95 protein-coding genes (1 of these 95 only partly in view) are annotated in these 108,195 nt (G+C 38.7%); 28 read left to right on the forward strand and 67 right to left on the reverse strand.

The features are described from left to right. From D1B33_RS08645 to D1B33_RS08675, 7 genes are all read right to left on the reverse strand, one after another. On the reverse strand, nucleotides 1-1,963 hold the 5' portion of the coding sequence (locus tag D1B33_RS08645; RefSeq protein ID WP_118875972.1) for an EAL domain-containing protein. It extends 323 nt beyond the left edge of the window; the window shows 1,963 of its 2,286 coding nt (coding positions 1-1,963); it begins with the start codon at nucleotides 1,961-1,963; its stop codon lies beyond the left edge, outside the window. 788 nt (nucleotides 1,964-2,751) lie between these two features. Next, a complete protein-coding gene (locus D1B33_RS08650) occupies nucleotides 2,752-3,594 on the reverse strand; it encodes a DegV family protein (protein ID WP_118875973.1) in 843 nt (280 codons plus the stop codon). Nucleotides 3,595-3,771: 177 nt separating this feature from the next. Next, entirely contained in the window at nucleotides 3,772-4,917 is a 1,146-nt protein-coding gene (locus tag D1B33_RS08655; protein ID WP_233549427.1) for an alpha-hydroxy acid oxidase, read from the reverse strand. 248 nt (nucleotides 4,918-5,165) lie between these two features. Further along, on the reverse strand, nucleotides 5,166-5,837 hold the full coding sequence (locus tag D1B33_RS08660) for a serine/threonine protein kinase (protein WP_118875975.1): 672 nt from the start codon (nucleotides 5,835-5,837) through the stop codon (nucleotides 5,166-5,168). Between the two features lie 524 nt (nucleotides 5,838-6,361). Continuing rightward, nucleotides 6,362-7,153, reverse strand: a complete 792-nt coding sequence (locus D1B33_RS08665; RefSeq protein WP_118875976.1) for a putative hydro-lyase — start codon at nucleotides 7,151-7,153, stop codon at nucleotides 6,362-6,364. A gap of 44 nt (nucleotides 7,154-7,197) precedes the next feature. Next, entirely contained in the window at nucleotides 7,198-8,430 is a 1,233-nt protein-coding gene (locus D1B33_RS08670) for an NRAMP family divalent metal transporter (protein ID WP_118876083.1), read from the reverse strand. Between the two features lie 27 nt (nucleotides 8,431-8,457). After that, complete coding sequence (locus D1B33_RS08675; RefSeq protein ID WP_118875977.1) at nucleotides 8,458-9,231, reverse strand: LamB/YcsF family protein; 774 nt, start codon at nucleotides 9,229-9,231, stop codon at nucleotides 8,458-8,460. Nucleotides 9,232-9,470: 239 nt separating this feature from the next. On the opposite strand from D1B33_RS08675, the gene pxpB reads away from it, so the two are divergent. Next, complete coding sequence (gene pxpB / locus D1B33_RS08680) at nucleotides 9,471-10,205, forward strand: 5-oxoprolinase subunit PxpB (RefSeq protein ID WP_118875978.1); 735 nt, start codon at nucleotides 9,471-9,473, stop codon at nucleotides 10,203-10,205. After that, on the forward strand, nucleotides 10,202-11,203 hold the full coding sequence (locus D1B33_RS08685) for a 5-oxoprolinase subunit C family protein (protein ID WP_118875979.1): 1,002 nt from the start codon (nucleotides 10,202-10,204) through the stop codon (nucleotides 11,201-11,203). The genes pxpB and D1B33_RS08685 overlap by 4 nt, the downstream gene beginning before the upstream one ends. A gap of 49 nt (nucleotides 11,204-11,252) precedes the next feature. On the opposite strand, the gene D1B33_RS08690 is transcribed toward D1B33_RS08685, so the two are convergent. Continuing rightward, entirely contained in the window at nucleotides 11,253-12,002 is a 750-nt protein-coding gene (locus D1B33_RS08690; protein WP_118876084.1) for an IclR family transcriptional regulator, read from the reverse strand. Nucleotides 12,003-12,276: 274 nt separating this feature from the next. Next, the gene (locus D1B33_RS08695) at nucleotides 12,277-12,465 is read right to left on the reverse strand and encodes a hypothetical protein (RefSeq protein WP_118875980.1); all 189 of its coding nucleotides are present in this window, start codon (nucleotides 12,463-12,465) and stop codon (nucleotides 12,277-12,279) included. A 391-nt stretch (nucleotides 12,466-12,856) separates the two neighbouring features. On the opposite strand from D1B33_RS08695, the gene D1B33_RS08700 reads away from it, so the two are divergent. Further along, entirely contained in the window at nucleotides 12,857-14,434 is a 1,578-nt protein-coding gene (locus D1B33_RS08700) for a L,D-transpeptidase (protein WP_118875981.1), read from the forward strand. Between the two features lie 150 nt (nucleotides 14,435-14,584). Here D1B33_RS08700 and D1B33_RS08705 read toward each other — a convergent pair whose 3' ends face one another. From D1B33_RS08705 to folA, 3 genes are all read right to left on the reverse strand, one after another. After that, complete coding sequence (locus tag D1B33_RS08705) at nucleotides 14,585-16,090, reverse strand: flotillin family protein (protein ID WP_407656721.1); 1,506 nt, start codon at nucleotides 16,088-16,090, stop codon at nucleotides 14,585-14,587. A gap of 16 nt (nucleotides 16,091-16,106) precedes the next feature. Then, nucleotides 16,107-16,652, reverse strand: coding sequence for an NfeD family membrane protein (locus tag D1B33_RS08710; protein ID WP_233549428.1), 546 nt, complete (start codon nucleotides 16,650-16,652; stop codon nucleotides 16,107-16,109). Nucleotides 16,653-17,101: 449 nt separating this feature from the next. Further along, nucleotides 17,102-17,578: a type 3 dihydrofolate reductase gene (gene folA / locus D1B33_RS08715; RefSeq protein WP_118875984.1), complete on the reverse strand. Its 477-nt coding sequence runs from the start codon at nucleotides 17,576-17,578 to the stop codon at nucleotides 17,102-17,104. A 181-nt stretch (nucleotides 17,579-17,759) separates the two neighbouring features. Here folA and D1B33_RS08720 point away from each other — a divergent pair, with 181 nt between their 5' ends. Next, nucleotides 17,760-18,215 carry a branched-chain amino acid aminotransferase gene (locus D1B33_RS08720; RefSeq protein WP_118875985.1) on the forward strand — a complete coding sequence of 152 codons (456 nt, stop codon included), beginning with the start codon at nucleotides 17,760-17,762 and terminating at the stop codon, nucleotides 18,213-18,215. A 3-nt stretch (nucleotides 18,216-18,218) separates the two neighbouring features. After that, on the forward strand, nucleotides 18,219-19,184 hold the full coding sequence (locus D1B33_RS08725; protein ID WP_407656719.1) for a TRM11 family SAM-dependent methyltransferase: 966 nt from the start codon (nucleotides 18,219-18,221) through the stop codon (nucleotides 19,182-19,184). 160 nt (nucleotides 19,185-19,344) lie between these two features. On the opposite strand, the gene D1B33_RS08730 is transcribed toward D1B33_RS08725, so the two are convergent. The 6 genes from D1B33_RS08730 to D1B33_RS08755 all read right to left on the reverse strand — a co-directional run bounded on the left by D1B33_RS08730 (nucleotide 19,345) and on the right by D1B33_RS08755 (nucleotide 25,618). Continuing rightward, nucleotides 19,345-20,157, reverse strand: coding sequence for a 4-hydroxy-tetrahydrodipicolinate reductase (locus D1B33_RS08730; RefSeq protein ID WP_118875986.1), 813 nt, complete (start codon nucleotides 20,155-20,157; stop codon nucleotides 19,345-19,347). Between the two features lie 224 nt (nucleotides 20,158-20,381). Continuing rightward, nucleotides 20,382-21,521, reverse strand: coding sequence for a zinc-dependent alcohol dehydrogenase (locus tag D1B33_RS08735; protein ID WP_118875987.1), 1,140 nt, complete (start codon nucleotides 21,519-21,521; stop codon nucleotides 20,382-20,384). Between the two features lie 418 nt (nucleotides 21,522-21,939). Further along, the gene (locus D1B33_RS08740) at nucleotides 21,940-22,899 is read right to left on the reverse strand and encodes a thymidylate synthase (protein WP_118875988.1); all 960 of its coding nucleotides are present in this window, start codon (nucleotides 22,897-22,899) and stop codon (nucleotides 21,940-21,942) included. A gap of 75 nt (nucleotides 22,900-22,974) precedes the next feature. Further along, nucleotides 22,975-24,186 carry a SpoIIE family protein phosphatase gene (locus D1B33_RS08745; RefSeq protein ID WP_118875989.1) on the reverse strand — a complete coding sequence of 404 codons (1,212 nt, stop codon included), beginning with the start codon at nucleotides 24,184-24,186 and terminating at the stop codon, nucleotides 22,975-22,977. Continuing rightward, complete coding sequence (locus D1B33_RS08750; RefSeq protein ID WP_118875990.1) at nucleotides 24,187-25,029, reverse strand: alpha/beta fold hydrolase; 843 nt, start codon at nucleotides 25,027-25,029, stop codon at nucleotides 24,187-24,189. A gap of 397 nt (nucleotides 25,030-25,426) precedes the next feature. Then, nucleotides 25,427-25,618, reverse strand: coding sequence for an ABC transporter permease (locus D1B33_RS08755; protein ID WP_118875991.1), 192 nt, complete (start codon nucleotides 25,616-25,618; stop codon nucleotides 25,427-25,429). Nucleotides 25,619-25,950: 332 nt separating this feature from the next. Here D1B33_RS08755 and D1B33_RS08760 point away from each other — a divergent pair, with 332 nt between their 5' ends. Further along, nucleotides 25,951-26,355 carry a hypothetical protein gene (locus tag D1B33_RS08760; RefSeq protein WP_118875992.1) on the forward strand — a complete coding sequence of 135 codons (405 nt, stop codon included), beginning with the start codon at nucleotides 25,951-25,953 and terminating at the stop codon, nucleotides 26,353-26,355. On the opposite strand, the gene D1B33_RS08765 is transcribed toward D1B33_RS08760, so the two are convergent. After that, the gene (locus D1B33_RS08765) at nucleotides 26,347-26,955 is read right to left on the reverse strand and encodes a YpjP family protein (protein ID WP_118876086.1); all 609 of its coding nucleotides are present in this window, start codon (nucleotides 26,953-26,955) and stop codon (nucleotides 26,347-26,349) included. The genes D1B33_RS08760 and D1B33_RS08765 overlap by 9 nt on opposite strands. A gap of 747 nt (nucleotides 26,956-27,702) precedes the next feature. Here D1B33_RS08765 and D1B33_RS08770 point away from each other — a divergent pair. The 3 genes from D1B33_RS08770 to D1B33_RS08780 all read left to right on the forward strand — a co-directional run bounded on the left by D1B33_RS08770 (nucleotide 27,703) and on the right by D1B33_RS08780 (nucleotide 30,016). Beyond that, complete coding sequence (locus D1B33_RS08770) at nucleotides 27,703-28,494, forward strand: amino acid ABC transporter substrate-binding protein (RefSeq protein WP_118875993.1); 792 nt, start codon at nucleotides 27,703-27,705, stop codon at nucleotides 28,492-28,494. A gap of 105 nt (nucleotides 28,495-28,599) precedes the next feature. Further along, a complete protein-coding gene (locus tag D1B33_RS08775; RefSeq protein ID WP_118875994.1) occupies nucleotides 28,600-29,256 on the forward strand; it encodes an amino acid ABC transporter permease in 657 nt (218 codons plus the stop codon). A gap of 13 nt (nucleotides 29,257-29,269) precedes the next feature. Beyond that, the gene (locus D1B33_RS08780) at nucleotides 29,270-30,016 is read left to right on the forward strand and encodes an amino acid ABC transporter ATP-binding protein (RefSeq protein WP_118875995.1); all 747 of its coding nucleotides are present in this window, start codon (nucleotides 29,270-29,272) and stop codon (nucleotides 30,014-30,016) included. 65 nt (nucleotides 30,017-30,081) lie between these two features. Here the strand turns inward: D1B33_RS08780 and D1B33_RS08785 are convergent, their stop codons facing one another. The 11 genes from D1B33_RS08785 to D1B33_RS08835 all read right to left on the reverse strand — a co-directional run bounded on the left by D1B33_RS08785 (nucleotide 30,082) and on the right by D1B33_RS08835 (nucleotide 43,960). Continuing rightward, nucleotides 30,082-30,870 carry a class I SAM-dependent methyltransferase gene (locus D1B33_RS08785; RefSeq protein ID WP_118875996.1) on the reverse strand — a complete coding sequence of 263 codons (789 nt, stop codon included), beginning with the start codon at nucleotides 30,868-30,870 and terminating at the stop codon, nucleotides 30,082-30,084. Next, nucleotides 30,858-31,289: a BrxA/BrxB family bacilliredoxin gene (locus D1B33_RS08790; protein ID WP_118875997.1), complete on the reverse strand. Its 432-nt coding sequence runs from the start codon at nucleotides 31,287-31,289 to the stop codon at nucleotides 30,858-30,860. Before D1B33_RS08790 ends, D1B33_RS08785 begins: the two co-directional genes overlap by 13 nt. Nucleotides 31,290-31,664: 375 nt before the next feature. Continuing rightward, on the reverse strand, nucleotides 31,665-33,842 hold the full coding sequence (locus D1B33_RS08795) for a glycoside hydrolase family 3 protein (protein ID WP_118875998.1): 2,178 nt from the start codon (nucleotides 33,840-33,842) through the stop codon (nucleotides 31,665-31,667). Nucleotides 33,843-34,164: 322 nt separating this feature from the next. Further along, a complete protein-coding gene (uxaC, locus tag D1B33_RS08800; protein WP_118875999.1) occupies nucleotides 34,165-35,562 on the reverse strand; it encodes a glucuronate isomerase in 1,398 nt (465 codons plus the stop codon). Between the two features lie 36 nt (nucleotides 35,563-35,598). Continuing rightward, nucleotides 35,599-36,360 (reverse strand): response regulator transcription factor, encoded by a 762-nt coding sequence (locus tag D1B33_RS08805; protein ID WP_118876000.1) that lies wholly within the window; start codon nucleotides 36,358-36,360, stop codon nucleotides 35,599-35,601. Further along, entirely contained in the window at nucleotides 36,335-38,200 is a 1,866-nt protein-coding gene (locus D1B33_RS08810; protein WP_158582950.1) for a sensor histidine kinase, read from the reverse strand. The genes D1B33_RS08805 and D1B33_RS08810 overlap by 26 nt, the downstream gene beginning before the upstream one ends. 137 nt (nucleotides 38,201-38,337) lie before the next feature. Further along, nucleotides 38,338-39,369 (reverse strand): TRAP transporter substrate-binding protein, encoded by a 1,032-nt coding sequence (locus tag D1B33_RS08815; protein ID WP_118876002.1) that lies wholly within the window; start codon nucleotides 39,367-39,369, stop codon nucleotides 38,338-38,340. A gap of 47 nt (nucleotides 39,370-39,416) precedes the next feature. Beyond that, complete coding sequence (locus D1B33_RS08820; RefSeq protein WP_118876003.1) at nucleotides 39,417-40,712, reverse strand: TRAP transporter large permease; 1,296 nt, start codon at nucleotides 40,710-40,712, stop codon at nucleotides 39,417-39,419. Between the two features lies 1 nt (nucleotide 40,713). Next, the gene (locus tag D1B33_RS08825; protein WP_118876004.1) at nucleotides 40,714-41,211 is read right to left on the reverse strand and encodes a TRAP transporter small permease; all 498 of its coding nucleotides are present in this window, start codon (nucleotides 41,209-41,211) and stop codon (nucleotides 40,714-40,716) included. A gap of 315 nt (nucleotides 41,212-41,526) precedes the next feature. Continuing rightward, entirely contained in the window at nucleotides 41,527-42,555 is a 1,029-nt protein-coding gene (locus D1B33_RS08830; RefSeq protein ID WP_118876005.1) for a Gfo/Idh/MocA family protein, read from the reverse strand. Between the two features lie 226 nt (nucleotides 42,556-42,781). Beyond that, nucleotides 42,782-43,960: an MFS transporter gene (locus tag D1B33_RS08835; RefSeq protein ID WP_118876006.1), complete on the reverse strand. Its 1,179-nt coding sequence runs from the start codon at nucleotides 43,958-43,960 to the stop codon at nucleotides 42,782-42,784. A 250-nt stretch (nucleotides 43,961-44,210) separates the two neighbouring features. Here D1B33_RS08835 and D1B33_RS08840 point away from each other — a divergent pair, with 250 nt between their 5' ends. Beyond that, nucleotides 44,211-44,672, forward strand: coding sequence for a DinB family protein (locus D1B33_RS08840; protein WP_118876007.1), 462 nt, complete (start codon nucleotides 44,211-44,213; stop codon nucleotides 44,670-44,672). A 180-nt stretch (nucleotides 44,673-44,852) separates the two neighbouring features. Here the strand turns inward: D1B33_RS08840 and epsC are convergent, their stop codons facing one another. The 8 genes from epsC to D1B33_RS08880 form a co-directional block, all read right to left on the reverse strand. Further along, nucleotides 44,853-45,758, reverse strand: coding sequence for a serine O-acetyltransferase EpsC (gene epsC, locus D1B33_RS08845; RefSeq protein WP_118876008.1), 906 nt, complete (start codon nucleotides 45,756-45,758; stop codon nucleotides 44,853-44,855). Between the two features lie 155 nt (nucleotides 45,759-45,913). After that, nucleotides 45,914-46,141, reverse strand: coding sequence for a thymidylate synthase (locus tag D1B33_RS08850; protein WP_118876009.1), 228 nt, complete (start codon nucleotides 46,139-46,141; stop codon nucleotides 45,914-45,916). A 201-nt stretch (nucleotides 46,142-46,342) separates the two neighbouring features. Next, nucleotides 46,343-47,707 carry an aspartate kinase gene (locus D1B33_RS08855; RefSeq protein WP_118876010.1) on the reverse strand — a complete coding sequence of 455 codons (1,365 nt, stop codon included), beginning with the start codon at nucleotides 47,705-47,707 and terminating at the stop codon, nucleotides 46,343-46,345. 439 nt (nucleotides 47,708-48,146) lie between these two features. Then, nucleotides 48,147-48,842 (reverse strand): hypothetical protein, encoded by a 696-nt coding sequence (locus tag D1B33_RS08860; RefSeq protein ID WP_147370391.1) that lies wholly within the window; start codon nucleotides 48,840-48,842, stop codon nucleotides 48,147-48,149. A 125-nt stretch (nucleotides 48,843-48,967) separates the two neighbouring features. Then, nucleotides 48,968-52,765 carry a multicopper oxidase domain-containing protein gene (locus D1B33_RS08865; protein ID WP_118876012.1) on the reverse strand — a complete coding sequence of 1,266 codons (3,798 nt, stop codon included), beginning with the start codon at nucleotides 52,763-52,765 and terminating at the stop codon, nucleotides 48,968-48,970. After that, nucleotides 52,758-53,075 (reverse strand): hypothetical protein, encoded by a 318-nt coding sequence (locus D1B33_RS08870; RefSeq protein ID WP_118876013.1) that lies wholly within the window; start codon nucleotides 53,073-53,075, stop codon nucleotides 52,758-52,760. The genes D1B33_RS08865 and D1B33_RS08870 overlap by 8 nt, the downstream gene beginning before the upstream one ends. Nucleotides 53,076-53,108: 33 nt before the next feature. Continuing rightward, nucleotides 53,109-53,396 (reverse strand): hypothetical protein, encoded by a 288-nt coding sequence (locus tag D1B33_RS08875; RefSeq protein ID WP_118876014.1) that lies wholly within the window; start codon nucleotides 53,394-53,396, stop codon nucleotides 53,109-53,111. Nucleotides 53,397-53,542: 146 nt separating this feature from the next. Then, entirely contained in the window at nucleotides 53,543-54,283 is a 741-nt protein-coding gene (locus D1B33_RS08880) for a hypothetical protein (RefSeq protein ID WP_147370392.1), read from the reverse strand. Between the two features lie 298 nt (nucleotides 54,284-54,581). Here D1B33_RS08880 and D1B33_RS08885 point away from each other — a divergent pair, with 298 nt between their 5' ends. Beyond that, nucleotides 54,582-54,989: a hypothetical protein gene (locus tag D1B33_RS08885; RefSeq protein ID WP_233549429.1), complete on the forward strand. Its 408-nt coding sequence runs from the start codon at nucleotides 54,582-54,584 to the stop codon at nucleotides 54,987-54,989. Here D1B33_RS08885 and D1B33_RS08890 read toward each other — a convergent pair whose 3' ends face one another. Then, a complete protein-coding gene (locus tag D1B33_RS08890) occupies nucleotides 54,990-56,291 on the reverse strand; it encodes a copper resistance CopC/CopD family protein (protein WP_118876017.1) in 1,302 nt (433 codons plus the stop codon). A 341-nt stretch (nucleotides 56,292-56,632) separates the two neighbouring features. Between D1B33_RS08890 and D1B33_RS18325 the strand changes: the two genes are divergently transcribed. Next, nucleotides 56,633-57,595: a hypothetical protein gene (locus tag D1B33_RS18325; protein WP_158582951.1), complete on the forward strand. Its 963-nt coding sequence runs from the start codon at nucleotides 56,633-56,635 to the stop codon at nucleotides 57,593-57,595. Nucleotides 57,596-57,807: 212 nt separating this feature from the next. On the opposite strand, the gene D1B33_RS08905 is transcribed toward D1B33_RS18325, so the two are convergent. Beyond that, nucleotides 57,808-59,877 (reverse strand): DNA topoisomerase, encoded by a 2,070-nt coding sequence (locus D1B33_RS08905; RefSeq protein WP_118876020.1) that lies wholly within the window; start codon nucleotides 59,875-59,877, stop codon nucleotides 57,808-57,810. Nucleotides 59,878-60,095: 218 nt separating this feature from the next. On the opposite strand from D1B33_RS08905, the gene D1B33_RS08910 reads away from it, so the two are divergent. From D1B33_RS08910 to D1B33_RS08920, 3 genes are all read left to right on the forward strand, one after another. Then, the gene (locus D1B33_RS08910; RefSeq protein ID WP_118876087.1) at nucleotides 60,096-60,779 is read left to right on the forward strand and encodes a TraR/DksA C4-type zinc finger protein; all 684 of its coding nucleotides are present in this window, start codon (nucleotides 60,096-60,098) and stop codon (nucleotides 60,777-60,779) included. 132 nt (nucleotides 60,780-60,911) lie between these two features. Next, complete coding sequence (locus tag D1B33_RS08915; RefSeq protein WP_118876021.1) at nucleotides 60,912-61,310, forward strand: glucosamine 6-phosphate synthetase; 399 nt, start codon at nucleotides 60,912-60,914, stop codon at nucleotides 61,308-61,310. Nucleotides 61,311-61,428: 118 nt separating this feature from the next. Continuing rightward, entirely contained in the window at nucleotides 61,429-62,301 is an 873-nt protein-coding gene (locus D1B33_RS08920) for a DMT family transporter (protein ID WP_118876022.1), read from the forward strand. A 296-nt stretch (nucleotides 62,302-62,597) separates the two neighbouring features. Here the strand turns inward: D1B33_RS08920 and D1B33_RS08925 are convergent, their stop codons facing one another. The 4 genes from D1B33_RS08925 to D1B33_RS08940 all read right to left on the reverse strand — a co-directional run bounded on the left by D1B33_RS08925 (nucleotide 62,598) and on the right by D1B33_RS08940 (nucleotide 66,895). Beyond that, nucleotides 62,598-63,710, reverse strand: a complete 1,113-nt coding sequence (locus tag D1B33_RS08925; protein ID WP_118876023.1) for a conserved virulence factor C family protein — start codon at nucleotides 63,708-63,710, stop codon at nucleotides 62,598-62,600. A gap of 10 nt (nucleotides 63,711-63,720) precedes the next feature. Next, nucleotides 63,721-65,607 carry an ABC-F family ATP-binding cassette domain-containing protein gene (locus tag D1B33_RS08930; protein ID WP_118876024.1) on the reverse strand — a complete coding sequence of 629 codons (1,887 nt, stop codon included), beginning with the start codon at nucleotides 65,605-65,607 and terminating at the stop codon, nucleotides 63,721-63,723. A 216-nt stretch (nucleotides 65,608-65,823) separates the two neighbouring features. After that, on the reverse strand, nucleotides 65,824-66,177 hold the full coding sequence (locus tag D1B33_RS08935; protein ID WP_118876025.1) for a hypothetical protein: 354 nt from the start codon (nucleotides 66,175-66,177) through the stop codon (nucleotides 65,824-65,826). A 97-nt stretch (nucleotides 66,178-66,274) separates the two neighbouring features. Then, complete coding sequence (locus tag D1B33_RS08940) at nucleotides 66,275-66,895, reverse strand: HD domain-containing protein (RefSeq protein WP_118876026.1); 621 nt, start codon at nucleotides 66,893-66,895, stop codon at nucleotides 66,275-66,277. Nucleotides 66,896-67,132: 237 nt separating this feature from the next. Between D1B33_RS08940 and D1B33_RS08945 the strand changes: the two genes are divergently transcribed. Then, nucleotides 67,133-67,561: a DoxX family protein gene (locus D1B33_RS08945; protein ID WP_118876027.1), complete on the forward strand. Its 429-nt coding sequence runs from the start codon at nucleotides 67,133-67,135 to the stop codon at nucleotides 67,559-67,561. 48 nt (nucleotides 67,562-67,609) lie between these two features. Here D1B33_RS08945 and rbsK read toward each other — a convergent pair whose 3' ends face one another. From rbsK to D1B33_RS08960, 3 genes are all read right to left on the reverse strand, one after another. Then, nucleotides 67,610-68,488, reverse strand: coding sequence for a ribokinase (rbsK, locus tag D1B33_RS08950; RefSeq protein ID WP_118876028.1), 879 nt, complete (start codon nucleotides 68,486-68,488; stop codon nucleotides 67,610-67,612). A gap of 82 nt (nucleotides 68,489-68,570) precedes the next feature. Beyond that, the gene (locus D1B33_RS08955; protein WP_118876029.1) at nucleotides 68,571-70,298 is read right to left on the reverse strand and encodes an ABC transporter ATP-binding protein; all 1,728 of its coding nucleotides are present in this window, start codon (nucleotides 70,296-70,298) and stop codon (nucleotides 68,571-68,573) included. Between the two features lie 40 nt (nucleotides 70,299-70,338). After that, entirely contained in the window at nucleotides 70,339-72,012 is a 1,674-nt protein-coding gene (locus D1B33_RS08960) for a formate--tetrahydrofolate ligase (protein WP_118876030.1), read from the reverse strand. Nucleotides 72,013-72,180: 168 nt separating this feature from the next. On the opposite strand from D1B33_RS08960, the gene D1B33_RS08965 reads away from it, so the two are divergent. Further along, nucleotides 72,181-72,381 carry a cold-shock protein gene (locus D1B33_RS08965; RefSeq protein ID WP_118876031.1) on the forward strand — a complete coding sequence of 67 codons (201 nt, stop codon included), beginning with the start codon at nucleotides 72,181-72,183 and terminating at the stop codon, nucleotides 72,379-72,381. A 171-nt stretch (nucleotides 72,382-72,552) separates the two neighbouring features. Next, entirely contained in the window at nucleotides 72,553-73,152 is a 600-nt protein-coding gene (locus tag D1B33_RS08970) for a YitT family protein (RefSeq protein WP_158582952.1), read from the forward strand. An 82-nt stretch (nucleotides 73,153-73,234) separates the two neighbouring features. Here D1B33_RS08970 and D1B33_RS08975 read toward each other — a convergent pair whose 3' ends face one another. Both D1B33_RS08975 and D1B33_RS08980 read right to left on the reverse strand, forming a co-directional pair. Further along, complete coding sequence (locus D1B33_RS08975; RefSeq protein ID WP_158582953.1) at nucleotides 73,235-73,981, reverse strand: VOC family protein; 747 nt, start codon at nucleotides 73,979-73,981, stop codon at nucleotides 73,235-73,237. 25 nt (nucleotides 73,982-74,006) lie between these two features. Beyond that, nucleotides 74,007-74,681, reverse strand: coding sequence for a phosphopantothenoylcysteine decarboxylase domain-containing protein (locus tag D1B33_RS08980; protein WP_233549431.1), 675 nt, complete (start codon nucleotides 74,679-74,681; stop codon nucleotides 74,007-74,009). Between the two features lie 567 nt (nucleotides 74,682-75,248). Between D1B33_RS08980 and D1B33_RS08985 the strand changes: the two genes are divergently transcribed. Further along, nucleotides 75,249-76,232 carry a cyclin family protein gene (locus D1B33_RS08985; RefSeq protein WP_118876035.1) on the forward strand — a complete coding sequence of 328 codons (984 nt, stop codon included), beginning with the start codon at nucleotides 75,249-75,251 and terminating at the stop codon, nucleotides 76,230-76,232. Nucleotides 76,233-76,310: 78 nt separating this feature from the next. Here D1B33_RS08985 and D1B33_RS08990 read toward each other — a convergent pair whose 3' ends face one another. Further along, nucleotides 76,311-76,505 carry a zinc-finger domain-containing protein gene (locus tag D1B33_RS08990; protein WP_118876036.1) on the reverse strand — a complete coding sequence of 65 codons (195 nt, stop codon included), beginning with the start codon at nucleotides 76,503-76,505 and terminating at the stop codon, nucleotides 76,311-76,313. Between the two features lie 152 nt (nucleotides 76,506-76,657). Here D1B33_RS08990 and D1B33_RS08995 point away from each other — a divergent pair, with 152 nt between their 5' ends. Then, entirely contained in the window at nucleotides 76,658-77,047 is a 390-nt protein-coding gene (locus D1B33_RS08995; protein ID WP_118876037.1) for a ribonuclease HI family protein, read from the forward strand. Between the two features lie 132 nt (nucleotides 77,048-77,179). Here the strand turns inward: D1B33_RS08995 and coaW are convergent, their stop codons facing one another. Both coaW and D1B33_RS09005 read right to left on the reverse strand, forming a co-directional pair. After that, nucleotides 77,180-78,022, reverse strand: a complete 843-nt coding sequence (gene coaW / locus D1B33_RS09000) for a type II pantothenate kinase (protein ID WP_118876038.1) — start codon at nucleotides 78,020-78,022, stop codon at nucleotides 77,180-77,182. Nucleotides 78,023-78,157: 135 nt separating this feature from the next. Then, nucleotides 78,158-79,219, reverse strand: coding sequence for a 3'-5' exonuclease (locus D1B33_RS09005; protein WP_233549432.1), 1,062 nt, complete (start codon nucleotides 79,217-79,219; stop codon nucleotides 78,158-78,160). 311 nt (nucleotides 79,220-79,530) lie between these two features. Here D1B33_RS09005 and D1B33_RS09010 point away from each other — a divergent pair, with 311 nt between their 5' ends. Beyond that, nucleotides 79,531-80,358: a squalene/phytoene synthase family protein gene (locus D1B33_RS09010; RefSeq protein WP_118876040.1), complete on the forward strand. Its 828-nt coding sequence runs from the start codon at nucleotides 79,531-79,533 to the stop codon at nucleotides 80,356-80,358. Nucleotides 80,359-80,507: 149 nt separating this feature from the next. On the opposite strand, the gene D1B33_RS09015 is transcribed toward D1B33_RS09010, so the two are convergent. After that, nucleotides 80,508-81,827 (reverse strand): D-serine ammonia-lyase, encoded by a 1,320-nt coding sequence (locus tag D1B33_RS09015; protein ID WP_118876041.1) that lies wholly within the window; start codon nucleotides 81,825-81,827, stop codon nucleotides 80,508-80,510. After that, entirely contained in the window at nucleotides 81,820-82,293 is a 474-nt protein-coding gene (locus tag D1B33_RS09020; RefSeq protein WP_199677388.1) for a YaiI/YqxD family protein, read from the reverse strand. Before D1B33_RS09020 ends, D1B33_RS09015 begins: the two co-directional genes overlap by 8 nt. Nucleotides 82,294-82,455: 162 nt before the next feature. Here D1B33_RS09020 and gdhA point away from each other — a divergent pair, with 162 nt between their 5' ends. Both gdhA and pepF read left to right on the forward strand, forming a co-directional pair. After that, nucleotides 82,456-83,829, forward strand: coding sequence for an NADP-specific glutamate dehydrogenase (gdhA, locus tag D1B33_RS09025; RefSeq protein WP_118876043.1), 1,374 nt, complete (start codon nucleotides 82,456-82,458; stop codon nucleotides 83,827-83,829). Between the two features lie 207 nt (nucleotides 83,830-84,036). Beyond that, nucleotides 84,037-85,836: an oligoendopeptidase F gene (gene pepF, locus D1B33_RS09030; protein ID WP_118876044.1), complete on the forward strand. Its 1,800-nt coding sequence runs from the start codon at nucleotides 84,037-84,039 to the stop codon at nucleotides 85,834-85,836. Between the two features lie 45 nt (nucleotides 85,837-85,881). Here pepF and D1B33_RS09035 read toward each other — a convergent pair whose 3' ends face one another. The 3 genes from D1B33_RS09035 to D1B33_RS09045 form a co-directional block, all read right to left on the reverse strand. Further along, nucleotides 85,882-87,090 carry an NAD(P)-dependent malic enzyme gene (locus D1B33_RS09035; protein WP_118876045.1) on the reverse strand — a complete coding sequence of 403 codons (1,209 nt, stop codon included), beginning with the start codon at nucleotides 87,088-87,090 and terminating at the stop codon, nucleotides 85,882-85,884. Between the two features lie 968 nt (nucleotides 87,091-88,058). Beyond that, nucleotides 88,059-88,865 (reverse strand): sulfurtransferase, encoded by an 807-nt coding sequence (locus D1B33_RS09040; protein ID WP_118876046.1) that lies wholly within the window; start codon nucleotides 88,863-88,865, stop codon nucleotides 88,059-88,061. A gap of 1 nt (nucleotide 88,866) precedes the next feature. Continuing rightward, nucleotides 88,867-92,490, reverse strand: coding sequence for a dynamin family protein (locus D1B33_RS09045; RefSeq protein WP_118876047.1), 3,624 nt, complete (start codon nucleotides 92,488-92,490; stop codon nucleotides 88,867-88,869). A 461-nt stretch (nucleotides 92,491-92,951) separates the two neighbouring features. On the opposite strand from D1B33_RS09045, the gene D1B33_RS09050 reads away from it, so the two are divergent. The 4 genes from D1B33_RS09050 to D1B33_RS09060 all read left to right on the forward strand — a co-directional run bounded on the left by D1B33_RS09050 (nucleotide 92,952) and on the right by D1B33_RS09060 (nucleotide 96,046). Next, nucleotides 92,952-93,407: a chemotaxis protein CheX gene (locus D1B33_RS09050; protein ID WP_118876048.1), complete on the forward strand. Its 456-nt coding sequence runs from the start codon at nucleotides 92,952-92,954 to the stop codon at nucleotides 93,405-93,407. A gap of 290 nt (nucleotides 93,408-93,697) precedes the next feature. After that, entirely contained in the window at nucleotides 93,698-93,823 is a 126-nt protein-coding gene (locus D1B33_RS18760; RefSeq protein ID WP_267897043.1) for a hypothetical protein, read from the forward strand. A gap of 29 nt (nucleotides 93,824-93,852) precedes the next feature. Further along, the gene (locus D1B33_RS09055; RefSeq protein ID WP_118876049.1) at nucleotides 93,853-94,353 is read left to right on the forward strand and encodes a cytochrome c oxidase subunit II; all 501 of its coding nucleotides are present in this window, start codon (nucleotides 93,853-93,855) and stop codon (nucleotides 94,351-94,353) included. Further along, entirely contained in the window at nucleotides 94,331-96,046 is a 1,716-nt protein-coding gene (locus D1B33_RS09060) for a b(o/a)3-type cytochrome-c oxidase subunit 1 (protein WP_118876050.1), read from the forward strand. Before D1B33_RS09055 ends, D1B33_RS09060 begins: the two co-directional genes overlap by 23 nt. Nucleotides 96,047-96,125: 79 nt before the next feature. On the opposite strand, the gene D1B33_RS09065 is transcribed toward D1B33_RS09060, so the two are convergent. The 9 genes from D1B33_RS09065 to D1B33_RS09105 form a co-directional block, all read right to left on the reverse strand. Then, nucleotides 96,126-97,601 carry a class I adenylate-forming enzyme family protein gene (locus D1B33_RS09065; protein WP_118876051.1) on the reverse strand — a complete coding sequence of 492 codons (1,476 nt, stop codon included), beginning with the start codon at nucleotides 97,599-97,601 and terminating at the stop codon, nucleotides 96,126-96,128. A gap of 16 nt (nucleotides 97,602-97,617) precedes the next feature. After that, nucleotides 97,618-98,358 carry a 3-oxoacyl-ACP reductase FabG gene (gene fabG, locus D1B33_RS09070; RefSeq protein WP_118876052.1) on the reverse strand — a complete coding sequence of 247 codons (741 nt, stop codon included), beginning with the start codon at nucleotides 98,356-98,358 and terminating at the stop codon, nucleotides 97,618-97,620. 199 nt (nucleotides 98,359-98,557) lie between these two features. Next, a complete protein-coding gene (gene phaZ, locus D1B33_RS09075) occupies nucleotides 98,558-99,457 on the reverse strand; it encodes an intracellular short-chain-length polyhydroxyalkanoate depolymerase (protein ID WP_118876053.1) in 900 nt (299 codons plus the stop codon). Beyond that, entirely contained in the window at nucleotides 99,454-100,479 is a 1,026-nt protein-coding gene (locus D1B33_RS09080; protein ID WP_118876054.1) for a 3-oxoacyl-ACP synthase, read from the reverse strand. Before D1B33_RS09080 ends, phaZ begins: the two co-directional genes overlap by 4 nt. Beyond that, nucleotides 100,476-101,495, reverse strand: coding sequence for a branched-chain amino acid ABC transporter permease (locus tag D1B33_RS09085; protein WP_118876055.1), 1,020 nt, complete (start codon nucleotides 101,493-101,495; stop codon nucleotides 100,476-100,478). Before D1B33_RS09085 ends, D1B33_RS09080 begins: the two co-directional genes overlap by 4 nt. Nucleotides 101,496-101,500: 5 nt before the next feature. Continuing rightward, nucleotides 101,501-102,364 carry a branched-chain amino acid ABC transporter permease gene (locus D1B33_RS09090; protein WP_118876056.1) on the reverse strand — a complete coding sequence of 288 codons (864 nt, stop codon included), beginning with the start codon at nucleotides 102,362-102,364 and terminating at the stop codon, nucleotides 101,501-101,503. Nucleotides 102,365-102,374: 10 nt separating this feature from the next. Beyond that, nucleotides 102,375-103,082 carry an ABC transporter ATP-binding protein gene (locus D1B33_RS09095; protein WP_118876057.1) on the reverse strand — a complete coding sequence of 236 codons (708 nt, stop codon included), beginning with the start codon at nucleotides 103,080-103,082 and terminating at the stop codon, nucleotides 102,375-102,377. Further along, nucleotides 103,057-103,833 carry an ABC transporter ATP-binding protein gene (locus D1B33_RS09100; protein ID WP_118876058.1) on the reverse strand — a complete coding sequence of 259 codons (777 nt, stop codon included), beginning with the start codon at nucleotides 103,831-103,833 and terminating at the stop codon, nucleotides 103,057-103,059. The genes D1B33_RS09095 and D1B33_RS09100 overlap by 26 nt, the downstream gene beginning before the upstream one ends. Before the next feature lie 120 nt (nucleotides 103,834-103,953). After that, the gene (locus tag D1B33_RS09105) at nucleotides 103,954-105,207 is read right to left on the reverse strand and encodes a substrate-binding domain-containing protein (RefSeq protein WP_118876059.1); all 1,254 of its coding nucleotides are present in this window, start codon (nucleotides 105,205-105,207) and stop codon (nucleotides 103,954-103,956) included. Nucleotides 105,208-105,793: 586 nt separating this feature from the next. Between D1B33_RS09105 and D1B33_RS09110 the strand changes: the two genes are divergently transcribed. Further along, the gene (locus D1B33_RS09110) at nucleotides 105,794-107,797 is read left to right on the forward strand and encodes a diguanylate cyclase (protein ID WP_118876060.1); all 2,004 of its coding nucleotides are present in this window, start codon (nucleotides 105,794-105,796) and stop codon (nucleotides 107,795-107,797) included. A 97-nt stretch (nucleotides 107,798-107,894) separates the two neighbouring features. Here D1B33_RS09110 and D1B33_RS18440 read toward each other — a convergent pair whose 3' ends face one another. Next, nucleotides 107,895-108,065: a hypothetical protein gene (locus tag D1B33_RS18440; RefSeq protein ID WP_158582954.1), complete on the reverse strand. Its 171-nt coding sequence runs from the start codon at nucleotides 108,063-108,065 to the stop codon at nucleotides 107,895-107,897. Nucleotides 108,066-108,195: the final 130 nt, after the last annotated feature.

Here is a 108,195-nt window from a genome sequence, read left to right on the forward strand (position 1 = left end):
TATGGATAAACACTTGTTTCATATGATTTTTATTACAAAATATTTCAGGCACATCCAAGGCATATTCTTGTCTAATTTCAATACTTTGCAAATTCGAATGCGAAGGTAATAATTTATACACTTCTAATAAAAGAGAAGTAATATTAATTTTTTCTACACTTGATATACTAGGCTTTGTGAATTCTATAAATTCCTGTATAATTTCTTCTATTTTACGAATTTCATCTAAAGTTGTATCTAAATATAAAGAATTATTTACTTCATTTTGAAGGAGTTGAACAAATCCCTTTATTGAAGTTAAAGGATTGATGATCTCATGGGCAATACTTGAGGCTAAATGTCCAACAACGGAAAGTTTTTCAGACTTAATCATTCTTTCTTCAACTCTTCTTCGTTCAGATATCTCCCTTCCAACCGCAATAAAATATTCAATTTCGCCATCTTTATTACAGACAGGTGAAATTTTTGCTTCTATATCTACCCATCCCCCTTCGGCACGTTTATAGCGCAATTCCACTTGACAGGGCAGTTTTGACTCAAGCATTAGATGAAATTGCTTTTCAATGGTACGTATGTCCTCAGCATGAATTAATTCTAATATAGAATCTCCTACAAATTTGTTAGATGGAAACCCTAATATCTTTTCATGAGATGAAGAGGCATAAAGCACTTTACCGTTTTTATCCAACATTCCAACTAAGTCAAGCATATTATCAGTAATAACCTCGTATTTAAAGTTTTGTTCCTCTACAGCCCTTGCTATGCGCTTTTGTTCTGAAATATTGACACACGTTCCAATAACTGCTTGAACTTGTCCATTTTTTTTGATTGGGGATAGCGAAGCGTAATAATGTATACCATTTTGTTCTCCCTCATACATTATATTTTCTTCCCCCTGCCAAGCTTTATGGTAAAGTTTCGTTTTTTCCTTGGCTATATCAATAGGTAAAAAATCTTTTAATTCCTTCCCAATCACTTGTTCGGAAGTATGACCCAATCTATACAATAATTTCCCTTCGCATACAGTGTGTATGAATTTATCATTTTTCTTAATAAACTTAAATGTCATTCCTTGTTGCTGACTCATAGAATCCCGTAGTTCTTGATGGTTACTTTCCAAACCTTCATTCATAGAGCCTTGATTATATAAATTTTTGGAAATTCCTTCTTGAGGGGTAAGTTGTTCTATTTTATCAAAAAACTGAATTAATTCATCTGGCGGTAAAGGTCTACTAAATAAATATCCTTGTCCATAATTACATGAATTTTGTTGGAGGAAAATCAATTCTTCTTTTGTCTCAATTCCTTCCGCAATTACTTTCATATTTAAGCGCTGAGCTATTTCTATAAACATTTTTACAATGGTTGAATTGTTAGTATTAGTTGTACAATTGCGAATAAAAGTTTGATCAATTTTTATATTATCGATTTGGAATTCATTTAAATATTGGAGAGAACTATAGCCTTTTCCAAAATCGTCTATACTAATTTGTACTCCTAATCGCCTTAATCCCCTTATAACTTCGATAACTCTTTTTTTATCAACCATAGCACTCTCTGTGATTTCAATTTCAAGATATTCAGGGGCAAGTTTCGTTTCTTCTAAAATTCCACAAACCATATCAATTATATTTGGCTGATAAAGCTGACGAACAGAAAGATTCACAGACATCACCATAGGAGAAAAACCAGCCTTCATCCAATTCTTGTTCTGTAAACAAGCTGTTCGTAAAACCCATTCGCCCATGGGAAAGATTAGTCCAGAATCCTCTGCAAATGAAATAAACTCCGCTGGAGGAATTAATCCTTTTTCTGGATGTTCCCACCGTATTAAAGCCTCCATTCCTTCGATCTTTCCCGTTGACAAGTTGACTTTTGGTTGATAATACAGTCGAAACTCTTCTTTTTCCAATGCGTTTTTCAGTTCTGTTTCCACTTGTGTTGTTTTATATATTAGTTCCATCTTAATCACTCTCCAAATCTGTTAAATTCGCCCAAAAATCTTCAATTCATTAGGCTTGATACTTTTCAAACAAATTTAAACATTTATTGTTTTGAAGCATTTAAACATTAAACAAATTTATAAATATATAATTTTATTAATATTATTCATAATATTTAGTTAATTAAGAAAACTAATATTTCATCCGCATAATTTTATATCTAAACAAGCTCTACTTTAACTTTAATAGGTATGTATGATGAATTAGTGAGTAGCACCTCTTTTTTAAAACTAATTTTTTATTCTGACAAGATAATTAAAAGAACTTATATTTTATTTTTCGACACTACAGAAAAGATGTTACTTAACAGCTTAATTATAATATTTCCATCAACAATTAATAATCCCTTCATTTTTTGATAAAAATAGTTACTTTTATCCATATTAAGACAATTTTTTGTTCTCCATTACTTTATCTAACTTATTTTCCCTCTAAAAATTTTCTTTGCTCTCTTCTCTCCACCCAAACAGTTTTCTTTTTAGATGGTTAATGGCTTAAAATCCGCTATGGTAATTAAAACGGTATTCTTTTGCTTAGTAAATGAACCAATTTAGTGGTGGAAAAAAATATAGAAAAAAAAGTGCCAGATCTTTCTGCAATACGGATCTGACACTTTCTCTGATATTTATTCGATTGCTTTTCTCAATCTCTTTAAGACCGAGCTACTTAGTTGTTCGGCGATAGAACTAAGTTGTTTTTGAACGAACTAAGTTAGAGGCAGACTGCTTTAAGCAGAATGCAACAGTTTTTATTCTGCAAAATAAATAAACCCAATGGCACCTGGGCCAGTGTGGGTGCTGATGACCGGGGAAGTGAATTTAACTTCCACATCGGAAAAGCCTGTTGTGTGGATTTGTTCGATCAAGGCATTCCCCATTGTTTTCAACCCATCTGCATGGGAAATACCTACCGCTTTTACTGTTTTTCCTTCTACGTCTTCTTTAAATTGTTTAAAGAGATGGCTGACCGCTTGTTTATGGCTTCTCGCCTTTGCGACAGGTGTATACGAACCATCATCCAAAGTGGCAATTGGTTTAATATTTAAAAGAGAACCAACCATTCCCTTTCCTTTTCCAATACGTCCACCTTTAATCAGGTTTTCCAAAGTATCCACCACTACAAATAATCGAGTGTTTTTTCTTACCTCGTCCAACCGCGCGACAATTTGTTCCACTGTTGCGCCGGCATCCCGAAGCTTGATCGCTTCACGAATTTGGATGGCCAGTGCAATGGCGATATAACGGGAATCCACCACCGTAACATCCGAAGACGAAAGCTCGGCTGCTTGTCTGGCGGAATCAACCGTCCCGCTCATGGAGCCAGTCATATGAATTGAGATGATTTTATCTCCATCTTTCCCCAATTCATCATAAAGTTCCTTGAATTTCCCCGGTGCCGGCTGGGAGCTTTTAGGCAAATTGCTTGAATGCTGCATTAGCTCCAGGAAAGAATGAGGTTCAACATCTTTTCCGTCAATATAGGTTTTTCCATCAATTTGAATTGTTAAAGGTACGACTTTAATATCGTGCTCCATCAGTTCTTCTTTTGTTAAGTCACAAGTAGAATCTGTAACAATATGAATTCGTCCCAAGAAAATGACACATCCTTAACTAGATTAGACTTATTATAAGAAGAAAAGGTCTTTGCGTAAACATGACAAATGTAATCGATTTCAAAGTCATGAATTTCGGTGTTTAAGGTAATACTCCACTAAGCACCGAGACCGTCCAGAAGAATTCTAGACAGTCCCTCTACGCATGAAAAGTTTTTACATTTGATTATTCCGTTTTACCAGTTCTACTTTTTTCAGTTCTTCCATTGAACTTGTCCCTGCCAATGTCATTGTAGTAACAAGTTCATTATATAAATTCATCATAACATTTTGTACACCCTGTTCACCTGCAATGGCAAGGCCATATACATAAGGCCGGCCGATACAAACCGCATCAGCACCCAATGCCAATGCTTTAAATGCATCCACACCACTATAAACGCCACTGTCAAATAGGACAGGTACCCTTCCGTTTACCACTTTTGTGATATTAGGCAAAGCATCCAGACTGCCGATGACCCCATCCAATTGACGGCCGCCATGATTCGAAACAATCAGGCCATCTATTCCGCTTTCAAGAGCTTTTACCGCATCATTCGGATGCAAAATTCCTTTTAAGAGGACCGGAAGTTTGGTATGTTTTTTTATCTTTTCGATATGAGCCCATGTTAGATGAGCATGATCGATATTTTTTAAAATCCCATCAATATAATTTTCATACGACCCATTCAATAGATTTTTGCGGAAAATGGGGTCGTTCACGTAGTTTCCCTTAGCAAAGCCTTGGGAAAGTGGAGAAAAATTGATTTTCAAATCTCCAGTACGCCAGCCTGAAACGGTTGTGTCAATTGTCAGCACGATGGCTCGATATCCTGCAGCTTCGGCACGGGAAATCATGCTGAATGATATTTCTTCTTCTTTTGACCAATACAATTGAAAAAACTTTGTGTGGTCAGGAGCAACCTCTGCTACTTCTTCGAGTGAATAACTTGAAACTGTACTTAAAGCGTATGGAATGTTCAATTTTGAAGCAGCTCTTATGACTGCCAATTCGCCATCAGGATGTTCAAGCATATTCATCCCTACAGGCGCAAATATAAATGGCTTGGGAAAGGATATGCCGAAAAGTGAAATGCTCGTATCAATAGACGATGTATCATTCAATAGCTGCGGGATAAATGCATAACTTTCAAAAGCGATTCTGTTATTTCGCATGGTTTGCTCTTGGCCTGCCCCACCTCGAATATACTCAAAATTTCCCAATGGCAGAATTTCTTTCGCTTTTGCTTCCAGGTTATCAAAGTTAACCGGGAAGTCTTGTTTAATCTCATGAGGTTCTTTATCTTTTGATTGGATCGTCATCGTTTTCATCATCCCCAACATTTTGTGTATTATATTTTTTGCAGGATTGAAGCTGCAATTTAGCTCTGAACAACTAATTCAATAAAGTTATATTGTAATAGTAAATAGTGTGCTACAAACTGTCAACTTGTTATCTGAAAATTAACGCTCTTGGCTAGGCAGATTAATTTTGTTGTGATATAAAAAAGCACTGTCTTTAAATGAGTGATGATCACCATTTAAAGGTAGTGCAATGACATACGAAGCGTTTATTTTTTAAACAAGAGATTCAAAACGATTTTTGTAAACTCGTCAAAGGATGAAAAATTCTTTCCCCGTTGGTTATACCATTTTCGAATCGTTTCCACCAGCCAAAATGGAACTGAATTCCCATCAATTAAATGATAGTACTCTTCATAGCCTTTTTTAAGATGCTCCCACCGAAAATCGTTTCCTGGCAGGACATATTCAGAAACATCAAGTATTTTTGCTCTTCCATTCTGCAATAAGATGTTCTTTAAATGGATGTCACGGGGGTTAAGACCTTTCCCGCGCACATATTCTCTTGCATCCTCTACATCCTTTACAACCTGTTCCGGAATATGAGTACCCTGCAAAATGCAATCAAAGAGCGTTTTTCCTTCCTCGTAGCTTAAGACGAGATAATCATGCTTCGCATCAAAACAAGTTGAAAAGTAAGGTGAATCTCCTAATATTCGATATACACTTGCTTCTATTTTTACTTTAGCTGCTTTATCTTTTGCATACTTTTTAAAGGCATAGGCCGGAACTTTCACGGACTGAAAAACAGCCGCATCCGTCCCTGTTCCTATACATTTCATATCATCAGCATAGCCCTGTATGGTGACAGGTTCATTATCGGGATTTGAAACGATATTTATCTTCGAAAGCGAATCTATGGTGATATCCCAATCGTTCAAATAATCTCTCCATTCATAACTATTATTTTGATGATTTTTAAGAACTAACCTATCTCTTTGCATCAGATTCACGGTTGAATCGATAGAGTATCCAGAAACAGATGAAATCACTACTTAAAAGTGTATATCAGGTTCAGCCGAATTTCCAGGATTCCGACAACCCATATTGCTTTACTACCTTCAACATATTCATGACAATCAGATTTTGAATACAAGCAAAACCATTATTTCCGTTGTTAAAGCTACAGTTTTCTCCGGGTTCACTTGAATACATTTATTAATTATTTCTTTAATTATTCTGACCACCTTCCTGTCACAAGAGCTAATATTTCCTATTATATATCTTGGTAGAGACACTTACTTTATTTTCGTTTTACCACAATAAACGAATAAAAAAAATGAGCCATATTAGACCCACTGCTTAAAATTTCTTTATAAATTATATGTTATTATGATGAAAACCTTGATGTACCTTACAACTATTGTTCATAGTGAATTAATGAATCTTAAAAGATTTTCTTAACCTATAACACACTATAGGCTTTATCTTTAACATCACTGATAAACATACATCCCGGTGCATGAGTAATCATGATTGATGGCTTGCTTTCCATTGCTACGGCTTGTGGAGTCACGCCACATGCCCAAAATACAGGAACTTCCCCAGCTTTTATAGTTACTGCATCCCCAAAGTCCGGAGTCGATAAATCGTATATCCCGATTTGGGATGGGTCACCGATATGCAAAGGTGCACCATGAACAGCTGGGAAACGAGATGTAATTTGAACCGCACGAATGGCATCTGCTGATGACATAGGGCGCATACTCACAACAGTCGGCCCTTCAAATATTCCAGCCTTTACACAAGGAATATTCGTTTTGTACATTGGAACATTGCAGTTCTCCTCAATATGTCGGATTGGAATGCCACTCTCGAGAAGCGGCCTTTCAAAAGTAAAACTGCAACCTATTAAAAATGCAACCATGTCATCTTCCCAAAAATTTGTAATATCCGTTACCTCTTCAGAAAATACTCCGTCCCGGTAGATACGATATTTCGGGAAATCTGTTCTGATATCTGCATCTTTTGCTATTAACGCCGGACGAAATGAACCTGGCTCAGTTACATCCAATAGGGGACATTGTTTCGTGTTGCGCTGGCAAAACAGCAAAAAATCAAAAGCATGTTCTTTTTTTAAAATAGCCAAGTTTGCTTGGGTATACCCTTTTGACAATCCAGCTGTCGGCCCTGTTATTTCCTGTTTTCGTATTAATGCTCTAATCTCTTTAGGTTCTAGCAGTGCTACATCTCTCAAATTATATCCCCCTATTATAATAGAATAATTGCTTCACAAAAAAATTATTTAAATAATAAAGGCAATTGTTCGATCAGTGTCACGACTCCTAAATATCCCATAAGCACAACCACAATCGCTCCAGTGATTGTTAGCCATAAAGGATGCTTATATGCACCTACAATATTTTTCTTATACGCTGCAATCAGTAATGTTCCTAATGCAAGCGGTAAAATTAATGCATTTAGAGCACCTACAATAACAAGAATATTTACTGGTCTTCCAACAAGGGCGAATACTATAGTTGATATAAGTATAAAAGCAATAATAATCCAATTATGATACTTTTCAATTGAAGGGTGGAAAGTACGAATAAACGAAACAGAAGTATAAGCTGCACCAACAACTGAAGTAATGGCAGCTGCCCACATAATTACTCCAAAAATACGATAGCCAATTTCACCCGCAGCAAGTTGAAAAACTGATGCAGGAGGGTTATCTGGGTCGATGGATAGTCCCTGAGATACAACACCAAGTACTGCTAAAAATAAAGCTACACGCATAACTCCAGTTGCAAGGATACCGGCCACTGAGCTTTTCGTAATTTCCGGTAATGATTCGATTCCTTTTACGCCTGCATCTAGTAGACGGTGCCCCCCGGCAAATGTAATATAGCCACCGACAGTACCACCAACAAGAGTTACGATTGCAAACCAACTAATTTCAGTCGGCGCAAATGTACGAACAATTGCCTCTCCAACTGGTGGAGCTGTTTTGATAGCAACGAACATCATCAGCAAAATCATAACAATCCCTGCAAACTGTGCAAACTTATCCATCGCTTTGCCAGCTTCTTTTACTAAGAAAATAAATATTGCAACTCCAGCACTAATAACAGCTCCAACAATTGGATCTAGCCCCAGCATTGCATTTAACCCTAATCCTGCTCCTGCGACATTCCCGATATTAAAAGCCAAACCGCCAATAACTATTAAAATTGCAAGTACTACACCCAACCCAGGAAGGACTTTATTTGCAATCTCTTGTCCACGTAGGCCTGAAACACCAATAATTCTCCAAACATTCATCTGAGCAACGATATCCAGAAACAATGATATTAAAATGACAAAACCGAAACTTGCAGCCAATTGTTGTGTAAAAACAGTAGTTTGTGTTAGAAAACCTGGACCAATGGAAGAAGTCGCCATTAAAAATGCGGCTCCGAGAAGGACACTTCTATTCACTTTCTTTTTTACGGGACCTCCTCCACTCACTTCAGAAGATTGAATATCATCCATTACTGGCTTTTTTTTCGTACCTTGCATCTATTTACTCCCCCACTTCCCAATTGCAGAAATTGAAATCCCGTTTTTTTCCAAAGTTTCATTTAAATGCTTAGCAAATAGTAAAGCATTTTCCCCATCCCCATGAATACATACCGTGTCTGCACGCAATGTCACATCCGTATGTTGTTGCGACAATACTTTTCCTTCCTTCACCGCTCGAATCACTTGAGATGCTGATTGATTATAATCTGTAATTAATGCATCCTTTTGTGTACGGCTTGTAAGTGAACCGTTTGCTTGGTACGTACGATCTGCAAAAAATTCGTGTGCTGTTTTTAATCCGATTCTTTCTCCTGCCTTAGTTAATTCACTATTTGCAAGACCAAATAAGATTAACTCTGGTGACACATCATAAATTGCTTGAGCAATCGCTTCTGCAAGTTGCGAATCTTTTGCAGCCATATTGTATAGGGCACCGTGTGGTTTTACATGTTGCATTTTTTCATGGAATGTTGCTAAAAATCCTTGCAATGCACCAATCTGGTAAACTACCATATCATAGCCTTCTTGCGGTGTAATAGCTATTTCTCTTCTCCCAAAACCAACCAAGTCGGGGAGCCCCGGATGCGCTCCAATTTCAACTCCCTTGTCTAATGCCAATTTTACCGTTTCCCTCATAACAGTAGGATCGCCACTATGAAAACCACATGCAACATTTGCAGAAGTCACATATTTTAGGATTTCTTCCTGCTCCCCCAATTTAAAACGCCCAAAGCTTTCTCCTAAATCACAATTTAAATCTACAAGAAACATTTTTCTCCCTCCCGTAATGACTTGATAGATAGTTCCGAAATTTGGAACAAAAGTTTTAAATTATAGTATAAATTCTAGCATAATTATTTTGAGTTTAAAATCTTAAATTTAGAATTATAAGAAAAATATTAATTATCAAAATATAATCTTGTTTTTCTCTCTGAAACTTTTATAATAGAATCATTATCCGTAATATAGAACGACAGTTCCTAATTCCGGAACTAAAGGAGTTGACTCGCATGACGTCTTATAACATAAATGAATGCATTCAGCCTTTAGGAGACTCAGCATTAGTAATCCGTTTAGGCTCAGAAATTCACCCTTCCACACATCAAAAAGTAAAAAACCTATCTTTGTTATTAGAAAAAAATTCATTTACCGGATTTATAGAAGCAGTGCCTTCTTATACTACTTTGACAGTGTATTACAATCCGATCGAAGTATTTCAATCTAGAACTGCAAGCAATTCAAAAAGTCCGTATAAAATTGTAAGTGAGCATGTATTTCACTTACTAAAAAATCTTCGAATAGAAGATATCAAGAAACAAAGAATTGTCAAAATACCAGTGGTCTATGGTGGAGACTTTGGCCCTGATTTGGATTATGTAGCAAACTATAATCAGCTCACTAGAGAGGAAGTTATCCATATACATTCTGCTAATGAATATTTAGTTTATATGATTGGATTTGCACCTGGCTTTCCCTTTATGGGAGGTATGGATGAACGCATAGCAACACCTAGGAAGGATTCTCCCCGATTGGCGATTCATCCTGGTTCTGTTGGTATAGCGGGTAAGCAGACAGGCGTATACCCGTTGGAAACCCCAGGTGGTTGGCAAATTATTGGCCGGACTCCTTTGGCGCTATTTCTGCCCCCTTCATCACCTCCAACATTATTGCAAGCCGGTGATCGAATTCGTTTTGTACCCATTTCCGAAAAAGAATTTGAAGAATATAAGGAGCTGAAGTCATGAGTATTACTGTTTTGCATCCAGGGCTGCTTGCAACAATCCAGGATTTAGGACGATTTGGCTCGCAAAAATACGGTGTGATTGTTGGTGGTGCAATGGATGCCTATTCATTAAGAATTGCAAATATGCTTGTTGGGAACGAGGAAAATGAAGCTGTGCTTGAACTTACCATTTTGGGGACAAGCATTCAATTTGAAAGTGATCATTTGGTAGCTATTACAGGGGGAGATTTACAGCCGACAATCGATGGAGAAACAGCACCGATGTGGCGTCCAATCTATATTCGAAAAGGGTCTATCCTAAAATTCAAATCTGCTGTTTCCGGTTGTAGAGCATACCTTGCATTTGCCGGGGGAATAGAAGTCCCTAAAATTATGGGAAGTAAAAGTACCTATTTACGGGCAGCAATTGGCGGATTTAATGGCAGAGCCCTACAAAAGGGCGACAAATTACTTGTAGGGAGCCCAAATAGTAACATTAGCCACGCATTCATAAATCAACTTAAAAGAAATAACGAACATTTTACTTGGTCCATTAACTTTACTCAACTGCTCTCTTTTCCAAACTCATTCACAATTCGATTTATTCGCGGTTCAGAGTACGAGCGTTTTCAGGTATCCAGTCAGCAGACTTTTCAAACGAAACAGTATGTAATTACAACGCAAGCAGATCGTATGGGCTATCGCTTAGACGGAGAAACCCTACAGCTTTCAGAACAATTCGATTTGTTGTCTGAAGGAGTCACATATGGAACGATTCAAGTGCCTTCGAGCGGTCAACCGATCATATTAATGGCGGATCGGCAAACAACAGGAGGTTATCCGAAAATTGGACAGGTCATAACGGCAGACTTGCCTATATTATCCCAAATGCAGCCGCTATCCAAAATCTTTTTTAAAGAAGCCACACTTGAAAAAGCTGAATCATTATTAATGGAAAAAGAAAATATCCTTAATCAAATTGCCTCGGGCATTGTTATTAAAGCGTTACATGAGCATTGAGGATGGGGGCTGTCTGATGGCCTCGTGGTCAAGACGCCCCGTCATAATGTCAGTAACCAAGCTGTTTTGATATTGCATAAGCTGCTTTTTTCACCTTTTCCTGAAATACCTCCAAGTTATCTCCTTGATAGTTCGCTTCAATTCCTGCGATGCTAATTCCTGCAACTACTTCACCAAGATTATTAAAGATAGGCGCACCAACTGCAGATGTGTAGTTTTCTAATTCAGAATGGCTGATTGTATATCCTTCTTTTTTGGACTGTTGAATAATCTCATAAAGTTTTTCCTTGTCAGTAATCGTTCCTTTTGCAATCGGGTTCAGCTCTACCGATTCCAAATAGTCTTTCACCTCTTGATCAGGCAAGAAAGACAGGATAGCACGTGGACAAGCACCTGCATATAAAGGACTCTTTCGACCGATTGCTGTATAGAGCCGAACTTTTTGTTGGGTATCTACCTTCTCTATATAAACCGCTTCATCACCCTCACGAATAATAAGATTGATTGCTTCTTTCGTCTCATTATGCAGTTCGTTCATGTATGGGTAAGCAATTTTTCGTATATCAAGCCTTGATGAAACCAAATGACCGAATTTTAGAAACAATAGACCTAAACGATATTTAGAATCTGTTCCTTTTACTAAGAACTCCATTTCTTCCAAAGTTGAAAGCATTCGATAAACCGAAGTTTTTGGTATACCTGAGAGATTAATTATTTCTTGAAAGGTTAATTCACTATGTACAATAAATAAATTTAGAATATTCATCGATTTGACTACTGTTTTATTCGTGTTATTCACTTTCCCCCTACCTCCGATCACTATAAAATAACTCCATTTCCTCTTATCATAAAACACTTTAAATAATTATTGTATAAAACATTTCCCAATATACCTAATTCTTCCTGAAATCGGGATATACCGAAGAAAATGAAGAGATCAATACGCAATATCTTCCTCAAGCAAAAAAGCCTTTGCAATTTTTTTGCAAAAGCTAAATTTTATTTATTTAATAAAACTTTGGCTATCAATTGCTACATTTAAAATTCCCTCCGAAGTTGCGGTAGCGATCATTTTAATCCTCTCGGTAATCTTTAATTTCTACAATGTAGGCTACGTTAATAAAACTGTTATCAATTTTATAAAATTTAACTAGTTGTCCCGAATCAGTAAAGAAATCTTTTATAACTTTCTCATAGTTACCTGAAATTACATAAGAGTTTCCATTAGATAATAAGATTTCAGTAAAGCTTTCTGTAAACAAAACATCACTCCCCCATTCAAATTTTATGAATAAAAGAGGATAAAATGACAACAAAACACTTGAACATCCTTAGTTTAGTATTCAATAAACTTTAATATAAAAGCATACTCAACCGAGAGTTCAATTAACTTAATCATTTTTATTCTATTGGCGGCGTTTTGACACTTGTATTTATTTTAAATTCCCTTACCTGCATATAACATTTTTTTAGAGTGTCTGTTCGAAAATAATCTCATACAACCGAAAATGCATGGGGTTTCATCTGATTCTTTTTTGTTTTGTTTAGATTTGAAAAAACTTAAATTATCTTAGAATGCTTTTTTTACTTTCAGAATATTTAATTATCAAAAAACATATATTTTTTTAAGTTATTTTCTTCGGAGGTAGAAAATTGAGCAAGAAAAATAAAAATCATAACAAAACAAGTTCAAAAAATATTCCATCAAAATCCAAGGAAGCACACTATTATGAAAAAATATTATTAGATAACCCAAAAAATCCTTATACTTTGTATGCTTTAGCTTGCAAGTATGAATTTGAAGCTCAAAATTTCAAAAAAAACGGTGAAGCAGTCTATAAAGAAAAATTAAAACTTGCTCTTCACTATTTTCAATTAGCGTTAAACAACGGATACCAAGAATCCGAAGAAAATATCGAACGCATTGAAAACGAACTATATCCCAAACAACCCACTCCTTTTAAGACTAGTAAAAAACTGTTAAGAAAACACTTGGTTGTTTTCATAATATTAGTTCTGTCTTTGTTGCTATTGTTGAATAATGTGAATGATATTGGATTTACGATAAATCAAGAATCAGCTATCGATACTTTAAAACATCATACGCACTATTTGCATTTTGATGATTCAAAGTCTTCCGTGGAAATAAAAAATGAACTAATGGAAATAACTGCTGAATTGAGAATGCTCAATCCAAAGAATTCTTTTGATTTAACTGCCATACAAACTAAATCCAATGGCGAAACCGAAGTGGCAAAAATCTATTCATTTCCGGACAAAGCAGAACCTACTCTTATTAATAAAAATAAAAAACTCGATATTACATACGATGAGGACGCTTTTTCCCTAGCAATACTAAGAAGCGCCTTATATCACTACGTAATAAAGACAGGTGGATTTCCCCACTCATTGTCCGACTTAACGCAAGATTTCCCAAATAATTATATTTCGTCCATTCCAGTTAATACGAAATCACATAAAAATCATGTCAAAGTTTCTTTCGACAATACCGGTGGTTGGTTTTATTCACCTCCTGAAGATTTCACATTGGACCATCACTCCGTTTCCGACTTAGAAGAGTTAATTGCAACTTCTTTGAAACCAAATTTCAAACATCCATGTACCAAAAGATGTGATTTCACTCCTTTAGAAATACACATTGATAAAACGACTCATAGATTGGATGTTTTAATGAATGGTGTTTCAATGTGGAATTTCGAAGTAGGTTTAGGGAAGGACGATTCAACCCCAGAAGGAATTTTTAAAATCACAAAAAGAGTAGCTTTTCCGAACTTCCAGATATCTTCTTCAACGCCTGTATTCGGAACAAGAGGCTTAGAGCTTTCTGATGCCAGATACGCCATCCACGGAACTTATAAGGATAGCAGCATCGGAAAGAACGTTTCGCATGGTTGTATTCGACTGACTAATTCGGATATAGAATCCTTATTTTCCATGATACCGTTACATACAAATGTAATGATCAGCAATGATAGTTATACAAAAGAAAGTAGCGCTGTATTGGAGAACAATCCATCGAATACCTCACCTTCTAAAAATAGCAATAATAACAGCAATTCCAATTCGGAGGGGACAGGTGATTCCGTAGGGAGAGATAGTTTAGGAAGCGGAATAACAAACAGCAGCGGAGATGAAGCTGCAAACAAAGGTCAAAGTGAAGAATTTATAAAGGAAAGGGATTTAATGTCAATTTATCATTGGTCTATGTAGAACTAAAAAAAGAATCGACTTTATCTAGAATCTTTGTTCGTTTATTGGCCATATAAAAAACCAGGAAATCTATGATTTTCTGGTTTTTTAAGCGTTTCTCCAACTCTTAAACAGCATTATTTTATAAGGAATGTTTTAACAATATAAAGCTTACTTTTGTGCATTAACCACTTCTTCAGTCAATCTGTCTATGCTTGGTCTTATAGAGTTTTTCCCCGAGTAACTTTCCAGCAATTCTCTAACATCCAGACCAGAAGTTTCTTTTAAAGATTCTTGTAAAGTAGCCATTAGATTAGTAGCATATCCCGTAATTTTATTTGCTCCCCCACCTTCGCCGCTACCAGTGTCGACAACTGTAATTTTATCGATATTGGATAGTGGTGATGCTACTTCTTTTGCAAACTCTGGAATCATTCTTATCATCATATCCAATACAGCCGCTTGGCCATATTGTTCAAAGGCTTCCGCAATTTTGCGTTTTGCTTCGGCTTCAGCTAACCCTTTGAGACGAATGATTTCTGCTTCCGTTTCCCCTTGCGCTCGTTCAGAATCGGCTTTTGCCAACCCGTCCAGTCGGATTTTTTCCGCTTCGGCTTTCGCCAACGATTCGATACGGTATTTTTCGGCATCGGCCTGGGCCAAATCTTTCATTTTTTGAGCGGCTGCATTTTGCTCAACTGCATAACGATCCGCATCCGCCTTTTTCTTCACTTCTGAATCATATTGTTTCTCTCGGCGCAAAATCTCTTTTTCTTCCAGCTCGATTTGTTTCTGGCGCTCAATAATTTTTACTTGCATTTCCTGTTCGGTTACCTGCTGTTTTGCTTTGGCAGATTCCAGCTCATAGGCTTGGTCTGCGCGGGCTTTTGCTTTATCTTGTTCCAGCTTGAACTCTGCGATTTTCAGTTGGTTTTCCTTTTCTGCTTCGGCAATTTCCGTAGCACGCATCAATTCCGCTTTTTGCGCTTCTTTTTCAGCTTCCGCTTTTTTAATGCGTGTTTCTTTTTCTGCCTCCGCAGTGGCAATATCTGCATCGCGTTTTACTTGTGCGATTCTTGGCTTCCCTAAAGAATCCAGGTAGCCGTTTTTATCGCGAACATCTTTAATCGTAAATGAAACGATAATTAAACCCATTTTCGCTAAATCTTGCGTTGCGACACGCTGTACTTCCTGTGAGAACTTATCACGATTTTTATAGATTTCTTCCACTGTCATGGAACCCAAAATGGAACGCAGATGTCCTTCCAGCACTTCTTTTGCCTCGTTTTCGCGATCTTGTTTCGTCTTTCCTAAAAACTGTTCGGCTGCTGTAGCAATTTCCGAAATGGAGCCGCCAATTTTAATGATGGCAGTTCCATCGGCCATCACTGGCACACCCTGTTCGGTATAGACTTCAGGCGTTGTGACCTCCAGCTTGCTCGATAGCAAACTTAAAGGCTCCGATTGCTGAAAGACAGGAAATACGAATGTACCGCCACCGCGGATAATCTTGATCCGATTACCCGAGTCGTCGGTATGTACATTTTTTGACCCCAAAAAACTGCCTGTGACAATTAAAGCCTCATCCGGTCCAACCGTTTTGTATTTTGCGATATACACCCCGATAATTGCCAACAAAATGACTAATACGACTCCAATAATAATCATTGTCTCCATCATAATACTTTTCCTCCTACAATTTTATTTGATAGGGTGATTCATATTTTTTCACATACACCGTTCCCTCCTTTGCTTCAATAATTAAGACCTGTTCTTCATAGTCGATAAATTCATTATTAAAACCAGTTGCTCGCTTTGAAATGACGCCATTGACGGTCTCAATCACAATTTCGCCGTAGCCATTTTCCGGTATAGGAACAATCACTTTTCCGGTTTGGCCACCCAGGGATTCTTCTGTATAAGCTAATGAAACTTCCGCGCTTCTTATCGGAACTAAAATAAAAAAATAGATGAAAGTACTAATAATTGCGGAGATGCCACAAGAAATAATAAAAACGGAGATACTGGATAAGTTCGAGAACTTCTCAAATAAATAGCCACTTGCCGCTGTTAACGTGATGAACGATAAAATAACCGCAGGATCGATCAATGGAATTCCTTCAAATACTCCATCCAGCATTTCTGAGAACAGCAGATAAATCAGTGTCAAACACCCCGCGCTAATTAGCACAACCAAGTAGATTACTCCAAGATCTGTATCATACAACACTTTTTTCACCAACTTTCCCAAAATAATCCTTACAGTTTATATACGGTTTAAAAAGCGATAAGTTTCAAATTATTTCGAAAAATTTAAATGTCAGTTGAGAGTGAAATTTGAGTTGAATGTTAGTGGAGTGTGATGGAAGCCTACTGTAATTTGCGGAATAGACTTGTTAAATGAAAATCCAGCGCATACTAGCCGTAAATCTCATTTAGAAGTTTATATTGGAGTGTTTTTTTTGGAAATTCTTTGATTTACTCGATTAGATACCTACTAATCTTGTGTTATTCCTAAAGTTCCCCTTAATCTCCGCTTTACACGCTATCTATTCCAGCATTACATACCTCATCAGGTGCATCCGATCAAGACCATCTTAAAACAAAAAAGTTTTCCCTATCATTTTGATGATAAAGAAAACTTGTGCCTTGCCATTTAGCTTCTGGCTATTTAAATGCATTTAATTTTTATTTTCTTTCATAAATACAATAAGTATAATGATAGCCATCGGTCGTTTCGATTGGTTCGCTTTCAGATACTAATGTCCATTCCTCACCATAATGCGGAAAGAATGTATCCCCCTGAAATTCATGGTCAATATGGGTAATGTAAAGTCTGTCTGCTATTGGCAAAGCGAGTTTGAAAATTTGTTCGCCGCCAATAATCATAATTTCCTGTTCACCTTCGCAAATTTCCAGAGCTTCTTCTAAACTTGTTACCACTTCCACGTCTTCCACATTGTAGTTTTCGTTTCGCGTGATGACAATATTTCTTCTTCCAGGCAATGGACGGCCAATGGATTCAAATGTTTTTCTTCCCATGATCATTGGCTTCCCCATTGTTTGTTCTTTAAAATACTTCAATTCCCCTGGCAAGTGCCATGGCATTTTTTTTTCATAACCAATAACTCGGTTTTTGTCGAGGGCCACTATTAGTGAAATCATTTTTATCTCTCCTAAAATTGTCGTTGCAATTGCTCCTTATATAGAAGGATACCCTATTTTAGCTTTAAATAGTGAATTTCCTGCGAGAAAATAGGAAATCATTTCATTAGTATGCTAAACTAAATGGCGAACACAACGGCAATCACTATCCGACAGGAAAAAATAAATTTGGAGGACCACTATGGAATTAAATTTAAATGATGTTACGATAGAACGTTGTCTTAAAGACACGGAAGAAGTAATCGCAAAAGAAGAAGTATCTTTTCTGAATACTCCATTAAACTATTTAAACCAGCATATGGAAGAGTTCATTTTTATTGAATCAGAAGCTTTCCATGGCATGAAAACGGAAAGTCTTTCATTCGAAGTGGATGATGTTTTCAAAACTTACATGGTTTTATTCGGCTTTCAAGTGCAAAAAAAGTATGCTTCCACAATTAAAGCGTATTTGGAAGAGCACCTGCACGGAGAAAATATCTACGCTAGCTACATATTTTCAGGGGAAGATGGGCTCTGGGATGTTAACTTGCCACTAAATAATGTAGAAGGATTTACTGAAGAAATGACCTTTAATGAAGCCATTTCATTGATTTATAATTTTGCAGCTAAGTTAGTGCACACCATAGAACAACAATAAAGGATGAGCAGCAAATTGATAAAAAAAGAAAGTGAACGTACGTATCTATATACGTATGTGCATCATAAAAATGAGCATGAGCTTTGTCGAATGGAGATGCGGGCTTTTTTCGGTTTCGATACGCAACTGAATTATCTGTTTAGCCCAATCGAGATAGACCCGAGTCGCAGTCCTTTCATCGAGGAGCGATTGGAAATTTTGTTTGAAGCCGACAGCCTTGCTGAATTGAAATTGTTGGTTCAAGAAATGAAGATACCGTCCAAAACTTATAAAGTGGATTGTTTAAATAAAATGGACTTGGGCGAGACAAAGAAAATTCGCCATCCCGAACGCCGGGCAATTGAAAGAGAGCTGGGTCTAATCATTGATGGTGAGCCGGAGTTAAATCATCCTGATATTATTTTAGGCGTCATTACCGTTAATGATTGCTGGTACTTTGGAAAGCAAACAAAAAGTGTTTCCGTTTGGCGGGAACATCTACATAAACCGCATAGCTACTCGACCGCTTTAAATACAAGAACTGCAAGAGCCATTGCCAATATTGCCGTGCCTTTTCCGGAAGGCAAGAAGGCCATCGATCCTTGCTGTGGAATCGGAACGGTTGTCATCGAGGCGCTTTCCATGGGCATCCAAATTGAAGGACGTGACATTAATCCGCTTGTTTGTAATGGCGCTCGTGAAAATATCGCTTATTTTGGGCTCGAAGGAACCATTACAAAGGGACCGATCTCAGAAGTCATAAACTGTTATGATGTGGCCATTATCGATTTGCCCTATAATGTTTATACGCATATTACGAAGGAAGAACAATTCGACATCATTCGGCAAGCACGCAGAATTGCAGATCAATGCGTGATTGTCACGATTGATACCATTGATGAGGCGATTGAAGAAGTTGGTTTTGAAATCATTGACCGCTGCACAACAACAAAGCAATTGTTTGTTCGGCAAATTTTACTTTGCAAATAACCCGGGAACTACAACAGTGGGGGTTTTTTATCCCCCGCTGCCAAAATACTTTTCCACAAATTGTTCTGAACAAAGCTTTAGTAGATGCATCTTATTCCATAAATCAAGGCAACTTCAAATCATTATTATGTATTAGAATAATTCCTGAATTTGGCTTGATTTAAGATGTTTTGATGGGTACATCTGCAATAAACCGTTCAGCATCCTTTTCTAAATCTTCCTCCCCACTCATAATAAGAGACAAAGCTTGTTCCATGCTGTAAATGCCGGTTTCTTTTCCCATAATCCATTTAGATGCGTAAATTGCCCCTTGACCAAACGCTGCTCGATTATGCGATTCATGCACAATTCGAATCGTTTGGTTTGGCAAGCCAAATACGACCTCATGCTTACCAACAATTCCACCTACGCGAATTGAATTTACATGCTGTTCTTTGTCCAGGCCTAACTCTTCGGCTATGCGGAGAGCCGTTCCGGAAACATCTTGTTTTCCTCTAAAATGCTCTTCGATAATCTCGATGTCGGCATTTGGGGCGATTTTTTGCAACGATTTAGACGCTTCCATTAAAAAATTAATCCCCACGGTAATATTAGGAGAATACAAAACTGCCGTTTGGCGACTTAACTCTTTTAATTTTCGAATGTCTTCCTGATCATAGTTAGAAATGGCTGACACAATTTTAGAACCGTATTTAACAGCTTCTTTGTATACATTCACTGCACTCGAAGAGGAAAAATCAATAATAACATCAACTCTATTGTGTTTAAAAAATTGATCCATGCAAATATTTTCGATTCGATAGATTTTGCCCTCAGAATGGTCGAATCCAAGCAATTTGCTTGCGTATTCTCCTTCATGCATAGCCGATTCACGCATCACCCATTTTAATTCGCATTCAAAATCATTAATGATTTCTTTTGCCACGACAGAACCCGTCTTTCCAAAGCCAAATAATCCAATAGTAATCGTCAAATAAAAACACTCCTTTCGACTGATATGACACACCAGCTGGATTTCCAGCAGCCTTTAAAAGAATAGTCATATTTTTCTAACTTACCCACAGAAAATCTGTCTTTTTTAAACTATTTCTAAATTAAACTTATCACATAATTTTCCAACCCTCAAAGAAAAGAGCCATAAAAGACTCATTTCTTATGCATCCGGAACTCATGCATAAGAAATGAGCGAGAGTTTTCTTAAGGTTTTAAAACAAATTTAATGCTATTATCTTCATGATCGTGGAATAGTTTATAAGCTTCGCTTGCATCGTCGAGAGACATTTTATGAGTAATAATATCTGTCGGGTCAATATCACCATTTACAATCATGTTATACAATTTCGGCATATAGTGAACGACTGGGGCTTGGCCCATTTTCACTGAAATATTTCGTTCGAACATATTTCCCAGTGGGAACATGTTGTATTGCATACCATACACACCTGTTAATTGAATGGTACCGTATTTTTTTACAGCATCTATGCCGGTTTCGATTGCACTCGTCGTACCACCGGATAATTTAAGTTTTTGTTCCACCTTTTCTCTCATGTTCATCTTTCCATCCATACCGACACAGTCGATCACCACATCTACTCCGCCTTTTGTAATCTCACGGATATATAGACCCATATTGTCAATCTCATCAGGATTGTAGATTTCGACGTTATTTGTTCTTTTTGCATGTTGCAGACGGTAATCTACAGGATCCACTGCGATGACGCGGCTTGCTCCTTTCATCCATGCAAATTTTTGAGTAATCAGACCGATTGGGCCGGAACCAAGAACTGCGACTGTATCGCCTTTTTTAACCCCCGCATTTTCAACGCTCCAGTATGCTGTTGGCAAAACATCGGAAAGGAATAATAGCGATTCGTCTTCCAGCTCGCAAGACTCCGGTATTTTAAATGGAAGGAAATTGCCATATGGTACACGCAACAGCTCTGCCTGTCCACCAGGGTGATTGCCATATCGTTCGGTAAACCCGAAATATCCGCCAGTATCTATTGCAGGGTTTTCATTGGAATTGTCGCATTGACTTTCCATGTCATGTTGGCAGTAAAAACATTCCCCACAAGAAACATTGAATGGAATGATGACTCTATCGCCTTTTTTTACATTTGTTACGTTTGGCCCGACTTCTTCAACGATTCCCATCGGTTCGTGACCAATGACATAATCTTTTCTAGCTGGCAATGCCCCTCGGTAAATATGCAAATCCGACCCGCAAATGGCAGTCGACGTTATACGAACAACTATATCATCCGCTTTTTCAATTTTTGCATTTTCTACTTCTTTTACTTCAACATCTTTTGCTCCTTGATAAGTAACAGCTTTCATCTTGTATCTTCCTCCTTCACGGTTTATTGAAATTTTCCCGTTTCACATGATAAAAAACATGTTTTTGCTATAATTGAATTATTTTCTGCCTTTGTGATTACTCAAAAAGACTATCCAGGCTATAGCCCAGCGATTGAGCTGTGATGAATGCGGCAACCAGCAACACCAAAAATGCAATGAGTACATAACGTCTATTAAACAAGAAATCTCACTCCTCTTTCTTTCGTTCACAGGAATATTTATACATTACGCATCAAAGTGTTCAGCGTTATATAATATCTCTTTTCCGCAAATGGAGGAAGTGTAAACCTTTAATTATTTTTCTAGAATATTTAAGTTAGGTTATAATCTGAAATCATATGAAGAATGGATTAAAAAAGCAGCTAGTTCCAAATAGGAATAGCTGCTTTAAATATATTTAGACCGCTACGGGCGCTTTTATCGTTGGATGGGGATCATAACCGATTAACTCGATATCTTCAATTTCGAAATCAAATACAGACTTCTTTTCCGAATTAAGTTTAATTGTTGGAAGACTGCGTGGTTCTCTAGATAATTGTTCTTTCACCTGTTCAATATGATTCGAGTAGATGTGTACATCCGCCCCTGTAAAAATCAGCTCTCCGACTTCCAAGCCGCATTCGTGGGCAATTAAATAAGTCAGCAAGGCATAGCTTGAAATATTGTAAGGAAGCCCCAGGAAATAATCGACGCTTCGCATGGAAAACATGCAGCTTAATTTTCCTTCCACTACGTAAAATTGAAACGCATAATGGCATGGCGGCAGCAATTGCGACGCCAGCTCCGAAGCACTCCATGCATTGACGATTAAACGTCTTGAATCTGGATTTCTCTTAATTTCATCAATGATATACTGAATTTGGTCATAAACCTGGCCGTCCGCGCCTTCCCAACTCCGCCACTGTTTTCCGTAAACATTTCCTAAATCACCGTATTTTTTCGAGAATTCATCATCATTCAAAATTTTCTCTTGGTAGATTGTTAACTGCTCTTGGTAAAGAACGTTGAATTCTTCATCCGTTTGGGAACGAAGGCCAAAATCCGTCATGTCCGGCCCTGAATAATCCGGTGATTCCACCCAATGCTTAAAGCCCCATTCATCCCATATATGATTGTTATTTTGCAGCAAATAGCGGAGGTTCGTATCGCCTTTTAAGAACCAAAGCAATTCACTGACGATCAACCGAAAAGCAACTCGTTTTGTTGTTAATAGTGGGAACCCTTCTTTCTTTAAATCGAACCGCATTTGGTATCCAAATGTACTGATGGTGCCAGTTCCCGTTCGGTCTTCTTTCTTAGCGCCATTTTCCAATATATAATGGCCCAACTTTTGATATTCTTTATCTACTTTATTCATGGTAAACCCCCCTGTATATCCAAAGGTTAATTATATACTAAAGGCTGATGAAATTAACTGCTAATTTTACCTACCTTATGATGACAATTCCACCAAAATAAAGCATTGGTCATCATTATCGTATTTATCAAACTTATTTTCACTATTTTCGAGTTCTTTAAGGATTAACGCTTTTGTCTCTGATAAAGGTTGGAAAAACGAATTTTTTAAGATGGAATTTAGCGCATTTATTTCCAAAGCCTCCGACACGCCATCCGTATACAGGAGAATTCTTGTACCCTCCGTATATTCCAGGCTTTTTGACGTAAAAGAAATACTTTTAAACATACCTAGGGGTGGACTTGTCGCAAATAGCTCCTCTTGCAACCCATTTTGGTCCTGCAAAATAGCAGGCGGATGGCCAGCATTAAGGTATTCAATCGTCTGCGTTTTTGTATCAATGTTTAAATAAATGGCGGTGCAGTAATGCCAGGCCTCTTGGTTATCCTGGAATAGTTCATGCAAGTATTGATCGAGTTCTTGCATCACCACAGCCGCTTCCACTCCTTGCGAAATCAACTTATGGAACAAGGACTGAAGAGACATGGTGATTAAGGAAGATGAAATACCATGCCCCATTACATCCAATAAAATAATTCCATATTTTTGGGGAGTAATTTCATAAAATCCATAGATATCCCCGGATAAAGCTTTTGAGGCATGATAGTATGATAAAATTTTGATTTTATCATTCACGATATCTTTTGTTAGAGAGGTTTCCTGGATTGTCTTGGCAAGCTGCAAATCACGTTCTGTGTCCAGCTTAAATTTAGCATTTTCTTGATTGGCCTTCAGCAGCTCTAGCTGATTTTGCTTTAATGTTAGAAGAGCTGCTTCCAATTCCGATAAAGCCTTTTCTTTTTCACTATATGCATTTTCAAACATCTTCTTTGCTTTTATGAGCTCGTTTTCCAGAGCATTTCGTTTATGCATCGGTACGATTGCACAAATAATTTCGTTATCATGAAAGGATGCATTTAATAAAACAGGAATCTCTTCACCATCATGCGCAACCAATGAAACATACATTTCCTCGACATATCTTTCCAATGTGATTATAGGAAAAAAATATAGTTGAATAAAAACACGGGATGCATTCGATAGTGCAACATTAAAATGCTTGCCTATCAATGGCTCGGAAGATGGATATTGCAGTAGGTTCACTAACGTTTGATTAATTGTTAGAATTTTACCGTTCGCCGACAGAGTCATGAATCCACAAGGTGCATTTTCTATTATGTCATCCATTTAAACTCCACCTACACCCTCCCCAATCAGTGATTCAGATTGACTATTTAAGTACTGTTTTATAGATTGAATGGTTTCTTCCGGATCACTCATATGCGGGCAGTGACCGATCGCATTCATATATGTAATCGTGCTGTTGGGCATGTTCATACTAAGATACTCTCCGACAATCTTGGGTGCAATTACATCGTCAGCGCACTGCAAGATAAGGGAAGGCACCTTGGCTTTAAGGATATCCCGGCGATTATCTGTAAAGAAACAAGCCTTTGCAAAGGCATTGATGATTATAGGGTCTGTTGAACAAAAACGATTTTCGAGATTTTGGGACACATCGGCTCGCGCTGGATTATTTAACAAAGTAATAGAAAAAGCATTCGCCCAACCAATGTAGTTTTTCTCCATCATATCCATCAAATTGATTAAATCTTCTTTCTCAAAACCACCATAATACTCAGGTGGATCATTCAAATAACATGGTGATGGCCCAATCATAATTAGTTGTGAAAAATATTCAGGTTTCAGATTGGCTGCCAATAACCCAATCATGCTGCTGACAGAGTGGCCGACAAAAATGGCGTCATTTATATTTAGATCCGCGCAAACATCCAGGACATCCTGTACATATCCGGTTAGATTACTATATTTAATGGGGTCAAAAGCTGAAAGATCTGAATTTCCCAACCCAACATAATCAAACAGGATAACTCTGTAATCCTCTTCAAATGCTGGAGAAACGTCTTTCCATACTGTTTGGTCGCAACCAAAACCAGGAGCGAAAATTACAGTTTTTTTACCTTTACCACTAATATGTACGTTATTACGGTTGATAATCGTTTGATCCATAATATTACTCCCTTTTTGAATGATTTTTTATCATTTCGTTCTCTATCATATCATTCTTTTCTTTTTAAAACCTTTTTGACTTATTATTTTCACTATGTCTTATCATACTAGTTTATTTTTTAAAGATCATATAAATCAGATGCTTTTTTATTATTTCAGCTACTCTAAAACCAGCTGGATCTTTCATATGAACATCATTTTTTTAAAGATTGGGATGTTTGGAGTTTACCGATAGGGGAAAGATTACTGGTAATCGGGGATTCAAATTTCGAATGATGGCAAACCTGCTTTCAAAAAAGCAAAATAAAAAAGGCGCTGCTCGCATTACATTTTCTGAGCAGCGCCTTTAATCAAATGTGTCTAAATCATCATACAATTCAAGTTGTTTTTCCAATTGTTATGTTGCCTCCCGTAATAGTTGTTTGTTATTCTCCAGAATGTGTAGAATTTGGTGCAGTACTTTTTCCTCCACCTTCACAGACGAATTGACTTCCTTCATAATAATCTTGTTCAACTCCAAAATTGTGCTTACGTCGAGTTTATGTTTCTCCGCTAACTGAAACGCTCGCTCTAACTGACCGGTTATCATCAGCATCCTCCTCAAATTTTTATTACATCTTTATTTTACCTCATATTTTTAAAATTTTCACTATTCTGAGGTAAAATAAATGATTTAATTGTAATTTACTCATTTTATGCAACAGTTATGCATTCTGACTATTGGAGAAGCTACCGAATTAAAGCCTTAAAGGAAAAAACTTTTCAAATATCTGAAACGAACTTTTTTATCTTTCGTATAAAATAAAGTTCACTGATAAATGATAAAGGAACGGTTAAGACTTTATGGGATAGCTATTATTTTCTTTCGGTATTTTATTTATTTGGATTGCAAGAAAGGGAAACAAGAATTGAAAAAAATTATTGAGGCCCGAAAACCGTTATGAAGGACAGATTATAAAAATCGAAACAAGGAAGTACTGGGATAGTACGGCAGGTGCCTATAAAGAAGGAAGATTTGGCACTGTTGAAATCCAAACCAAAGAAGACGGAAAAAAGCATGTAGATATTTATGTTTCTAACTTTGACGTGCCAATCGGTACAAAAATCGATGAGGTATATTATAATCCAGATGTCTATAATTATGCCGTCATACCCGACAGAGACCAACAAAGACAAGCATTTTACGTTTCTTATTTATTGAGCTTGATGTTTTTTATTGGGGGCATTTATTTTTTATTAAATTCTTGCAAACACTACCTTAAAAGGCATTCAGGTACCAAGCCTGAATGCCTTTTCTATTTAGTAAAATTAAATTATTTAGGATAACCATTTCGGCGGAGTGTCCTTCGACCAATAAATATCGCCGAGCGAATGGTGGGCAACAAAATTATCGTCTGCTGTATGGTAATGGAAATTATAATAGTACCCTTCTTGCGGTCTTTTTTCTGTTCTAACATGGAATCGGAGCAAATCTTCCCCGCTCATTCCATGGGAGATGTGAAAAATTTTTTCACTATATTGTCCGCTTGGTTGGCTTGAAAGGGCTAAATATTTGACTGATCCCTCATCCATTGAATTGAACGTTTGTTCAATCACTTCCTCCAATTTCGGATAAATTCTTTCTTCAAACTCGTCTCCAATCACCGGAGCAATTTTCGAACCGAATTTTATGTATGTCTGCTCTTTGGCTGCAGTAAGAAGTGAATCGTAGTTCGTTAACTCATCTGGCACCTCATTGGGGACATACTCATCAACAAGCACCGTTTCTTGTTCAGTCGATTCTCTTGCTAATATATTTCGATTTTGTGATCCATTATTTGATTGGCCGTTATCCAATACGTCCCAAATTTCATGGTTTGGTGTAATAAGCCCTAAAGTAAGCATTGCTACAGTAATAACTAATGTTTTTTGCAACCACTTTTTCACGAAAATCACCTGCTATCCCCAACAAATTTGTTAAAACCTTCTATTATTTTAGACGAATGCGTCATTTAAAAGGTTTCACATTTTTCCATTTCATTGTACAATACTATTGTAAATAATGCGTGTCTTTTTGATAAGGGAGGTTTACAAAAATGGAAATCGCAGTAGGATTTGGCTTACTATTATTATTAGGTTATTTAACTTCCATGTGTTTCACGGACTAATTTCTATTATATTAAAGAGCTTTTCATTTTGTAAATTAGACAAGGGGTACCCGAAAATTTCGGATACCCCTTTAGCATTTCTTAGGTAATGTATAAATAAATATAGTCTCAACCCTATCATCAGGGGAATTTTATATTAATGTTTTGATACATTGTTTAACCGCGGTAAAATCCCACTTATGCTTTCTAACTTAAGCAACGCAAACCCATCCTACTTTTGCGTCATTGCAAGCCTCTACTTGCGCCAATGTGAATAAGTATCTTCAAAAACTTTCGCGAAACGCCAGATTTACTTATAAACTACCTTCGATCGCATAAAATGATTATAACACTAAATGATTGTAAAGTAAAATCGCTTTATACATAACACTATAACTCAGAATAAAAACATTTTTTACGGCTCATGATAAGATACGACTTATATTGACACCAACCTATCAATATGCTATTCTTTAACACGTTAGTAATTTAGCGAATGAAAGTGTTTTAAAAACTAAAAACAGTAAAGATCAAGGAGTAAAAGGTTATGAAGCGTAAATTTTCACTCGTATTTATTCTTGCAATGGTATTAACAATCCTTGCTGCTTGCGGGTCTGATGAGAGTTCGAATGGATCTGATGCAGGATCGGAAAAAGAGACATTAATCATCGGTATTGATGATAAATTTGCACCAATGGGATTCCGTGATGATAAAAACGAAATCGTTGGTTTTGATATTGACCTAGCGCGTGCTGCCGCAGAGGAAATGGGCATGGTTGCAGAGTTCCAACCAATTGACTGGTCTACAAAAGAATCAGAACTTAGCAGTGGCCGGATTGATTTAATCTGGAACGGCTATACAATTACAGATGAGCGTAAAGAGAAAGTTCTATTTACTGAACCTTACTTGGAAAATGCGCAAGTTGTAATGACTTTAGCAGATTCTGACTTAACAGCTTTAGATGATTTAGCTGGAAAAGAAGTCGGCATTCAATCTTTATCATCTGCGCTGGATGCATTAAATTCACACCCAATCAGTAAAGAAGTATCCTTAAATGAATATAAAGATAATGTATTGGCTTTAAGCGACTTGAAAGCTGGCCGTGTTGAAGCTGTAGTCATCGACAAAGTTGTTGGTGAATACTACATGACGCAGGAACCTGATACGTTCAAAATCCTTGAAGAATCATTGGCGCCTGAGCAATATGGTGTTGGTGTTAAAAAAGGAAATGAAGCATTGCTTGAAGACTTGCAAGCTGCTTTGGATACGTTGAATGAAAATGGCAAAGGTGCCGAGATTTCAACAAAATGGTTCGGCGAAGATATCTTATTAAAATAATGTGAACACCTTATAAGAGTTTCCATGCAAATGGGAAACTCTTATCTTTTTGAGGAGAAGAGTTAAGAAAACTCTATAAATTCATTCGATTTGGAGGAACAAAGGATGGTTGAATATTGGAATTCTATTATTTGGCCTATGCTGGAAGGCGCACAGATGACGGTGCTGCTCTTCTTCATTGCCATCATAATTTCCATTCCACTCGGTTTCTTGCTGACTTTGGCTGTAAAAAGCAGCTTCAAACCGTTATCATGGCTTGCACAGACCTATATTATCGTGATGCGGGGCACCCCGCTCTTATTGCAACTTTTACTAATCTGTTTTGGGTTGCCGATGCTTCCTATCGTAGGGGAATATTTAGTATTTGATCGTTTTGTCGCTGCATGTATCGGGTTTATATTGAACTATGCTGCTTATTTTGCGGAAATTTTCCGTGGGGGCTTATTGGCAATCGATAAAGGCCAATATGAAGCGGCACAAGTATTGGGCCTATCAAAATTGCAAACAACAACGCGCGTCATACTGCCGCAGATGTTCCGAGTTGCATTGCCGGCGGTATCCAACGAATCAATCACGCTGATTAAAGATACTGCCCTTCTATATGCAGTGGCGGTACCTGAACTATTGCACTTTGCTCAAACAGCGGTAAACCGCGATTTCACAATCGTTCCATACTTTATCGCCGGGGTAATTTATTTGATTATGACTTTAATTTTATCCCTATTCTTTAAATGGCTGGAACGTCGATACAAATTTGAATAGAGGTGAAACAAGAATGGCACTAATCGAAGTGACGGGTTTAAAAAAATCCTTTGGAACGAATGAAGTGTTAAAGCAAATTTCTTTTTCAATGAATAAAAATGAAGTGGTGGCAATCATCGGCCCTTCAGGATCCGGCAAAAGTACTCTTTTAAGAAGCTTAGTCAACCTAGAGCAAATCGATGGCGGCAGCGTACAAATAGACAATGATTTTCTTGTGAAAGATGGCGTTTATGCAAAACCTGCCGAAATTAAAGAAGTAACAAGCAAAATGGGCATGGTGTTCCAGCATTTTAATTTGTTTCCCCATTTGACGGTCAAACAAAATCTCGAAATGGCACCTTCCTTGCGTAAAACGGAATCTGCGTCGGAAATCGAAAAACGGTCAAAAGATTTATTGCAAAAGGTAGGTTTATCGGAGAAAGCAAATGCTTACCCATCCAATTTATCCGGTGGTCAAAAACAGCGTGTGGCCATTGCCCGTGCCTTGATGTTGAACCCGGACATTTTACTGTTTGATGAACCTACTTCTGCTCTAGATCCTGAGTTAACAGGCGAAGTATTGAAAGTGATGAAAGATTTAGCTGAAGAAAGTATGACGATGATTGTCGTAACACATGAAATGGGCTTTGCACGCGAAGTGGCCGATCGAGTGGTCTTCATGGATGGCGGGGAAATTATCGAATCAAACAATCCGAGTGAATTTTTCTCAAATCCACAACATGATCGAACGAAATTATTTTTACAGAAGAACTTGAAATAGGCTAAGCTAGTCGGGGAGAAATCCTGGCAGAACGAAATTGAAAGGGATGCGATTGACCGCATCCCTTATTTTTTTTCAATAAAACCGTAATGAAATTTTGCTGTAAGCCGATGCTCTCTTTGAAATCTGAAGTTTTCAAATAATTCAGAACGAAAATGTGCTTTAAACACCACGCGTTTTTTGGCTACTCTTAATGCTTCTGTTACCCATTCTTTTGTAAGTTGGTGATGGCTTCCCGCTTCCCGCAGTGCTTCAAAGTTGTTGGATTCCTCGATAATCTCTTCAAACATCGGGTCCATATAGACTACATCAAATGAACCCGTTTCCTGCGTTTTTAAAAACGTAATCGCTTCACAGTTGACCACTTTGATTTGGCGCATACAGCTTGTTAATGGCAGTTCTGCTGTATCATAAGAGGCCATGCCTTTTTTAACGATAAAGGCAACATTTGGATCATCTTCAAGTCCGACAACTTTTCCGTTTTTCCCGACTCTATATGCAGCAAGCATTGTATCCGACCCCATTCCCAAAGTGCAATCCAAGAAAGAATCACCTTGCTCAAGATTGCATGCCTCCAAAAGAGGGTCGTGTTCCCCTCTTGCCACACGTTTTAAACGAAAAGCGGCTGTGTTGGGATGAAAAAAGAAAGGCACCGCAGCACCTTTCGGGTAATACTCATAACGGTTCTTCCCGGCAACAATGACGTTAGCGTTTAAAAGTTCGCTGATTTTCACAACAGACCTTTTTTTTCGGGGTTCAAATTCTATATTTAACTCCCTGCATGCTTCTTGAGCAAGCTTCATTGACAAGCCATCAGGTCTCCCTGCTGTCGTGACAACTGTTACGCCTCGCATGCTTGCTTTAAAACACCCGTTAAATGTTCAGTTATTTGTTCAACTGGATATCCTTCTATCTGATCACGAGGAATGAAGTACTCCAATTGACCATCTTTTAAGATAGCAATCGATGGTGAACTTGGCGGGATTTCTTCAAAGAATCCGCGCATTGCAGCAGTTGCTTCACGATCTTGCCCCGCAAATACAGTCACCATGTGATCTGGCTTTACTTCTTCAATCGCTTGGCGAGCGGCTGGACGTGCCAACCCGGCTGCACAGCCACAAACAGAATTAATCACAACAAGCGAAACGCCTTTTGCTGTAGCCATAAATTCATTTACTTCCTCCGGGTTTGTTAATTCAGTAAACCCGGCATCCACCAACTCTTGGCGCATTGGTTTTACAATGCCTTTCATATATTCATCATATGCGTTCATGTACTCTACCTCTTTCGTTTATATTCACACTCTTTATTATAGCAATACCTGAACTGTATTTACAAAAAACTAGACTTTCGACTCTTCTTCATGCGGTACAATTTTATTAGAAGGAAATATTGACCTAAAAATGAAGCTAAATTTAATTTTTACGGTGCGAAGCTTTTCGAAAAACTAGCCTTTTCTTGTGCAATATATCCTTTGTATTGGACAGCTTTCCTTCTAACTTTCAGCTTTCTGTCCAATAACTCCCTCGTATTAGTCAGTTTTTGCTCTAACCCTTCCGTTAAGTAGATTCCTCCAAAATTAAAAGAGGGTGATTTCAAAAACTCGCAGGATACGAGCTTTTGAACCCCCTCTTTGATTACCGGTTAATTATTCCTCCCCTTTCCCTTTGATGATGATTTTTTTGCCCTTAGGGTAAGAAAGACCAAACCCATATTTATAAGCGTCTTTTGATTTATTGACATATGCGTACGCTGGGTCTTCCTGCGGTGCAAAGCTTGGTACATCTCCTACTTCATTGTCCACCGCTTTCATGCTGGCTGGAAGAGCGAATGGCAATTTACCCGCAGGATTGAATTCTCCACGAATAACATCCACAACCGCTTCAGCCTTCGTTCCAAAAGTAGCGATGACAGCAGCCGCATTCGGTTCGATTTTATCCAGTACCCATGGACTTGTCATATTCACCGCTGTAATGGTTGGAACCGTCTTTTGAATTTCTACAATGCGGTCAACATTCGCAATGCCTGTTTCAGGACCAACCGTGATTCGTGGGTTGTTATCCCAGTTGGATTGTACCGGTTTAACATAAATGTATGCATGTGTTGCTTCATTCAAATCACTCGTAATTTGGATGGAAGGGTCTTGTTTTTTAATCGCTTCGATCAAGCCTTTAGAATTAACATCCTCCTTCCCGCTTGGGAACATTTCAACATACAATTTAACATTCTTGATTTGGGCATCTTTTAAAGGCAATACATTCTGATCATTTCTTAATAAAACAACGGACTTCAAGTGGGCTTCATACGCCAGTTCGTCTACAGCCGGATTATCCACTACTTTCAGTGCATGCTGTGCATCCACATAAGGATCTTCGAATAACCCCAAATTCATCATTTCAGTTAGTAAAAATGTTACGGATTCGTTCACCGCTTCTTCTTTCAAAAGACCTTGCCGAACCGCTTTGACAATCAGTTCAGGTTCTGAGGAGCCCGAAATGATATCAGTTCCCGCATTAATGGCCTTTGCAAACTTTTGCTCAGGCGTTAATTTTTCCGCGCCCCATGCATTGTTACCAACCGCTCCGGTATCGGAGTTAACATACCCCTTAAAGCCAAGCTCTGTGCGCAAGAAACCATCCAAAATGGCATCATTCAGCGCAAATCCAACTTCTTCAAATTGCTGGTCGTCACTGTACCACTTCAATCCTTGGTCGGCGCTATCATTGCTTGGGTAGGCATAATAAGGCATGATGGATGAAACATTTGCCTTGATTGCAGCTTCAAATGGAGGAATATGATAGTTGAGCAAACTGCCTTCTGTCGGGTAAGGGTTGAATTTCCCTTCTACAAAGTGAGGATCTAACCCGTTATCCCGTGCTCCTCCTCCCGGGAAGTGTTTCACCGTAATAGCAACACTTTCTTCATTAAGCTTCTCGCCTTGGAAGCCTTTAATTACATTGTAAATCATTTCAGAAGCTACTTTCGGATTTTCGCCAAATGTATCCTCTATTCTAGCCCAAAGCGGATCGGTAGCTATATCTGCCGTATAGCCATAGACCTTTCGAATACCTGCCTCTCTCCATTCCTTGGCAGCGATTTCACTGAACTCTTTTACAGCTTCCGTATCGCCGGCTGCCGCAAATCCAAGCGGACCTGGCCAAAATGAATGCTGGCCTTCACTTGCGGATATATTCGTATAATCCGTGGAAGCATGGTTTCTTGGATTGGACGTGACGACAACCGGAATCCCCAATCTTGATGCTTCCCCCAATTCCTGTAATTGATTGGTATACTTGGCGATCACGTCAACAGTAGGCGTTTGACGGAAAATCACATAGCGCATATTCTTTCCAACAATCATAGGGTCATCTTTTTTCACATACTTGCCGTCTGCTGGATCGGCAATTGGAACATGTGTGTTAATGACCATTAACCCGGCCTTTTCCTCCAGGGACATTTTGGATACTAAATCGGCTACTCGTTTCGAAACAGGATTTCTCCAATCCTCGTAAGCATCCAATTTTTTATTGCCATTTAAATCTTTAAACTTTTTCCCATTAACTTTAAGCACCCCTTTTTTGGCTGCTTCAATTTCCGGTTGTCCTGTTTTGGAGTTCGCTGCTACGCGATATGTTTCAACGTCCGTACCCGAACTGCCGGGATTTGTGTTTTTGGTTGGATCAACGTAGCCTAATCCTTCACTACTGTTTGCGGCGATCGACGGTACTGCAACTGTTGCCGCTATCGATAAGGCAAACATACTCGTCATTGCTTTTTTTGTTTTTTTATTTTTCCTAAGTTTTCTTAAGATTGAACCCACGCTCATCTCCCCTTCTCCATGTCATTCATACTTTTGGTTGGCACGTAAATTTTAAGATTTACCTTGCTGCATTAAATTAAGCTATGAACTTTGAAGTGGTATTCAATTGTTGAAATAAATCCAATCACACTCCCTTGCAAGTTGGTGGCAGATGTTATTTTCATGAAGAAAGCGCTTACTCTTACAAAAATTTTATAGTAGATTGATGGTTTTCAATAGTCGTTTTTTTTAGGTGTTTTAGTGATTTTTTTAGGTCTTTCCAAAAAGTCCAAACCCATAAAAAATCCATCCTTCAATAGACACTAAAGGATGGATGATTAATATCCGATTAAAAATCAAAATACTCTTTCGCATTTTTATAGCAGATTCCTTCAACGATTCTTTTTAAGAGTTTTATATCATGGGGAACTTCTCCTTGTTCCACCCACTGACCAAGCAATTCGCATACTAACCTTCTAAAGTACTCATGTCTTGTATAGGATAGAAAACTTCTCGAATCCGTAAGCATTCCAATAAATCGGCTAAAGAGACCAAGGTTTGCCAAAGCTTTCATTTGTTCGAGCATTCCATCTTTCTGATCGTTAAACCACCAAGCTGTGCCAAATTGAATTTTGCCCGGTACCTCTCCCTGGAAATTTCCTATTAAACTTCCTATAACATAATTATCTTTTGGATTTAATGAATATAAAATAGTTTTAGGCAAGGCATCTTCACGTTCCAAACGATCGAGCAGCCGGTTTAGCGGCACTGCCAATTGACCGTCATTTATGCTGTCAAAGCCTGTATCCGGTCCAAGCCTTTGAAACATTTTGGTATTGTTGTTGCGCAAAGCATGGATATGGTATTGCATCACCCATCCTAATTTGGCATACTGCTTCCCTAAAAAAATCAATGTGTATGTTTTATATTTCTTCTCTTCTTCTTGTGTAATTGTTTGCCCATTCAATGCTTTTCTAAAAATTGTGGACGCTTCTTCTTTAGTTGTTTCTTCAACCATCATTGTATTGAGTGCATGATCTGAAACTCGGCAGCCGTTTTCGTGAAAAAATTGAATTCGGGATTCTAATGCACCCAGGAAATCATCAAAATCCGAAATCGAGATTTGTGAAACTTCCTCTAATTTTTTAACCCATTCCACGTATCCTGGAGCGTTAATTTCAAGCCCTTTATCCGGTCTGAAACTTGGCAGCACCTTCACATCAAAATCCGGTTCTTCTTTTATTCTTTTATGATATTCCAAAGAATCAATCGGATCATCCGTAGTACACACAACTTCGACCTTTGACTTTTTAATTAAATCTCTTGCTCCAAAGTTTTTGCCGGCAAGCTGTTTATTTACCTTCTCCCAAATACTTGGGGCCGAATCTTCATCCAAAATGTCATAAACTTCAAAAAAGCGCTGCAGCTCAAGATGTGTCCAGTGGTAGAGCGGGTTGCCTATCGTCATGGGTACTGTTTCTGACCATGCCAAAAACTTTTCATAGTCCTCAGCTCCCCCAGTGATAAGCTCTTCGGTTACGCCATTGGCTCTCATCGCCCTCCATTTATAATGGTCGCCATACAACCAGGCTTCGGTAATATTTTTAAATGTTTTATTTTCATAGATTTCCTTGGGGTTTAAATGGCAGTGATAATCAATGATCGGCAAATCTTTTGCGAATGTATGATATAAAGTGATAGCGGTATTTGTTGATAATAAGAAGTTTTCACCCATAAACTTTTTCATTCTTTCAACCTGCTTTCAAAATATTTTTTACTGCCATTAGTAATGAAGTTCCGATTTTAATTTTGTTGTTTTACGAAATTCGGAAGGAGAAGATCCGGTAATCTTCTTGAAATTATTACTGAAATAAGCTACTTCTGAGTAACCTACTCTTTCGGCGATGTCCGACATTTTTAATGTTGTATTTTGCAGCAGGCGCTTTCCTTCTTGAATCCGAAGTTTAGTTAAATAATCGACGAATTTTATATTTAATTGCTGCTTGAATAATTGACTTAGATAACTAGGGTTTACGTGTACGCTCTTAGCTGCGTCTGTTAGCGTGACTTGACTTAATGGTGTTTTTTTGATGTATGCCAACACCTGATCAATTGTGGAAGCTGGAATATCTTCTTCTACAGAAAAAGAACGGTCCTCTTTTTCCCTCTCTTCTTCTCGTGATTTCAACCACTTCAACAGACACTCTTTCAGGTCTTCTTCCTCTATTGGTTTAAGGAGATAATCCATGGCACCCTTGCGGAATGCCTGCTGGACATAATGAAATTCATCATGAACACTAATGACGATGCAATCCACCTTTCTACCCAATCGATTCAGTTCATTGACAAATGTCAAACCATCCATCACCGGCATACGAATATCCGTTATAACCAAGTCAATTTCATTATTTTTTATCCAGTCAATGGCTTCCAACCCATTGGAACATTCATGAACGATTTCTAATGGAAAATTTAACTTTTTAATGGACCACATAAGGGCTTTTCGCACCCATTTTTCATCATCCACCAATAAAATCCGATTCATGCAACGCCACATCCTTATCTTGTACAATTGGCATATGAAGACTAACTTCTGTTCCTGAACCCCTTGTACTTGTAATCGTGATTCCATATTCCGCGCCATACAAATAGCGAATTCTTTGATGTACGTTCATTATCCCTATATGCAGCCCTGCCAAGGTTGATGCATTTTCCCTTATTTTTTTCGTTAAATCGTCCAACATCTCTTTTTCCATCCCCATTCCTGTATCAGCAATCTTAATGATAAGCGAGGAGTCCGTGTGAAGATGGGCACTGATTGTGATTTTGATTTTCTTTGCATGTTCTCCAATGCTGTGGACAAAACAATTTTCAATAATAGGCTGGAGGGAAAACTTTACTACTTGATAATCCCTTAGAGGCTCGGCTATATCAAAAACATATTCAAAACGCTCTTCAAAGCGAAGTTTCTGGATTTGCAAATACATTTCGCTGAATTTCATTTCTTCGCGCAGACATACTGTTGATGAATTATTTCGAAGGTTGTAGCGTAATAGTTTTCCCAGCAAGGATGAGATTTCTGCGATATTTTCCTGCTCTTGTTCGAGCGCCATCCCCCTGATTGTTTCCAGTGAATTGTACAAAAAGTGCGGATTGATCTGTGACTGAAGCATTTTTAACTCAATCTCTGTTTTATTCAGCGACCATTCAGCTTCCCTTAACTTGGAAATATACACTTCTTCTAGCAAGGTTGATAGCTTTGCAACAGTATTGTTAAAGCCTTTCGTCAACTGGCCGATTTCATCACCCGACTCGACCTTTACTTTGCTTTTTAAGTTGCCAACCTCCACTTCCCTCATAAAAGAATGGAGTCGTTGAATTGGTTGAACGATGCTCTTTGTTAATCCATAAAATCCTGCAACATAGGCAAATAGCAACGAAATGATGATTGTCCATGTAATGACAGATCCGATTTGCCGGATTCCGCTCCGTAAATCATGATAGGAAACAGCAGTAAAAAATCGCCATCCCAAGTTTTGCGATAAGGAATAAGAAATAAATTCCCGATCGTCATTTTGGATGACCATCGAACCGCTTTTTTGATTTTCCAATGTTGCCAGCTCGCTAACCTCAACCTTGTGTCCAAGTTTCTGCTCATCAGGATGATAAACATAATGGCCGCTGGAATCCAAAATGAAAAAATAGCCGTTTTTATCTAACGTGACCATTCTTGAAATTTCTTCAATTCTTTTAAAGTTAATATCGATAATCAACATTCCCACCGGTTTTAACGTATGGGGATTGTATAAACGTCTTACAAGCGAGATGACCGGAAGCTCCTTATCTTTCAATTTTAAAGTCCTGCTTACAAGCATGACCATTCCGTTTTCCGGCAAGGAAGAATACCAATATTCATCTTTAATATTCATGGCGGAGTAATAATTTTTTTCTCCCAATAAATCCAAAATAAAACCATTGTCCAACATAATGGTAATATTCGAAATATCATTTCTTGAATATTCGGAATTCTTTAGAACGTCAACCGCCTTTTCTGAAAGGAATCGATTTTCTTCATCCATAATTGGTTCCTGCCTTAATAAGCTGGCGATTTCGGGAGAGTTGATAATCTTTAGACTTGTTATTTCAAAATCCTGCAGATAATATTCAATATGTAATTCTACCTGTTTAATTATTTGAAGACTGGATTCCCTAAACTCTTCTTCCATTTCGCTGGAAGAAAAGAAGTAGGTGATGATTCCAACCGAGAGCACCGGAAGGATTACCAATACAGTTGAGAAGATACATAGTTTCGTTACCAATGATTGATTTTTTAAAAGCAGAAAACGTTCGATCAGTTCAACAAATTCAGCCCATGAATTTTTCATTATGAGTCCTTTCCAATTAAGCATAGAAAATAGTTTACTCTTAATCTTAATGGAAAAGACCTACCCAGTAAATAATTTCCAACCAGGTAGGCATAAAGCAAATTTCAACATTTTTCGTGATGAAGCATTCCTTGTTGTTAAGGATTTGCAGAATTAATGGCATCCGCGATTTCCGGATATTCGGTAGTGAAATTATCTACGATTGGTTTAACAGCCTCTTTCCAAGGCGTGATATCTTCCACTTCCGTAATTGTAACCCCTGCTTCAGTAATCGTTTTTAACGATTTTTCTTCGTATTCGGCCCATGCCTGTCTTTGTGTTTCAACTGAATCCAATGCCGCTTGTCTGATAATCTCTTGATCTTCAGCCGATAGTTTATCCCACGAAGCTTTACTTGCCAGCAATACTTCAGGCACTCGCGTATGGTGGTCCATAATCAAATACTTGGCTTCCTGGTAATGGTTGGACGAGTCGATGCTTGGAAGGTTATTTTCGGCCCCATCAATTATCCCTGTTTGCAGTGCGGAGAATACCTCGCCATATGGCATCGGTGTAGCGCTTGCCCCTAAAGCTTCCATTAATTGAATATTAACCTCGCTTTGTTGAACCCGGATTTTTTGCCCTTTTAACTCTTCCATAGTCGTTAAAGGTTTTGTCGAATAGAAATTTCGAGAACCTGAATCATAATAAGCTAGGCCCTGCATTTTTGCTTCTTGCAGACCATCCAGTAAAGTGGTACCAGTTTCACTGTTCAGGAAATTCCAGAGATGTTCGTCACTGTTGAATAAATAAGGAATGGAGAAAACCTTTAACTCGTCATGGAATTCTGCCAACGGGCTTGAATTGGTTCTTGCAAAATCAATTGCCCCCAACTGAATTTGCTCCAGTACCGATTTTTCATCACCAAGTTGACCTGAAGGAAATACTTCAATCGTAATGCGGCCATCAGTTCTTTCGCTAACCAATTCAGCAAACTTCTGATCACCGATGACAGTAGGATAATCAGCCGGTTGATTATCGGCCAAACGTAATGTAATCTTTGGCTCCTCTGCAGGAGTCGTTCCTTCAGCTTCAGTTGCAGGAGCTGCTTCTTCTTGACTGCATGCTGCCAGAATGCCAGCAGCCAAAAGCATTGTTGTGAATAACCCTTTTACTTTTCTACCCTTCATCCTTCATATCCCCCTAAGTAAAATTTTTTATAATCCTAAACCTTTCGTTAGTCAGCCATCAAATTTGGCAGCCACATAACCACTTCAGGTATATAGGTAATAATCAACAGTACGATCAGCAGTGCATAGAAAAATGGCAACATGGCTTTCGTACCCTGTGCGATTGACACTTTCCCAATGGCACATCCAACGAATAAAACGGTCCCTACCGGTGGAGTCAGCAACCCGATTCCTGCATTCAGAATAAGGATAATCCCAAAATGCACCGGATCCATTCCAAGGCTTGTAACAACCGGAAGAAGAATTGGTGTCATGATTAAAATCATCGGAGCCATATCCATTGGGGCTCCCAGCAAAAGCAGCAAGATATTGATAATCAACAAAATAATGATGGGATTTTCCGAAATGCCCAACAACAAATCCGTCATCATGGCAGGTATTTGCAAATAGGCCAATACCCAACCAAATGCTGCAGAAGCGGCGATTAAGAAAAATACCATTGATACGGTTTTCAGCGTACGCTTTAAAACAACCAGAATACTTGATAACGGTGCTTCCCTATAGATGAAGAATGCAAGAACAAAGGAATATAGACAGGCAAGCGCTCCAGACTCTGTTGCCGTAAATACACCACTCATGATTCCGCCCAATATAATAACCGCGGGACTCAAAGATAAAAGTCCATGAAGGAGAATGCCACCAACTTCTGATTTGGGTATGGGCGCGGCTTTTTCATAACCTCTTTTTCTGGCAATCACGTAACCCGTGATACATAAAGCAATTAACATAATAAAACCCGGAACGATGCCAGCCATAAATAGACTGGCGATGGAAACACCACCTGCTGCAAGGGAATATAAAACCAAGTTATGGCTTGGCGGCACCACGACCCCCTGAATGGCTGATGCAATCGTAACGCCTACTGCATAATCTGCTTCATAGCCGTTTTTTTTCATCATAGGAATCATCACGGAACCGACGGATGAAACATCCGCAACTGCCGAACCGGAAATATTGCCGAAAAATAACGAAGCTACACTGTTAACCATTGCCAATCCCCCGCGAATTCTGCCAACCAACAATGTGGCAAACTTTACGATTCGATTGGCCAATCCTCCGGCACTCATGATTTGTCCCGTCAAGATAAAAAATGGAATGGCCAGCAGCGAAAAGGAATTCATGCCCTGAATCATCTGCTGACCAATGACAGGCAGTGGGATATCCAAATAGAAAATCGTCAAAAGAGATGAAATCACCAATGTCAGAGCTATGGGAAATCGCAGCATAATCAATATGACGAAGCTTGAGATTAAGATGGTGACTGCGATGGCTGATGTGGTCATGCTACATTCCCTCCTCTAAATCTTTATATTTGGCTGTGTTAATATGAAAGAAGTGCAGAAGTGTATAAAGGCAAATCATGAATCCGGTGACCGGCATGATGATATAATTGACACTGCTCGGCAGCTTTGTGGCAGCTAAAGTGGAATCCATTGTAAGCAGTGTAAATTGCCAACCTTGTACAACCAGATAGATGCCGAACGCAAAAACGGAAATTAGGATAACTTTATCGAGCACTTTATTAAACATTTTCGGAAAAAGATTTGTAAAAGAATCAATCCCCAAATGTATGTATTCACGGAAACCTATCGCAATTCCCATAAATCCAAACCAAACCAATAAAAGCAACGTAATTTCTTCCGACCAGAAATAAACAAAATTAAATACATATCTGGTCACTACTTGCAACGAAACCACCAATACTAATAAAATCAATGATAAAAGAGTAATAGACTCAAATAGCCGATCCAGGAAAGAATACACTTTTTTTAAAATATTCATCCACAACCCCCCGACGAAAGCGTTTTCTTTCTTTTGATTTTACAGTTAATTCAGAAAATTTTAAATGCAACTTTTTTTATAAAAACTTGTGTTTTTTTTAGGTTATCAGAAAAGCGGAGAACGCCTGTTAGCCCCGCGTCGGCTAAAACGCTACGTCCTGCTCCCGCGATTACTCGGTGCAAAATGCTTTTGAGCTTAGCCAATTTACTCACATCGTGTTAGCGCTTTAAATGAAAGAAACCGTTTCAAGGATGCTTTTATTCCTCGAAACGGTTTCTACTCAAAAAAACGTTGATACAGGTATTACATATTTTATTATAATTTTACTGGTTTTCCTATTTTCGCCGATTCGTAGATAGCCAAAACTAATTCAAGAGAGTTTCTGGCTTCTTCACCTGTTACAAGTGGTTCTCTAACATTAATGATTGCGTTAATAATATCATGGTATTGACGTTTATGAGACTGATAATTGGTTATTTTATTTGTGGAAGGACTTGAAGCAATCCCTTCATTTTTTGCTTTTGTATATGTCTTTCCATCTCGGAAGTTCCACTCTTCTACTTGATCATTCTTAATCACGACACTACCATTATTTCCGAAAATCTCAAGACTGGCACTGTATCCAGGATAGGCAGCCGTATTACCTTCAATTAGACCCAATGCACCTGATTTAAACTTTAATGATGCTACTGATATATCTTCTACCTCTATTCTTTCATGCCCTCTAGTTGCACAGTAACCAAACACTTCCTCTACCGGGCCCATTAAATAGAGCAATAGATCTATATAGTGGATGGATTGGTTCATTAATGCTCCTCCACCATCAAGTTCCCAAGTTCCGCGCCATGCACCACTATCATAATATTCTTGTGATCGATACCATGTAGTACGAGCTGCTCCAAAGTTTAGTTGGCCAAACAGTCCTTTACTAAGCGCTAGTTTAATATCATTTATTCCGTCATCAAAACGATGTTGAAAAATACAGCTTAACTTCACATTCGATTCTTTACAAACCCGTATTAATTCGTCCGTTTTTGCTAGATTAATTTCAATTGGTTTTTCAACTATGACATGTTTTCCTTTTTTTGCTGCTAAAATGCCAAAGTCGGAGTGGGTACCACTTGGAGTTATGATCGTAACGATATCTATATGATGATCATGTAAAAAATCTTGGTAATCATTGTAATATGGAATATTATACTGACCGCTTATTTTCTCCCCATTCTCTCTGCTTCTAGTAAAAATTGCTGCTAATTCCGCGTCTGGCATATTTTGAATACTGTTAATATGTGTTTCTAAAATGCTTCCACTCCCAACAATTCCAATACCTAATTTTTTCTTCATAGGTAAGCTCCTTTTATTGTTTTCAAAGAAACAGTTTTAATTTTTGATATCGCCCGTTTGAAAAAACATTCGCTCTTTAAAAGAGTAAGTAATTTTTCCAATTTTTAGAACTTATTATAATTCACCTATTTCCCAAACTACAAGTGCTTTATCAAGAGATTCATATTCCAATTAAAAAAGATGTGTTTGGCATACACATCTTTACAAACAATTAATCTTTTTCAGTTTATGGTTCGCGAGTATCGATAATAGGTTTCTTCCAACCTAAAGAAATCGCGAATGCTGCCGCCAAAAATAATGCAGCCAGATAGTACGGATAATCTACATCTATATCAAATAACATCCCACCTAAGATTGGACCTAGGGCGTTCGCCAGCGAAGTGAACATTGAATTCATCCCGCCTACAAATCCCTGATCATTTCCGGCAATCTTCGAAAGATAGGAAGTTGCAGCCGGTCGAATCAAGTCAAACGTCACAAAACAGATTGTAATGATCAAAACAATCATCATAAATCCCGATACTTGTGTTAAAACAATGATAAAGATGGCCGCTATGATTAAACAAAGCCGTATCAGATTGATTTCTCCCCACCATAAGGTCATGCGATCGAACAACAAAATTTGCGATAAAGCTCCAATGATCGCGGAGACCGTTATGGCAACGGCAATATCCCCTGGTGTGAAGCCAAATTTATGGTCTGTATATAAACTAAAGAACGATTCAACTACTGCCAATCCGAAAGAGGAAATGAAAATGATTAAAAAGGCAACCAAGAAGATGGGAATGAAAAGTTTCTTCAAGCTTGACTGAGAAGCTTCCTGTGCAAAAACTTCCAGTTGTTCTACTCGTTCCGGCTCTTTCAGGAAGAAAATCGATAGAATAGTTGCAACCGCACCCAATGCGGCGGCCGAATAAAAAGGTACACGTGTACCGATTTCTGCAAGGAAGCCCCCTAAACCCGGCCCGATTATAAATCCTGTGCTAATGGCTGCCGACATATAGCCCAATGCTTTAGGACGCGTTTCAGATGTGGTGATATCAGCAATATATGCCGTGACAGCTGGCATAATAAATGCGGCACTGACTCCCCCTAATATCCGGGAAATAAACAAGACTTCAACCGCTTCTCCCATAGCAAACAATAATTCCGAAACTGCAAAGGTTCCAAGGCCTAAAATAATCATAATCTTGCGTCCATATTTATCTGCAAAACGTCCTGAAATCGGTGAAGCAATCAGTTGAGTGAAAGCAAATGCAGCAGTTAGATAGCCGACAACTGTTCCGGAAATGTTCAATTCGTTCATAATCGTTGGCAACACCGGAATGATCAGACCGATGCCCAAGAATGCAATGAACAAATTGCCCAATAAGACCGCTAACACAATCTTTGATTTTCGATTCATAAATCGACTCTCTTTCTTAATATTGTAATAAATACTTCCTATTTATTACACTAATTACGATTCTAACCGATGCGGAGAAGATAGTAAATCACAAAAAATTAACATTCAAGTTTACATAATAAAATTATTAATGATACATTCTCGGATAATAAATTGTTTAAATATTCATACAGAAAATTAGACTGATTGTTTTTATTTCGATATACTTATTGTTGGTGCTGGATAAATAATGAGATTTAGGGGGATTTTTATGAGTGAATTGATTAAAATGCAATACGCAAAAACAAGACAAAACTTAACGAAAGTGTTGGAAGACGTTTCGCCTGAAGTGCTTGAGAGAATACCAGCTGGCTTTAATAATAATATTCATTGGCAAGTGGGCCATATTCTTGTTGCGGCCGAGCTATTTATGTTTTATGGGCAAAATAATTTACCGCCGCAGTATAACGAATATTTCAAATCAGGTTCAAAACCTGCCGAGTGGGCTGGAGAAGTTCCTTCGATTTCATCTATATTAGAACTTTTGAATGAACAGCTTGAGCGAATCAACGCTCTTCCGGAAGAAGCGTTTACGGTTGAATTGCCGGAACCATTCATCGGCAATAAGAATACAGGTGAATTAGCTGCATTTGGTGCATTCCATGAAGCTTTGCATTTAGGCCAGATTCAAATGCTGAAACGTTTCATTTTAGCTTCTGAAGCTGCACAATAAATATGATAGTAAATATGTTTTGTCCTCCTTTACGGGACTAACAACTCCAAAAAGCGCAAGAATAATGAATACTGTTATTCTTGCGTTTTAGTTTTCCTTAATAAAGGCAGATTTCTTCCTTCATTTCTCATAAAAAAACAAGTGAAGATTCTCTCCACTTGTTTTTTTATATTGATTGAATTATAATTGGCCATTCTTGATATTTGGGGATGGCTGTGTTTGGTATACTCTTGAATTTGCTGGCACCGATTGCGTTAACCAGATATTCCCTCCGATTACGGAGTTTTGGCCAATTGTTGTGTCTCCGCCAAGAATCGTTGCACCTGAATAAATGACAACATTATCTTCAATGTTCGGATGGCGTTTAATGCCTTTAATCGGATTGCCGTGTTCATCCAGCGGGAAACTTTTAGCTCCCAAAGTAACACCTTGATAGATTTTCACATTTCTGCCAATCGTACAAGTTTCACCAATTACGACGCCCGTCCCATGGTCAATAAAGAAATATTCCCCTATTGACGCACCAGGGTGGATATCAATTCCTGTCAATCGGTGGGCATATTCCGACATAATGCGCGGAATAATCGGCACTCCTGCTTTGTATAATTCATGCGCAATTCTATGAATCGTAATGGATTGAATGGAAGGATAACTCAACAGGATTTCTTCCAATGATGTTGTTGCCGGGTCTCCGTTGTAGGCTGCACGAATATCCGTTTGGATTACTCTGCGGATTTCAGGCAGCTTTTTAATCAAGTCAATCACGATTAAATCCGCTTTTTCTTTTGCTTCGTCTTCGTGAATCGAAGAATCATTGATTAGTACTTTTTCAATTAGTTCTTTTAAATTGATGGCAGATGTTCTTAATTTGTTTCCGATGGAGATATTAATGCGCGTTTCCACATTTGAGTATTTATCACATAAGCACGGAAATAATGCGGATCGGAAATCTTTTATTAAAGAGTATATGGATTCTTGTCCTTCAAAACCGATTGTTTTATCAATTGAAAAATGCTCTCTATGTATTTCTTCCAGTGATTGTGAAATGGTAGGTATTTCACTATTGAGCCAATCGTTTAATTTCATTATAACTTCCCCCTTAAAGATCATAAAAGCAGCTCGTACTTATTTGTATTTTTGCTGCCTATGTTTCACTTACTCTATTTTAACATCTTTTGAATTTATTTAAATAGCGTAAAAATTTTTACTTCAATCGCTCTTATACCTTAAGCAATACCTATTTACAATACTGTGACTTGCTCTTGTTCTACTTTCAGATAGATGACAAGTTCCTGGCGATATACACTTTCCTCCAGATAATGATCGAGTGTATGGAAATCGTATTTAAAACTGCCAAAAGGAAATGTAACATTTGCGCCTTTGACTGCTGCAAGCAAACCTGCCACATCGTCTGAGACCATTTCCAATAATTCTTCTCCCGTAGCTGTTAAAACAAAAACTACATTCATCTTCATCTCCCCCTCTTGTTTACCTAATGTTGGGCATTTCCTTTAACTTGGTTTGATTTTCAACAACCTATGAAACTGGTCATTTTTCGCCACCACGTCGGATTGTTCTACCTCAATTATAGTAGTTGAAATTTTTAGATTAAGAAAGCAAAAGGTTCTACAGATTGTCTCTGTAGAACCTTTAAAATAGCCTGTTCACTTCTAGCCTATTGTGATGGGCGCAAAAAATTCATCGTATAATGCACGCAGGATTTGGTTTTCAGTTTGTGAAAGAACGCCAAATACCAGGCTTACTTCCGAAGATCCTTGATTAATCATTTCGATGTTGGCACCAGTTCTTGAGATGGCAGATGCTGCACGCGCTGCAAGGCCAGTGTTGTTGCGCATACCTTCTCCAACAATAACAATCATGGAGATTCCATGGCGGAAGTATACATCATCTGCATGCAATTCTTCTTTCACTCGTTTAATAATACGAGCTTCTTTTTCGTCCGTTAACTGAGTGGAACGGATAATAACAGAAATATCGTCCAATCCTGAAGGCGTATGTTCGTAAGAAATTTTTTCTTCTTCAATAATCTGCAGAAGTTTACGCCCAAATCCAATTTCACGATTCATCAAATATTTGGAAACGTAAAGAATGGAAAAGCCGCTATCAGCAGAAATACCTGTTACCGGATGACTGCCTGCCAAAGAACGAGTTGGGAGAATCTTAGTTCCTGGAGCAGATGGATTATTTGTATTTTTGACATTGACCGGAATTCCTAATTTGTATACCGGCATTAACGCTTCATCGTGGAAAACAGAGAAGCCGGAGTATGATAACTCGCGCATTTCCCGATAAGTGATTTCCGAGATGCCTACCGGATCATTGACAACTTTTGGATTTGCCGAAAATACACAGTCAACATCCGTGAAGTTTTCATATAGATCGGCTTTAACACTTGCCGCTAAAATCGAGCCAGTAATATCTGATCCGCCGCGATCGAATGTACGCAGCACCCCATCCTTTGTATAACCAAAGAATCCAGGATATACGACAATTTCCTCGCCCTTAGCCAAATCCTTTAAATTTTCATATGTTTCAGGAAGGGCATAAGTGCGCTCCGGTGGGTCATTCAACACGAGCCCATCTTTCGGGCTGACATATTTTGCAGGTACTCCGATTGAATTGAAATATTCTGCAACTAATTTTGCGTTATTGTCTTCACCGCTTGCTTTTAAATTATCTATAAATAAATTTTTATTTGATTGATCAGAGTCGATTCGTTCTTGCAAATCTTTTGCAATTACATCACAAATCTCGTGATTTAGCCCAAGGTCGGCTGCTATTTCCTTAAACCGATTGACAACACGGTCTCTTTTTTGCTCAATATCCCCGTTGTTCAGTACTGCATCTGCCAATTCGATTAAAAGGTCCGTTACTTTAATATCATCGCTAAAACGTTTGCCAGGAGCGGAGACCACAACAATCTTTCTTTGTGGATTAGCTTTCACAATATTCGCTACTTTTTTAATTTGTTCTGCGCTAGCAACGGAAGTACCGCCAAATTTACAAACTATCATATCACCAAATCCTTACTATTTCATATTGTTGTATTTCCCGAAAAAACATTTGATTGTTCACAGTGTACAAATTTTACAATCTTACGTCAAGTATATTTATAGAAATCATTGATAAATTACCTTAAAAAGCCAGACTTTAAACAATTGATTATTCATCTTAAATGAAATAAATTTTAAAATTAATCAATTTATTATATGTAAATTCTTAATTATAAAAAGCATAATTGCCTAATTCTTTTAAACTCGAAGTATAACGAAATAAAAAATTTTTTCAAAATAATGATTTTAATTGAAAAGAAAACCGTGTGCATCGTTGCAAACGATGCACACGATTTACCATAATCGTTTACATTGACACGAACCTATTTATTTCGTCAATTTATTATATACTATCTATAGTAATTAGCAAGACACAATAATTGTTATTTGTAAACAGAGCTTATTTCAAATCAAAAACTTTGAAATAACAAATATCATTTAAATTCACTTGTTGTTTTTCACACTTATTTAAAATCGTGACATGGTTTTCTTCTACCTCTGTAAGCAATCCTTTCATTTTCCCTTCATTTGAGAAAATAAGGATGTCTTCCCCAACAAATTGTTTTAGTTGTCTGAAGAGGAATATGCCAAAAAATAAGTTGATGAAATCGGGATGTTTCGATACGAACTCTCCAAAATTAAATGCAAGCTGGCGTCTTAAGTGTTTGTCGGCGTCAATGAACTCGGGCTCGGATTCAACCCCTTCAGTATGAGCATGCTTTTTAATATTAAGGAGTTTTTTAAATGGGATGAACACTGTCGAACCAACTTGATTTAATTGAACAAAATCTCTTCCTGCAGTCGCAAGTTTGCCTTCAAGCCATATCGATCTCACCATTTCACAATCATCTTCTTTAATCTTGAACAAGTCATCATCATGTGTTTCTTCATCTAGTTGCATTTCTTCTTCACTTAAAGATATTTCTTCTACGTTTTCATGAAAATCGCATTCACATAATACTTCCGCTAAAACGATCATGCCACTCAATTCAAGAAGATGAAGTTGCAATTGCCTTCTATTATTATTGTCGGGCTGGGAACCTAAAGAACGCAGAAGATCATTGGCCTCTTCAATTTCAGCTTGAAATTCATCCAAACTTTCTTGATCTCGCGGACTATTTGGGGAAGCAAACCTGCGTGTAGGGATTTTATCCTGACATAAAAAAGGTGAACCAAATAAATCTACAGCTAAAGGACAACAACAAGGAGTATGGTGACAAGTTACACATCTTCGCATGGGAACTCACCTTCAATCTGTTCTATTGGCTCATTGAGGATCTTTCCTTTAACAATTGCTTTAATGGTACGTCGCCTGTTGAGCAACTCTCTTCTTTGTTTTGGTATAGCATCCTTCAGAATATGACGTCCATTTTTTACCGCGTGCATTTTCAATGGCGCCAACTTTTGCCGTTTGTTTTTAAGAACACGCAGAATCCCCCATAAACCAAGTTCAATATCCCATCGAATATTTCCTGATCGGTACATATAATCACCTGGTCGATTAAAGAAGCCACCCGCTCCATAAAATAGTTGCATATTGGCATTTGCGCCTACTGTTAGATGGTCTACTTCAGAATCAATCGATGAGTTGATATCATCTTTACTGCGGAAAAATTTGTGGCCGTGTATTACAAATGAATGTGCCCTTGCTCTATCCGCCGGGAAAGTAATTCTCATAGTAATCGGATCCCCGGGATATGCCAAAAATAACGGTGTGCTCGGATCTCCAAATACTTTTGTGCTAAAGACTTTATGCACTTCTTTAAATCGGTTAATTCGATTTCTAAATGGTTCGTATCGATAATTAAACCCTCTGGAGCCTTGGTCTTCAAAATCTGCCAACTCATCTTCTTCATCGTCTTCAAACAACACTTGTGGATCTATAATGAGGTTACCGTTTTTGTCTACTAACCTTACACCATCATGCATAAGAAGACAAAACTCTCTAAATTCCGGCAATATTGGGTTGGAAATGATAACTTGGCTTCCTGTCTGCACCTTTTCTCTCGTCTTGGCATCTAAATATTTCGAGCCAATTGCTTCCGCAATAATCATTCCGAATGCTCCGTGGTGACGATGGTTGCGAACATCTGCCATGTCCCAAAGGTTAGCTGTACCGAATCTTTGGTCAATATACCAATGATAGGTTATAGATTCACCCGGTCCAATCGTTTGGTCAAAATTGAAGCCTACTGTTGCGCCATCTGAATGTCTTACATCATATTCTACTAATTGCGCGTGCATGGAGATTCGGTTCGATGGTGGGAAAAATGCCTCAACTGGCACCTCGGGATAACCATGGAGGCCATCATGATGATTTTCTCCTGTCAAACAGTTTGTTAACGTTACTTCCACATATTCACCAACATTTGCACGGATAATTAATGGTTCTGGATTTTTCTTCCCACATAAAATGTCTTCAACATCTTCTTTTAATGCAAACACAATTCCATGTGGGTCGTGATCGCCATCTTCATGGTAGATAATCTTCGTATTGATGGCTGCAACATCATATTTTCTAACTTTTGCACCCTTTGGGTAGCTAATTTTATCCGCTATAGCCATCGGTGGCTTTTTACCTGTTTTTTTCGGTAGTGGTTCATCTCTCCAACAAATATCATCCAATCGATCAGGCAAAGGCAATAAATGATCGACTCTTTTTTCAAAAGTACGGAAGATTCCCCAATTCCCTAACCAAATATCGTCTATTGAGCCAAAATGATAGAGCATATCAAAGTCGCCTTTGCCTTCTATAGCGAATTCTTGTGTGAAAGATTCGGCAATCACAAGATGTTTCTGCTGATCTAATTCAGAATCTAAATCTCCCCGTTCTCGATTCCATCTTTGCCTATGGAGATTAAAACTATGAGATTCTTCATGAGATCCTTGTATTAATCGGACTCGTACCGGATCTCCGTTATAAGTTTCCAGCATTGGAGTAACCGGATCACCATGTACCCATGAGCTAAACACATAGGCAGGATCGCATTCCGGTTCTTTCAGTCTAAATTGAAGCGGTTCACTCCGATAATTAATGCCCATTACTCCAGGATCATCTGGTGAACCAGGGAACGGTGGTGGATTTAAAGGATTTCCATCTTTATCAAACAACAAGGCAAAATCATGAACTAATAAATTTATTTCCCTGAAATCAGGAATGATTGGATTAACAATCATTGCTTGAGTCCCTGCACGAACTTCTTCACCTGTATAAGGATCAAAATATTGAGAGCCTCTTGCTTCAATATTAATGCTTGCAAATACACCATGCAGTTGATGTTCATTGGCAAATAAATGATCATGGAAGAAGGTTGATTTCAGCTCCACATCTGCAAACCATTGATATTCAATCGTCTCACCCGGTAACACAGAAGAATCATAGTTCCAGCCTACATTTGCCCCGTCTGCTACAAGCACATCAAACTTAACGAAATGAACATGCATTCCGGCTTCATAAGTTCTATTAACTAATTGAAACGCATTTCCTCCGATTGTTTCAGGCAGCTTATTTGTGAATCTGAAACGTATTGCCTCCCCTGCATTGGCTCTAATTACAAGAGGTTCTGGTTTTTTACGGCCAGAAAGAATAGCCTCTTCATCTTCAGCTAAAACGTAAAGTCTTCCTTCTGGATCGTGCCAACCTTCTTTATTATAGATAATTGGCATTTGTATCAAAGAGACGTCAAAAAATCGAACTGGTGTATCTTCTTTTGCCGGATTAACAAAAACCGCTCCGGGAACAGCATTTTTGGCAAAAGCATTTTGCTCAATCTCCGTTGGTTCCCTGCCATTTTCAATGCCAAGTGGCGGTCTAGGTGCCTTAAAGCCTGGGATACCCGGAATAAAGTTAGGAAACCCTGGTTTTTCAGGTGTCGGTCTTGGCGGTAGAGGTCTGTCCGGTAGTGGTTGAAGTGCTTTAATTTGCACGCCATTTGGGTAACACATACTGCCATCTTGCAATGTATCAAAATTACGTTGCAACCCCCACATCCCTTCACCAAAATGGGGATAAAGATGACAATGTATGATCGCATCTCCAATTGCTCCATGTAGGCTTCCTGCTCCATATGCAGGAGAAATGGTATATTGAGTTTGTGGCGATATTGCTTGCACATCGAGAATTTCAGAATCCGAGTCAGTTGGTTCGAATAACCATTGATGCACATGATAGTGGAAAGAATGGGTTTCTTTTGTCCCGCCATGTACGAGGCGAATTTTAATCGGATCCCCAATATATGCGCGCAAAATTGGTGTATCCGGGTCACCAAATACCCACGAATCATGATGGACCTCTTCTCCTTCACAATCTGGGCAAACAACGCCTTCATGCATCAGTCGCAATCTATTTCTCATAGGTTCTGAACGGTAATTTATAAGATGAGTTGCTTCCGGCTGCAGTGTATGTGGACTAATCGGTTTCTGCCCTGTTAAATCATCCACTTCCATTTCATCATGGAAGAACCAACCGAACTCTCTAAAGGATGGCAACAAAGGATTATGAACATCCGCAAAATTCCCGCTATTGATTGGTTTTCCCGTTATTGGGTCAGTCCACCATGAGCCTCTTGGTTCGACAAATAATGCACCAAAAAGCCCGTGGACATTGCTTCCCTTTTCACTCGATAATGGATTTCCTAAATCGGAGAAGAAATGAATGCCTTCATGATCTACTTTCCATTTGTAGATAATCGCTTTTCCTTTAGGAATAGTCGTGTCTGGATTTAACCCTACAAATGCTCCATCTGAAGTAAAAACATCATATTCCGCATTTTGGATATGCATACCAGTATTAAATGGAAGCTGATTTTCAAAAAGAACTTCAATTTCGTCGCCCACATTTGCACGGATCACTAATGGTTCGACTAAATCAACAGTAGAAAACGGGTTTAACTTTACTTTCTCTTTAACAACATCTTCATTTTCTTTTAAAACATACATCATACCATCTGGATCATGATCGCCAAATCGATTCACCACGATTCTAATTGGAATTGCAACAACATGAAATTTCCTAAGCATGATGACCATTCCTTATATCGGGAATAGGACGATGATGATCTTTTTCGATATAAAATACTTCAATATCATCAATATGCACCCGGAATTCTTCCCCATCTAATTCAGTTACATTTGTTACTTCCGCGCAGATAAACAAATAATCACTCTCAACTTTCTCAATTCTCCCAATAATTAAAAAAGGGAAAGGAAAAATTATGATCAGCGCTCTATTCCCTACATTTTCCCTAAATTCCATCGTGACATCAAGTTCACGAATAGCATTTATATCCACTACTTGTTTTCCTGATTGATTCAGAAAATCATCCCTCATAGAGTTCACCCTTTCTGTAGTTTTTTCATGTCTCTAAATAAGCGGAATTTGTCGATTCATATCAAATTCAGTGAACACTGCAATATGTTCAATTGGAAAACTTAAAGGTGTCGGAAAACGATAAAATGGTGCGTTGTGCATTTTGATGATTACAGGATCTAATGTGATAAACCCATTTTGAACCTCCGTAACTACACCAGTGAAAATTGGACGAAAAGTTTGGCCTAAAAGATTTAATTGTTTACTTTCCGTTACGAGTAATACCGATTTATTCAATACGTCAAGGAACAATCTATTTTCAGGGAGAATATTCTCTTCCACTACTTATCACCTCCTACTTTTTTAGTCATAATTAGTTTATGGAACTATAATTTATTTACATAATCAAACACACAATTTTCCAGTAATTTAACAATTATTTTCCAAAAAATATATTTCTATTGAAAATTCCGCTTTTAAAAAAGCAGTTATTTTTCTCTTGTTAGTTTACTAGCAAATAATTTAGCGAAGAACCGCTCGAAAAATGAAGTAAATCTTGTCTGTTTAATGTATTGAATGTTGCGAATTGAAATCTCTTTTTCATCTATTTTCAATTTTCCCTTAAGTACTTTCCGAATTTTACCCTTCATGATTGTTTTGGAATAAATGGTTAGTTTTGTGCCAATCCATGTTTTTAAATTGGTTTCAAGTAACTCTTCAAAAAATTGCTGTCTTAAGGTCTCCTTTTCAGCTACAGTTACAGCAAAATTTGTAAGGAGTTTCTTTCTTAACTCTGCATCTATAACTACATGCTGATGTGTTCCCGGGACATCGGGGAGTCCAAAGGGAGATTTTGCAGAATGAATCACCGAATACGGTATCCATATTCTTGTAAAAAGCGTTCGAAGCATGACAAAATCTCTCCCCACAACAGTTACTTTCGCAATAGTATGAATGACTTCTTCATGATTTCGCGAATAAACTTCAACAAGTTGATTCTTTTTTGATTTAAAAAACTTTAGTAGAATCATTTGCTGTTTCGAATTTGGGAGCTTATTACCCAAGTTATTCAAATTCGCACTATGAATATATTCTTGCAGCATCTTTAATTCGTGCAACGGTTTGGGGCTGGCAGGTGAAGTGTACCCTTCTTCCTTTTTCAATTCAGGATATTGTTTTTCATACATGACCGTTCCAAAACTTCCTTTCTTGATATCAATTGCTGTCATCTATTTGTGACTGTCGCTACGCTTTCGTCACAGCCAAAACATATGTGACTGTCGCTACGCTTTTGTCACAGCCAAAACATATGTGACTGTCGCTGCGCTTTCGTCACAGCTAAAACATATGTGACTGTCGCTACGCTTTCGTCACAGCCAAAACATATATCTCTATTTAATTGATCCACTAAATTATTGAAATTTTGTATTCAACTTTTAACTATTAGAAGTTGGACTTCACCTATTGTATGAAACTGTCACAAGCTGGCTCGGCATTTTCATACAATAAGTGAGGAGGGGATATTTTTTGAGTATTTTAATTTTATTTGTTCTTGCCAGCTATTTTTTGGTTTGCGTTGTTTCTTACTTGTTCTTGAGAAAAATGAGGTATCTTATTAGTTATCATCTTGGCATGAATCTTGCAATGACAGCCAGCGGAATCATGGGCATTGCTGTTGGTACCTTACTGGGTTATGCATTCCCCGCCCACTATACTGTCATTACTATTTTCGCTACAATTTTGGCTATGGGGATTGGTGCTCTCTTTGGTGCTTTAGTTGATTACCAGACATTACTCTCCGGTGTATCCAATGGACTGATGGCAGGCATTATGGGACCTATGATCGGGGTCGTTGCAGACCTAATGCTTGTTACATTCTGTTCTTTGCTGGTCTATATCATGTTTGGATTGCTCTGTTTTTCTATTAGGTCTTGACTAGGGCAGCGGATTTAAAGATGTTAAAATTGACACTAAAATGATTAAAATTATAAGTAACAGAAAATCTATTTTTATCGGTAATTTTAAATCCGCTAGTCTTCCCCTTTTCATTTTCATTCGTATGAAAGCTCCAATCACGACAACCCCCAAGACAGCTGCAATTTTAAACAGCAACACAATACCCCAATCCGTCAGTATGGCATCTTGATCGGGCAGATATAGATAAGAAATTATGCTCCCCGAAACGCTCAACAAGACAATACTAATAACGGCAGCCTTCGAAAAAATAGGTAAAAAACTTTTTACATAGAGCTGCTGCTTTCTCCAAAATAACAGCATATAGAAGAGACCTGCTGCCCAAATTGCTGCTGCAAAAAGATGAATACCATTTAAGGCTACTAGCAGAGAAGTTGGTTCGAATTCCTGCGTATGGCCGTTAAAACTTTTAGCAACAACGATTGTAAGCACCCACAAAAAATCAAACAATCGATTTTTAAATAAAAAGAAAAAACCAGCTAAAGAAAAAATCAGCGAGACAATCCATAGTTTTCCGAATAGAGTATCAATAGGGAAATCAAATTTGAAAGAAATCCCCTGACTTGTAAAAACATTCATCTGAACCAACAAGAAAATCATTAATCCAGTAAAATGGATTAATTGAAAAATCATCCCAAAAAATAAAAATTTTTTTCTCAATTCAAAAGAATGGTTTTTTATAGTTCGCCAAATAAGAATCCAGCCTACAATCATCAATAATCCAAAATAGTAAATTGCTTTTGCAATATAATGAATCATCCCCAAATAATCAGCTGAATCTTGATTATTCTCAAAGTTAGATGCATTCGACATATCATTTCCTTGTGACTTACCAATGCTTCCTGAAGTCTCTTCTTTAACATAATCATGATTAATTGACGGGGACGATTTCCAATTCACATGAAAAGTATAGTTTCCCTCGATTACATGACCGTCATTTGAAGAAATGACAGCATACTGCACTTTGTACTGGCCATTGGGCAGTTGTGGAAGTTGGCTTTCAATTGTTTTTTTATCTTCACTTATGGAAGCTACCCTAACATCAACCTCCTGATTCTCCATATCCAAAACCTTGATTGAAAAACTGCTGTCGACTTGATTGCTAAACTTTATACTGATGCTGCTTGGAGAAGATTCCAATGTACTGTTTGGAAGGGGTGTTTCTTCCACAACAAACACGTGTGCACTAACAAACGAACTCATGAACATAAAAAGAAAAGCAATGAATAAACAGCTAGTAACTTTGGAAATTGTTTGAGTCATTTTTCTTATCTCCTTTATTACCCACTATGTTATTCATCGCTTTTGAATTTGACTAAAGATTTTTAGCAAGCACTAATCTTCTAGCAGCACTTTTCGTTTTGGTTATTGTCATCCAGCCATTTTATATATTCCATTTTATCTTTTAAAAGGGTCATCATCGAATGGCGATTTTCTTTAATATCGACAAAATCAACGCCAACATGCTTTGTCTTGCCTCTGAATTTTCTTCGCCCAACTGTTCCAATTTCAATCGGCTTATGATGGTTGCATAACAATTTAAAATTTAAATTGTCTCTGAATCCACGTAAGTTTAGACGAAAGTGATTGGGACAATGATGTGTGTGTCTACAGTGGTTACACGCAAAATGATGAAGTTGACCGTGCTTAGATCCATGGGATTCATGGCGTCCACATCCACATCCATCTTGATGTCCATGATGGTGTCCGCGCTCGAATTCATGGTGGTGCCCATGCTCGAATCCATGGTTATGCTCATTGCGATGTCTACATCTGCATCCATCTTGATGCTCGTTGTGATGTCTACATCTACATCCTTCTTGATGCTCATGGTGGTGCCCATGCTCGAATCCATTGTGATGCTCATTACGATGTCTACATCTGCATCCATCTTGATGCTCGTTGTGATGTCTACATCTACATCCTTCTTGATGCTCATGGTGGTGCCCATGCTCGAATCCATGGTGATGCTCATTACGATGTCTACATCTGCATCCATCTTGATGCTCGTTGTGATGTCTACATCTACATCCTTCTTGATGCTCATGGTGGTGCCCATGCTCGAATCCATGGTGATGCTCATTACGATGTCTACATCTGCATCCATCTTGATGCTCGTTGTGATGTCTACATCTACATCCTTCTTGATGCTCATGGTGGTGCCCATGCTCGAATCCATGGTGATGCTCATTACGATGTCTACATCTGCATCCATCTTGATGCTCGTTGTGATGTCTACATCTACATCCTTCTTGATGCTCATGGTGGTGCCCATGCTCGAATCCATGGTGATGCTCATTACGATGTCTACATCTGCATCCATCTTGATGCTCGTTGTGATGTCTACATCTACATCCTTCTTGATGCTCATGGTGGTGCCCATGCTCGAATCCATGGTGATGCTCATTATGGTGTCTACATCCGCATCCTTCTTGATGCTCATTGCAATGTCTACATCCATGGTGGTGTCCACTACCACAAACGTGGTGATCATCAAAGTGTCTACAATTTCCATGATGGATAAAGTGATCACGGTTGAACCCAAAGTTATTCATTTGACGCTCTAGATGGCGTGCTCCATAGACTTCAAATAAATGACGAAAATTATTGTTTCTCATATTACGCATATTACGTCGTTGACCACATGTGCATTCTCTGGAGTTGAATCTATTGTCATTAAACTCTTCGTTGAACATAAATAGCCTCCTTTCTGTTAGATTGCAATTAATATATGCAAATCTATCAAACTACCGGAGGCAACTATACTAGTTAAAAAAATTTATTTACTTTTTTCTAGATTTGAGAAAACAAATTCTAGTTTGGAATCAACTAATTTCAACTTGGCTTTTCCTTTTTTACCGCTTTTCCAAGTAAAGCGAATTTCCCTGGTTTCTTTGCCGTTCAGCAGTTTCTTGGCATCGGTTGGCGTAATTTTGCCTTTCATGATCAGCTTGCTGATAAAGAACTTGCAGGTTTTATTGGTACAAGAATATCCTTTAAAACCTTCCGCCACAGGTTGTCCGCACTCAGGGCATTTTCCCACCGTCACCACCTCTTTTTCGGCAACGTCCATATTCAGGGCGATAAATTTATCGGTGATTTGCTTTACATACCCTAACATCTCTTTGTAAAACTCGCTTGAATTCATTTGTCCATCGGCAATGTCTTTTAGCTTTTTGCTCCAAACTGCAGTCAATTCCGGAGAAACGATTTCATGGTGGGCTAGACTTTGGATAACATCAATTCCAAATGAAGTCGCTTTTAAGGAATTTCCTTCCCTAGCAATCATGCCAATGGAAATCAACTTTTCAATAATTTCGGCACGTGTTGCGGAAGTGCCAATTCCTTCAGCATCCTTCAATATTTTTTGCAGCTGTTTATCCTCAACAAACCGACCCGCATGGAACATCGCATCCAGCAATGAACTATCCGTATACCGCGCAGGCGGTTCCGTCATTTTTGATAACACTTTCGCATCGCGAATCGGGCATTCCATCCCAATATTCATCGAAGGCAATGGATGCTCTTGTTTTTTCTTGAACGATTCATATAGCACCGTATAACCCGGATCGATTACCATATGGCCATTCGCTTTAAAAAAGAATTCATTGGATTGCAGAACAGCAGCCGTTTTATCAATCACATACGGTCGCATAAAGATCGCCAATAATCTTCTAGCAATTAAATGATAGATTTTCAATTCTTGAGGAGAAAGTTTTTTCCTTCCAATAGGCATTTCGGTTACTGTTATGGCATGGTGGTCGGTCAGCTTTTTATCGTCCACATATTTTTTGGAACGGATGGTTGATGATATGGCAGATGGATCGCTTATAATTTGCTGAGCAATCGGGCGATATTCCTCCAAGGAAGATAAAGACTGTAAATTGACTACAATATTTTGGGCAAAACCTGTCGGAAGATGCTTTGATTCCGTTCTCGGATATGTAATGAGCTTTTTCTCATATAAGCTTTGAGCAATTTTCAACGTTTCAGAAGAGGTGAAACCGTAGAATTTATTTGCTTCCTTTTGCAGTTCCAAAAGAGAATGCAAAGGTGGTGCACTTATTGTTTTTCGTTCTGTTTTAAGATCTCGAACAACTGCCGTGGGACCTATGGAAGAAAGAATGGCTTGTGCCGCTTCCAGTGTTTTCAGCTTATTTTCATTCGTTTTCAGGTCATACCAAAGCGCTTTAAATTGGCCAAGATTCAATTCCACTTGATAATAGGGCTCTGCTTTAAATTGCTGAATTTCCAGTTCTCTTTTTACCACAATTGCAAGCGTCGGCGTCATTACCCGCCCCACCTTGATCACACGTCCACCCTTTACTGTCGCGGCCCTTGTTAAATTCAATCCGATGAGCCAATCAAAAATGGTTCGATACATGGCGGCATGACGTAAATTTCTGATTAAAGCATCCTGTTCATCAATCAAATTTAATAATGCCTGTTGAATGGCCTTATCGGTTGTTTGCGAAGTCCAAAATCGTTTGACCGGCAGTCTGCAGCCAACTCTTTTATAAAAGGAATAAAAAATATTTTCTCCTTCCATCCCGGCATCACAGGCATTGATAATAAAATCATAGTGATTTGATTTTAAGAGCTGCTCGATTTCCTTATACACTTTATAGGCCGATTTTTTTACGCGGAATTCGTATTTTTCCGGAATCATCGGCAACACTTCAAGTTTCCACTTTTTCCATTCAGGCTTGTATTCATGCGGTTCCTTCAATTCCACCACATGCCCAACGAACGATGCAAAATCGATTTCGTAAGGCAGTTGCATTTTTTTATAAACTTTTTGTATATCGCGCATAAGAGACGGCTTTTCTGCGATTAAAAGTGCTTTCATTGGCAGACCCCCCTTTTATCATTCTAAGTATAAATAGAAGTTTTCGTTTTGTGAAATAATTAAAATGCTCCCTTATTGTAAACCATGCTGAAAAATCGGATTTGAAAGCAAATCTTAGCGGATGTTTTGTGGAAATTATACTTTCTGTGTGTCAAAAATATTTTTTGATAAATACTTCATCTAAATTCGTTCATAATAAAAAAAAGGACGTGATTACTATTTTAAACGAAAATGAAATTTCCAATTTGCAGAAAATGTTGATTGAGCAAAAAAACACGCTGCTCCGTAATATGGGTGAAGATGATGAGTATCTTGAACGAGGCAGTTTGCGTGATTCCGTTGATGAGTTATCAACCATCGATAACCACCCGGCTGATTTGGCCACCGAGTTATACGAACGCGAAAAAGATATGGCGTTAAAGGTACACGATAATGATGAATTGACGAAAATCAATGCAGCGTTGGACAAAATAAAAAACGGAACATATGGAGTATGTGAAGTTTGCCAAAAAGATATCCCATATGAGCGACTGGAAGCCCTGCCGTACACTGCGTTTTGCATTGAACATACAGATGCCCAATCCATTCCAAAGGGCCGGCCGGTGGAAGAACAAGTCATTCTACCGCCCGTTGATAATTCCTTTGCCGGAAGGGATGACAAAGATGATATTCACGATAGTGAAGATGTCTTCCAAGTCGTTGCCAAATATGGTACTTCTGAAACGCCTTCCGATTTTGAAGGGGATTTTGAAAGTTACGATGATTTATATGAAGACCCAGAAGAAATTGCCGTTAATGATGAGTTGGATTCATTCCATATTTCCCAACACGATGCATTAACCCAGCAAGTTGCCTTGAAGGAAGCCGAACATGCCCGGAAATTTGATTATTTAGAGGAGTAACATTCAGCAAAGAGGTTGCCTTTGTTAAGGCAGCTTCTTTTTGTTTTAAGTCGAATCTATCAATATTTTATAGTAAGGAACGTAATAGATTGCTATAATATTTCTCATTGGGGTAAAAAGGGGGAAATGTTAATGCAGAACGTTTCAAAACGGACGATTTTATGGATTGTGCCAATCCTTATTATCGTGGCTTTTTGGTATTATTATGGACCGCAGGAAGAAATCACGGATAATGAGTATATTACATACATAAAACAATCCAAAATCGGCAGCACTCAAGATCAATATGAACAAGCATTGGATGCTTCCTGCTCAGAGGGAAAATGGGTTTACTTTAAAACGCAAAAAAACCAGAATGTTGTGGAATTCAAAGGTGCTTGCGAAATTGAAGGAAATCAGCAAGATGTTAATTTGCAGTTTGTTGTAGAAGATGATCAGAAAAGTTATCAGGTTGGTGTCCTGCTTCTTGATGGCGAACAGCAAACAGAAGAACAGCGAAATGAGTTTTTAAATAGTCTCCCATCCAACTAAACAAATGGTTACCTTATTAGTTTGTCTATAAGGTAACTTTTTTTCATTGAAAGAGTGGTTGCCGTTCCACCAAGTTTGATATAGTAGAATCGATATTATTTTGAAAGTAGCTGGTATTATGAATGTGGGCGGTATTGCAAAGTTAACCATCGCTATGGCGATTTTTGGGTCAATCGGGTTTTTCACGATTCATACGGGAGTTCCTGCTGTAGAGCTGGTATTCGTACGGTGTATCTGCGCTACCATCTTCTTAAGTTTGATGTGGTTTATAACTGGCGGGCATCGGACTGAGATTTGGAGCAAAAAGGAAGTATTGCAAACCTGCCTTTGCGGAATTTTTCTTGTCTTGAACTGGGTATTTCTTTTTAAAGCCTTTGAAGCGATGTCCATTTCCGTTGCAATCTCCATCTATAATTTAGCGCCGATTTTTGTATTGATTTTTGGCTCTCTTTTTTTGAAGGAAAAAATGACAATTCGCGCACTTACTGCAACCATTGTATGTTTCCTCGGAAGTATATTGATAGTCAATATCGAAAACTTTCAATCAATTGAACAATTGGTAGGTTCCGGTTTTGTGTGGGCCATTCTTTCAGCGCTTTGCTATGCACTAACAATGATTACAAGTAAAACGGTAAAGCAGTTATCACCCTATTCAATGACGTTTATCCAAACCGCAATAGGGATTGCCATGCTTTTACCGTTTAGCGATTTTACTGTCTTCACCGGACTATCGGTATCCAATTGGTTCTACATACTTGGCACCGGATTAATACATACCGGCTTTGTGTACTATTTATTTTTCGATAGTATCCGAAATCTTCCAACCTTTTTGGTGTCCGTCTTGACATTTGTTGATCCTCTTGTTGCAATATTGCTCGATATTTTGATTCTTTCCTTTGTTCCAACCTCTTTGCAAGTAGTGGGGATTTTATTGATTTTCGGTGGAATTTTCTTTACGATTCGAAAGCCTTCCAAACAAGCTCATGATTAGAGATCAAGTTAAAAAGGGTGGCCTTTAAATTGTTGTGCAACAATTTTGAAGGGCCACCCTTATTTATTATGCGTGGAAAAGAGATAAATTTATCAAAATGAGAGTTGGTCTATCGTATAAGCGATTTATATTGGACAGCCTCTCTTCCAGTAAAGGGTTACCTGTCCAATTACTTCCATTTATTGAACAACTTGCTCTCGTACCATGCTGTTCCTGTCCCATAAATAATTATTAATTGGACAAGTTCCTCTCATTCAATGCTACTCCTGTGCAATACCTTATCGTCGCGCTAGTTCCTACCGTTCCGTCATCTGCTTCCAGACTGACCCTTTTGCGTCTTCGCCTTGTTCGATTCGGGCGATTGCCATTTTCACTTGCAGTTTTACTTCAAATTCCTTGTCATCTTCAGCTTCATGCAGGGCGGGAAGGCATTTTTCCGTTCCCGTTTCAAACAGATACATGGCCGCGCGCCATCTCACAAGTTTGTTTTTATCTTTTAACGCTTCCATCATATAGGGCTCAAATTCCACAAATCCCAAGTCGCTCATGCAATCTCCTGCCGTGCGGCGAACTGCCCCGCTTTTATCTTTTAAAGCGCGAGCAAGATATGGAACCACTGCAACATCTTCAATCATGCCCAAATACACGACCGCTAAGCGGCGGATGGACATTTGCTCATCCTCCAGCGCTTTTTCAAGCAACGGCAAATCTTCCACTTCCGGATCCGGCAGCTGATCGAGCAACTGGTATCGTTTTTGCCAGCCTTCTGCCGCGAGATACTGTTCCAGCGTTACTTTTTCGCGTTTTTGAGTTACTGTGTTCTTTTTATTGGCACCCTCTATGATTTGAGACACTCGCTCATCTGGATAAGCTGCATATATTTCTTCCAATATACTTTGAGCAATTTCTTCTTTTTCTCCATAGCGAACGCCAAAATCCACCCATTTACGTTCGAGAAGATAATTATCATCAAACTTGTTGACTTCGATTGACTGGAAGGCTTGCACAAAACGTTCACCAGCAGAAATCCGATGTTCCGATGACGAGTCAAATACCTTTATTTGGAGCGGTAGACCTCGAAACATTTGAACGTGAACAAAAACCTCGCCAAAATGGTCCGGGGCAGCATCTTGTTGCTCAACCGGTTCCCCTTGTTCCCCCAGTGCAATTCGTACACCGGAAAGAAGCGTCTCCCAACTATATTTGGCATTGCGTTCAACGGCTAAAAAGTCCGCTACGCGATAGACGCCTTTAACTCCTTCAATTTGAAGAATCGCCTGAATTTGCTGGGGAGCATCCTGTTGATTTTCTTTTGTATAATTAAAAGCCTTTCCAAATGGAAGTTCTTCATCTACAACCACTTTCATCGAGTTCGGACTCGGTGTCGGTTCAATTGTTTTGATTTTCATAGTATCTCTCCTATCCATTTACGATGTCGTCAAGATATGTCCATCTCTCAATTAGTCTTTCGTACTCTTTGTTCAGTTCATCCAATTTTTCTGTTAGCTCCTGTAGCTTTGTATAATCACTGCCCGCCGTTGAAATGCCTTCTTCAGTTGTTTCGATTTCTTGTTCAACTTTGGCAATATCATCAGAAATTGTTTCCCATTCTTTTTGTTCTTTGAATGAAAGCTTTTTCTTTTCGCTTTTTGCTTTTTGCGGTTTAGGCTTTTCTACTCGAACTTCTTTTGCTTCTTCTTTATCGGCCAGCTGTTGTTTTGCTAAATAGTCGCTGTAGACATCCAGGCTTTCATGGACATTACCTTGTCCATCCAGTATCCACAATTTCTTGGCGATGCGATCAAGGAAAAATCGATCATGGGAAATCGTCATTATGACACCCGGGAAGTGCTCGATAAAGTCTTCCAGCACTCCCAATGTTTCGATATCCAAATCATTTGTCGGTTCATCCAACAATAATACATTTGGTTGTTCCATTAACAGTTTTAGCAAATGAAGACGTTTGCGTTCCCCACCGGATAATTTTCCAATCGGCGTACCGTGAGTATGTAGGGGAAATAAAAATCTCTCAAGCATTTGCGCGGCGGAATATCTTATCCCTTCCGCGTCCGTAATGTCATTGGAAGCTTCACGGATATATTCGATCATTCGCTGATTTTCATTCATCGCAGGCAAGACTTGTTTGAAATGGGCTCTTTTCACTGTCGACCCAACGATCACTTCACCTTCGTCCGCTTCAAGTTCGCCGGCAATAATATTCAATAAAGTGGATTTTCCATATCCATTTGCACCAATGATGCCAATTCGGTCCCCTTGCTGCAGCAAGAAATTAAAGTCTTTTAAAATCTCACGATTACCAAACGTTTTTGACAATTGCTCGCCTTCGATTACCTTTTTACCAAGGCGTGATGTAGCAAGAGACATTTCCAGGTTAGCATCATTCGAGCCACGCTCAATTTTGGAATCCAGTTCTTCAAAGCGCTGAATTCTGGCTTTTTGCTTGGTTGTACGAGCTTTGGCGCCCCGGCGAATCCACTTTAACTCCGAGCGATAGCGGTTTCTGAGCTTATCCTGAGATGCTGCATCCATTTCTTCACGAATGGCTCTTGCCTCAAGATAATCTGCGTAATTTCCGGTATGGCGATACAACGTTTGATTGGCAAGTTCATAAATGTGTGTGGAAAGTTCATCCAAAAAGTAGCGGTCATGGGTAATGAAAATGACTGCCCCTTTTAGACGCATGACCATCTCCTGCAGCCATTCCGTGGATTGGACATCCAAGTGGTTCGTCGGTTCATCCAGTAAATACAAATCTGCCGGCTCGATCAAAACTTTTGCCAAGGCTACTCGCTTTTGTTGGCCGCCTGAAAGATTTTTTACCTGTTGGTCGTATTGATCAATTCCGAGTTTTGTGAGGGCTTGCTTTGCAAGTGCATTCACATCCCATGCTTTTTCATTATCCATTTGTTGCTGCAAACGGAATAATTGATTTTGCAATTCTTCCGATTCAGGTTTTTGCGCTAAAGCCCTAACTGTCTCCTCATATTGCTTGTTTAATTGAAGAATCGGTGAATCCCCCGAGAATACTGCCTGCAGAACCGTTTCACCTTCTTGGAACTGAGGTTCCTGCGGCAAATAAGCAATTCGATATTTATTGGGATGGTCAAGATTTGCACTGTCCGCTTCCTGCTGACCGGCTAAAATGGATAGCAACGTGGATTTCCCTGTCCCATTGATTCCGATGAGGCCTGCACGTTCTCCCTCATAAATGGTAAACTCAATATTCTCAAATAGCGTTTTATCGCCAACGGTTTTTGTTAAATTTGATACGATTAAATGGCTCATGAAATTCCTTCTCTTTCGTTTATTCGCTTTTGCAACATGCAATCATTTGTGAAATATCATAACTAGTCGCAAAGTCAATACTATCAATGATTTAATATAAACTTAATTATAAATGATTATGTAAAATAAAGCATTAACCTGGATTCTCTTATCAAAGTTGATGTTTGCAAATTCTTTTTATAGCAAAAAAAAGCCACAACCGTTAGATTGTGACCGTTACAATGATTCTTCATCTATTAATTTAAGCCTGATTTTCTCAAGCGTCTGGCAAATGCTGTCCTGCAACTTCATTTGCTGCTTCTTTAACTCCGCTATTTTTTCTGTATTGACTTCCAGGTTCAAGAGTACTGTGGATTTGCTCCATAACTTAAAGAATTCCATTAAAATCTTGTGCTCACGCTCTATGTCTTTTGGATACAACAGTTCGGAAGCTTTTATAAGTTGTTTTTCATATTGTTCTGCAGCATTCAATGAACTTACAGCATTACCAGTGATGATACCTTTATTTACTTCAATCATTCTCTTTCTGATTTTATCCAATTCCATAAAATAGTTCATTTTGGTTTCCATTTGCAAATCCCTCCAAAACTATTTTAAATGGTATGGAATAATTTGTATGTGCTTTTTTATACAAATAACATTTTATTTTTTTGTTTATCTGTGGAATTTAAGCTTTTCCTTCCCTTTCATTTTTCAGCTGATGCAAAAAGGTTTCCATAAAGGCGTGGCGTTCTTCCGCCATCTGCTTACCTTTTACTGTTGTCATTAAATCTTTTAATAATAACAGCTTTTCATAGAAATGAGTTACGGAAGCCGTGTTTTTCGAACGATATTCTTCCTCGGACATTTCTAGGCGCACCTCTTCCGCATCATCATAAAGTTTGCGCCCCTTTGCACCGCCGTAGGCAAAGGTCCTCGCAATTCCGACCGCCCCGATTGCATCCAATCTGTCGGCATCGCGCACAATTTTTGCTTCGATCGTCTTCGCAGGAATCTCATTACCACCGTTAAAAGAGACGCTTTCAATGATTTCTTTAATATGTTGCTTTTGGTCGGCTGAAAGGTTTAAAGAATGGAGCAGGTTGTTTTCCGCTTCTTTATCCTCGCTGTATTTTTTATCGCTTACATCATGCAAAAGGACCGCAATCCGAACTATTTCTTTGTTTGCATCCGGTTCTGTGGCAAGGATGCTTTCCGCGTTTTGCAACACTCTTTCGATATGCTGAAAATCATGGCTCGCATCGAATTGTTCATATATCCTTTTCACATCTTTAAGTAATTTTTCCATACTTTTAATCACTCCCAAACTCTATTATAGAGGAATTTTATATATCTATTTGCGATTTCTCCGCTCTTATTTGCGAAAAAGGCTTCTTTATTTGCGAATTTTCCCAGCCTATTTGCTAAATATAATCCTTTATTTGCGGCTGGCAATTTTATACAAAACTATTTCGTTCAATCAGTATTATATTTAGACGAGCTTTAATAAGATAGTAGAAACAATATTTTGTGGGGTGAGTTTCGAATGTACAAATATGAGATTGGGGCATTTTTCCTTAGGGTTGTGCTAGGTGGAATATTCCTAATTCATGGAGTGATCAAATTTCAGAAAGGCATCTCTGAAACCATCACGAGATTTGCGGAATACGGGATTCCTTATTCCGAATTAGTTGGTTATGGGGTAGCGGGAATTGAACTGCTTGGCGGCTTCTTTTTGATTATTGGCTTCTCGACCCGTTTTATTGCCAGCTTAATGATTGGAATCATGGCTGGGGCCATCTATTTTGTCAAAGGGGAGCTGGGTTTTCTGGATGGATTTGAATATAACGCAGCCTTAATTGCAATGTCCCTTTATTTAGTTATTTCGGGAAGCACCATGATGTCTCTCGACAAACTATTTGCTGAAAAAGAGAAAGAGAAAGTATCAAAAGGGAAAATTCAGTTTCGCAGTTAAAGAGAAACTGTAATTTGAATTGCAATGAATTCAAATTACAGTTTTTGGTTACTTTATTTTCTTTAATCGCTCATTAACTTCAGATAATTGCGGCATGCCGCCTTGTGCACCGAACTTTTCTACAGAAATTGAAGCTGCCGCATTCGCAAAATGAACACTTTCCTCAATCGACTTGCCCCCACATATTGCATGGGCAAATGCACCGTTGAATGTATCGCCAGCACCTGTCGTATCAACGGCGTTCGTCTTGCAACATGGGATTTTGATGATTTCCTCTCCGTTAAAATAAGCCGCCCCTTCTCCACCTAGAGTGACAATAACTTTGTGGGGATATTGCTTTAATACTGTTTCATAATCGGAACCGAAAATTTCCTCACATTCCGTTTCATTTGGCGTGAGGTAGGTTACATTGTGAATCCAATCTGCTTTAAAGTTTCGGGCAGGTGCCGGATTCAATAACACAGGAATTGAGAGCTGCCCACAAATATCCAGTACATAATCAATCGTATCAACCGGAATTTCCAATTGCAGCATTATAAGCTTGCTTGCCTTAATTAGCTCAATATTTTGATCAATCATTTCCCGATCAACCTTAAAATTTGCCCCGGGCACCACAATAATTCGATTGTCATTGTTATGTAAAAGAATATTTGCAATTCCAGTTGCAGTGTTTGTTTTACCCACACCCTCAACCAGGATTTTTTCCTTCGTTAGGTTGTTTAATAGCTCTATTCCAAATGCATCATTCCCGACCGCGCCAATCATTCCTACAGCACTTCCTAGCCTCGCTGCTGCCACTGCCTGATTGGCTCCTTTTCCGCCGGGAACCGTAGTAAATAAATCCCCAAGCACGGTTTCGCCTTGTTTGGGGTATATTGCGGTTTTAACCACAAGGTCCATATTTATACTTCCAATTACCGTAATCATCAAAATCGCCCTTTCACGTTGTTTCACTAACGAAACTATTAAAACATATTATCCACTCACTGTCATAGAAAAATGCAGTTAATTAAGTTAGTTGTTGTTCTGCATATTTCCGATACAATTCATGCGTTTCGACTAATTCCGAATGTGTACCTATACCTGTAATTTCTCCTTTTTCAAGAAAAATTATCTGATCGGCATCAACTATCGTGGACAGGCGATGGGCGATGACAAAGGTTGTACGGCCTACCATTAACCTGGAGAGAGCTTGTTGGACGACACTTTCCGATTGGCTATCAAGACTTGCGGTTGCTTCATCCATTAATAAAATTTTAGGATTTCGCAAAAAAGCGCGCGCAATGGCAATCCGTTGTTTCTGGCCTCCAGAAAGTTTTACGCCACGCTCGCCTACTTCCGTATCAAGAGCATTTGGAAAAGAACGAATAAACTCATCGGCATAAGCCATTTTCGTTACTTGCCAGAGTAGGCTATCTGAAATTTCACCATTCAAGCCATAACAAAGATTGTCTCGAATCGACCCGGACATCATGGCGCTTTCCTGTGAGACATAGCCGATTTGGCTTCTCCAAGAAGCGAGAGAAATATCATGAATCGAAGTTTCTCCTACTTTAATGACACCTGAGGTTGGATTGTAATAGCGTTCCAGAATGGCGAACAAAGTTGTTTTGCCGGCCCCGCTAGGTCCCGCAAATGCAATCATTTGGCCAGGCTGCGCTTCGAATGACACGTTTTTCAAAACCGGCTTTTCTTCATTGTAAGCATATGAAACATCCATTACTTTGATTGCTTTCTCTCTAATGCTCATCTCGATACCTTCTTGCCCCTCTTCATGCGGCATTTCCAATATACCAATAATTCGCTCTGTTGCACCTTTTGCTTTTTGAAGCTGTGTGAAAAACATAGCGAAGGTGGTAATGGGGAAAATTATTTGGAATAAGTAGAGCAGAAAGGCAACAAGTGATCCTGTGGTCATCGTTCCTTCCGCCACCCGGATACCACCATAGCCAATAATCAAGACAATAACGAACATAACGACCGTATACATAAACGGCCCGATTAGCGCAAAAATCCTCGCTTCTTTTAAGCCGAATTTCAAAAGGGACGCGACGCCCTCTTTTCCTCGTTGTTCTTCATATTTTTCAGCATTGGAAGATTTCATTAAACGAATTTCACTGATTGTTTGCTGAACCTTGCCTGAAAAAGCGGCAGTTTCATCTTGCAGCCCTCTTGAGATTTTCGCCATTTTGGCCCCTAGCGGCATCATAATGGCAACTGTAATCGGTACTGAAATCAGCATGATTAAAGTCATTCTCCAATCCATGAAAAATAAAATTATCACGGCGCCTATGATGGATATGAGCCCTGATATAAATTGAGGGAAGTGCTGTGAAATCAAGTCTTTGACAATGCCTGTATCATTTACGATGCGACTTACCGACTCACCGCTTTTCTGTGCATCAAAATAGGACACAGGCAAATGAATCATTTTTAGCCACATTGTTTCCCGCATATTGGCCACTGCTTTTTGTCCCACATATGCCAATAAATAAGTAGAAATGCCATTAATCACAGCTTGCAGAATAAAGACACCCACAATTAAAGCGATGAACGGCATACTAACCGCTGCCAGGGAAAATCCATCCACTAACTCTCTTGTCAATAAAGGAATGGTCAGCCCGACAACGGTAGTAATTAAACTAAAAATCAGGCCAAATGCTAAAGCACCTTTTGGAATGCCTATGGAGATCATCAATGATAAAAATGGTTTAAGGCTATTTTTTTGTTCTTCCATTTTTGTCAGTCTCCCCTTTTTTGGCTATTTTCAAGTCGCTTTAGAATAAGCCCAATGCACTTCCATCTTCTGCAACATCCATTTTCAGTGCTGCTGGTTTTTTTGGCAATCCCGGCATTGTCATAATTTCGCCCGTTAAGCAAACAAGGAAGCCAGCGCCTAATTTTGGAATCACTTCGCGTACAGTAACCGTAAAGTTTTCTGGACGTCCTAATTCATTTGGATTGTCCGATAATGAATATTGGGTTTTTGCCATACAAATCGGTAAATCATCCCAGCCAAATTGTTCGATTTGGTAGATTTGCTTTTTTGCTTTGTCAGTAAATTGGACACCATTGCCTCCATATATTCTTTGAACAATTGCCTCGATTTTCTTTTCGACTGGATCGCTCGTTTCATAAAGATGGGTAAAACTTTTCGGCTGTCCCAATACTTCCAGTACGTGGTTTGCAAGTTCCAATCCACCTTTTCCGCCTTCTTCCCAAACATTCGTACGGGCAATGCGAATGCCATTTTGATGTGCCCAGGAAATGATGGCCTCCAATTCATTTTCCGTATCGGAAATAAAGCGATTCAAGGCAATAATTGGTTCAATGCCAAATTGGCGAATTGAATCAATATGTTTTTCCAGATTTGGAATTCCATTCTTTAAAGCTGCAACGTTTTCACTAGAAAGCTCATTTTTTGCAACACCGCCGTGCATTTTCAGTGCACGGATTGTTGTAACCACCACAACGGCATCAGGAGCAAATCCACCCTGGCGTGCCTTAATATTCATGAACTTTTCCGCACCCAGATCCGCGCCAAATCCTGCTTCCGTTACAACAATATCTGCGAGTTTACGGGCAGTCTGCGTTGCCATGATTGAATTGCAGCCATGCGCAATGTTCGCAAATGGGCCTCCATGAATCAGTGCAGGCGTCCCTTCGATTGTTTGGACTAAATTTGGTTTGAAGGCATCTTTCAATAATAACGTCAATGCCCCTTCTACACCTAAATCTTTCACGTAAACTGGCTTTTTCTCATAAGTATAGCCGATTACAATCCGGCTAAGGCGTTCCTTTAAATTTTCCAGACTCGTCGCCAGGCACAGAATGGCCATGATTTCCGATGCGACCGTGATATCGAAACCATCTTCGCGCGGAACACCTTGAGTCGGTCCTCCCAATCCAATTAAAACTTTTCGAAGCGAGCGGTCATTCATGTCCAATACACGCTTCCAAAGAATTCGGCGAGGATCGATTCCAAGCTCGTTGCCTTGATGGATGTGGTTATCAATCAGCGCAGATAAAGCATTGTTAGCCGTCGTTATTGCATGCAGGTCCCCAGTAAAATGCAGATTGATGTCTTGCATCGGTACCACTTGTGCATAGCCGCCGCCCGTTGCGCCTCCTTTAATCCCCATGACGGGTCCCAGAGAAGGTTCGCGCAATGCCACCATGACATTTTGATCTAGCTGCCTTAAAGCATCCGATAGGCCGACAGTAACCGTTGATTTTCCTTCGCCGGCTGGTGTTGGACTTGTTGCTGTTACCAAAACAACTTTCCCCTCAAGGTTTTGCGGAATTTTCGTATGGTCAATTTTCGCTTTATATTTTCCATATTGCTCTAATGCCTCTTCAGGAATGTTGGCAGCTTCCGCAATCTCGGCAATTGGTTTCATTGCAACTTTATTCGCAATTTCCAAATCGGATAATGTTGTTTTTAATGTCATGTGTGATCCCTACTTTCTTTTACATTCTCTCTTATTATAAACTTTTTATAGAGCAATCATGTGATTGTTGGAAAATGTCAAAATGTTGACACTATTACCTTTATCATGTATATTTTATTCGTGATTGCTAAAAGAGCAAAAAATGCCTAATGGGAGGAGAACGCCTCTATGCACCAAGGGAAAGTAAAATGGTTCAATAATGAAAAAGGTTATGGTTTTATTGAATGTAACGATGGTGAAGATGTTTTCGTTCACTTCACTGGCATACAAGATGAGGGATTCCGAACTTTGGATGAGGGACAACCCGTCTCTTTTGACATTGTGGAAGGAAACCGCGGCCCTCAAGCATCCAATGTGATTAAATTATAAATTGATGACCAGTCAAACAGGAATGTAGGACTGGTTTATTTTTTTCTCCTCATCATACATAAACCCCATATGAAGTAAATATTTTGAAACACTATGTATCTTATTTTCGATGTACTCATAATAATGATAGTGGGCGAGTTGCAGTAAACTATACATATGAGGAGATCTTATTTGAGAACGAACAAGCCTTACAAGTTATATATAGCCGAGTTGATGTTGAAAATACCACGGATTATGATCGGCGCGATTTTGACATCCATCAGCCTGGAGGTCATTTTAATTCCGAATGGATTAATTGATGGCGGCATAACGGGGATTTCCATGATGTTATCTGAAATAATGGGATTTTCTCTTAGTGTTTTATTGTTCCTTTTAAATATTCCTTTTATCTTTTTGGGTTACGTTCATTTAGGTAAGCGATTCGCTTTTTCAACGGCGGTAGGCATTTCATCGCTGACAATCTCCACAGGAATCTTGGAGGTATTTTCTCCTTTTTTGATTGGAAACACCATTTTATTAATCTGTATCGGTGCGATCCTACTAGGCTTGGGAATTGGCATTGTGCTGCGAAATGGAGGCGCTTTGGACGGAACGGATGTACTCGCACTCTTGATCTCCAGCAAAACAAGCCTTTCTGTAGGAGAAGCCATTTTCGCAATCAATATTTTTATTTTTATCTTGGCATTCCTATTCTTCGGTTTAAAAGGAGCCGTTATATCCATCATCACTTACTATATCGCAACAACCGTTGTCGACATTGCCAGGACCTAGAAATCGGGAAAGGTAGTGAGGATGGCAAACAAAGAAATGGCCATCCTCAAGCTTTGAGAAATACTTTCCAGTTCACTATCCATTATCCAAGAAATACATACTGAGTCCCTTCAATTTCCACAACCTTTTCCTCGCTTGCCCCTGCGAATACAATCTGCGAAATTTGTTCCGTGCCTTTTTTAAAGGTAAACGAGCAATTATGAGCATTCAGTTTGACCGAAGAGGATGATTCTTCGATTCCAAAGCCGAAAATATTTGCCCAATCATAGGCTGTTCGAAAGTCTTCACAATGAAAAACGATTTCTTGGAAATAAAGATTACCTGCCGGATGCGCTTTCAGCATTCCTGATTCAACTAACTCAGCTTGCCGATCTTCGTCACCTTTTTCCCATTGAATGATAAAAGGAAATTCAAGCGATTGGTCTTTATGTCCAACATGAAGGAGCTTCCATTTCAATACTGACCCATCCGGACGCGTTCTGGAAAAATCAGCAGGTCCATATACTTCCAACCCGAATGATTTCATGTTTTCAGCATCCTTCTCAATATCATTTGTCCTTAATGCAATCCGAGTCGCGCCATTTTTAAAATTATGTTTTTTATAGGTTTCGTGCAGAGTGAACGGTTGTTTGGCTGACTTCTCAAATAGCAAACGATCATAGATACCGATAAATTCAATATAGCTTAGCCCTATATAGCACAAAGAATTATAAGTTCCCCACATTTCATGCTTTCCGCCGTTCACTGTATGCAGACCCATTTCTTTTGTTTTTTCAATCAGCAACTCAGGCTTATCAACAAAATGCACAACATGATCGAGTAAAAACATCATTACCCTCCCCTATTGATATTACCTAGTTCTCTTTCAACACTTCAAACAGCTTATATGCCGTATTTTGTTTTCCATTACTTTTGATTATTTCCCCATCTTTTTTCACAATAAAATGCGGCTCGTTCAATCCGTATAAGGACTTGGAGCTGTTTGCAACCATAAAATCCGCATTTGAAGAATCCATGCGCAACTTCGCTCGATCGATCAAATAGTCAACATTTTCGGTTGCTTCAAGCTTAAATCCGATCAATGTTGTTTCCGGGGACCAACCTTTAATCTGTCCTAATATTTTGGGCGCTTTTTTAAAATGGATGATTGGCGGCTCATCGGAAGGCATTTTCCCATTCTCCTCCATCAGATTGCCCTTCTGATCATATACCTGATCAATTATCCAATCCGAACCAGCGGCTGCCATAATGACAAAATCGATAAATTCACTTGAAACGATAGATTGGATTTTGTTTCCTAAATCTTCTATTCCTTCAAACATGATGGTTTTCATCAGAGAAGCGTTTGCTGGAAGTTGTGCAAAATAACCGTGTAGATAAATGACCTCGCCGCCAGCCTCTAAAGCAGCCTCAGCCAAATAGCAGCCCATCGTTCCCTTTGACAAATTAGTGTGTCCTCGGACATTGTCCCATTTTTCTAAAGTACCTCCGCTCGTGATGAGCACTTTTTTTCCTTCTAAACTCTTCAAACTTATCACCTGTTTATTTGTATTTTTCATACTTTCTATTATATCTTAAAGAGGTGCAATACAGTGGATTAATCCTTTTGCCCTTGCTATTATTCTACTTGTTGTGGTAAAACTATTAAACTCTATCAAATACGCCTTGGCGTATTTTCGTCCAGATTTTTATCGAGCTTGCTCGATAAGTTTCCATTAAAAACCTGTGACATCCGCCGGAGGCTTTAGGCCAACAGGATGTTGGTCACTTAGACGTTGCCACAGGATGTGGCGTTCTTAGTCTGAGTTCATTTATTTCAGTTAGGGTTTAATCCTTCACTGAATGGATTTTCCCTTTACCTTAATCTCACACTTACAAAATTCGGAAACTTCTACTGAATGAAGTTAAATTTATTTTTTGATTCTATTTTTCCAACTATAAACATATATATTAATAGTTGTTCGATTTTTCTAATAGTTTTCAATAAACAATTAGTTTCAATCGTTTCTTAAAGTCGTTATTATTATAATTGGATAGTAATATCGATTGCGCATTACATTACAACCAGAATTTATAGTAAAGGAAGTGCAATTATTATGGTAGGACGTAATGACCCATGTCCATGTGGGAGCGGAAAAAAATTTAAAAAATGCTGTGAAGGCAAACAACAAGCAACAACCGAAACGGTTATTTTGGAGGAAATTGAAAATGTCCTTCAAACTTTCTACAACGTATATCCCGAAAGAAAAGATATTCCCGATTATCTGGAGAACGTAAATGAATGGCTGCCTAGACTTGAATCCCATTTACAGCGCGAGTTAATCGAAGCTATTGTACTCGACGACTATTTCTTTTATCAGAGACCGGATATTTGGACAAATTATTTAAAACGTACTAGCAAAAAGATGATTCGTCCTTCCATGATTCAACTTTTGGATCAATGGAACCAACCACAACTGTTTATCGGAGAAGTTTTAGAGGTAGAAGATAAATATTTCAAGGCAATTCATGCACTTACACAGGAACAGCTATACATTCGCAGAGAATCAAATCGCGTAATTCCTGAAGGCATTCTAGTTTTTGCATTCCTGCTGCCTGATGGCTCGAATTTAGAAAAGCATTATTTGGCTGTGTCCACGTTGATTTTCTTCCAAACGAATTACAAGCAAGCATTTGATCGCTTTGCCCAAAAATTCAGAACTTCAAACGAGCCGGTGGAACAATTTACACAAAAACACCATATCGACTTCTGGATGGGGCTGGTTGAATCCGGTTATAGCGGGGAAGAATATACACCATTTGAAATTGAAGTGGTGGAGCAAACAAAGCAATTCTTGGATGAAAAGAATATCGAGGCACCTTCTTTGTTAACGATCCTTGAAGATTACTTGGTAGAGAAAAAACCGAAAGCCCGAAAAGCCTCCGCCATTGCAGCGGGAGCCATCCGATTTGCCCAAGAAAGCAATTTATTCGAATCCACTTTCACCATTAAAGAAATTGCCGAATATTTCAGTGTATCATCCTCTTCACTGAATAAATATTATCAGGAGTTATTGGAGTACAATACGGTTACAGTTTAATTCCAATAAAAATAAACGCTGTCTCACATCGAGGCAGCGTTTTATATATCGCTAGTTCTTTTTCGAACGGACTAATTCTTATTTTTTTTCGTAGATTTTCATCAATTCATTCCCTAAAAATTGCAACTGTTCCCCCACGCTGCATTGCTCGATGCAAAATCGATGCGCCCCCGATTTGCCGCGGTTTATACGTAGTTCGCTTTTAATCGGGCAGTCCTTGCAGAACGTGTCATTGAGTTCATCAATGTCTTTGATGACAGTATTCTTATTCATACAATCCCCCTTATATGAGCGTTGTCCTGTTTTGCGTTTGCTTATTTTTTGCTGAACTGCATTTTCTAATACAAAACCATCCCTTATTTCGAATACTTTAAGTTATAATAGAGTCAAAATCAATTTATTTATTTCAAAAAGTAGGGATAATATTGCTAGAAGTTTACATTGATGGTGCCAGTGCAGGCAATCCTGGTCCAAGTGGCATTGGCATTTTTATTAAAGGTGAAGGGCATCACATCAAAATCAGTGAATATATCGGTGAAACAAACAACCACATCGCTGAGTTTACAGCTCTAAACCGGGCACTGGAGAAAGCCGTGGAACTTGGTTCACAGTTGGTTTCCGTCCGTTCCGATTCGAAAATTGTTGTTGCTTCCGTTGAAAAACAATATGTGAAAAACGAAGAATATAAGCCCTTTTTGGAAACTGCGATCCAGCTCATTGGGCAACTGGATCTGTTCTTTATAAAATGGATTCCAGATCAAGAAAACAAAGCAGCTGATGCTCTTGCCCGGGAAGCCATTTTAAAAGCCAAATAAGGTCCGATAAAAAACTTTACTCTATTGGAAGTCAGTAATCCTTGATTTCCAAATCATACTTTTTCCTATTTTATGCAAAGATAGATAAGAAGGATTCAAGCAAACTGGTAGTAATTTGCTTGAATCCTTTTATCATATTAGACTATTCGATTGCTCGACTTTGTTTAGTAAAGCCCCGATTGCTCCTGTAAAGCCGCAATCATTCAAGAAAATCGGTTTATGTTTTTTCAAGACCGTATAATTTGCAATCACTTGTCTTAAATGGTCATTGTTTGTTAAAGTCGAACCAATGTAAATAATATGCTCACACTTTTTCTCTTCCGCAAATTGAATACTTAACGTCGTAATAACCTCTCCTACCAATCCTTGAATCGTAGCCAAAAGATCATTCGGTTCATATTGGACATGTTCCAGAATGTTCACGTTTCCGAAATTACTTGCCGTTAAATGGCCTTCAATTGGCGGTTCCATCCCTTTGAATATATCCTTTACAAATAAGTCAATGCCTTCCCGGCTGCCCAGTGCTGCATTTGCAGTAATTTCGCTAAACTCGGAAATCCCGGTCATAATGGTAGAGAGACCCGTTAACGTCCCACCGCCAACGCCTGTCCCACCAACACGCACATGGCTTTCTCCTTCCATATAGTGAACGGAAGTTCCTGTGCCAATGTTGGAAATGATGGCCTGTTCAAACTGATGTCCAACATTTTTTAATAAATATTTTACCCCTTTAAAGGTTGCTTCAAACTCCACTAAATATTGGATGGATTTCATCGTTTTCAACACATCCAGCAATTGTTTCGTACGGCCACCCGTCAGACCAATTTCATCGATATGCGGTTGTTTTTCAATCCAGCTCTTCACTTGTGAAAAATCATTCGATGGAAAGGCGATAAACTCCATCTTTTGCTGCTCATTTAAATAAGCTACTTTAGTTAACGTTCCCCCGGCATCAATGCCAATTACATTTTCCATAAAGCGTTCTCCTTTTATTTCTCCCTCTCTAAACTTTAACTTTCTTGAAACTAACCTGCAATCGTTTTTTCTTGAAAATTAAGTTTTACTGGAAATTCAGCATTTAGAGAAAAGAAATAAGCTTATTGCATCTTATCAAATATGTACTTTTTCTTTTACGAAAAGATGTCTCTTTTTAAATTCATCTACAATTTGTTCTTCATATTCGCTAAATAACCGATAAAGTTTGTGTTCAAAAGTTGAAATCGATAAATTATTCAACGTGAAATCATTAACAGACTCTTCATCGGATAGCAGTTGCTGCAATGTCATGGTTTCCATTTTTGGAAAAACAGCATCATGCAATCGATTGATCTTGGATAACTGTTTCAGACCACTGCGTGTAATCAACACTTTATGGTGCAAATCTGAAATGATGTACTTCAGAAATTTTTCAACTTCCGTATTTGGATGGATAATGGTTCTTTGAACAACTTCCTTGTTTCCATCTTCCATTTCACGCTCTTCCATTTTCTGCTCGAATAATAAGTTTTGATTGACGGTTGTAATGGATTGAATCTTAAGCGAGGAAGAAGAAGTGATCTCCCCTTCAATATGTGTAATGTACAATTCATAATATTCTTCCATGGGGCGAAGCTCACTTAAAATCATACTAAAGATATTAGTTTTCTGCGTTTCAATCATTTTATGCCCATCGACTTTTTCAAATATCTTAAATAAACTCATTGCATCTGCGAGTGCGCGATGCTGGATTTCGGATGTAAGAGCATGTTTTTCCAACAACCCGGAAAGACTCGGCTGCTCCTTTAATTGGTTTTCAATCATGTATTTTTGCTGAAAATCCACAAAAGGATAAATAAAACCTGTATCCATGTGATAATAGTTTAACTGCTCTTCCAACACTTTACGGTCAAAATCACCAAAAGCAATGAAAATAGTCTCTCCCTCACACCATCTCTTGAATTTTGGCATGACTTGGTTAAAGGAGGGAGCATTTCGCAATTGTTCGGTTGTAATCCCTGTTAGTTTTTGGATATGGTTGTTTAATTTTCGAAATTTAATCGGCTGAATAAGTTGCGAAAATTCTTCTATTGTACCATCAGGCAGCCATTTAATAGCTCCGATTTCAATAATATGCTGTTTACCTTGTATTAATGCTGCTTCTACATCCAAGAATATGTATGTGTATTGACGCAATATTTATTCCACCCTGGCTTTCTAAATCAAAATTCCCATACTAAAAAGTATAGCAAAAACGTTAATATTTATCTCAAATTCTTTCTATCTATATTGTAACGCAATAAACAATGAAAGGCACAACCATTTCAAAAATCACATGCAATCACTCATTTTATGTAGAAATTTTAACCGTTACTAAGGGCTATTCAACCTTCCACTGTACCTTAAACTGCCATGCCTCCGTAATAAATAGAGAATATCTATTGTTCATTTGAAGAAAAGTAATGTACCATTAGAATGATATATTTAATGAATGGAGGAACATCCATATGTCAGATAAAGAACTCCTTAAAGATGGAGTACGGGTTTTAAAAGAAACAAGCCGTACCTTTTATATTCCGATTACATTTTTGCAAAAAGAGTTGAAAACCACTGTTGCGGCCGCTTACTTAATGATGAGGGCCATCGATGAAATTGAAGATCATGAGCATTCTGAAGTGACAAATGAAATGAAATTTTCCATTTTAACGGAAATTAGCATTATTTTAAAAGATTCGCCATTCAATGAACAAAAATATATGGAAATTTTAAAGCCGGTTCAAGAACTTATGCCGGAAGTAACTTTGCGTTTATCGGATTGGATTAGAATGATTCCACAAGGCGCCGAGGAAATTGTCAAAAACGCGACAAGCGAAATGGCGGAAGGTATGGCAAAATGGTCAAAAAACCAGTTCCAGGTTCGCACTAAAGAAGACTTGGACGAATATACGTACTATGTCGCAGGCTTGGTTGGTGTCATGTTGTCGGAGCTGTGGGAATGGCATGCGGGCGTGAAAACGGACCGGGAACTTGCAATCGGCTACGGAAGAGGCTTGCAATTAGTGAATATTCTACGCAACCAGGATGAAGATATGAAAGAACGTGGTGTAAGCTTCGTACCGGAAGGCTGGACACGTGCTGATTTATTCGATTATGCTGAGGAGAATTTACAAAAAGCCGACCTTTATATAAAAGATATCAACAAGCGATCTATCCTGCTGTTCTGCCGATTGCCGCTTGCTCTTGCCCACAAAACATTGGCAGCAATGAAAGCCGGCAAGGAAAAAATGTCTCGTGCTGAAGTAGAACAAACAGTGGAAGAGATTCAGGTAGACTAAGAACAAAGAATTTTACTTTTTTCATGTATTTAATGGAACTGACGCTTCGGCAAGCAGTCTCCTGGATAAATATGAGCTTTTTTGCCAGATGTGTGATAACTAAAAAAGTTGACCCAAAATGATTCATTTTGGGTCAAACACTTCGCACCTTATATTTTTTTATTCAACATTAGCTCCCTTTCGGTCAGAGGCACCATATTGCCGCCCGTAGACCAAACTAAGTGTGTAGCTTTGTCCATATTTAAATGGTTCTGACGAATATATTCTTCCCCTTCTTTCATGAGTGAAATTACGCCATAAACTCCTGCATGCGCTGAAGGCTCCATAAAAATTTCTTCGCGCTCCATCATTAATTTTAAACTTTTAAACAAAAATTCATCGTCTACCGTATAACATCCGCTTAAAACCGGTTCCATCATCTTTCCAACGAATTTTGACGCTCTTCCTACTGCCAATCCGTCTGCTTCGGTACGATTGGAAAGCCCTAAATCTCCAACTGAAATTTCATCATGCAGCCCTGTCATCATTCCGACCAACATACATGGCGATTGAGTCGGTTCTCCGAAGAAAAGATGAACATGGTCTCCATAAATTTGCTTTAATCCAAAGGCCACTCCTCCCGGTCCTCCGCCAACACCACAGGGCAAATAGACAAATAAAGGATGTTCTTCATCCACCCGAATATTCTCTTCTTTTAATTGTTTTTTGAGTCGCGTAGCTGCCACGGCATACCCCGCAAATAAATCTCTGGAATTTTCATCATCAATAAAATGGCACATCGGATCAAGCTCTGCTTGCTTTCTGCCTTCTTCTACCGCTTTACTATAATCCGACGAGTATTCAATTACCTCCACTCCCTTTTCGCGAAGCAACTGTTTTTTCCATTCTTTTGCGTCACTGGACATATGAACCGTGACTTGAAAGCCGAGTTTTGCTCCCATGATCCCAATGCTTAATCCCAGGTTCCCGGTAGAACCTACCGCGATTTTATATTGGCGAAAGAACTCATAAAATTCTTCTTCGTTAAACTTTGCATAATCATCGTTGTATTGTATTAACCTATGCTCGATTGCTAATTGTTCAGCATACTTTAACACTTCATAAATGCCGCCCCGTGCTTTGATTGAACCGGATATTGGCAATGCGAAGTCACATTTCAAGAAAATTCTGCCTGGTAGTTCTGAAGTATACTCATTTTCGATGGCTTTCTTCATTGAAGGTATTTCTTTTATTTCTGATTCAATAATACCTTGCAAACTTTCCGTTTCGGGAAATGCTACTCTTATATAAGAAGAAAAGCGCTGCAACCTTTGTTCAGCTTCCAAGACATCTTCAAATGAAAATTGAGATTGGCTTTTCTGTTGTTTTTGTTTCTGTGGGTTGAACCACAACACTGGCTTTGAACTAATAATGTCATTTAATTTTTCGTTTTTCTTTATTAAATCGTCTAATTTTTGTTTTTCAATCATGTTTCAACCTCTCCTCTTGAACGGTAGAAATGGCTCGTTCACAAATTTGTCGAAATTTAATTTCAAAGGTAATATTGTTTTTTTCAGTGCGTTTTTTCGGACCTTTTGTGCGACCACCCGATCGTCTAATTTTTGCACTTTCATAACGAAAAGCAAGCAATTGATCAATGTTGTCCGATGTCATTTCTCTTCCATTTTGATCAATGACATATGCGCCTTTCGCTATACACATGGCTGCCAAACCATAATCCTGCGTAATAACAATATCATGCTTTTGAATGGCGTTGACTAGCCTAAAATCAACCGAATCGGCTCCTTTCGGCACAGTAATTGTTATTGCATTCTCTCTTTCTATGTTATGGGAAGTATCGCAAAACAAGATGGTTTTAATCTCATATCGAGATGAAACGGATAGCGCTATATCAACAACCGGACAGGCATCCGCATCAATTAGCAGTTGTAAAATGGCCCCTCTCCTCCTTTAAAAAAATACATATTTTTACTATTTTAGAATAATAATTTCCACCCTTTTTTCTGCCGTTCAACATTTCTTCGACAAAAAATTATATTGAATTGTAAGAAAAATCATACTACGATACATTCAACAACAAATTTTGGAGGTTAATCTATGACGACACAAGTTTTTAAAACTGATACACCCGCTCAAAGCTACATCAACTCCGTATTCGAACAATTAAAACTAAAAAATGCTCACCAACCGGAATTCTTGCAGGCAGTGGAAGAAATCTTTTTATCTTTAATACCAGTTTTTGAACAACACCCGGAATATATCCAGCACAATATCCTTTCACGTATTGTTGAACCTGACCGCATTGTTTCATTCCGCGTGACTTGGGTAGATGATCAGAATCAAGTTCAAGTTAACCGTGGCTACCGCGTACAATTCAATAACGTAGTAGGACCTTACAAAGGTGGTTTGCGCTTCCACCCTACCGTTAATGAATCCATCATGAAATTCTTGGCTTTTGAACAAATTTTCAAAAATTCTTTGACAGGCTTGCCGATCGGCGGCGGTAAAGGCGGTTCCGATTTCAATCCAAAGGGCAAATCGAATGCAGAAATCATGCGCTTCTGTCAAAGCTTCATGACTGAATTATACCGTCATATCGGTCCGGATGTCGACGTTCCTGCTGGTGATATCGGCGTAGGAGGAAGAGAAATCGGTTACCTATTCGGTCAATATAAAAGAATCCGCGGCGCTCACGAAGCTGGCGTATTAACTGGCAAATTACCTGGATATGGCGGTTCATTGGTTCGTAAAGAAGCCACTGGCTACGGATTGGTTTATTTCGTAGAAGAAATGTTAAGAGATAATAATCAATCCTTCTTAAATAAAAAAGTGGTTGTTTCCGGTTCAGGAAACGTAGCCATCTATGCAATTGAAAAAGCGCAGCATCTAGGAGCGAAAGTGGTTGCATGTTCAGATTCCAACGGTTATATTTACGACCCGGATGGCATTGACGTAAAAGTCGTAAAAGAAATTAAAGAAGTGAAGGGCGAGCGTATTAAAACGTATGTAGATTACCGCACAAACGCTACTTACACTGAAGATTTCCTTGGCATTTGGTCGATTCCTTGCGATATCGCATTGCCATGTGCCACTCAAAATGAAATTAACGGAGATGCCGCTCGTACCTTAGTTTCAAATGGCGTAAAAATAGTGGCTGAAGGAGCGAATATGCCTTCCAACCTTGAAGCAATCAATGTGTTCCTGGAAAATGGCGTTCTGTTTGGACCTGCAAAAGCTGCAAATGCTGGCGGTGTTGCCACTTCCGCGCTTGAAATGGCACAAAATTCAGGCCGCAATTATTGGTCCTTCAACAAAGTGGACGAAAAGCTGCATGAAATCATGAGATCTATTTATATTGAAAGCAAAGAAGCGGCACAAAAATATGGCACGCCAGGCAACCTGGTAGTCGGCTCAAACATTGCCGGCTTCGTTAAGGTAGCGAACGGTATGATTTCCGAGGGTGTTTATTAATTTAAATTCAAGAGAAGTAGATTTCGACTGAATCATATTCAAACATAGGGGTAAAAATAAGAGCGAGGATGTTTCGGCAATGAAACATCCTCGTTTATTTATTGTTCCTTTTAAAGGAAAATTTTAGAATTTTCAATGAATAGATGTGCATGTCAATTGTTTATGGTACAATTTACTTCGTAAACCGGAATATGGGGGGTAAACAAGATGCTGAAAAGAAGTGAAGTGAAGAAGGAAGAGACATGGGATCTATCTTCCCTGTTTGAAACTGAACTACTTTTTGAAGAAGCAATCAGCAATGTATTGACAGAAGCAAATAAAATAGCAAATCTTCATAAAGGCAATATCCAAAATGCCCAACAGGTTGTTGATGTCCTTACTGCATATGAGAAGCTGCATGAACAGCTGGTTCTTATTGGGGCATATTCAAGCCTTGCCTTAAGTGTTGACCAAACAAATGAAGAAGCTCAAATGCGTTCTGCAAAAGTGGGGCAAAAGTATTCAAAAATCAGTGCTCAGCTCTCTTTTATCACAAGTGAGTTGTTAAGGCTTGATAAAACTGTCTTAACTGATGCAAAAAATCTGGCTCCTCAATTTAACCATTATATCAATCAATTGATTCGCAAAAAACCATATCAATTGCATCCTGAAGCCGAAAAAGCATTGGCAGCCTTCGGTTCAACTTTTGAAGCGCCTTATGAACTTTACAATACGACAAAATTAGTGGATTTAAAATTTGATGATTTTGAGGTTGATGGTAAAAGTTACCCTTTAAGCTACAATTTATTTGAAGGAGATTGGGAATTGGAGAGTGATACGGAAATTCGCCGCACTGCTTTTAAGGCCTTCTCGAGAAAATTAAGGGATTACCAACATACAACTGCCAAAACGTATGATATTCATTTAAAAATCGAAAAAACGAACGCAGATATGCGGGGCTACGATTCCATTTTTGATGCTCTGCTTTTCGAACAGGAAGTTGATCGCACGCTTTATAATCGGCAAATAGACCTGATTACTACCGAATTAGCGCCACATATGCGCCGTTATGCCAAACTTTTGCAAAAAGTCCACGGTTTGGAGAAAATGACTTTTGCCGATTTGAAAATCTCTCTGGATCCAACTTACGAGCCCACCATTTCAATAGAAGAATCACGCGGGTACATGATGGACGGTTTATCCATCATGGGAAAAGATTACACAGCGATGTTGGAGCGGGCCTTCGACGAACGTTGGATTGATTTTGCTCAAAATCAAGGAAAATCAACAGGCGCCTTTTGTTCAAGCCCCTATGGCGTGCATCCTTATATCTTGATCAATTGGACCTCGCGCATGAATGAAGTTTTTGTTCTGGCACACGAGTTAGGCCATGCCGGCCATTTTTATTTAGCCCACCAAGAACAGAATATCTTTAATTCAAGACCCTCTTTATACTTTATTGAAGCTCCTTCTACGATGAATGAGATGCTGATGGCAAATTACTTACTGGCAAACTCGGAAGACCCACGCTTTAAACGCTGGGTGATTTCCACGATTATTGCCCGTACTTATTACCACAACTTTGTTACGCATTTACTGGAAGCTGCATACCAGCGAAAAGTTTATGAAATCATAGATGACGGGGGCAGCGTTAATGCAACCATCTTGAGCAATCTTAAACGTGATGTATTGGAAAACTTCTGGGGCGATTCTGTGGAAATAACGGAAGGCGCAGAACTAACTTGGATGCGTCAACCACACTATTATATGGGTCTTTATCCATATACTTATTCCGCTGGTTTAACTATCGCTACACAAGTTTCGGGCCGCATCCTGAATGAAGGTCAATCCGCTGTACAGGACTGGACCAATGTTCTAAAGGCTGGCGGAACAAAATCACCAGTAGAGCTTGCGAAAATGGCTGGTGTCGATATTACCACCGATCAGCCATTGCAAGAAACTATCGCGTTTATCGGTTCTTTAATCGACCAATTGGAACAATTAACCCAAGAGATTGAAAACGCATAAAGTTACGGGGCTGTCTTCTAAACAGCCCCTTAATCTTTTGCAACGTTAGATTACTACTTCCCTTTTCAGCTGAGGTTGATATAATTCCGAAACACCGGATTCAATTGCAGCTTTCCCAACAGCTTCCGCCACTACTCTTGCTACACGCTCATCCATGGAACCTGGAATAATAAAATCTTCGTTTAACTCTTCTTCTGTCACTAGAGAAGCAATCGCTTCGACCGCTGCCAATTTCATTTCTTCGTTAATATCTGACGCTCTTACATCCAGTGCTCCTCTGAAAATGCCAGGGAAAGCCAGAAGGTTATTGACTTGATTTGGATAATCCGAACGACCTGTCCCTATTACGCGTACTCCCCAAGCTTTTGCATTATCGTAAGTGATTTCAGGATTTGGATTCGCCAACGCGAAGACAATTGGGTCAGCTTTCATTGATTTGATATGATTTTCCGTTAATAAGTTTGCAACAGATACACCGATGAACACATCCGCTCCAGCAATTGCTTCAGTCAAGTCTCCCGTAAGGTTTTCTGGATTTGTAAGGGATGCAATATTTTCCTTGATTGGGTTCATTCCTTTCGCTCTTCCGCTATAAATGACGCCAGTCGAATCACACATCACGATATTATTATATCCAAGGTGAAGCAAGATGCGTAAAATGGCAATTCCTGCAGCCCCTGCCCCATTAATTACGATTTTTAAATCTTCTTTTTGTTTTCCGACAATCTTCAAGGCATTCGTCAGCCCAGCTCCAACAACAATTGCTGTTCCATGTTGATCGTCATGGAAAACTGGGATATTGCATTCTGCACGCAACCGCTCTTCTATTTCAAAACAACGTGGTGCCGAAATATCCTCTAAATTGATGCCGCCAAAAGTAGGAGAAATTAATTTAACGGTTTTTACAATCTCATCAACATCTTTTGTATCCAGACAGATTGGAACAGCATCCACATTACCGAATTGCTTCAACAATAACGCTTTACCCTCCATTACCGGCAAAGCCGCCTCTGGACCAATATCCCCCAGCCCTAAAACTGCTGTCCCATCCGTTACGACAGCTACTAAATTTCCTTTCATTGTATAGTCATATACATGTGCACGATTTTTTTCAATTTCAATACATGGAGCCGCAACACCAGGTGAGTATGCCAAGCTTAAATCATACGTGTTATTTACAGGCATTTTTGGCTTGATCTCCAACTTTCCTTTAAACTCTTCATGCATTTCAATTGCCTTTTTCATTAAATCCATCCTACACACCCCATTAGTTAAAATTTAAAAACATTTATATTTTTGTATGATAGTGCTTTAATTTAATAAAGTCAACAGCGCTTTTTCTACAAAACGCAGAATTTACAGTATTTAAAGTATCATTTTTTGTAATTTCATCAAATTTATACTCGGTGGAAACATCGATTTTACGCGTGTTTTTTATTATATCTATATAACAAGTGTAAGCGCTTATATTATATTGCAGTTTGATACTACGTATTTTGCTTTGTGAATAAATGCACGTAATGCTTTGTCCAATGTAATATGAAAGATTTCACAAACTCTTATGTTCAAAATTTCACAAACCTGTATTTTTATTCACAAAAATTTAGAAAAAATTTTTTTCAAATCCAAAGAGAAATGCTACGTACATAAAAAATGTACCTAGCATTCACTCATGCAAAATCATCATTCATTTTTATTTTGTTGCTTCAATTTAGATTTCAAGCAATCTATAGGGCACATACGTCTTCCCTTTAAATAAAATTGGTTTATGTAATAAATTAGATTGTACATCGTTCAAACTATAATGAGTGGAACTACGGGTAATTTTTAAAACAACATCGTTCTTTGCAAGGAGAGCACCTTTACCTATAGAACTAACTTTAAAGCCTGTCAAACCTCCGTATTTCTGCTATACCCGGATCTTCAGATTGCACAACAACATCTGGAGAATATTTGGGTGGATAAATCATAATCTTTGATTATTTAGAATCCATATAAACTGTAATTTTCATTCCTTCAATCAGTTCCATTCTATTTCCTGTATTATCCAAATTAGTCGACTTTGCTTCTGCTAAAGGTACAGTTGAATTGTAGGCATAAAAAAAGGATTGTCTGAAAAGACAACCCTATCTTTAAAATAAGATTCGCTAAAAGCTTTTAGCCCTTCATTGGCGCGAAGGGGTTTCTCGAAAAAAATTTAACACCGGCGCTTTTTTTCCAACTTATTTATTTTCCCCTGTTTCAATTTCATGTTCAAGAATCCAATCACTATAACTGCCTACATATAGCCTTAGATGATGATAACCAAGGTCAGCCAGCACTGCATACAAGGGGGATGCCGTAACTCCAGACCCGCAATAAACAATTATATTTTCTTCCTTATCAAAGGTCTCACGGAGTTTGGCATTCCCATGCAATTCAGAATCTTGTTTTAACTGCTCCCAATCAAAGTTCTTCGCGGTTGGAATATGGCCGGCAACTTTGTCGATTGCTTCATGTTCTCCGCGATAGCGTTCCCCAGCCCTTGCATCTAGTAAAGTGGCTTTGTCTAATCCATCAACCACTTTTTTCACATCATTACGAGCTGCAAATATCGCTTCATTCCAATCCAATGATAGCTTGGACCTTTGAAACTCTTTTACCTCATCTGTAACCTGCAAACCCGCTTCCTTTAATGCCTGGAATCCACCATTTACAATATAGACGTTCGGGAAATTGGCGAACTTTAACATCCACCAAGCTCTTGCAGCGAATGGCTCACCGCCTTGGTCGTAGATATAAATCTGATCTTCATAGGTTAGACCTGACACTTCGAACAGGTTTTGCAGCTGCTCTTTTGAAGGCATGGGGTGTCTGCCTTCCTTTTTGGCCATATCCGATAGATTTTCTTCCAAGTCCCAGTAAATGGCTCCTTTTATATGCCCTTCACGGAATTCTTGTTTACCCCTGTCCTTTTCTGCTAAGTGGAATCGCGCATCAATTAACCGTCCATTTGCTGCTTCTTCAGCAGAAACAAAAACTGTGCCCATATTAGTTGACCTCCGCTTTTTGCAACTCATTGTAGATAGATTTCCAAGTTTCCAAGCGATCTACCTCTTCAAGCAGCAATCTTTCTGTCTCGATTTGCTGAAGTGCCTGTTTTAGTAAATACTCATTCATTGCTTGCGCCGATTGGTCAATAAAATTCGCTGCCCAATTTGTCAACTGGTCCTTTTGCACATCCATATAAACTTGTGCTTCTGGTTTTGTTAACTCTTCCAAAGCTGCTTTTAAATGTTCTTTCTCATTTTTCTCAAAGAACGATTTTGCATTTTTGAAATAAGATTTAACGGAAGCAAACTTACTCTCATCATCGAACGGTCCTTTAAAGTCCAATAATGTTGGTTCTTCCAGTTCAAAAGTGATAAAAGAAAAACTTGGATTCTTTTCTTTTAAAGCACGCGCTTCTTCTTTAAAACGTTCTACAATCTGCTTTTGTATAAATTGTGCCAAGCGGAAATTGGTTACCCGCAATTCCTGAGCAAAGTCAAAACGCAATGCCCCGATCGTTTCTTTTAAAGCATGTTCCAGCGCCTGTTGGACCGGCATCGAAGAGAAAGTCGACGGGTTATAGCTTTCTCTGAAGAAATCCGGATATCGATAATAGACACGCTGCATCACATAGTACAGAAGTTCATCTAGTTCTTGTTTGGCATCGGCTTTTAACATATTTGTCGATGGTTCACTGTATGTTTTTTGTATAGATTGCTCTAACTCAGCTAATTCTCTTAAACGCTCGTCTTTTCGTTTCAAGTTTTCTTCTGTTTGTGCGATTAAATCCGCCAAACGATTTTGCGTTTTTTCCACTTCTTCATGCAAGGCTTGTATAGCGATGGCAGCGAGCTCTTCATTTAGGAAATGGTGGAAAGCTTCTTCAAACGGCTCCATACCAGAATTTAATACATTGTCTTCTACTTTTTCCTGAAGCGCTAGCAAACTGGAAACGCCGAACAGTCGCGGGAATCGTATTCCAAAACGCTGCAACTCGGATTTCACGTAATTTTTCACATCGTTTTCTTCATCCGGCGTTGTAGCCAGGTCGATGGCATTTACGATAAAGAACATTTTGTCCAATTCGAATGCATCCTTCACGCGACCCAACTGAATTAAGAATTCACGGTCCGCTTTGGCAAAGGCGTGATTGTAATATGTGATAAATAAAATTGCATCGGCATTTCGAATATAGTCAAATGCCACCCCGGTATGGCGAGCGTTGATCGAGTCAGCACCCGGTGTGTCAACCAATGTAACACCCATCCTTGTTATTGGACTATCATAATAAAAGTCAATATTGTCGACAAAGCATGAACGATTTTCTTCGGCAACAAATCGTTCAAACTCATCCCGAGTAACACGGATGGTTTGTCCCAATTGTGCTTCGTAATTTTTAAACCCTTGGCTAAATGCCCGGATAAAGGATTTGTGGACATTTAAACGTTCATCGCTCAATTGCACAGCAAGCCCTTCCTGCGCACGATCAAATGCCTCCTCCAGCGAGTTGATTTTCAGGCCAATCGCTTCATAAGACCCCTTAATATCTTCAAGAAGCTGTTCTGCTGTTTTCAACTTAACATCGGCTGTTTCATGTGGATGCTCTTTTGTAACAGGGCGAATTTTATTGATGGCCGCAGTTGTCGGATTCGGGGATACAGGCAACACTTTCGAACCCATTAACGCATTGGAAAAGCTGGATTTTCCGGCACTAAATGCGCCAAATAATGCAATGGTAAAGTCTTTCTTTTGTAAACGCTCTACTTTTTTAAGCAAAAACTGTGAAACTTCCTGGAAACCATCTACTTTCTTTACTGCGTTCGCTGTGCGAATGGCCGCTTCGACAACCTCATCGCCTTTTTGGTTTGGTTGGGTTGTTTGTTGAATGCTTTCTTGTTGTTCTTCCGTTTTTGCTTCTTCGGTTAAAAGCATGGACGGATCAAATGGCCGAATTTCGTTCAATGCTTGCTCATAGTCATACTGCCACTGGTTATACTGCTGTTTTGCCAAAGAGCGGGTATCTTTTGCAGCAGCCACAATTTCCCTTTCTGCATTTGCCTTGTATGTGGAAAGCGTGCTTATTGATTCGATTGCTTCTACTTTTTCATTTAATACTTTTAATTTAGCTTGAACAGGAGCAGAGAAATTTTGGGAAGCTTCTTGCAATACCTCTTTTTGCTGATCTTTCCAGTCTTCCGTTGCTTCCATAAAGTAGCGTTTAGTTGCTTCCGCTACTCGGTTTGCAAAGTTCAATAATGCATCCCCGGTTACGAGAGAGCCTTGTTTTACTTGTTCTTCAATAAGCGAAAATGGGACATCGAAAGGAAGAGCATCGATTTTGCCTGATCTTTCGTCCGTTAACGCGCCTGCTTCTTTTAGTGATTGTTTCATTAAAAGTTTTAAATGACCGATGATTTGTGATTGCAAAATAATTTTATACTGCTCAAACACTTCTTCTTTGCGGCGCTTTTTCTCTTCTTCCGTTTTCTTTTTTGCGGTGAATAATCCGCCCACTTTAAAGCCCTCTTGCATGCTTTCCAAGTAAGCTCGCAATTTCTCCCTAAAATCTGCCGGGATGATTGCTGCATTCTCCAAAAGCTCCTTGCGCCGTTCTTTGAACGATTCATTCCAATTTTCAGCGGAAAACATTTCGGTTTGGAGTTGAAGCTTTTCAAATTGATCAAGCAAATCTTGTCTATTTTCCCACTCTTCCATACTTAAAACGTTTTCATATTGTTGCTGCAAGCTTTCCGCTTCTTCATCCAAATAAGTGAGGTGTTCATTTTGAAGCTTACGCAATGTATTCTCTGCTGTACTAAGCAACTGCTCCTGCCAATGATTCATGGAATCCATGACAATTTTTTTTACTGTTTCAAAATCGTTATATGGGTGGTCAAAATCCCTTAATGAAGTAAAGAAGATTCCTTTTGGCTCAACACCCCAAGCTGTAAAGGATTGATGCACGGATTGTTTGAAGTCTTCAAATGATAATTCATTTTCTTTATGTTTATCGATTTGATTAACGATTAAATATACATTCGGATTATATTTCATCAGTTGTTTTGTGAATTGGAAATTTAATTCCGATTGAACATGATTATAGTCCATCGTATAAAAAACAACATCTGCAATATGAAGGGCCGACTCAGTGGACATTGCATGCGCATCATCCGTCGAATCTACTCCTGGCGTATCCATTACAGTAACACCGATTGGAAGCGATGAATCGCGGTGGCCGATTTCAATTTGGGAAACCAATTGTCCGTTTTTGCTTAACTCTTTGACCGTTTTAAAATCATAGCCTGCTTCAAACTTCACAGGTTTCGCGTGATTCATATAAACGATTGCATAATCCTCAGGTGATTTATGCACTTTTACAATGTTTGCACTGGTAGGAATCGGGCTGGCAGCAAGAATGTCTTCGCCTGATAATGCATTAATCATACTCGATTTTCCAGCTGAGAAATGACCAGCAAATCCGATTACATATTCTTTTTGCAGGAGCTTTCTTGCAAAAAGATGAAGTTTCTCCATTCGTTCCGTATCATTATGTTTTTGGTAGATTATGTATTGAACAGCAGATTGCTGTAGTAGATTGTCTAATTTATCCTCAAAAGAACTCATTACAAACAATGCCCCTTTGTCTTATTTTTGTCACAATTATATCTCTATCATGATTAAATAACAAATTCGGCAAAAAAGAAAGAATGAAAGGAGAATTTTTTCAATATATTTTTTATTCGAAAGAATTAAGGGAGAAATTCCGGGGAAAAAGGGGCGATTATTAAGATTTTATTGTTCTCTTTAAAATATAAGTTCCTATCCCTGCATAAATCACTATTGTAGCGCCAACAAAAATTGATAACATGTAAAACCCTCCTAGAATGATAATCATTATCATTAATTATAAGCCCTAAACAGTAAACACTCAAGTTGAACTTGAAATTCTTCTTTAAATATTTTGGCTGCTTACCTTATTAAATCAAGAAAATGGGGCGTTGGATACATTATGGGAGTTTTTTACATGTACTTTTGTACTAATGGCATGATAAGATGGAAAAAAACGTTAAAATGGGGTGTATTCTATGGCAATATCACAGCATATACAGACAATTTTAAATGGATCAATTACTTCATTGAAAAGCATCGTTCCAATGGAATTAAATATACAATCCCCTTCTATATTTACGGAACCGTATATTCAGCAAGAAATGGGTGTTTTGATCGGTCTGATCGGAGACATTAAAGGAAGAATCATTATAGATAGTACGTCGGAAACCTTTAGTTCAATTGGAGCCAGTATGTTTGGAATGCCTTTGGAAGGTGAAATGCTGGAATCTTTTGCAGGAGAATTTGGAAATATGTTTGCAGGGAATTTATGCACACATGCAGGACAGCAAACACTGCATTTGGATATTACTCCCCCAACGGTCATGGTTGGCAATACAAAGCTGTTTGGTTTTGAAAAGGCCTTTAAACTGCCAGCTGCAATTGAGGGTATAGGTTCAATATCCATTCTATTTACGATCGATGAAGAATAGAAGCAGCTTCTTGCTGACTACATGACACTTACATAACTGATTCTCTTTATATTAAATACATAAATGCCAGTAACACGCTAATCTTTTTGGTTGGCGTGTTTTTATTTTTTTCTTAATTCGGAAACAAACAAACTGAATATAAGGAACTAGCCAGTTGTCATACCTTTCACATTAAGTTCACATTTGTACTGTATATGTGTGATTTTTATCACATCTCAATATATTTTTTTTATATATGATTTGTTTATGAAATACATAATATTTATTTCTTACATTTAGGAGGGAGAGTCATGGCAAACCACAAAAAAACGTCAGATGATAGTTTAAAAGGGACTCTTTATGCGACTTTTGGTATTGGTATCATTATCATCATCGTTTGGGCACTTTGCTTCAATTTATTTATTGATCGATTTTAAAGAATCTTATCCTTTAGGAGGAAACACCCATGCACATACACAAGTATGAAAAATGGTGGCTTGTATTCGGTACAGGTACACTCATAGCATTTTTGATTATTATTGGTGTGAGCGCATTCCATTCTGGCACACATCCAAACAATTCAAAATGGACGCTTGACTATGAAAAAGTCGATGAAACCGCTCCGTTCGATAACCCAGGCGTTCATAAAGTGGAAGGAAAAGACTGGGATTACGAAGTTGTTTTAGTTGCATCCGCATTTAGTTACAATCCGACGGAAATCGAAATTCCTGTCGGTTCAAAAGTTCGATTCATTGCTACTACGAAAGACGTTATTCATGGCTTCGAGGTTGCAGGCACAAATATTAATATGATGCTGGAACCCGGCTATGTTTCGGAACAAATTACAACAGTTGACCAAGTTGGCGAATTTACAATCGTCTGCAATGAATATTGTGGTGTTGGCCACGCAATGATGTATTCTACTTTAAAGGTGGTGGAAGCTGATGACAACAGCAGTCACAAGTAAAGAAGTAAAGCAACCAAAATTACAAAAAGCAAAAAATTCTATCGAAAATGAAAAAATAATCAAAGTTGATCGCAAAGATGCAAAATTAGCTTTGGCACATATGTACGTTGCATTCGGAGCTCTTTTATTAGGAGGCCTTGCAGGTCTTTTACAAGTATTTGTTCGTTCCGGTGCATTTCAGTTGCCATTCGGCATTGGCTATTATCAAGTTTTAACTGTTCATGGTGTATTATTGGGTCTTATTCTAACTACTTATTTCATCATGGGCTTCCAATTTGCAGCCGTTAGCCGTACTGCAGGCCCCCTTTCCAATACTCAACGCAAATTAGGCTGGATTGGTTTCTGGGTAATGACGATCGGTACTGTAGCAGCTGCTGCCATGGTCCTTTTAAACGAAGCATCTGTTCTTTATACTTTTTATGCCCCGCTTCAAGCGCACTGGATTTTCTATGCTGGTTTGGCGTTGGTGGTAGTAGGGTCCTGGATTGAAGGACTGTCTCAAATTTTACGTTATGCTCAGTGGCGTAAAGAAAACAAGGGGCAAACTTCCCCACTGCTTACATTTATGGCTGTCGTAAATAACTTAATGTGGTTTGTAGCCACTTTAGGTGTGGCAATTGAAGTTTTATTCCAATTGCTTCCTTGGTCTTTAGGTTTGGTCGAACGAATCGATGTTTTATTATCACGAACTTTATTCTGGTATTTTGGTCATGCACTTGTATATTTCTGGTTATTGCCTGCTTATATGGTTTGGTACGTGGTAATTCCTAAAGTGATCGGCGGAAAACTTTTCTCTGATTCACTGGCTCGTTTATCGTTTATGCTATTCTTATTATTCTCCATTCCAGTTGGTGTTCACCATCAATTAACTGAACCGGGGATTGATGGATTCTGGAAGTTCCTGCAAGTTGTGTTAACTTTCTTTGTGATTGTTCCATCTTTAATGACGGCGTTCTCCATGTTTGCGACTTTTGAATTGCGGGGGCGCGAACTTGGCGGTAAAGGTGCGATGGGTTGGTTTAAGCGATTACCATGGAAAGATTGCCGTTTCTTGGTTCCATTTATCGGGATGATTGCATTTATCCCAGGTGGCGCCGGAGGTATTGTCAACGCTTCCTATCAAATGAACCAATTGATTCACAACACAATCTGGGTTACCGGCCACTTCCATTTAACAGTGGCAACAGCAGTGGTTTTAACTTATTTTGGCGCAGCTTTCTGGTTGATTCCACATTTGACTGGACGTAAATTAACAAGCAAGATGAATAGCATGGCCAATACATCTGGTATTTTATGGGCAGTTGGTATGTTCATTATGTCAGGTGCCATGCACATCGCCGGGTTGCTTGGTGCACCTCGTCGTTCTGAATATTCGACTTATGGTGGATCTGAACAAGCAGCTGAATGGATTTCCTATCAAATTGCCCAAGCAATTGGTGGTACGATCTTATTTATCTCCATCTTGGTAATTATCGGCGTTGTTATTAATCTTTTATGGTTTGCTCCTAAAGGGGAAGAAGAATTCCCAGTGGCCGAAGCTGCTCCTGGAGGCGGCAAAACGCCTGCAATCCTAGAGAACTTCAAAGTTTGGGGCGTTATTTTAGCAGCGTTAATCATCATTGCATATACAATACCGATTTTCGAAATCATCACAAACTCCCCTGTTGGTTCAACAGGATTTAAACTTTGGTAATATACAAAAGGCTGACCCATTCTGTTTGGGCCAGCCATTTTTTGTCCGTTTCTGACGGTTTTCTTCTTTTATTAAGACTTTATACGAATGTCTCGACCAACTGCTTTTTATCAATTTTCCCAACAGGTGTTTTAGGCAATTCCTCTACAAAAAATAGTTTCTTGGGGACTTTATACGAACCTAGTTGTTCACGGCAAAGATTTTGAATTTCACTCTTAATGTTTCCTGTATTCTCATGGGAGACAATAAAAGCCGCAACCACTTCTCCCCATTTTTCATCTTTTAAACCAACAACCGCCACTTCTTTTACACTTGGGTGGCTAATTATACATTGCTCCACCTCGAGTGGATAAACATTTTCGCCCCCTGTTATTATCATATCTTTTGTACGCCCTACAATGTAGAAATCGCCATCTTGGTCTTGCTTCGCCAGATCCCCTGTTTTTAGCCAGCCGTCTTGGATTGCCTTCTTTGTTTCCTCGGGATTGTTCCAATATTTTGTAAACACATGCTTCCCTTTTATATAAAGCTCCCCTACTTCCTCGGCCTCACACTCTTTTCCATGTTGATTGATAAGTTTGATTGTATTAAACAGCATATTTTTTCCTACCGAGCCTACTTTTTTTGCAGCATTCTCCGGGGAAATATAAAAGTTATTCGGTCCTGCTTCGGTTAAGCCATACCCCTCTTTAAACTTCAAGCCCTTTTCTATAAAGTGGCGGTAAATCGTTTTAGGGCAAGGGGCGCCCCCGGATAAGAATACTTTTACGGAAGGAAAGGATGCGTTCTTAAAATAGTCCGTTTCAATCATGCTCTGGTACATGGTAGGCACAAATAACGAAATGGTCGTTTGGTAATCATTCACGGCGCGAATGGCTTCCTCCGCATGGAATTGATTTCCAATCACTACGGTACCGCCCATCATTAAGATCGGAAGGGATAACGCATTCAATCCGCCTGTATGAAAAAGCGGCATATAATTCAGCGTACAATCTTCTTCATTTAAGTTCCAGCTGATTGCCGTATTAATGGCGTTCCAATTTACTGCTTCAAAAGACAAAAGCACTCCTTTTGGTTTTCCAGTTGTACCGCCAGTATAAATCATCAACCATGGGTCTTCGGCACTCCATTCATTCGTCTTTTCAAACTCTATTGGTGCTGGTTGAAGATTATCGACAATCTTGAATGGTTGCTTGCCAAAAATCTCTCGCCCTAATGAATGGAACCGCTCGTCAGTAATTAAAATGGAAGGTTGGCAATCATCTAGAATGACGCTTAATTCCGCGCTGCTTAATCGCCAGTTTAAGGGAACATAAATATAGCCGCCTAACCCGCAAGCAAATAAAATCGGAAATATATCAATACAATTTTCCGCCAGTAAAGCGATACGATCGCCCTTGTTTAACCCTCGATTCTTTAAGAAAGCCCACCACTTTAAACACTCTTTTGAAAGTTGTTCATAACTCCACTTTCTTTTTGAAGGAATATCGATGAGCGCTATATTGCAAGGAGTCAATGAGGTTCTATTCAATATCCATGATTGTTCATTCAGCAACAGATATCCCTCCCACTTACATCATAATTCCACCATCTACGTGCAAGACGTGGCCGGTGATATAACTGGATTCATCGGATGCTAGGAAGAGGTATGCATTTGCAATATCCTCCACTTCTCCCAATCTTGGGAGACTAACAATCGACTCCATGTGTTGAATGACTTTTTCCGGCATTTTCTCGACCATCGCCGTTTTTGTAAAACCTGGTGCAACGGCATTTACGTTAATTCCTTTTCTGCCCAGTTCCTTGGCCCATGTTTTTGTCATCCCGATGACCGCCGCTTTTGTTGCAGAATAATTTGTTTGGCCTATATTGCCATAAACACCGCTGACAGAGGAAGTATTGATAACTTTCCCATAACCATTTGCGATCATATGAGGCACAATGGCTTGCGTACAGTTAAACACTCCTTTTAAATTAACGTCGATTACACGATCAAAATCTTCTGCCGTCATTTTGACAAGCATGGCGTCTTTTGTCGTACCAGCATTATTAATCAAAATATCGATTTTCCCATAATGCTCCAAAACTCCCTTGACCATTTGTTGGACGCTATCTCCATCACTCACATCCAACTGAATAAACATGGCATCTTTACCATCTGCTTTTAAGGTGTTTTCCAGTTCTCTGCCGCTAGATTGATCATAGTCCGCTATGACCACTTTTGCTCCTTGCTTTAGAAACAATTCACAAGCAGCCTTGCCGATTCCATTCGCTCCCCCAGTTATGATCGCTACCTTATCCTGAAGCCGCATCTTCAACCACTCCTATTCTCATTATCAAATACGCCTTGGCGTATTTCTGTCCAGATTTTTTCGAGCAAGCTCGAAAAGATTCCTTTAAAAATCTGTGACATCCGCCGGAGGCTTTTAACTTAATTCAGTGGAAATTTAACGCAAAAGGAATTGATTAAATTTTTCCATTTAAATCAACCCTTATAGAAGTGGAATACTTCTATTGAGTTAAAAAACTTTCAATTACTTTGGTTAATTGCTCCAAATCATCAACTAGTGGAGAATGGCCACAAGAATCAAGCTGAATGGATTTTGCCCTACCTCCAAAGTCTTCGATTATTTCTTGTGTCATGGCAAATGTTACAACACGGTCTCTTTCTCCATACAAATTTAATACCGGAACTTGGATTAGGTCCACCTCCCCCGTTCCTTTAGCAGCTTCATTATCTAAATGACTTATATTAAATGTATTTAAGACATGGTAAATATCTGCCAAATTTCGTTGCGTCAACATATCATCGACATATTCGTCATAGCGCTTTTCATCAGGTTGGTTATGTGTGTATATGACAGCATTCCACACAGCTTTTAAGCCTTCTCTATTTTTCATGTCATATAATGTTTGCATGGGAATCGTTTTCCCGGTGTCATTTTCAATTTCTTCAATTGTCGTGAAACGCCCGGAAAAATCTGCAGTTCCATCCTCACTTGTTTTATAAATCGGATAGCCTCGAGTCGAAGCGGAAGCCAGCAGTATTAATTTGCTGCAAAGGTTAGGGTAATCAATGCAAAACTGCATTCCGATTGCTCCACCCGTTGACCATCCAATAATATGAAGATCCTTTATATTCAATAAATCTACGAAGCTTTTAAGATCATCGCTGAAATCTTTGATATGATGAACTCTCGCGTGATAAGTAGATTGTCCAAACCCTCTTAGATCCGGCGCAATCACTGTATACTCTGGACTTAACTTTTCCATCAATACGTCCCAATGCTTAGAGGAGGTCATATTTCCATGAATCAGCAAAATAAGTTTTTCTCCTCCTGGACGTATACGATAGGAGAGAGTTTCTCCATTGAGCAATTCTACAAACGATAAACGTTCACTTACTGTCATCCTGCAACCTCCTTTTGTGGTCCCCATTGAATCGTTATGGCACCCCATGCATACCCAATACCGGCACTAACAAGCACAAGCACATCTCCATCCTTGATCTTCTCTTGTTCCAGTGCCAGCTTTAGAGATAATATTTGATCGATTTGACCAATATGTCCGTAGTTCGATAGATAAATGGAATTTTCCTCTTTCAACCCGAAAGTCTTTAATACAAAATCATGCGCAGACTTTTTCATATGCAGCATGCCGATATAAGATAATTCTTTTTCATGAAAACCACTTTTATTTAAAGAAGTGCGGATGACTTTGATGAAATTATCGAGCGATTTTTGTTCTAAACGTGTTTTCATTCCTTCTGGATCGGTTACATCCAGCCTATAGTAGCCTTGCATCAGATTTTCGGGTGTTAACGGTTCCTTAGTTCCGCCTATCGGAACAACCACATCTTCCGAAAAAGTTCCATCCGTAATAAGGTCGGCTTCATAAATCAAGTTCTCGGTTGCATCCCGTTTAAGCACCAACGCGCCACCTCCCGCCCCAAGGTTGAACATAAAGCGCGTTCGTTCATTTTCATAATCGATAAAATCATGGTTTCGATATCCACCTGCCAGGAGGACGGTTCGAATGCTTTCGTCCGTTTGCATCAGACTTTTTGCAAGCTTCATTGCAAGTATGGCCGTACCGCACCTTAACTGAATATCGAATGCCCAGGCATTCGTTGCACCGACTTCTTCTTGAATTTTGATTCCCGCTGTCCACAACGGATATTCCTTGTGCTCTTCGCCAAAATAAATCACAAGGTCTATTTCCTTTGGTGGGATGCCTGCCTGCTGGATGGCCTCTTTGGCAGCCCAAATGGCCATTTGAACCGTATGATCATCTTTATCTGCAATCGGCTTTTCGATAATTCCCATTTTCGTTTTCACTACGTCCAATGGCAGATTGGCTTTGTTGGCAATTTCTTCTGCCGTCATTCTTTTAGTGGGCAAATAAACACCTATACCAATAATCCCTATATTCATGACGCTCGCTCCTTATCTTCCGGCAAAGCAAAAGTTTTCCGAACTTCCTTTTTTGATTTCCATTTTGAAATTTGCATTTGAATCGAACCCACAATGCCTTTTGGGAAAAAGACAACCGCCAAAATATAGATGATGCCAAAGAAAATAATCCATCTCTCAAATATCGGAAATTCCCTGGCAAGCCCTGATAAATAATGCTGTGCAAACTCGATGACAACCGAACCTACAATTGGCCCCACTAATGTTCCCACACCGCCAATTATGGTCATCAAGAGTGCATCAAGCGTAATATCCATTGTCATAACGCTAGTGTTCACAAAACGGAGGGAAACGGCATATAAAGATCCGGCCAAACTTGCTACAACTCCTGCCACTACCGAAGAGATAACCTTATAGTGCAATGTTTTAAAGCCCAGGGAACGTGTCCGTTGTTCATTCTCACGAACCGCAATCAGCACTTTTCCAAGTGGTGAAGCTACAAATCGTCTCAGCAGCAGGAAAACGATCACTAAGCAGGCCAATACACAAAAGTAAAAGACGATTCGGTCTTTAAAAATATCAGGTGCACGAAATGTAAAGCCATCATTCCCTTTTGTCACCGTCCGCCATTTTTCGGCTACCACCAAAAGCAGCCCCGAAATGGCCAGCGTGAGCATGGCAAAGAAATGACTTTTCAATCTTAAAGTCAAAAGACCAACAAAAAAACTAACAATGGCAGAGAGCAAAATACCGACGATCATTGATCCGATAAAGACGCCGATTGTTGGCTCAAACGTATTCAGCAAAATGGCTGTCGCATAGGCACCAATCCCAAAAAACATTGCATGCCCAAAGGAAACAATACCGGTATAGCCAAGCAGAAGATCATAGCTCATCGCTAAAATGGCAAAGATGAAAATCTGTGTGAATAATATGGTCAAAGTGCGCGAATCTGCCACAAACGGAAAAGCGATCAGGAAGATTAAAATTACAAAGAAGAAAATATGATACTTTGAAACCAGGTTTGTCGTTTTCATACCCATCACCCCTTTGCCATCTTGAATAAACCTTGCGGCCGGAATATTAATACAATTGCCATCAGAATCATGTTTACTGCCAAGGATAAGGATGGAACATAGTAAGCCATGAAACTACCAGCCAGCCCTACTAAAACCGCTGCAAAAAGCGAACCAGAGAAACTGCCCATTCCGCCAATCACCACGACAATAAATCCTAAAATCGCAAACTCCATTCCCATTTCCGCATAGATGGACCCGGAGTATGGAGCCATCAACATTCCACCGATTGCAGCAAGCGCGGCGCCTGTCATAAAAACGAATAAGAATACTTTCTTGATGTTAATCCCAAGCGCTTGAACCATTTCCTTATTCATGACCCCGGCACGTACAATCAGTCCGATTTTTGTGCGGGTTAAAATATAATGGAATATCCCGAAAACAATCAACCCAACAATGATGATAAATAGACGATACTTGATCAGAATGACCTCGCCCAGCTCCCAGCTTCCCGCTAAATAATCAGGAACGGAGACCGGGATTGCATTGGGTCCGAAAGCCACTTTAATCATTTCCTGCAGAACGAGCATAGATCCCAACGTAATCAATATTTGCTGGACATGATTTCCGTAAACAGGCGTGATGATCAATTTTTCCATCAAGAAGCCTAAAATCATCCCTGTCAAGATGGCAGCAACGATGCCGATTAAGAAACTTTCAGTCAATGTATAGGTAAAGACACCGGTATAAGCACCCCAGACGAAAAGTCCGCCGTGGGCAAAATTCAATACATCCATCAGGCCAAAAATAAGCGTCAAGCCGGCTGCCAATAAAAAAATCAACATTCCCGTTGCAAGACCATTAATAACGAGACTAATGATAAGATCCATAAGTACCCCCCTATCCAATTCCCAGGTATTTTCGTTTTAGTTCATCATCTGCGATTAACTCGTTCATCGCCCCCTGTTGAACTGTCCGGCCATCGTCTATTAACGTAAACGTGTCGCCGATGCGGCTTGCCATGATAAAATTTTGCTCAACAAGTACGATGGTTGTTCTTTTTTTCATTTCCATTATCGCTTCCATTACTTTCTCGACAACAATTGGTGCCAAGCCTTTGGAGGGTTCATCAATTAACAACAGCTTGCTGTCGTTTACAAATGCCCGCGCCATGGAAAGCATTTGTTTCTGGCCGCCAGACAAGTGCCCGCCTGCCTTTTTCCAAAATTTCTTTAAATCCGGAAAGAGTTCAAGCACATAATCCTGCTTTTCCAGTGCATCGTCGGTTACTTTTCTCATCGCCACTTTCATATTTTCTTCGACGGTTAGTTGCCCGAATATCCCCTGATCCTCCGGCACATAGCCGATTCCTATTTTTGCGATATCATAGGTAGGTTTTTTCTCGATGTTTTCATCCAAAAAGGTGATGGTTCCGTTAGATGCTGGCGTCAAGCCCATGATGGTTTTCAAAGTTGTTGTTTTCCCTGCCCCATTGCGGCCAAGCAGCACGGAAACCTCCCCCGCCTTCGCTTCAAAATTAATGCCTTGCAAAATATGAAATTGGCCGATGTGTGTATGGATATTATGAAGTTTCAACAAGCTCTCCATCATAAAGCCCTCCTAGATATGCATTTTGCACGGTTTCATTATTCATGATTTCTGTGGGTGTTCCGTCTGCAAGCAGTTTTCCATTAAATAGCACCATGATGCTGTCCGATAAATCCAGAATCATATCCATTTTGTGTTCAATCAGTAGTATGGTTTTATCGCCGCGAGCTTTAATTTGGCGGATGACCTCCAAAATGGCTGGTACTTCTTCCAGCGACATCCCGGCTGTTGGTTCGTCCAATAGCAGAACCTCTGTATCCAGCGCCAATAGCATCGCAATTTCAAGTTTTCGTTTCTCTCCATGTGATAATTGGCTGGCTACTGCATCTTGTTTATTCGATAAAAGGACTTGATCTAAAATGGCGATTGCCTCTGCCGTAATTTTCTTATAATGAAGGTAATGCTTTAAAAATTGAAAGCGGACTTTTTCCTTGGATTGGACTGCCAATCGAACATTTTCTAGTACTGTCAAGCTCGGAAACACATTTGTAATCTGAAATGACCTTCCAAGCCCCATCCTTGTTCTATCGACGGAAGATTTTTTCGCTAATGAGTGACCCCTGAAAAATACGTCTCCTTCCGTCGGTTTCAGCTCGCCGCTAAGAAGGTTGAAAAAAGTTGTTTTCCCCGCCCCATTTGGTCCGATAATCGATTTAAAATGCTTTTCGGGCATTTCAAAATTCACGCGGTCAACCGCTTTATGACCGCCAAATTGAATTGACAAGTTTTTTGTACGAATAATAGGCTCCATCTTGACTCCCCTTTCTATTCCTCTTAAAAGCTTCCAGAATCGGTAGAAGTTTTTAAGAGAAACAGACCAAGAGATGTTGGTCTGTTTCATTTTGATTGTGTGCAGCTCCGCTTTTCTAGATTAGTTCATAATCGGCGGCTCTGTTTCTTCCGGTGTTAGTTCGCGGATCAATACTGGTACCGGATAGTCAACCCCATCGACTTTTTCTAAACGAACGGAATACATTGGCTGCAATGCTTGATGGTCTTCTTTACGGAATGTCATTGTTCCTTTTGGTGTTTCAAATGACATACCTTCCATTAACGGAATCAATGTATTGCCATCCGCATCCCCTTCTGATTTTTCCAAGGCCGTCACAATGGCAACTGCTGCTGAAAATCCTCCTGGTGTGAACAAGTCAGGTACTTCTCCGTTAAAGCGAGCTTTATGCTCTTCAACCAGCCAATCATTTACTTCGTTGTTTGGAAGAGTATGATAATAGACAGAGAACCCTTCCATGCCGACTAATGGACCCATCATTTGAAGTGCCACAATATCAGGCGCACCAGTTGAAATCTTGATGCCTTTTTCCTGCAGTTTTAAGTCGGCGATTTGATTCCAAGGAGAGTTCGCGCCTGCCCACACTACAAATAAATAATCAGGCTTTGCTTCCACAATTTTTTGTAGATTGGACGTGAAATCTGTTGCTGCTGGATCTGCATACTCTTCAGCTACAATTTCCGCACCCAATTTTTCTGCTGCCGTTTTAAATGCTGAAACACCATCCCAGCCAAACGAATAGTCAGGAGCAAATGTAGCGATTTTTACCCCTTCACCGGCAATGGCCGCTGCTGCTGCATAAGCATCTTGGGAAGAGTTTCGTGCAGTACGGAAAATATACGGGTTAAATTCAGATCCCGTAATGCTGTCTGCCACGGCTGGTTCCACAATCATGATTTTTTCATATTCTTCAGCAAGCGGAAGAACAGCTAATGTATCTCCCGAGCTTGATGAGCCTACCAGAAAATCTACGCCATCATCTTCCAACAGTTTCGTTGCTTTTTGGACGGCCACTTCCGGCTTCGTTTCTGTATCTTCCCAAACGACTTCAATCTTTTTGCCTGCAACCTCCATTGTTCCGTCTGTTGCATATTCCAATCCAAGCTCAAATCCTTTTTGAGTTTGTTTTCCATACGATTCTAGAGCACCCGTCAAAGAAGCTAGTACTCCCACTTTAATCGTGCCTGTTTGTTCAGTCGTTTCTGCCGTTTGTTCCGAAGTCTTCTCTTCTGTTTGACTGTCTTCTTTTGTTGTGGCAGGTTCATCTTCACTACAAGCAACTAGAAACAATAGAACGCACCCCATGATGAAAAATAAAGACCAGAATTTCCTCATTCCCCATACCCCCTTTTGTTGTTTAAAGCGCTTACAATGTGCTTTATGTTAATGTAAACTACTGTAGTTACAAATTAGTTACAAATTAATTGGGATTTAGCAGACTTCCACTTATTTCTAATTCAATCGTTATCAACAATGAGCTATAGGAATGAAAAATTCCTTGAAAATTATAAAAAGCGCTTATCCTTTTTTAGGTTAAGCGCTCAGTTATAAGCATCTTATTTTAGTGTTTAATGGATTTATTAAATAAACCATAAATACGGTCTTTCCCTTCGCGTAGTGGATTCATTTAATTTTGGTAATAAAGTCGAATAACGGAAATTTCACCTGTAGTATGATTGGAATTCGGTTTATTAACTACGAGAATGATAATGTGTGTTTGATGGTCAATTTGATTTAGACAGGGACTAACATTTAATTATTCCGTCACATTTTCCAGGTAAAATATACCAAATTGTTATTGAAAAAACTTTCTACCTGTCATATATTATATATTGAATTCACACGAATCCCTCAGAATCTTTACATAAGGAGTCTATGAAAAGCAATACATATGAAATCATTTTAAGGAGTTTTAAACAGTTTGTTATTGAATAATATTTTTAACCAATTAGGGATTTCAAGTTTCAAAGGAAGACTTAGATTTTGGTTTTTATGTTTTATTGCATTGATGGTATTATTTGCATCTATTCCATTTATATTTTTTGGAAAACAAGAGAAACTTGAGGATGCTAATGTTTCTATTGAAAAAACGATTGAACTGCAACAAGTAGTAATCAATTATTGGTTACAAGAACGAATATCAGATGTTAAATCCATTTCTGAACTTCCATCTGTGAAAGCCCTTGATTTAGAACAAATGAAAGAAGTCCTGGAAGCATTTGATAAAAATCATTCCGAATTCGGAATGATTTTATATGTAAATGAGGATGGAATCAGTCAAATTAATACAAAATCCACTACGGAAATCGATTTATCCGATCGGGAATATTTTAAGGAAGCAAAGAAAGGGAATAGCTTTATAACGGGCGTATTAATAGGTAGGCAAACCAATTCACCCATTATAATATTTTCTAATCCTATCTATGACTCTAATGGAAATTTTAAAGGTTTAATAGCTGGACAGGTACCGTTGCTAACCATTACAGATGTTATGAATCAATTCCAAGATGAGTCAAGTGAAACTTATTTAGTTGATAGAAGCGGGATGTTAATAACAAAATCACGTCAAGGCGAAATTGGCGAATATATTGATACAGAGATATTCGAAGAAGCTTTAGCGGAAAACCCTATAACTAATTTCTACAATACTCAAAATGGAGAAAAGGTTTTGGGGAATTATCGGTGGGTACATAACAATCAATGGTTGATTATAGGTGAAATAACAGAGAGTAAAATTTTCGAACCATTCTATCGTATGGCACTGATGCTCTCTTTAGTTGTTTTATTTGCGATTCTTATAGGTTATACACTAATGGTATGGGTGTCTAATCAAGCTGAGGCGCCGATTAGAAAAGTGCTGGAAGGTACTAGGAAAATTGGTGAGCGTAAGTTTAATTTTCGATTGGAGAAATGTAAGAAAGACCCTATTGAATTTAAGGAACTCTTCGATAATTTTAATAATATGAATGAAATCATAGAAAGTTATATTATTTCATTAAAAGAAAGTGAAGATAAGTTTCGTACTATTGTAAATTATTCAAGTGACATGATTACAATACATAATTCTACAGGAAAGTACCTATATGTCTCACCTGCAGGAAAAGAAATTCTCCAATACGAAGATAAAGAAATAATTGGATATGATAGTTATTATTTTATTCATCCGGATGACTTAGAATTGGTTAAGCAAAAACACGATACTTTATTAAAAGAGGGTTATGCTGTATCTACCTATCGTATTCGCAGAAAAAATGGAGAATATATTTGGTTTGAATCTTCTATTAAATTGCAGGGAAAAACACCAGAAGAAACACACTTAATAGTCATATCTCGGAATATTACGGAAAGAAAAATGGTTGAACAAAAACTTCAAGAAGCGAATAATGTATTGCTAGAACTTTCAACGAAAGATGGATTAACAGGTATCTGGAATCGAAGAGCGTTTGATGAACGTTTAGAATTAGAATGGAATCGTGCTATAAGAAATTCCTCTGCTCTTTCACTTATTATGCTTGATATTGATTATTTTAAAAAGTTTAACGATACGTATGGTCATCAAGCAGGTGACGATTGTTTGAGAGAAGTAGCCAATATCATTGAACTTACTGCAAAGGGTTCAAATGATATAGCATTTAGATACGGTGGAGAAGAGTTTAGTGTAATCTTGCCTACAACCGATCTTGCGGACGCTGAACTTGTAGCTGAATCCATTCGTAAAGCAATCGATAGTCTGAATATCCCACATTCAGGTTCGGTAATTAGTAAATGTGTGACGATTAGCTTAGGTGTGAATACCATGATTCCTACTGAGTCACAAAGTATTGATCAATTAATTGCCAAGGCAGATAAAGCTCTTTATCAAGCAAAACAAGATGGGAGAAACTGTGTTAGATCAACTGTATCACTGATCAGTAAGCCGAATTAAATTCGGCTTTTTTTACTCTCAAAAAGCAAGAAAAATCCCTCAACATAAAAAACACCTAGACGATTGACTAGGTGTTTGAATCCTTATAATTTTCTTATTAACTTTCTCGATTGTGAATGATTTGATTGCGATAGATCTCCAAGTCTTCTGCGAATTCTTCATGATTTCGATTTCGATTCAAATCAATTTCAAGTTCACGATACTGGTCCAAGTCGTTTAAATCCTTAGACAATTCCTCATTTTGTTTATGATTTTCTTTTTTATCCACTCTTACCCCACCTCCATCTTATTATTATGAGTAATAAGATTTTTTTCATCCGGGGGTCTTTTTCTAAAGAGTTTAAAAAAAGCATGACACAAAAGTCATGCTTTTTGCTAGCCTAGCGACGTCCTACTCT

Origin of the sequence: Ureibacillus yapensis, from assembly GCF_003515775.1 — a bacterium.
GTDB lineage: Bacteria > Bacillota > Bacilli > Bacillales_A > Planococcaceae > Ureibacillus > Ureibacillus yapensis.

Coding starts and splice junctions, on each gene's coding strand:
- D1B33_RS08655 (WP_233549427.1), bottom strand. CDS start 4,917: ATGACGATCCAATCAAAAGATAAAGAACCTCATGAGATTAAACAAGAC.
- D1B33_RS08670 (WP_118876083.1), bottom strand. CDS start 8,430: ATGGATGATATTCAATCTTCTGAAGTGAGTGGAGGAGGTCCCGTAAAA.
- D1B33_RS08675 (WP_118875977.1), bottom strand. CDS start 9,231: ATGTTTCTTGTAGATTTAAATTGTGATTTAGGAGAAAGCTTTGGGCGT.
- pxpB (WP_118875978.1), top strand. CDS start 9,471: ATGACGTCTTATAACATAAATGAATGCATTCAGCCTTTAGGAGACTCA.
- D1B33_RS08685 (WP_118875979.1), top strand. CDS start 10,202: ATGAGTATTACTGTTTTGCATCCAGGGCTGCTTGCAACAATCCAGGAT.
- D1B33_RS08705 (WP_407656721.1), bottom strand. CDS start 16,090: ATGGAGACAATGATTATTATTGGAGTCGTATTAGTCATTTTGTTGGCA.
- folA (WP_118875984.1), bottom strand. CDS start 17,578: ATGATTTCACTAATAGTGGCCCTCGACAAAAACCGAGTTATTGGTTAT.
- D1B33_RS08720 (WP_118875985.1), top strand. CDS start 17,760: ATGGAATTAAATTTAAATGATGTTACGATAGAACGTTGTCTTAAAGAC.
- D1B33_RS08725 (WP_407656719.1), top strand. CDS start 18,219: ATGAGCAGCAAATTGATAAAAAAAGAAAGTGAACGTACGTATCTATAT.
- D1B33_RS08735 (WP_118875987.1), bottom strand. CDS start 21,521: ATGAAAGCTGTTACTTATCAAGGAGCAAAAGATGTTGAAGTAAAAGAA.
- D1B33_RS08740 (WP_118875988.1), bottom strand. CDS start 22,899: ATGAATAAAGTAGATAAAGAATATCAAAAGTTGGGCCATTATATATTG.
- D1B33_RS08745 (WP_118875989.1), bottom strand. CDS start 24,186: ATGGATGACATAATAGAAAATGCACCTTGTGGATTCATGACTCTGTCG.
- D1B33_RS08750 (WP_118875990.1), bottom strand. CDS start 25,029: ATGGATCAAACGATTATCAACCGTAATAACGTACATATTAGTGGTAAA.
- D1B33_RS08755 (WP_118875991.1), bottom strand. CDS start 25,618: ATGATAACCGGTCAGTTAGAGCGAGCGTTTCAGTTAGCGGAGAAACAT.
- D1B33_RS08770 (WP_118875993.1), top strand. CDS start 27,703: ATGAAGCGTAAATTTTCACTCGTATTTATTCTTGCAATGGTATTAACA.
- D1B33_RS08775 (WP_118875994.1), top strand. CDS start 28,600: ATGGTTGAATATTGGAATTCTATTATTTGGCCTATGCTGGAAGGCGCA.
- D1B33_RS08780 (WP_118875995.1), top strand. CDS start 29,270: ATGGCACTAATCGAAGTGACGGGTTTAAAAAAATCCTTTGGAACGAAT.
- D1B33_RS08785 (WP_118875996.1), bottom strand. CDS start 30,870: ATGCGAGGCGTAACAGTTGTCACGACAGCAGGGAGACCTGATGGCTTG.
- D1B33_RS08790 (WP_118875997.1), bottom strand. CDS start 31,289: ATGAACGCATATGATGAATATATGAAAGGCATTGTAAAACCAATGCGC.
- D1B33_RS08795 (WP_118875998.1), bottom strand. CDS start 33,842: ATGAGCGTGGGTTCAATCTTAAGAAAACTTAGGAAAAATAAAAAAACA.
- uxaC (WP_118875999.1), bottom strand. CDS start 35,562: ATGAAAAAGTTTATGGGTGAAAACTTCTTATTATCAACAAATACCGCT.
- D1B33_RS08805 (WP_118876000.1), bottom strand. CDS start 36,360: ATGAATCGGATTTTATTGGTGGATGATGAAAAATGGGTGCGAAAAGCC.
- D1B33_RS08810 (WP_158582950.1), bottom strand. CDS start 38,200: ATGAAAAATTCATGGGCTGAATTTGTTGAACTGATCGAACGTTTTCTG.
- D1B33_RS08815 (WP_118876002.1), bottom strand. CDS start 39,369: ATGAAGGGTAGAAAAGTAAAAGGGTTATTCACAACAATGCTTTTGGCT.
- D1B33_RS08820 (WP_118876003.1), bottom strand. CDS start 40,712: ATGACCACATCAGCCATCGCAGTCACCATCTTAATCTCAAGCTTCGTC.
- D1B33_RS08825 (WP_118876004.1), bottom strand. CDS start 41,211: ATGAATATTTTAAAAAAAGTGTATTCTTTCCTGGATCGGCTATTTGAG.
- D1B33_RS08830 (WP_118876005.1), bottom strand. CDS start 42,555: ATGAAGAAAAAATTAGGTATTGGAATTGTTGGGAGTGGAAGCATTTTA.
- D1B33_RS08835 (WP_118876006.1), bottom strand. CDS start 43,960: ATGAATCGAAAATCAAAGATTGTGTTAGCGGTCTTATTGGGCAATTTG.
- D1B33_RS08840 (WP_118876007.1), top strand. CDS start 44,211: ATGAGTGAATTGATTAAAATGCAATACGCAAAAACAAGACAAAACTTA.
- epsC (WP_118876008.1), bottom strand. CDS start 45,758: ATGAAATTAAACGATTGGCTCAATAGTGAAATACCTACCATTTCACAA.
- D1B33_RS08850 (WP_118876009.1), bottom strand. CDS start 46,141: ATGAATGTAGTTTTTGTTTTAACAGCTACGGGAGAAGAATTATTGGAA.
- D1B33_RS08855 (WP_118876010.1), bottom strand. CDS start 47,707: ATGATAGTTTGTAAATTTGGCGGTACTTCCGTTGCTAGCGCAGAACAA.
- D1B33_RS08865 (WP_118876012.1), bottom strand. CDS start 52,765: ATGCTTAGGAAATTTCATGTTGTTGCAATTCCAATTAGAATCGTGGTG.
- D1B33_RS08870 (WP_118876013.1), bottom strand. CDS start 53,075: ATGAGGGATGATTTTCTGAATCAATCAGGAAAACAAGTAGTGGATATA.
- D1B33_RS08880 (WP_147370392.1), bottom strand. CDS start 54,283: ATGACAGCAATTGATATCAAGAAAGGAAGTTTTGGAACGGTCATGTAT.
- D1B33_RS08890 (WP_118876017.1), bottom strand. CDS start 56,291: ATGACTCAAACAATTTCCAAAGTTACTAGCTGTTTATTCATTGCTTTT.
- D1B33_RS08905 (WP_118876020.1), bottom strand. CDS start 59,877: ATGAAAGCACTTTTAATCGCAGAAAAGCCGTCTCTTATGCGCGATATA.
- D1B33_RS08915 (WP_118876021.1), top strand. CDS start 60,912: ATGCAGAACGTTTCAAAACGGACGATTTTATGGATTGTGCCAATCCTT.
- D1B33_RS08920 (WP_118876022.1), top strand. CDS start 61,429: ATGAATGTGGGCGGTATTGCAAAGTTAACCATCGCTATGGCGATTTTT.
- D1B33_RS08925 (WP_118876023.1), bottom strand. CDS start 63,710: ATGAAAATCAAAACAATTGAACCGACACCGAGTCCGAACTCGATGAAA.
- D1B33_RS08930 (WP_118876024.1), bottom strand. CDS start 65,607: ATGAGCCATTTAATCGTATCAAATTTAACAAAAACCGTTGGCGATAAA.
- D1B33_RS08935 (WP_118876025.1), bottom strand. CDS start 66,177: ATGGAAACCAAAATGAACTATTTTATGGAATTGGATAAAATCAGAAAG.
- D1B33_RS08940 (WP_118876026.1), bottom strand. CDS start 66,895: ATGGAAAAATTACTTAAAGATGTGAAAAGGATATATGAACAATTCGAT.
- D1B33_RS08945 (WP_118876027.1), top strand. CDS start 67,133: ATGTACAAATATGAGATTGGGGCATTTTTCCTTAGGGTTGTGCTAGGT.
- rbsK (WP_118876028.1), bottom strand. CDS start 68,488: ATGATTACGGTAATTGGAAGTATAAATATGGACCTTGTGGTTAAAACC.
- D1B33_RS08955 (WP_118876029.1), bottom strand. CDS start 70,298: ATGGAAGAACAAAAAAATAGCCTTAAACCATTTTTATCATTGATGATC.
- D1B33_RS08960 (WP_118876030.1), bottom strand. CDS start 72,012: ATGACATTAAAAACAACATTATCCGATTTGGAAATTGCGAATAAAGTT.
- D1B33_RS08965 (WP_118876031.1), top strand. CDS start 72,181: ATGCACCAAGGGAAAGTAAAATGGTTCAATAATGAAAAAGGTTATGGT.
- D1B33_RS08975 (WP_158582953.1), bottom strand. CDS start 73,981: ATGTTTTTACTCGATCATGTTGTGCATTTTGTTGATAAGCCTGAGTTG.
- D1B33_RS08985 (WP_118876035.1), top strand. CDS start 75,249: ATGGTAGGACGTAATGACCCATGTCCATGTGGGAGCGGAAAAAAATTT.
- D1B33_RS08990 (WP_118876036.1), bottom strand. CDS start 76,505: ATGAATAAGAATACTGTCATCAAAGACATTGATGAACTCAATGACACG.
- coaW (WP_118876038.1), bottom strand. CDS start 78,022: ATGGAAAATGTAATTGGCATTGATGCCGGGGGAACGTTAACTAAAGTA.
- D1B33_RS09010 (WP_118876040.1), top strand. CDS start 79,531: ATGTCAGATAAAGAACTCCTTAAAGATGGAGTACGGGTTTTAAAAGAA.
- D1B33_RS09015 (WP_118876041.1), bottom strand. CDS start 81,827: ATGATTGAAAAACAAAAATTAGACGATTTAATAAAGAAAAACGAAAAA.
- gdhA (WP_118876043.1), top strand. CDS start 82,456: ATGACGACACAAGTTTTTAAAACTGATACACCCGCTCAAAGCTACATC.
- pepF (WP_118876044.1), top strand. CDS start 84,037: ATGCTGAAAAGAAGTGAAGTGAAGAAGGAAGAGACATGGGATCTATCT.
- D1B33_RS09035 (WP_118876045.1), bottom strand. CDS start 87,090: ATGGATTTAATGAAAAAGGCAATTGAAATGCATGAAGAGTTTAAAGGA.
- D1B33_RS09040 (WP_118876046.1), bottom strand. CDS start 88,865: ATGGGCACAGTTTTTGTTTCTGCTGAAGAAGCAGCAAATGGACGGTTA.
- D1B33_RS09045 (WP_118876047.1), bottom strand. CDS start 92,490: ATGAGTTCTTTTGAGGATAAATTAGACAATCTACTACAGCAATCTGCT.
- D1B33_RS09050 (WP_118876048.1), top strand. CDS start 92,952: ATGGCAATATCACAGCATATACAGACAATTTTAAATGGATCAATTACT.
- D1B33_RS18760 (WP_267897043.1), top strand. CDS start 93,698: ATGGCAAACCACAAAAAAACGTCAGATGATAGTTTAAAAGGGACTCTT.
- D1B33_RS09055 (WP_118876049.1), top strand. CDS start 93,853: ATGCACATACACAAGTATGAAAAATGGTGGCTTGTATTCGGTACAGGT.
- D1B33_RS09060 (WP_118876050.1), top strand. CDS start 94,331: ATGACAACAGCAGTCACAAGTAAAGAAGTAAAGCAACCAAAATTACAA.
- fabG (WP_118876052.1), bottom strand. CDS start 98,358: ATGCGGCTTCAGGATAAGGTAGCGATCATAACTGGGGGAGCGAATGGA.
- phaZ (WP_118876053.1), bottom strand. CDS start 99,457: ATGACAGTAAGTGAACGTTTATCGTTTGTAGAATTGCTCAATGGAGAA.
- D1B33_RS09080 (WP_118876054.1), bottom strand. CDS start 100,479: ATGAATATAGGGATTATTGGTATAGGTGTTTATTTGCCCACTAAAAGA.
- D1B33_RS09085 (WP_118876055.1), bottom strand. CDS start 101,495: ATGAAAACGACAAACCTGGTTTCAAAGTATCATATTTTCTTCTTTGTA.
- D1B33_RS09090 (WP_118876056.1), bottom strand. CDS start 102,364: ATGGATCTTATCATTAGTCTCGTTATTAATGGTCTTGCAACGGGAATG.
- D1B33_RS09095 (WP_118876057.1), bottom strand. CDS start 103,082: ATGGAGAGCTTGTTGAAACTTCATAATATCCATACACACATCGGCCAA.
- D1B33_RS09100 (WP_118876058.1), bottom strand. CDS start 103,833: ATGGAGCCTATTATTCGTACAAAAAACTTGTCAATTCAATTTGGCGGT.
- D1B33_RS09105 (WP_118876059.1), bottom strand. CDS start 105,207: ATGAGGAAATTCTGGTCTTTATTTTTCATCATGGGGTGCGTTCTATTG.